We start from the raw sequence: 113,617 nt of genomic DNA, 5'->3' as shown, positions 1-113,617 counted from the left end.
ACCCACACCGGCGCGTCCGGGTACTCCTGTTCCGCCTTGCGGAAGAACTCCGCCGGTGGCTCCACGGTGACCCTGGTCGAGCCCTCCAGGTCGGCCAGCCGGGCCGCGCGGGCCAGCATCTCCCTGGTGGGGCCGCCACCGCCGTCGCCCCAGCCGAAGGGGACCAGCGAGCGGGTCGCCTTGCCCTTCTCCTGGTAGTTGCGCGCGGCGTGCGCCAGCTCCTTGCCGCTGAGCTCGGAGTTGTAGGTGTCCGCTGGCGGGAAGTGGGTGAAGATCCGGGTGCCGTCCAGGCCCTCCCACCAGAAGGTGTGGTGCGGGAACTTGTTGGTCTGGTTCCAGCTGATCTTCTGGGTGAGGAACCAGCGGGAGGCCGACAGGCGCACCAGCTGCGGCAGCGCGGCGGTGTAGCCGAAGGAGTCCGGCAGCCACACCTCGTTGGTCTCGATGCCGAAGCGGGAGCGGAAGTAGTTCTTGCCGTGGGTGAACTGCCGGGCCATCGCCTCCGCGCCGGGCATGTTGGTGTCCGACTCCACCCACATCCCGCCCACCGGCACGAACTGGCCGGTGTCGATCTTCTCCTTGACCCTGGCGAAGACCTTCGGGTGGTGCTCCTCGATCCAGGCCAGCTGCTGCGCCTGGGACATGGCGAAGTGGAAGCCGGGGTGCTCGTCCATCAGGTTGGTCACGTTGGAGGCGGTGCGCGCGACCTTGCGCACGGTCTCCCGCAGCGGCCACAGCCAGGCCGAGTCGATGTGCGCGTGCCCGATCGCGGAGACCTGGTGCGCGCTGGTGTGCGCGGGCCTGCTGAGCATGTCCACCAGCTCGGCGCGGGCCGCGCTCGCGGTGCCGCCGACGTCCTGCAGGTCCACCGCGTCGATGGCCCGGTCCAGCGCGCGCAGCAGCTCCCAGCGGCGGGCCTCGGTCAGCGGCAGCTCCAGCATCAGCTGGTAGAGCACCTCGATGTCCTGCACCAGCTGCCACACCTGGTGGTCGAACACGGCCAGGTCGGCGCGCGCGATCCGGTACAGCGGCTCCTCGCTGGAAGTGAGCCGGTCGCCCTGCTGGGTGGGCTGGAACGGGATGTAGTCCAGCAGCACCGGGTTGGCCGCGGCCTCCAGGTAGTAGACCACCTCCTGGCCGCCCTGGGCCGGATCGCCCACCGGCAGCCAGGTGTTGCGCGGGTTGAGGCCCTTCACCGGGCTGCCGTCGGCCCGGTAGGCCAGGCCCTCGCACTGGAAGCCGGTCATCTTGTCGTCGAAGCCGAGGTCGAAGACCAGCTCCACGGCCAGCCCCGCCCACTCCGCGGGCACCGTGCCGGTGAGCCGGAACCAGCTGGTGCCCCAGGCCGGACCCCATTGCGCGCCAACGGAAGTCGGCTGGTAATCAGCGGCGAGGGCCTCGGCCGCCGGCACCGGCTCACCGGGGGCGTGCCACACGGCGAGGTCCACGCCGACCGAGTCGGGATAGACCGCGGGGCGGATCCGCTCCCGCAGCACCCGCTCGATGCGGCCCTCGATCAGCTTGTGGTCGTCATGCATGCTTGCTACTCCAGACGTCCGGCACGTGCACAACCTCGGAAATGCCCCGTGTGGTCAGGTGTTCGGTGTCCCGCGCCCGCGAGGCGAGCACGACCGCCGGGCGGATGCCGCGCACCGCCAGTTCCAGCCAGGCCTCGAAGAACTCGCCGCCGGGACCGCAGGTGGACCGGCCGGGCGCGGTGTGCTCCTCGCCGACGTCGAGCACCAGCGCGGTTTTCCGGGGTGCGGCAACGGGTTTCGCCGCGGCGACGGCCTCGGCGACCGCCTGCCCGGCCGGTTTGCGCTGGTTGTCGTTGGTGAACAGGCCGAGGCCGTACTCCAGTTCGGGGAAGTCGGCCAGCTCCCGGCTGACGTCGTGCGAGCACCACCAGGTGATGCCCCACAGGTCCGGGCAGGTCAGCGCGTTCGCCACGGTCTGAGCCGCGAACTCGCCCGCGCGCTCAGCCGGGATGTGCGGGGCCGGTGCGCCGACCTCTTGCAGCCACACCGGATGGCCCGGCTCGCCCCAGGCGGCGGCCAGTTCGACCTGGTACTCGGCGTAGTGCGCGGTGGCCGCGGAGTCGCCGCCGTAGCGCTGCGCGGTGCCGTTGAACACCCAGGAGTGCACGTTGGTGGCCGCGCCGATCCGGGCCGCGTGCGCCGGGGTGAACGGGTGGCCGTCCTGCAACCACACCGCGTCGTAGGCGCAGTGCGTGTGGAACTTCCCTGGCGCGCCGTCCGCGCAGGCGGCCAGCAGCCGGGTGAGCCAGTCCCCGGCCTCGGCCACCGACAGCGGGTCCGGGTCCGGGTGCGGCTTGTCGGAGAACTGGTTGACCTCGTTGCCCAGGGTCAGGCCGAGGAAGTTGGGCCGCCCGGCCAGCGCGGTGGCCAGCGTGCGCAGGTAGAAGGCTTCCCCGGCAACCACATCCGGGTCGGTGAACAGGTTCCGCCGGTGCCAGCTGACCGTCCACGATGGACGGAAGTCGAAGCTGGACAGGTGGCCCTGCAAGCCGTCCACCGCCACGTCCAGGCCGCGCTCGCCCGCCGCGTCCACCACCGAGAGCAGGTCCTCGACCGCCTTGGCGCGCACCAGGGTCCGGTTCGGCTGGAACACCGGCCACAGCGGGAACACCCGGATGTGGTCCAGGCCAAGGCCCGCGATGGAGTCCAGGTCCCGCCGCACCGCGTCCAGGTCGAAGTCCAGCCAGTGGAAGAACCAGCCCTGCGCAGGTGTGTAGTTGACGCCGAATCGCACGCTCAACCCTTCACCGCCCCCTCACCGACCCCGCGGAAGAAGTACCGCTGGAGGCTCACGAACATCAGGATCAGCGGGGCCACGGCGATGATGGTGCCCGCCGCGACCAGCCGCTGGTCAAGGGCGAAGGTGCCCTTGAGGTAGTTGAGGCCGATGGTGAGCGTGTAGTTCTCCGGGTTGCTCAGCACGATCAGCGGCCACAGGAAGTCGTCCCAGCTGAACATGAAGGAGAAAATCGCCACCACCGCCACCGAGCCCTTCACCGAGGGCAGCGCGACCCTGGTGAACCGCTGCCAGGCGTTCGCCCCGTCGATCACCGCGGCCTCCTCCACCGCCTGCGGCAGCGCGCTGAAGGCGTTGCGCATCAACAGGACGTTGAGCGCGCCGACCGCGCCGGGCAGCACCACCGCGACCAGCGTGTCGGCCAGGCCGAAGCTGCGCATCATCAGGAACAGCGAGACCAGGATCGCCTCGCCGGGCACCAGCAGCGCGAGCAGGAAGGCCAGCGTGGCGAAGCCGCGGCCGCGGAAACGCATGCGGGACAAGGCGTATCCGGCCATGGACGCGCCGAGGCAGTTGAGCACCACGTTGGCGCTGGCCACCATCAGCGAGTTCAGCGCGAAGTCCCACACCGGGACCACGTCGGCGACCTTGCCGTAGTTGGCCAGCGTCGGATCACCGGGCAGGAACGCGGGCGGATAGCTGTAGATGTCCTCGCCGACACCCTTGAGCGAGGTGGACAGCTGCCACAGGAACGGGCCGATGGACAGCAGCAGCACGCCCAGCAGCAACGTGTACCGGAGCACGAGCCTCACTCGTCCTCCTTCCGGTTCAGCCGCAGCACCAGCAGCATCAGGCCGAGGGTGAGCACGAACAGCACCAGGCTCAGCGCCGAGGCGTAACCGATGTCGCCGTTGAGGCCGGTGCCCACCTGGCGCATCAGCATCACCAGCGTGATGTCCGCGCCGCCCGGGCCGCCGGAGTTGCCGGAGAGGATGAAGACCTCGGAGAACACCCGGAACGCGGCCACCGCGGACAGCGCGGCCACCAGCACCATGGTGGAGCGGATGGTCGGCACGGTGATGGAGAAGAAGCGCCGGATGGGCCCCGCCCCGTCCACCTCGGCCGCCTCGTGCAGCTCCTTGGGCACGTTCGCCAGCGCCGCCAAGTAGATGATCATGTAGTAGCCCAGGCCCTTCCACACCGTCACGACCATCGCGCTGATCAGCAGCAGGTTCGCGTCGGTCAGGAACGGCACCGGCTCGGAGACGATCCGCAGGCCCTGCAACAGGCTGTTCACCAGGCCGCGGCTGTCCAGCAGCCAGGTCCAGATCAGCCCGACCACCACGATGGAGGCCACCACCGGGGTGTAGAAGGCGGAGCGGAAGAAGGCGATGCCCGGCACCTGCTTCTGCACCAGCAGGGCCAGCAGCAGCGGCAGGAAGACCAGCGCGGGCACCACCCCGACCACGTACAGCGCGCTGTTGGTGATCGCGGTCCAGAACTGCGGGTCGTCCAGCATCCGGCTGAAGTTGTCCAGTCCGGTGAACTTCCCGCCGCCGAGCGCGGTGGCGTCGGTGAAGGACAGCAGCAGCGTGTTGAGGAACGGGTAGACGCTGAACAGGACCACGACCGCCAGGCCGGGCACCAGGAACAGCCACGGGGTCAGCCACCACTCCCGGCGCAGCGGCTTGCGGACCAGCTCAGCCATTGGGGCGCAACAGCTTGTCGCACTGCGCGACCGCGTTGTCCAGTGCCTGCTTGGCGGACTGCTTGCCCAGCATGGCGTTGGCGATCTCGTTGCGCAGGATGGTCTTCATCTGGTCCGACAGCTGCACCGGCGTGTAGTTCACCGCATTGGCCAGCTGCTTGGCCGCGGCCACCCGGACCCGGCCCACGTCGGTGCCGTCCTCGCTGGTGAAGAACGGATCGTCCAGGGTGCCCGTGGTGCTCGGGAACACCGTGACGATCTTGGCGAAGCCGAGCTGGTTCTTGGCGTTGGTGACGAAGCGGGCGAAGGCGATCGCGGTCGGCTTGTTCTTGCTCTGCGCGGCGATCGAGAGGCCCTGCAGGTACATGTTGGCCTTGCCGGTGTTGGTCATCGGCTCGGTGATGCCGATGTTGTTGTACAGCCCGGGCGCGTCGGTGCGGAACTTCTGCAGGTCGTAGGCGCTGCCCGAGGACAGTGCGATCTGCTGGGCGAGGAACTTCGCGCCGGAGCCGGTGTAGGTGGCGCTGAGCGCCTCGGGCAGCAGCGCCTTGGCGTCGTACATGGCCTTGTACAGCTCGACCAGCTGCACGCCCTTGGCGTCGTTGAAGGTGAACCTGGTGCCGCCCTCGTCCATCAGCGGCACGCCGAAGAGGCCGAAGTCCTCGATACCGGGGGTCTGGCCGAGCATGGCGACCTTGCCGCCGCTCGCGCCGGCCAGCCGCAGCGCCTGTTCCTTGAGCTCGTCGTAGGTCTTCGGCGGCTTCGCGGGGTCCAGGCCGTTCTGGCTGAACAGCTGCTTGTTGTAGAAGTTCGGGCCGGTGTTGAGGTACCAGGGGAAGGCCGCGTTGCGCCGCTGTGCCGGGTCCGGCGAGGGCATCACGTAGCCCTGCCAGGCGTTGGGCAGGTAGTCCTTCTTGGCGTCCGGGGCCGCGGTGTCCAGGTCCAGCAACAGCTTCTTCTGGTACAGCGGGTAGGCCAGGTCCGGCGAGAGGTTCAGGATGTCCGGCAGCGTGCCCGCGCTGGCGTCCGCGCTGAGCTTGTCCGCGTAGCCGTCGGCGGGCTGGTCCAGCCACTCGACCTTGGCGCCGGGGTGCTGCTTCTCGAACTCGGCGATCAGGCCGGTGAAGTAGTCGCCGAACTTGCTCTTGAGGTTCCAGGTCTGGAAGCTGACCTGCCCCTTGACCTCGCCGGTGACCGGCTGGGCCTGCTGCTGTTCGCCGGAGCCGCTCAGGCCGCAGGCGGACAGGGTGAGAACCGTCGCCGTCATCGCGGCCAACACCGTTGTCGACCCTCTGGCAAGGCGCATGGCGAGAACTCCTTCGGCGGGATTCAGGTGGGCAAAAAATGCGCTGTCCGACCGGCTGCGTCAACACCGGAGAGTAGCCCTGTCCACTTTCTTGTCCAGTACTTGACAGGCCGTGTTCACGCAGGCGACAGTGCCGGAACTAATGCGCTTTACCTCGGAATCGATAAACCGCTTTACTTCGGGAGGTGTCCACCCGGTGGAGGCAAGCGCCAAACGGGTCACCATCAGGGACATCGCCCGCGCCGCGGGGGTCTCGGAGAGCGCGGTGTCCTTCGCGCTGAACAACCGGCCCGGCGTGTCCGAGCAGACCCGCAAGCGCATCATGCAGGTGGCCGAGGAACTCGACTGGCGACCCAACAGCGCGGCCCGCGCGCTGTCCGCGGCCAAGACCGACACGGTCGGCCTGGTGTTCGCCAGACCGGCCGCCACCCTGGGTGTCGAGCCATTCTTCCTGCAACTGGTCTCCGGAATTCAGACCGCGCTGGCCCGCAGTTCCACCGCACTGCTCTTCCAGGTGGTGGAAGACCTTTCCGCCGAATGCGAGCTGTACCGCCGCTGGTGGGCCGAGCGCCGGGTGGCCGGACTGCTCGTGGTGGATCCCCGGCTGGTCGACCCGCGCCCGGCGCTACTGGCCAAGCTCGGCGTGCCCGCCCTGGTGATAGGCGGCCCGTGCCCCGGCGGCACACCCAGCATCTGGGTGGACGACGCGGCCGCCATGGGCGCCATCGTCGACCACCTGGTCGGCCTGGGCCACCGGCGGATCGCGCACATCGCCGGCCTGCCAAGGCTGATCCACACCGAACGCCGGGTCCGCTCCTTCCAACAGGCCATGCAGCGCCACGGCCTGGCCGCGGAACCCTCACTGGCCACCGACTACAGCGTCGAAGCGGGCGCGCACGCCACCCGCACCCTGCTCACCGCGGCCACCCGCCCGAGCGCGGTGGTCTACGACAACGACGTGATGGCCGTGGCGGGCCTGAGCGAGGCGGCCAAGCTCGGCATCCGGGTGCCGGAGGAGCTGTCCGTGGTCGCCTGGGACGACTCCGCGCTCTGCCGTCTCACCCACCCCCAGCTCACCGCCCTGGTCCGGGACACCGCGGCCTTCGGCGCCCGCGCGGCCCGGCGGCTGCTCGGACTGGTGGGCGGGTTGCCCGCGCAGGACGTGCAGGACGAGCTGCCGCGACTGGAACCGAGGGGGAGCACCGCACCGCCTGTCGGGGGTAGTGGGTAGCGTCGTCGCGGTGTGGCGGGGCGGGAGCGAGACGACGGGTGGCCGCGTGCTTTCCCGTCCCTCCGGGGCAACCCCGGGGAGCGGTTCTCCAGCTGGACAGTGCGCCCCGCGTGGTTCGGTACGCTCCGCGTGCGGATCCCACGCGGCGGACGAAGGAAGAGGTCGCCCCGCCCCGCCACACGCCTTGGGCCGCCTCCCGCACCCCGCGCGCACCCGGCTTGGCCGCCGGGCCGCATCCGCCCGCCGCGCCCCGCTCGCCCGTCACTGGACGGCCGCCGCATGACCGCCGCGCTTCTCCCGATCGCCCGCGCCGCCCTCGCCGGTCCCTGGACCCGCGCGGCCCTGGCCACCCGCCTGGCCGCGGTCCCGCTGCACGCCGCGCCCAACCGCGATCCCGAGGACCTGGCCACCCGCCTGCTCGACCTCAGCCCGAGCCCCTTCTTCGGCCCGCCGGAAGCCCTGGCCCGCCTGCTCGCCGAGCTACCGCGCCACCAGCCGCCGCCCGCAACGCCGCCGCGTCCCCGCTGGCGGGCCGAGGTGCCGCGCTGGGAGACCCCGGCCGAGCTGGCCGCCGCCCTCCGCCTCACCCCGGGCGAGCTGGACTGGTTCGCCGACGTCCGCACCTGGAACCGTCGCGCCGCCCCACCGCTGCGCCACTACCGGCACCGCTGGCTCGGCGCGCGGCCGGTGGAAGCGCCCAAACCGCGCCTGGCCGAGCTCCAGCGCCGGCTGAACCGCCTGCTGCTCAACCAACTCCCGGTGCACGAGGCCGCGCACGGGTTCCGGCCTGGCCGCTCGGCCGCGACCTTCGCCGCGCCGCACGCCGGGGCGGCGCTGGTGGCGCGGTTCGACCTGGCCGGGTTCTTCACCTCGATCACCGCGGCCCGGCTGCGCGCCTACTTCTGCCACCTCGGCTACCCGGGCAACGTGGCCGCCGCGCTCACCGGGCTGCTCACCACGGTCACCCCGGCCGAGGTGCTGCGGGACGCCCCGCCGGGGGCCGAGCGGCACCGGCTGGCCGCCCCCCACCTGCCCCAGGGCGCGCCCTCCTCACCCGCCATCGCCAACGCGCTGGCCGCGCGGCTGGACCGGCGGCTGGCCGGGCTCGCCGAGCGGATCGGCGCGGCCTACACCCGCTACGCCGACGACCTGGCCTTCTCCGGTGATCTTCCGCTGGACCGGTTGCGGGACGGGGTGCGGCGGATCGCCACCGACGAGGGGTTCCGGCTGCACCCCGGCAAGACCCGGATCGCCGCGGCGCACCAGCGGCAGCGGCTGGCCGGGCTGGTGGTCAACCACCGGCCCGCGGTGCCGCGCGCGGACTACGACCAGCTGCGCGCGGTGCTGCACAACTGCGCCCGCACCGGCCCGGCCGCGCAGAACCACGCCGGGCACCCGGATTTCCGCGCGCACCTGCTGGGCCGGATCGGCTGGGTGGCGGCCACTCACCCGGTCCGCGCGGCCCGGCTGCGCGCGCTGTTCGACGACATCGACTGGGGCGGCAATGACTGAGACGATCACCGGCGAGAGCTTCGCCGACGCGGTGCTGGGCAGGCAGAGCTGGACCGGGCGGCACTTCACCGCCTGCGACTTCACCGAGGCCGACCTGCGCGGGCTGGTCACCGCGAACTGCACCTTCACCGACTGCCTGTTCGCCAACACCGACCTCGGCGAGTCCAAGCACACCGCGACCGCCTTCCGCAGCTGCACCTTCCGCGGCGCGGTGCTCAGTGAGTCCACAATGGACAACTGCTCGCTGGTCGGCTCCAGCTTCGAGCGCTGCCGCCTGCGCCCGTGGACCCTGCGCGAGACCGACCTGTCGCTGACCGCGCTCGGCGGCGCGGACCTGCGCAGGCTGCGGCTGCGCGGCATCCGCTTCCGCGAGGCCAACCTGGTCGAGGCCGACCTGCGGCACGCCGACCTGACCGGGGCCGACCTGATGGGCGCCCGGATGCAGAACACCAAGCTCGCCGAGGCCGACCTGCGCGAGGCCCGGCTGGACGCGCACGCCCTGGTGCAGGCCCAGCTCACCGGCGCGCGGGTGGACCTGGGCACCGCGGTGGCCTACGCCGCCGCGCACGGCCTCGTGGTCGACTGAACCGTGTTACGGCCCTACCGCGAACTGCTCAGGGTCCCGCACCTGGGCCTGATCATGTTCCTGTCCGTGCTCGGCCGGGTGCACGCGCTGGGCACCCCGCTGGCGCTGACCTTCCTGGTGGCCGGCTGGACCGGCTCCTACGCGCTGGCCGGACTGGTGATCGCCGCGCTCACCGTGGGCAACGCCGTCTCCGGCCCGTGGCGGGGACGGCTGGCCGACCGCGGCTCCGCGCCGCGGGTGCTGGTGATCAGCTGCCTGCTCTACGCCACCGGCCTGCTGCTGCTGATGGCGCTGCCCGCCTGGGCCTGGTACGCCGCGCCGGTGCTGGCCCTGCTGATCGGGCTCAGCACACCGCCGGTGGGCCCGGTGGCGCGCGCGGCCTACACCCGGCTGGCCGGAGACTCGACCAAGGCGAGTGTGTTCGCCGCCGAGGCCACCCTGTTCGAGCTGGCGGTGATGGCCGGGCCGGTGCTGGCCTCGGCCATGATCAGCCTGGCCGGGCCGAGGGCCGCGCTCGCGCTGATGGCCGCGCTCGCGCTGGCCAGCGTGCTGTCCCTGGCCACCGCGCTGCGCAGGGCCGGGCTGGGCGGGCCGGGGCCGGTGGCCGAAGGGGAGCCCGGCAAGCGCGGATCGGTGCTGGCGCGACCGGGACTGACGCCGGCGCTGGTGGTGGCGATGCTGCTGGCGATGGGCTTCACCACGGTCAACCTGGCCGTGGTCGCGGTGGGCCGGGAGCTGGGCCAGCCGGTGGTGGCCGGGGCGCTGGTCGCGGTGTGGGCGCTGGGCTCGCTGGTGGGCGGACTGGTCGCGGGTGGCCGCGCCGGGACGCCGAGGTACGTGCCGCGGGTGGCCCTGCTGGCCGCCGGGGTGGTCGTGCTGGTGCCGGTGCTGCCGCCGGTCACCGAGGCGTGGCCGGTGCTGATCGGCGCGCTGCTCGCGGTGACCGGGCTGGCCAACTCGCCCGCGATCGCCGCCTCCAACCAGCGCCTCGGCGACCTGGCCCCGGAGGGCAGGGCGGCGGAGGCCTTCGGCTGGCTGGTCACCTTCACCACCACCGGCAGCACGCTGGCCGCCCCGGTCGCGGGCTGGCTGCTGGACACCGTCGGACCGGCCGCAGCGGTGGCCGGCGCGGCCGCGGCCGCGGTGCTGGCGATCCTGTTCGCGGTGTTCTCCGCCCGGCGTGCGCGGTGAGAAAAACCAGGCGCGGAATGTCAGACCCGGTCGCCAGACTGGCCCGGTGCTCCGTCCCTACCGGCAACTCCTCGCGGTCCCGCACCTGGCCTCCCTGCTCGTGTGGTCGGTGCTCGCGCGCCTGCACGGCACCGGCACCTCGATCGCGCTGACCTTCCTGGTCGTGGAGTGGACCGGCTCCTACGCGCTGGCCGGGCTGGTGATGGGCGCGCTGACCGTGGGCAACGGCGTGTCCGGGCCGTGGCGGGGCCGGATGGCCGACCGGACCTCCGCGCCGCGGCTGATCACGGTCACCGTGCTCTGCTACGTGGCCGGGCTGTTCGTGCTGGTCGTGCTGCCCGCCTCGGTCTGGTACGCCGCGCCGGTGATCGCCTTCTTCACCGGGCTGAGCACCCCGCCCGCCACCCAGCTGGTGCGCGCCGCGTTCACCCGGATCAAGGACAGCCAGGCCCGCACCGCCGCCTACGGCGCCGAGGCCACCGTGTTCGAGCTGACCTTCATGCTCGGCCCGGTGCTCACCGCCTTCGCGGTCGGCATGCTCGGCCCGCGCTGGGCGCTCGGCCTGATCGCCGCGGTCTCGCTGGGCGCCAACCTGGTCTTCGCGGTGGTGCTGCGCCGGGCCGGGATGGACACCCCGCAGCCGCTGCCCAGGCAGGCCGAGGGGACCAGGCACCGCTCGGTGCTGGCCGCCCGCGGCCTGGCCCTCACGCTGTTCTCCTCGCTGTTCCTGGTGATGGCCTTCACCATGGTCGACCTGGCCATCGTGGCCCTGGGCCGCGAGCTCGGCCAGCCCACCGTGGCCGGCGCGCTGATCGCGGTGTGGGCGGTCGGCTCGCTGGTCGGCGGGCTGGTCGCGGGCGGCCTGCCGGGACAGCCGCGCCCCACGCTGCGGCTGGCCATGGTCGGCCTCGGCATGGCCGCGCTGGTGCCGGTGCTGCCGCCGGTGCTGGACCCGACCTCGCCGGTGCTGATCGGCCTGATCCTGGCCATCGGCGGCGTGGCCATCGCGCCCACCATCTCCGCGTCCAACCAGCGCATCGGCGACATCTCCCCGCCGGGCCGGGCCGCCGAGGCGGTGGGCTGGCTGGCCAGCTTCACCACCACCGGCGGCGCGCTGGCCGCCCCGGTCGCCGGCTGGCTGCTGGACCGGTTCGGCCCGGCCGCCGCAGCTGTCGGCGCCACCGTCGCGATGGTCTTCGGCACCGCGCTGATGGCCTGGTCGGTGCGTGTGGTCCCGCGCACAACCACCCCCGCTGACCAGCGTCAACCCGCGTCCTCGGACACCGTGTGAGCTAGTCGCGACCAGAGGTGGGATGACTCGGCCATCAACTTGTGTTGCGCTGGGGGTGATGACTGCCACCGACGCCCCGGCCCCGCCGGAGGCCCGCCCCCGGACCAGCCCGCGCGCCCGCCTGCTCGGGCTGCTGGGCGCGGCGGGCATCGGCGTGCTGATCGTGCTCCAGTCCCGCCTCAACGGCGAGCTGGGCAGGCAGATGCAGGACGGCATTGGCGCGGCCCTGATCTCCTTCGGCAGCGGCCTGCTGCTGGTGCTCGCGCTGGTCCTGGCGCTGCCGGGCAGCCGCCGGGCCACCAAGCGGCTGGGCGCGGCGCTGCGGAACGGCTCGGTGCGCTGGTGGCAGACCCTGGGCGGGCTGTGCGGCGCGCTGCTGGTGTTCTCCCAGGGCGTGGCGGTGGCCAGCCTCGGCGTGGCGGTGTTCACCGTGGCCGTGGTGGCCGGGCAGGCGGTGAGCAGCCTCGCGGTGGACCGGGCCGGACTCGGCCCGGCCGGTCCGCAGCCGCTGACCGTGACCAGGGTGCTGGGCGCGGTGCTCGCGGTGGCCGCCGTGCTGGTCGCGGTCTCCGAACGGCTCAGTGCGCCCGGCGCGCTGGTGCTGGCCGTGCTGCCGCTGCTGGCCGGCATCGGCATGTCCTGGCAGCAGGCGATGAACGGCCGGATCAAGGAAGCCGCCGGTGGCGTGCTGCCGGCCACCCTGGTCAACTTCCTGGCCGGCACCACCGCGCTGCTGGTCTTCGGCGTCTTCCACTTCGCCACCGCGGGCTGGCCCGCCACCCTGCCCACGGATCCGCTGCTCTACCTCGGCGGCGCGATCGGACTGGTCTTCATCGCGGGCGCCGCGGCGCTGGTCCGGATCACCGGCGTGCTGCTGCTCGGCCTCGGCTCGGTGGCCGGTCAGCTGCTCGGCGCGCTCGCGCTGGACCTGCTGTTTCCGGCCGAGGGCGCGCACCTGTCCGCGGTCGCGGTCACCGGCACCCTGCTGACCCTGGTCGCGGTCGGCGTGGCCGCGCTGCCCGGTCGTCGCTGAGTAACAACCCGGTCACGGGGCGTTGCTGACCGGTCCACGGCTGTGGGACGACGGTGCCATGAGCCTGAAGGTCGGTGACGTGGTCGAAGTCCTTGGCGCGCAAGAGATTCTGTCGACCTTGGACGAACGCGGCGAGCTGGACGAGCTGCCGTTCATGCCGGAGATGCTGCGTTACTGCGGGCAGCGGATGACCGTGCACAAGGTGGCGCACAAGCTCTGCGACTCCATCACCCACACCGGCCTACGCCGGATGGCCCGCGCGGTGCACCTCACCGGCGCGCGCTGCGACGGCTCCGCGCACGGCGGCTGCCAGACCGCCTGCTCCCTGTACTGGAAGGAGGACTGGCTCCGCAAGATCGAACCCGGTCGGCTCGCCCCGCGCCGCACCCCGGCCGAGGGCAAACCGAACCTGCCGCTGCTGGTCTCGGCCACCACCAGGGGCGCCGACCCGGACGGCCAGGCCCGCTACGCCTGCCAGGCCACCGAGATCCTGCGCGCCGCGCCGATCTGCATGCCGGTGCTCAGCCTGAGCCAGTACGTCACCGACGTGCGCACCGGCAACGTCGGCCCGCTGCTGGCCCTGCGCGGCTTCCTGGTCGGGGTGTTCAACCGCGTCCAGGTGGAGAGCCGCAAGCGCCTGCCCCGCTGGCTGCTCTTCCGCGGCGGCCGCGACTGGGGCTTCCTCAACCCCGGCCGACCGGGCAAGACCCCGACCGCCACGTTGAACCTACAGCCGGGCGAGCTGGTGCGGATCAGACCCAGGTCCGATATCGAGGCCACCCTGGACGACAACCTGCGCAACCGGGGCATGAGCTTCGACGAGGAGATGGCGCACTTCTGCGGCCGCACCGCCAGGGTGCTGGCCAGGGTGGACCGCTGCATCGACGAGCGCACCGGCCGGATGCTGCACCTGGCCAACCCGTGCATCGTGCTGGAGGGCGTGGTCTGCCTGGGCCGCTTCAACGTCAACTGCCCACGCGAGTTCGTCCCCTTCTGGCGGGAGATCTGGCTGGAACGGGTGCCCGTGAACGAGCACGCGTGACGTGGGATTATTGAAGTCGTGACGGCAACGATCCTGGACGGCAAGGCGACCAAGAACGCCATCTTCGACGACCTGCGGCCGCGGGTGGACGCGCTCAAGGCGCGGGGCATCGTGCCCGGCCTGGGCACCGTGCTGGTGGGCGATGACCCGGGATCGGCGATGTACGTGCGGTCCAAGCACAAGGACTGCGCGCAGCTGGGCATCAACTCCATCCGCCGGGACCTGCCGGCCGACATCAGCCAGGACGAGCTGGTCAAGGTGATCGACGAGCTCAACGCCGACCCGGACTGCACCGCCTACATCGTCCAGCTGCCGCTGCCCGGGCACATCGACGCGAACGCGATCCTGGAGCGGATCGACCCGGCCAAGGACGCCGACGGCCTGCACCCGGTCAACCTGGGCCGCCTGGTGCTGGGCAAGACCGCGCCGCTGCCCTGCACCCCGCACGGCATCATCCGGCTGCTCCGCCAGTACGAGGTGCCGATCAACGGGGCGCAGGTGGTCGTGGTCGGCCGCGGCATCACCGTGGGCCGCTCCATGGGCCTGCTGCTGACCCGCAAGTCGGAGAACGCCACGGTCACCCTGTGCCACACCGGCACCAAGGACCTGGCCGCCGAGGTGCGCCGCGCGGACATCGTGATCGCCGCCGCAGGCGTGCCCGCGCTGATCAAGCCGGACATGGTCAAGCCGGGCGCGGCCGTGCTGGACGTGGGCGTCAGCCGCACCGACAGCGGCGTCTCCGGCGACGTGCACCCCGATGTGCGCGAGGTCGCGGGCTTCTTCTCGCCCAACCCCGGCGGCGTCGGCCCGATGACCAGGGCGCTGCTGGTCAGCAACGTGGTCGAGGCGGCCGAGCGAGCGGCGGGATGAGTGTGGCCGCCGACCTGCCGCCCACCCAGGAACAGCCCCAGGAACGGCGGCCCGCGTGGCTGCGCGTGGTGCCGTTCCTGGTGGTGATGGCCATGGTGGTCTTCGGGTTCGTCTGGATCCTGATGTACCACTGGAAGCGCGGTTCGGTGACGCTGGCCGGGGCGCTGTTCCTGGCCGCGGTGTTCCGGGCCGCGCTGCCGGTGGAGGCCAGCTACCTGCTCGCCATCCGCAGCCGCCCGATCGACGTGCTCACCTACAGCGGCTTCGCGTTGATGATCACATATGTGGCCATGACCATCGGGCCCTGAGGAGAGACGCTGCTCACCGGAGAACTCCGGTGACCGGCGGTGTTGGTAACCTCGCCTGCGCTGGGCGCACAGCCCGGTGATGCGGTCCCGCGGTTGTGACCGGGCCTCTCCGCTGCGCGCCCGTGGACCCACCCCATGCGGAACATGCGGATCGGAAGGACTTCACCAGTGGCACGCTCCGGCAAGGTCGCCGTAATCGGCGCCGGTTTCTACGGTTCCACCACGGCGCAGCGGCTGGCCGAGTACGACATCTTCGACACCGTCGTGCTGACCGACATCATCGACGGCAAGGCCGAGGGCCTGGCGCTGGACCTGAACCAGTCCCGCCCGGTCGAGGGCTTCGAGACCAAGGTCGTCGGCCAGACCACCGACCGCGACGGCAACGGCTACGAGGCCATCGGCGGCTCGGACATCGTGGTGATCACCGCCGGTCTGCCGCGCAAGCCCGGCATGAGCCGGATGGACCTGATCGAGACCAACGCCAAGATCGTCCGCCAGGTCGCGGAGAACGTCGCCAAGCACGCCCCCGAGGCCGTGGTGATCGTCGTCTCCAACCCGCTGGACGAGATGACCGCGCTGGCCCAGATCGCCACCCAGTTCCCGAAGAACCGGGTCATCGGCCAGGCCGGCATGCTCGACACCGCGCGCTTCACCAACTTCGTGGCCGAGACGCTGTCCGTCCCGGTCTCCTCGGTCAAGACCCTGACCCTGGGCTCGCACGGCGACACCATGGTGCCGGTGCCCTCGGCCTGCTCGGTCAACGGCAAGCCGCTGACCGACCTGCTGCCCGCGGACAAGGTCGAGGAGCTGGTCACCCGCACCCGCAACGGCGGCGCCGAGGTGGTCGCGCTGCTCAAGACCGGTTCCGCCTACTACGCGCCGTCCGCCGCGGCGGCCAGGATGGCCAAGGCCGTGCGCGAGGACTCCGGCGCGGTCATGCCGGTCTGCGCCTGGGTCGACGGCGAGTTCGGCATCGAGGGCGTCTACCTGGGCGTCACCGCCGAGCTGGGCAAGGGTGGCGTGAAGAAGGTCGTGGAGACCGAGCTGACCGACTCCGAGCTGGCCGCGCTCAAGGAGGCCGCCGAGGCCGTGCGCGCCAAGCAGGCCGACGTGCAGAGCCTCTGATCGTCTCCGCCTACCGGGACGCGCTGGTTTCCGCGAGGAAGGCCAGCGCGTCCCGGTAGAACCGGGCGCTCACGTTCACCGCGTGCCCCGCCTCCGGGTACAGCACCAGCCGCGCGTTCGGCATCAGGGCCGCGGTCTCGGTGAACAGCTCCGGCGTCCAGAAGTAGTCCCGCGCGCCCGCCACCACCAGCGCCGGGGTGGTGATCTCCGGCAGCCGCGCGCGCAGGTCCACCGCGTCCTCGGCCTGGATCACGGCCAGCATGTCCGCCGGGTCCCTCGGGAACGGCCCGAAGCTGCCCACGGCCCACATCAGCCCGCGCAGCACCCGCCGCAGCACCGGGTTCCTGGTGAACCCGTCGGCGAGCAGGTGGTAGCCGGGTCTCCGCTCGGCCAGCCGGTGCGCCATCGCCCACTGCGCCCGCCGCGCCACCGGCCCCAGCGTGTACGCGGTCGAGGCCAGCACCACCCGGGACACCACCGCCGGGTGGTCGGCGGTCAGCTGCAAGGCCACCGTGCCGCCGGTGGAGTGCCCCACCAGCGCCACTGGCCCGCCGAACCGCGACCGGATCGCCTCGGCGTGCTCGCCCGCGATCTCGGCCATGCTCATCCCCGGCCGCAGCCCCGGCCGCCGGTTCACCAGGTGCACCCGCCAGCCGCCCTCGGCCAGCGGCCGCACCGACCGGATCGCCATTCGCGCGGCCAGCCCGGTCGGGTTCACGTGCTCTGGCGTGAACCCGGGCAGGTAGACCAGCGGCTTGCCGGAACCCACGGCCAGGTAAGGAAAACCGCCGGGCAGCCTGCCCGCTTCCACGTCCTTCATCGGCTCAGCCCACTCGCCACGAACTCGACCAGCTGGTCCACCACCTCGTCGTAGACCTCGCCGAACTCGTTGCGGTGCAAGGGAAGCAGCAGCACCGCACGCAGCACGCCGAGCACCACCTCCGGCCGCCGCCCGTCCAGTCCGGTGCGGGCCAGGAACTCCCCGATCGGCAGCGCCGCCTGCTCGCGCAGCGCCGCGGCCCGCTCCGGGGACAGCCGCGCGGTGACCGCGGCCAGCTCCTCCGGATGCGTGATCAGCCTGCGGTACAACGGATCCTCGTCCAGCACCGCGAGCACCTCGCGCAGGAACGCCCGGATCGCCGCCCTCGGTTCGCCGTCCAGGGTGGCCAGCACGCGGGCCTGGACGGCGGGCGCGTTCGCCAGCATCAACTCGCCGTAGAGGGACTCCTTGGAGTCGAAGAAGGCGTAGAAGCTGGTCTTGGCGATGCCGGCCGGTTCGGTCAGCTCGGCCAGCGAGGTCTTGCGCAGCCCCTGCGCCACGAACAGCTCCCGGCCGGTGGCCAGCAGCTTCGCCCTGATCCGGGCCCGGTCGCGCTCGTCGAAATGGGCAGGCACAACTCCTCCAATGAGGCAATGAACGATCTGTTCTTTCGTTCATTGTCCACGGCGCGCTTCCTACGCACCAGTACCGGGGTACGAACACCAGGAGAAGCCCGCCTGGAGAGGAGCCAGCAGTGACCGACGTCGAGCTGACCAGCCCGCGGCGCATCGCGTGGCCGGTGCCCGAGCCCGAACTGCCGGAGGCCACCCACTCCGCGCTGGCCGACGCGGTGCGCGCCGCGGCCACCGCGCTGCGCGCCGGACGGCACCGCTTCGACCGGGAGGAGCTCGGCGAGCAGGTCCGGATGGGCGCGGACGGCACCCCGACCTCCCGGGTGGACGACCTGGTGGAGAACGCCATCGCCGAGGCCGCCGCCCGGCACGGGGTCAACCTGCTCAGCGAGGAGGCCGGTTTCCTGGACCACGGCTCCGCGCTGACCCTGGTGGTCGACCCGGTGGACGGCACCGGCAACTCCGCCGCCGGGGTGCCGCTGAGCTGCTTCGCCGGCGTGCTAGCCCTGGACGGCAAGCCGATCGAGGCGCTGACCTGCTGGTTCGACACCGGCCGCTGCTGGTACGCGCGGGCGGACGAGCCGACCGAGTACCGCACCACCGGCCGCACCGCGCTGGACGGGGCCCAGCTGTGCCTGCAACGCCCCAAGCAGAACCAGGACACCTGGTCCCGGCTGGCCGCCCGCGCCTCCAGGGTGCGCGTGCTGGGCACCACCGCGCTGGAGTGCGCGCTGGTCGCCGAGGGCTCGGTGGACGCCTACGCCGACCCCGGCTCGGACACCCACCGGATCATGGACCTGGCCGCCGCCATGGTCACCGTGCCCGCCGCGGGCGGCGTGGTGATCGACGCGATGGGGCGGCCGCTGGAACTGGACGTGGACCTGACCCGCCGCTGGTCCGGCATTGCCGCGGCCACGCCCGCGCTGGCCGAGGAGATCGCGGCGGTGGTGTTCAGCGCGCCCGCTGGTTGACCGAGCAGGCCACCGCGGCCCCGCTGGTCAGCAACCGCTCCAGCGGCGCCGCCTTGGCCAGGCACTCCAGCCACTCCGCCTGCGGGTCGGAGTCCGCGGTGATGCCGCCGCCGACGCCGAGCCGCAGCTCGCCGTCACGGATCTCCAGCGTGCGGATGGCCACGTTCAGCTCCATCCCGGCCACCGGCGAGGCCAGGCCGACCGCGCCGCAGTAGACCTGCCTTGGCTGGTCCTCCAGCCCGGCGATGAGCTCCAGTGCGCGCACCTTGGGCGCGCCGGTGACCGAGCCGGGCGGGAAGGTCGCGGCCAGCAGCTCGGCGTCGTCCACCGCCGGCCGCAACTGACCCTCCACAGTGGACACCAGGTGCCAGACGCCGGGCGCCGGGCGGATCTTCAGCAGCTCCGGCACGGTCACCGAACCCGGCACGCAGACCCGGCCCAGGTCGTTGCGCACCAGGTCGACGATCATCACGTTCTCCGCCACGTCCTTCACCGAGCGGCGCAGCCGGGCCGCGTTGCCCTCGTCCTCCGGGCCGCGCCTGGGCAGCGTGCCCTTGATCGGACTGGACCGCACGGTGCGCCCGTGCCTGGCCAGGAACAGCTCGGGGGAGAAGGAGACCACCGCGCCCCAGTCCCCGGCCAGGTAGGCCGCGCGGGCCGGGTCCAGCCGGGCCACGCCCTCGGCGAACAGCTCGGCGGGGTCGCCGTCGAACTCGGCGGTGAACTGGGTGCACACGTTGGCCTGGAAGATCTCCCCGGCCGCGATCTGCTCCACACAACCGGCCACCGCCGCCCGGTGCCGGGCGGCCGGGGCCCGGTGCAGCGGTCCGGCCCGCCACGGCCGCCGGGCCGGCTCGGTGCTCGCGGCCACCAGCTCGGCCAGCTCCGCCGCCAGCGCCACGGGTTCCGCGCGGTTGTCCGGCACCAGCGCCTCGAACCACCACTGCCCGCCGTGGTCCAGCCGCAGCACGTGATCGGCCCAGCCCCAGACCGCGTTCGGCAGACCGCGCGCGGTGGCCCAGGCCCCCGGATCGGTGAGCCCGTAGCCGAGGAAACCGAACCAGCCGCCCCCGACCGTGCCCGGCGGCACCGGCCCGGTCACCGTCGGCTGGAGGCAGGGCACGGTGTGCGCCACCTCGTCCGCCACCGGGTTGACCTGCACCGAGGGCAGCAGCACGGCCCGCGCGCCAAACCAGTCACCGCTGAGCGCGGCAGGCGGCGGCAGACCCAGCTCGTGGGCACGCGCGACCAGCCGCCGGAACACCAGTTCCGGGGCGGACCGGCGGCCGACCGGCCGGGTGAGCACGTGCACGCGCGCATCATGACCGGTGGGGCTGCTTCAGAACAGTGAATGTGGCCAGGTGAACTCAGGCGTTCCCGCGCCAGTGCTTAGGCTTGGTCTCCATGGCTGACCACGGACGCAAGGGCGACCCGCCGCCGCTGCCGGAACCGCTTCCGGCGCCGGTGGTCGACGCGCACACCCATCTCGACGCCTGCGGCTTCACCGATCCCGAGTCGGTGCGGGCCGCGCTGGACCGGGCCGCCTCGGTCGGGGTCGGCCGGGTGGTGACGGTGGCCGACGACCTGCCCTCGGCGCGCTGGGTGGTCGAAGCCTCCACCTGGGACGAGCGCCTGTTCGCCGCGGTCGCGCTGCATCCCACCCGGACCAGCGTGTTCGGCGACGCCGAGCGGGCCGAGCTGGAGAAGCTGGCCGCCGCGCCCAGGGTGGTCGCGGTCGGGGAGACCGGGCTGGACTACTACTGGGACTACTCGACCCCGCAGGAGCAGGATCCCGCCTTCCGCTGGCACATCGACCTGGCCAAGCGGCTGGACAAGGCGCTGATGATCCACGACCGGGACGCGCACGAGGACGTGCTGCGCATCCTGGACGAGGAGGGCGCGCCCGACACCGTGGTCTTCCACTGCTTCTCCGGGGACGCCGAGTTCGCCAAGCGGTGCGCGGACAAGGGGTACGTGCTCTCCTTCGCCGGGCCGGTGACCTTCCGCAAGTCCACCGACCTCCAGGAGGCGGCCCGGCTGGTGCCCGCCGACCAGTTCCTGATCGAGACCGACGCGCCCTTCCTGACCCCCCATCCGTACCGCGGCAGGCCCAACGAGCCGTACGCCGTTACCTATACAGCGCGTGTCCTGGCGTCACTCAGGGGAGTGGATGTGGCGGAACTCGCCGAAACCACCTCCGCCACCGCCGAACGGGTGTTCCGGCTGGCAGAGCGGTCGGCGACGGAGTGAGGACGCGCAGTAACCGTTTACCGTTGCTGTGGTGCACGTCACAAGCGGCCGAACGGGCCTTTCCATAGCCCCTCGGTACTCGTTACTGTCCCGTGATCGTTCCCGGGGCATCAGGTTCCGGGAATGGTTCGCACCCACAGGGAGACGTGTGTCGGGGCTCGTCGACCAGCAGTGGCGCGCCTGGCATGAACACCGCCTCCTGGAGGTATCGACCCCGTGACCGGAACCGGCAGACCCCGTGGTGTTGCCGTGGGCACTGGAACGTTCGAGGACTCCACTCCTTCGGACTCCTGGTTTGAGCAGAACCCCGCGCACAACGTCGCCGTGCTGGACCGGCCGGCGTTCCGGGGCGTCAACCTGGACCACCCCAGCCACCCGTCGATGTCCCTGAGCGTCACCACCGATGACGTGCTCCAGGTCCTCGGCCCCGACGCCTACGCGCTGCTGGACAGCGTGGACGTCGACATCGACGAGCTCATCGGCCTGCTCAACGCCGAGACCACCATGCTCCCGGCGCTGCGCGACCTCCGTCCCGAGGACGACGAGGACCGCGCCGCCAGGGACCGCGGCGAGATCCCGCCGGTGCTGGTCGAGGCCGTCACCGACTGGAAGCGCCGCTTCCTCAAGGCCGGTGTGGCCGCCGCGCTGGTCACCCTGACCGGCGGCGGCGCGGCCGCGGTCGCGATGGACAAGCAGGTCACCGTCGACATCGACGGCACCCAGCAGACCGTGCGCACCTACGCCAGCACGGTCGCCCAGGTGCTGGCCGACCAGGGCCTGACCACCCAGGCGCACGACGCGCTCAGCCCGTCCCCGCAGGCCTCCATCGCCGACGGCGGCAAGATCGTGCTGGAGCGCGGCCGTCAGCTGAAGATGACCGTGGACGGCCAGACCACCGAGTCCTGGGTGCGCGCCCGCACCGTCGGCGACGCGCTCAACCAGCTCGGCATCAACCACGACGGCGCCTGGCTGTCCAAGGACCGCACCGCGGCCATCCCCACCGACGGCCTGGCGCTGGAGATCAAGACCCCGAAGAACGTCACGCTCTTCGACGGTGGCAACGAGCCGCAGCGGATGAAGACCACCGCGCTCACCGTCTCCGAACTGCTCCAGCAGCTCCAGCTCAGCCTCGGTCCCGACGACCAGGTCAACCTGGGCGCGGACGGCAAGATCAGCGACGGCGCGGAGATCCACGTCAGCCGCACCGGCGTGACCGTGGTGAACAAGAAGGAAGCCATCGAGCCGACGGTCGAGAAGACCGACGACCCGACCATGATGCGCGGTGAGCAGAAGGTCGAGGACCCGGGCACGCCCGGCGAGCAGATGGTCACCTACCGGGTCACCATGAAGAACGGCAAGGAGACCGCCCGGGAGAAGCTGGGCACCAAGGTCGTCAAGGAAGCCAAGCCGAAGAAGATCCGGGTCGGCACCAAGGTGCCGCCGGACGGCGCGGTCTGGGACCGGCTGGCGCAGTGCGAGGCCACCGGCAACTGGGCGGCCAACACCGGCAACGGCTACTACGGCGGCCTCCAGTTCAACGCCGGCACCTGGCGGGCCTACGGCGGCGCGCAGTACGCCGCCCTGCCGCACCAGGCCAGCCGGGAGCAGCAGATCGCGGTGGCCACCAAGCTGCGCGACGCCCGCGGCGGCTACGGCGCCTGGCCGCACTGCTCCTCGAAGCTGAACCTGCCCAAGTAGTCTCTCCGGGTGACTGAAACTCCGGCACCGGCCGGGCCGCAGGGCGTCTCGCTCCTCGGCCCGGCCGATGTGCGTCGGCTGGCGGCCGAGCTCGACGTGCGTCCCACCAAGAAGCTGGGGCAGAACTTCGTGCACGACCCCAACACGGTGCGCCGCATCGTGTGGGAGGCCGGGCTCTCCGCCGAGGACGTGGTGCTGGAGGTCGGCCCCGGCCTCGGCTCGCTGACCCTGGCCCTGCTGCCCGCCTGCGCCGGCGTGGTCGCGGTGGAGATCGACCCGGTGCTGGCCGGACTGCTGCCGACCACCGCCGCCGAGCGCGCGCCGGAGCTGGCGGCGAACCTGCGGGTGATCTTGGCTGACGCGATGCGGGTGCGCGCCGCCGACCTGGGCGAGCCCGCGCCGACCGCGCTGGTGGCCAACCTGCCCTACAACGTGGCCGTGCCGGTGGTGCTGCACCTGCTGGCCGAACTGCCCTCGCTGCGACGGGGTCTGGTCATGGTGCAGGCCGAGGTGGCCGACCGGCTGGCCGCAGGCCCCGGCAGCCGGATCTACGGCGTGCCCAGCGTCAAGGCCGCCTGGTACGCCGCGATGCGCCGGGCCTCCGCGGTGCCGCGCGCGGTGTTCTGGCCGGTGCCCAACGTGGACTCCGCGCTGGTCGCCTTCACCCGCCGCGCCGAGCCGGAGGGCGCGGACAAGGCCGCGGTGTTCGCGGTGATCGAGGCCGCCTTTTCCCAGCGCCGCAAGGGCCTGCGCGCCGCACTGGCCTCCTGGGCCGGTTCGGCCGAGCGGGCGGGCCGGGTGCTGGCCGCGGCCGGGATCGAGCCGACCACCCGGGGCGAGCAGCTGGACATCGCCGCCTACGTGAAAATCGCCAAGGCCGAGGCCGAGCTCGGGGAATAACCACGCCCCGTGACCCGTTGAACCCGAGGGGTGCGTTCGCCGACGCTCGCTTGTCCGTTACAGCTGTGATCTGGCGAACGAACCACGGCCGAACGGGCGGACGCACTTGCTTTTCCTCTGTTGGCTCAGTTGTACTGTTCGAGTAATCCATCCCGAGCGGCCGAGAGACCTGGATCTGTGACGCCGCAGCAACCACCCAGCAATGGGCAGGTGCTACCGCCAGGAGCGATGGAGCAGACATGAAGCTCATGCGCGTGCTGACGCGTCGACGGGTAGTCGATCACGGTCGTCGTACGGTCTCCGGTTGTCGGTCCTGACCGGACTTCCGCCGCTCTGACGGCGTTCTCCTCCACCACACGCTCTACCCGCTTACGTCCGGAGCACCGGACACACAGGTGTGCGCGGGCCGCCGAGCGCGGCACCGCCTTGCCATGGAGACATCGTGATCACAGTTGAGAACCTGACCAAGGCCTACCGGGGCCGCAGTGGCACGACCGTCGCGCTCGACGGCGTCTCGCTCCAGGTCCCCGCTGGAACGGTGTGCGGCGTCGTCGGGGAGAGCGGCGCGGGCAAGTCCACGCTGGCCCGCTGCATCGCCCTGCTGGAGCAGCCCGACTCGGGCGGCATCCTGGTCGACGGCACCGACCTGGTGACCCTGCGCGGCTCCGCGCTGCGCGCCGCCCGCCGCCAGATCGGCGTGGTGCCGCAGAACGACTCGCTGCTGCGCCAGCGCACCGCGGCGGGCAACATCGCGCTGCCGCTGGAAGCCGCGGGCGCGCCGGTGGAGTCCAGGCGCAAGCGGGTGGTCGAGCTGCTGGACCTGGTCGGCCTGGCCGACAAGGCGGGCAGCTACCCCGACCAGCTCTCCGGCGGGCAGCGGCAGCGGGTGGCCATCGCCCGCGCGCTGGCCGCCAACCCCTCGGTGCTGCTGGCCGACGAGCCCACCTCCGCGCTGGACCCGGACACCACCGCCTCGGTGCTCACCGTGCTGGACCGGGCCCGCGCCGAGCTGGGCGTGACCGTGCTGGTGGTCACCCACGACATGGGCGTGGTCCGCCGGATCTGCGATGACGTCGCGGTGCTGGACCGCGGCCAGGTGGTCGAGCACGGCAAGGTGCTCGACCTGGTCACCCAGGCCGGTTCGCGCACCTCGGGCGCGCTGCTGCCGGGCGTGGAGGACATCGTGCGCGCCGGGGACACCGACGCCCGCTTCGACCGGGTGGCCGATGTGGTGCTGGTCGGCTTCGCCGCCGTCGGCGCCCTGCTGCCCGAGGCGGCCAGCCGCTTCGAGGTGGACCTGAACCTGCTGGGCGGCGGCATGACCCGCCTGGCCGACACCCCCGTGGCCCGGTTCCGGGTCGCGTTGACCGGAGCCAACGCCGACGCCGCCTTCGACTGGATCGCCGACCGTGGCGCCGTCGTCCGCCGCCGGCCGACTGTGCTCGCTGGAGGAGCAGCCGCGTGAAAGAAGCAACACCCTGGGCGGAAGTGTTCGACAAGCTCGCCCAGGCGGGGGCCGAGACCGGCCTGATGGTCGGACTCGGCACCCTGTTCGCGGTGCTCGGCGGTCTCCCGCTCGGCGTCCTGCTGCACGCCAGCGCGCCGGGCGGGCTGCGGCCGCAGCCCCTGGTCTACCGGGCGCTGGGCTTCGTGGTCGACCTGACCCGCTCGCTGCCGTTCATCATCCTGCTGGTCGCGCTGATCCCGGTGACCAGGGCGCTGGCCGGCAGCTACATCGGCAGCGGCCCCGCGGTCGTGCCGCTGGCCATCGGCGCGATCCCGTTCCTGGCCAGGCTGGTGCAGTCCGCGCTGCGGGAGGTGCCTGCCGGCGTGGTGGAAGCCGCGCTGACCACCGGGGCGAGCAAGCCGAAGATCGTCCGCAGCGTGCTGGTCAAGGAGGCCGGTCCCTCGCTGATCGCGGCGGTCGGGGTCACCGCGGTGGCGCTGATCGGCTACTCCGCCATGGCCGGCGCGGTCGGCGGCGGCGGCCTGGGCAACCTGGCCATCACCTACGGCTACCAGCGCTTCGACTCCCGTCTTTTGTACAGCTCGGTGATCGTGCTGGCCGCGCTCACCTTCCTGGTGCAGATTCTCTTTGATCTTGTTTCGCGCACGGTCGACCGTCGCCGCCAGATCACCGTCTAGAAAGGACAGCTCCAATGCGGGTTCCCGCCCTCATCGCGACCGTCGTCACCGCCGCCCTCGTCCTCACCGGCTGCGGTGCCGGCGGGGACAACGCCGCCAACCAGGACTCCGCGCTGCGGGTCGCGGTCAGCCCGGTGCCGCACGCCAAGATCCTCAACTGGGTCAAGGACAACCTGGCCGCGAGCAAGAACCTCAAGATCGAGGTGGTGGAGTTCCAGGACTACGTGCTGCCCAACACCTCGCTGGTGGACAAGCAGCTGGAGGCCAACTACTTCCAGCACGTGCCCTACCTGACCGAGTTCCTCAAGGAGCGCGGCGGGGACCTGAAGTTCGTCGCGCCGGTGCACATCGAGCCGCTCGCGGTGTTCTCCAAGAAGGTCAAGAACATCGCCGACCTGCCGAACAACGCGAAGGTGGCGCTGTCCCAGGACGCGGCCAACCAGACCCGCGCGCTGCGGCTGTTGCAGGCCAACAACGTGCTCAAGCTCAAGCCGGGCAGCGAGCAGGGCGCCGCGCTCAAGGACGTCGCGGAGAACCCGAAGAACATCAAGTTCGTCGAGCTGGAGCCCGCGCAGCTGGCTCGCAGCCTGGATGACACCGACGCCTCGATCGTCAACGGCAACTACGCCATCGACGCCGGGCTGGACCCGATCAAGGGCTCGCTGGCGGTGGAGAAGGCCGAGCAGAACCCGTACGCGAACGGGCTGGTCACCCGGCCCGAGCTGGCCGAGGACAAGCGGATCAAGGCGCTGGCCGAGCTGCTCACCTCGCAGCAGACCAGGGACTACATCCAGAAGGAGTTCGGCGGCGCGGTCATCCCGGCCTGACGTTCCGGGCAACCGGCAGAAAGTGGTCCACGGAGCAGGAGCCGGGCGTGTTTTCCGGGTCGAGCACGTACGCTGACAGGGTGCTGGCAGTCGTTCCGCCCCCGGTCATCGTCCGTGCCCCGGCCAAGGTCAATGTGCACCTTGCCGTCGGTGATGTGCGCAAGGACGGCTACCACGACCTCATGACCGTCTTCCAGGCCTTGTCCCTGAACGACGAGGTCACGGTCTCGGTCGCCGAGGAGCCGGGGATCGAGGTGGTCGGCGACAGCGCGGACATGGTGCCCGCCGACTTCTCCAACCTGGCCTGGAAGGCCGTGACGGCGCTGGCCGAGTACGTGGGCCGGGACCCGAAGGACCCCAGGGTCAGGGTGCACATCCGCAAGGGCATCCCGGTGGCCGGCGGCATGGCCGGGGGCAGTGCGGACGCCGCGGCCACCCTGGTCGGCCTGGCCTCGCTGTGGAAGCTGGAGATCGGCAAGGACGAGCTGGCCGACGTGGCCGCCGCGCTCGGCGCGGACGTGCCGTTCTGCCTGCACGGCGGCACCGCGCTCGGCTCCGGCCGGGGCGACCGGCTGGTCCCGGTGCTGGCCCGGCACCAGTTCCACTGGGTGCTCGCGCTGGACCACGAGGGCCTGTCCACGCCCTCGGTCTTCCACGAGCTGGACCGGCTGCGCGCCGAGGGCGAGCCGCCCAGGGTCGGCGCGGTCGAACCCGTGGTGGAGGCGCTGGCCACCGGCGACCCCCGGCAGCTGGCCCTGCTGCTGGGCAACGACCTGCAGGCCGCCGCGGTCTCGCTGCGCCCGTCCCTGCGCCGCACGCTGCGCGCGGGCGTGGACGCGGGCGCGCTGGCCGGGATCGTCTCCGGCTCCGGCCCGACCTGCGCGTTCCTCTGCCAGGACGCCGAGTCGGCGGTCCGGGTCGCCGCGGAGCTGGCCGGGGTCGGCGTGTGCCGTACCGTGCGAGTGGCACAGGGGCCGGTGCACGGCGCCAGGGTGATGAGCGGCGAGGAGTCCCCTCGCCCCGCTCCGCCCGAGGTGCACGCGTAGTTCCTGCTGCGCGGACGGCAACTCATAGTGGAGAACGCGAACTTCTGATGGTCAACCTGGTCAACCTGGAGTCCGTGTCCAAGTCCTACGGCGTGCGGCCGTTGCTGGACGCGGTGTCCCTCGGCGTGTCCCAAGGCGACCGCATCGGCGTGGTCGGGCTCAACGGCGGCGGCAAGACCACCCTGCTGGAGGTGCTCGCCGGGGTCGAACCGCCCGACGAGGGCCGGGTCAGCCGGAGCCGGGACCTGCGGATGGCCGTGGTCACCCAGCGCAGCGAGCTGCCCGAGGGCGCCACCGTGCGCTCCCTGGTGCTGGACCCGCTGGGCTTCGCCGCCGAGCACGAGTGGGCGGCCGACCCCAAGGCGCGCAACGTGCTCGACGGGCTCGGCGTGACCGCGCTCGGCCTGGACAGCCCGCTGGCCGAGATGTCCGGTGGCGAGCGCCGCCGGGTCGCGCTGGCCGCCGCGCTGGTCCAGGAGCTGGACCTGGTGGTGCTGGACGAGCCGACCAACCACCTGGACGTCGAAGGCGTGCGCTGGCTGGCCGAGCACCTGCTCACCCGGCGCGGCGCGCTGGTGGTGGTCACCCACGACCGGTGGTTCCTGGACACCGTGTGCACCAAGACCTGGGAGGTCGTCCAGGGCAAGGTGGAGCAGTACGAGGGCGGCTACGCGGACTGGATCTTCGCCCGCGCCGAGCGCGCCAGGGTGGCCGACACCCTGGAGGAGAAGCGGCGGAACCTGGCCCGCAAGGAGCTGGCCTGGCTGCGCCGCGGCGCGCCGGCCCGCACCTCCAAGCCCCGGTACCGGATCGAGGCCGCGGAGACCCTGATCGCCGACGTGCCCCCGCCGAGGGACACCGTGGAGCTGGTCAGCTTCGCCAAGCGCCGCCTCGGCAAGACCGTGCTGGAGGTCGAGAACGTCGACCTGACCATCCCGGACCGCCCGCTGCTCACCGACGTCACCTGGCGGATCGGGCCGGGCGACCGGATCGGCCTGGTCGGGGTGAACGGCTCCGGCAAGACCACCCTGCTCAAGCTGCTCGCCGGTGAACGCGAACCCGAGGCGGGCAAACGGATCCAGGGCCAGACCGTCCGGCTGGCGCACCTGTCCCAGGAGCTGGCCGACCTGCCGCCGACCCTGCGCGTGCTGGAGGCGGTGGAGGAGATCGCCCGGCGGGTGGTGCTGGGCAAACGCGAGATGTCCGCCTCCCAGCTGGCCGAGCTCTTCGGCTTCCCGGCGCAGCGCCAGTGGACCCCGGTCGGCGACCTCTCCGGCGGCGAGCGCCGCAGGCTCCAGCTGTGCCGCCTGCTGATGGCCGAGCCGAACGTGCTGCTGCTGGACGAGCCCACCAACGACCTGGACATCGACACCCTCCAGCAGCTGGAGGACCTGCTCGACTCCTGGCCGGGCACCCTGGTGGTGGTCAGCCACGACCGCTACCTGGTGGAACGCGTCTGCGACCAGGTGGTGGCCCTCTTCGGTGACGGCAAGATCACCCACCTGATCGGCGGCATCGAGGAGTACCTGCGCCGCCGCGAGGAAAGCGGCCAGTCCGGCCTGATCGCCCGCGCCACCCTGCCCCAGGAACCCGCCGCGCCCACCCCGGCCGCCACCGGCCCCAGCGCCGCGGATCAGCGCGCCGCCCGCAAGGAGCTCGCCCGCCTGGAACGCCAGCTGGAGAAGCTGACCAAGCGGGAGACCGAGCTGCACGCGGCACTGGCCGAGGCGGCCACCGACCCGGCCCGGCTGCTCAAGCTGGACGCGGAGCTGCGCGCGGTGCTGGCGGAGAAGGCGGACGTGGAGGAGCAGTGGCTGCTGGCGGCCGACACCGCCGAGTAGCCACCGCCCGTCTCATGGCCGGGCGGCCACCGCGTCGACCTCGAACAGCATCCCGGGCAGCGCCAGCGAGGCCACTCCGGTCAGGGTCTGCACCGGTGGCTGGTCGCCCCAGATCGCGCTGATCGCCTTGCCCAGGACCTCCAGCTTGCCGAGGTCGTGGTTGACGATGTGGGTGCGGAGCTGGACCACGTGGGTCAGCTCCAGCCCGGCGGCGGCCAGCGCGGTGCGCAGGTTGGCGAAGGCGAGGTCCACCTGGGCGGCGAAGTCCGGCGTGCTGACCTGGCCGGTGGCGTCGCTGGCGTACTGGCCCGCGATGAAGACGAGTTCGCCGGAGGTCACGGCGACGTGGCTGTAGCCGAAGGGCAGCGGGTCGTGCAGGCCCTCGGGGTTGATGATCCGGTGCGACATGACCAGTGCAACGCCGAGGACCGCCCGGATGATCTCAGCCGAGCCGGACCAGCATCTTCCCGGTGTTCTCCCCGCGCAGCACGCCCAGGAACGCCGCCGGGGTGTTCTCCAGACCCTCGACCACGGTCTCCGCCGTGTGCAGCGAGCCGTCCGCCAGCCACCCGGCCGCCTGTTCGATCCACTCCGGGAACAGGTGGAAGTGGCTGGTCACCAGCATGCCGCGCAGGGTGGCCTCGCGGCTGGCCGCGGTGAACAGGTTGTCCGGGCCGGGCACCGGGCGGTTGTAGCCGCTGATCATGCCGACCATGGCGATCCGGCCGTGCTGGCGGATCGCGCCGATGGCCGCCTGCAGGTGGTCGCCGCCGACGTTGTCGAGGTAGACGTCGATGCCGTCCGGGGCGGCCGCGGCGAGCTGGCCGGGCAGGTCGCCCGCGCGGTAGTCGAGCGCGGCGTCAAAACCGAAGTCCCGCACCAGCTTCGCCGTCTTGGCCGGGCCACCGGCTGAGCCGATCACCTTGGCCGCGCCCAGCTTGCGGGCGAGCTGGCCGGCCAGGCTGCCCACCGCGCCCGCGGCCGCGGACACCCACACCACGTCGCCCTCGCGGACCGGGGCGACCTCCTTGACCGCGGCGTAGGCGGACAGGCCGGTGGTGCCCAGTGCGCCCAGCCAGGCCTGCGGCGGGGCCAGCGCCGGGTCGATGAGGCTGACCGTCGGGTCGGCCGCGTCCAGCAGCGAGTGCTCGCGCCAGCCCGCGAAGTGGACCACGGTCGCGCCGACCGGGAACTCCGGCGCCCCGCTGGCCACCACCTCGCCGATGCCGTGGCCCTCCAGCGGGCCGCCCACCGGGAACGCCTCGATGTAGCTCTCGCCCGCGTTCATCCGGCCGCGCATGTACGGGTCGACCGACAGCCAGGTGTTGCGTACCAGCAGCTGGCCGGGGCCGGGATCGGGCAGTTCGACCTCGGCCAGTGCGAAGTGTTCGAGGCCGGGTTCGCCGGTGGGGCGGGCGGTGAGGTGGAACTCGCGGGAGTTGATCGTCATGGTGGTCACTGTCGCGGGTGGCGCGCACGGTCCGCTGGTGGTTTTCGCACGGCTAGCGTGAGCGCATGCGTTTCGCCGTGCTGGGACAACTGCTGGTCCGGACGCCGGCCGGTGATCCGGTGCGGGTGCCGGAGGCGAAGGTCCGTGCCCTGCTGGCCGCCCTGCTGGCCCACGACGGCGGTCCGGTGCCCGCGGACCGGCTGGTTGACGACATCTGGGGCGAGCGGCCGCCGAACAACTCGCAGAACACCTTGCAGACCAAGGTCTCCCAGCTGCGCCGGGTGCTCGGCAGGGACGCGGTCACCCACGGTCCGGCCGGCTACCGGCTCCAGGCGGCGGAGGTGGACGCCGACCGCTTCACCGCGCTCACCCGGCAGGCCGCCGCGAGCACTGACCCCGGTGTCAGGGCCACGCTGCTGGCCGAGGCGCTGGAGCTGTGGCGCGGACCGGCCTACGCCGAGTTCGCCGACGCGGAGTTCGCCCGCGCCGCCCGCGCCCGGCTGGAGGAGCTCCGGCTGACCGCGCTGGAGGAGCTGGCCGAGGCCCGGCTGGCCCTCGGCGAACACGACCGGCTCGCCGACGAGCTGAGCGCCCAGGTCCGCGCGCACCCGCTGCGCGAACGGCTGCGGGCCGCGCACCTGCGCGCGCTCTACCGCGCCGGTCGTCAGCACGAGGCGCTGGCCGGGTACGCCGAACTGCGCCACCGCCTCGCCGAGGACCTGGGGGCCGACCCCGGTCCCGAACTGGCCGCGCTGCACCAGGCCATGCTCAGCCAAGATCCAGCGTTGATCCCCCCGTCCCGCAACGGCAACCTGCCCGCGCCGCTCACCGGCCTGATCGGCCGTGACGAGACCGTGCGCGCGGTGCGGGAACTGCTCGGCGGCACCCGGCTGCTCACCCTCACCGGGCCCGGCGGGGTCGGCAAGACCAGCCTGGCGCTGGCCGTGGCCCGCGAGCTGACCGCGCCGGACGGGGTCTGGCTGGTCGAGCTGGCCGGGCACACCGGCTCGATCGCGGCCACCGTCGCCGGGGTGCTGGGCATCAGGGCGGAGACCGGCGACCCGGCGCACCGGCTGGCCGAGGCGCTGCGCGGCCGGAACCTGGTGCTGCTGCTGGACAACTGCGAGCACCTGATCGAGCAGGCGGCCGAGCTGACCGCCGCGTTGCTGCGCGCCGCGCCGGGCCTGCGAGTGCTGGCCACCAGCCGGGAACCGTTGCGGCTGCCGGGGGAGACCCGGCACGAGGTCGAGCCGCTGGCCCTGGCCGACGCGGTCAGCCTGTTCACCGCCAGGGTGACCGCCACCGGTGGTGTGCTGGACGATCCGGCCGCGGTCACCGCGGTCTGCACCCGGCTGGACGGCCTGCCGCTGGCGCTGGAACTGGCCGCGACCCGGGTGCGCGCGCTCGGCGTCCGGCTGCTCGCCGAGCGCCTTGACGACCGGTTCCGCCTGCTGGCCAACGGATCCAGGGCCGCACCGGCCCGCCAGCGCACGCTCTGGGCGGTGATCGACTGGAGCTGGGAGCTGCTCACCGAACCGGAACGCGTGGTGCTGCGCCGCCTGTCCGTGCACGCCGACGGCGCCGACCTGGCCGCGGCCGAGGCGGTCTGCGCCGAGCCCGGCCTGGACCTGCTGGACGCGCTGTCCGGCCTGGTGGACCGCTCGCTGCTGCTCGCCCTGCCCGGCCCGCGCTACCGGCTGCTGGAGTCCATCGCCGCCTACGCCCGCACCCGCCTGGCCGACTCCGGCGAACAACCCGAGATCCAGCGCCGGTTCCTGGCCCACTACACCGCGCTCGCCGAACAGGCCGACCTGCGCGGCCCGGCCCAGCGCGACTGGCTGCGCAGGCTGGACACCGAGTCCGCCAACCTGCGCGCCGCCCTGGAACTGGCCGACCCGCCGACCGCCGAGCGGCTGAGCGCGGCACTGGCCTGGCACTGGTTCCTGCGCGGCCAGTGCCACCAGGCGCAAGCGGCCACCATCGGCACCTGGCGGGCCGGTTTCGCTTTGCTGATCGGCACAACCAGCCCTAAAGAGTCCACAGTGGACAGTCCGCTGGCCACCTGGTTCCTGGCCTGGGCGCACCTGCACCTCGGCCAGACCGACTCGGCCCGGCGACTGCTTGCCGACACCCCCGGCGACCCGTGGCTGACCGCGGCCACCCTGGTGGCCCAGGCCAAGCTGGCCCTCTTCGACGGCGACCTGGCCACCACCGAGACGGCCGGGCGGCGCGGCCTGGCGCTGTTCACCGAGCTCGGCGACGACTGGGGCCGGGTGCAGGCGATGGACGTGCTGGCCTACGCCGCCGAGATCAACGGTGACTACCCGGCGGCCGCCGAACTGCACGCCACCGGCCTGCGCCTGGCCGAGGACCTGCGGCTGTGGACCGTGGTGTCCTACCGGCACTCCGGTCTCGGCCGGATCGCGCTGCTCACCGGCGAGCACGCCCGCGCCGCCGAGTCGCACCAGCGCGCGCTGGAGCTGGCGGTCGCGCAGGCCAACCCGTTCGCCGAGGCCTTCGCCAGGGTCGGCCTCGGTCTCGGCGCCCGCCGCCAGGGCGACCTGGACACCGCGGCCGAGCTGCTCGGCGCGGCACTGGCCTGGCACCGCGGCCTGGCCCAGCCCTACTACGGCACCCCGCTGCTGCTGGCCGAGCTGGGCTTCATCGCCGAATGCCGGGGCGACACCGAATCGGCCCGCGCGCTGCACCGGGAAGGACTCGCCCTGGCCGAGGACATCGGCGAGCCGCGCGGGATCGCACTGGCCCTGGAAGGACTGGCCGGCGCGGCCGAGGACCCGGCGGAGGGGGCCAGGCTGCTCGGCGAGGCCACCGCGTTGCGTGCCGCCGCGCCGCTGCCGCCTGCCGAGCGCCAGGACGTGGACCGGATCGAGCGGCGGCTGCGGGCGGCGCTGGGCGCCCGGTTCGAGGCCGAGCTCAGCGCCGGTGGTACTCGCCGATCGCCGCGCTGAAGTGGTCCGGGTCCTCCGGGCAGGTCCAGCGCGCGGTCTCCCCGGCCACCGGCGTCACCGCGTGCTCGTGGCCGGGGCAGCGCGGCGCGTCGAAGCCGCGGTGCTCGCGGACCAGCTGCTGGAGCTCCTCGGCCGCCCTGGCGGCGAACTCCGCGTCCGACTCGGCAGCGCCCGGACCGTCCCGCCCGACCACCGACTCCCAGCGCTCCGGGTAGAAGGTGACCTCGTAGAGCGCCAGGTCAGGGTGGTCGGCCATCATCTCCGCGTAGACCTTGAGGTTCGGCGTGCCGTCCGGGTCGAACTCGCTCAGGTCGGCGATCACTTTCTTGGCCGTGCCGACGACCAGTTCGGCCGTATCGGCGGAAGATCGGTTCAACGCCACCGGAGGACCCTAACTCGCGCTACTTTCGATGCTGTGAGCCGGTTCGTTGAGACGATGGTGGCCACCGCGGCGGCGGAGACCCAGCGCGGGATCACCACGGGAGCCCCGCAGGAGCCGATCCGCCGCACCTGGGCCGAGGTCCACCAGCAAGCCCGCAGGATCGCCGGGGCGCTGCTGGCCGCCGGGGTCGCGCCACGGGACGCGGTGGGCGTGCTGGCCGCCGATCCCGGGCTGATCGCCCAGACGGTGCAGGGCATCTGGCTGAGCGGGGCCAGCGTGACCATGCTGCACCAGCCGACCCCGCGCACCGACCTGGTGGCCTGGGCCGCGGACACGGTGCGCACCCTCGGCATGATCAGCGCCCGCACGGTGGTGCTGGACGAGACCTTCGCCGCGCTGGCCGAGCCCCTGCGGGACAACGGCATCCGGGTGCTGCCGGTGGTCGAGCTGGCCCTCGGCGCGCCCGCCGAGCCGGTGCTGGTGGGCGAGGAGGACGCGGCGCTGCTCCAGCTCACCAGCGGCTCCACCGCCGAGCCCAAGGCGGTGGTGATCAGCCACGCCAACCTGATCGCCAACATCCGGGCCATGCACACCGCGGCCCAGCTGGCGCCGGAGACCGACGTGATGGTGTCCTGGCTGCCGCTGTTCCACGACATGGGCATGGTCGGCTTCCTCACCGTGCCGATGACCGTGGGCATGGAGCTGGTCAAGATCACCCCGGTGGACTTCCTGCGCTCGCCGCTGGTCTGGCCCGAGCTGATCACCACCTACCGTGGCACCATCACCGCCGCGCCCAACTTCGGCTACGCGGTCTTCGCCCGTCAACTGTCCAAAGTGGACGATCAGGACCGGTTCGACCTGTCCCGGCTGCGGATCGCGCTCAGCGGGGCCGAACCCATCGACCCCGGCGTGATGCACGAGTTCACCAAGCAGGGCGGCCGTTTCGGCATGCGCCCGGAGTGCGTGCTGTGCGCCTACGGCATGGCCGAGGCCACCCTCGCGGTGTCCTTCGCGCCGCTGGAGACCGGCGTGGCCGTGGACGAGGTGCGCGGCTTCCCGCTGCTCGGCCCGCCGCTGCCCGGCCTGGAGGTGCGCGCGGTGGGCGAGGACGGCCGGGTGCTGCCCGAGCACGAGATCGGCGAGCTCCAGGTCCGCGGCGACGCGGTGACCGCGGGCTACCTGACCGTGGACGGCCCGCTGGCCACCCAGGACGCCGAGGGCTGGCTGGCCACCGGCGACGAGGGCTACCTGGCAGGCGGCCAGGTGGTGGTCTGCGGCCGGCGCAAGGACGTGATCATCCTGGGCGGCCGCAACATCTACCCCACCGACGTGGAACGGGCCGCCTGCGCCGTCAAGGACGTGCGCGCGGGCAACGCGGTCGCGGTGCGCTGGGCGGGCAACGGGCGGGAACGGCTGGCCGTGGTGGTCGAGTCGCGCAAGGCGGGCGAGGCCGAGGTCGAGCGGCGGATCCGCAAGGACGTGGCCGCCGAGGTCGTGCACGCCCTGGGCGTGCGGCCGAACGCGGTGGTGGTGCTGCCGCCGGGAGAGCTGCCCAAGACGCCCTCGGGCAAGCTGCGCCGCAGCGAGGTCCGGGAGCGACTGGCGGAGTGGCTGTAACCCGCTACAGCGCGTGGAAGCGGTTCTGCGCGGCTTCCAGGCCCTCGGCGGCCAGTGACTCGACCGCGTCCGCGCACTGGTCGATCAGGAAGGCCAGCTCCTTGCGCTCCACGCTGGAGAAGTCCTTCAGCACGAAGTCGGCCGGGTCCTGGCGGCCGGGCGGACGACCGATGCCGAAGCGGGCCCGCAGGTAGTCCTTGGTGGCCAGCGACTTGGAGATGGACCGGAGCCCGTTGTGGCCGTTCTCGCCACCGCCGAGCTTGAGCCGGATGGTGCCGAAGGGCAGGTCCAGCTCGTCGTGCACGACCACGATCCGGGCCGGGTCGACCTTGTAGAAGCGCGCGGTGCCCGCGACCGCGCCGCCGGAGAGGTTCATGTAGGAGCGTGGCTTGGCCAGCACCACCCTGGCGCCGCCCAGCCTGCCCTCCAGGACGGCCGCGCCGCCCTTGTGCGCCTTGAACTTGCCGCCTGCCCGGCCGGCCAGCTCGTCCAGCACCAGGAAGCCGATGTTGTGCCGGTTGCCCTCGTACTGCGGGCCGGGGTTGCCCAGACCCACCACCAGCAACAGGTCGTCCTCGCTCACCGGTGTCCCTCCTCAGATGCCAACGGCGCGCCGCCCCGGGTGGGGCAGCGCGCCGTCCAGCATGATGCCCGACGTCGAGGGCTCAGCTCTCGGTGGTTTCGGCGGCGGCGGCCGTTTCCTCGGCGCCACCCTCCATCTGCTCGGCGGTCGGCGCGGCGACCACGTTGACCACGAGGGCCTCCGGGTCGATGCCCAGGGTGACGCCCTCGGGCAGGGGCACGTCCGAGGCGTGGATCTGGGTGCCCGGCTGGACGCCCGCGATCGAGACCTCGACCTGCTCGGGGATGTTCAGCGCGTCGGCCTCGACCAGGAGCTGGGAGATCTCCTGGGTGACCAGGGCACCGGGCACGGCGTCGCCGGTGACGACCAGCAGCACCTCGACGGTGACCTTCTCGCCCCGCTTGACCAGCAGCAGGTCGACGTGCTCGATGTAGTTCTTCAGCGGGTGGGTGGTGACGGTCTTGGTGAGCGCCAGTTCGTTGGCGGCACCGCCCAGGTCCAGGGTCAGCACCGCGTTGGTGCCGTGCTCACGCACGACGCGGGCGAACTCCAGGGCCGGAAGGGCTACGTGCTTCGGGTCGGAACCGTGGCCGTAAAGCACCGCGGGAATTTTTCCAGCGCGGCGGGTACGGCGAGCGGCGCCCTTGCCGAACTCGGTGCGCGGCTCTGCTGCGAGACGGACCTCGGACACGGCGATGCTCTCCTTGCATGACGTCGGGCAGAATAAATCTCAGTCGTGTGTGGTGACCTGCGGCGGCGTACCCAGCGCGGCAAAGAAATGACAACGCGCGGCGATTGAACGCCGCCGCGTCGATCACGGAGCCGCGAGAAGAACACCCTCGCCGAGGCAACCCAACCAGTGTATGCCTGTGCTGGCCGCAGGTCCCAATCGGGGGTACCGCCATCCGGGTCCTCCGGCCGGGCACCCCTTACGAAACACGCGCCGGGCACCCCTGGGACGGGGCGCCCGGCGCGTGACGAAACGAGCCGGGAAGGCTCAGGCGTGACCGTCGAACAGGCTGGTCACCGAGCCGTCCTCGAACACCGCGTGGATGGCCTTGGCCAGCAGCGGGGCGATGCTGAGCACCTTCAGGCCGGGGAACTGCTTCTCCGGCGGGATGGGCAGCGTGTTGGTGAAGATGACCTCGCTGGCGCCGCACTCGGTGAGCTTCTTCGGCGCGTTGTTGCTGAGGATGCCGTGGGTGGCCGCGATGATCACGTCCGCCGCGCCCTCGGCCCGCAGCTGGTCGGCCGCCTTGGCGATGGTGCCGCCGGTGTCGACCATGTCGTCGATCACCACGCACAGCCGCCCGCGCACCTCGCCGACCACCCGGTTGGCCACCACCTCGTTCGGCTTGAGCGGGTCGCGGGTCTTGTGGATGAAGGCGATCGGGCAGCCGCCCAGGGTGTCCGCCCACTTCTCCGCGAGCTTGGTGCGGCCGGAGTCGGGGGAGACGACCGTGATGTCCCGCCCCGAGTACTTCTCGCCCACGTAGTCGGCGAGCAGCCGCATCGCCAGCAGGTGGTCCACCGGACCGTCGAAGAAGCCCTGGATCTGCGCGGTGTGCAGGTCCACGGTCATGATCCGGTCAGCCCCGGCCACCTTGAACAGGTCGGCGATCAGCCGGGCCGAGATCGGCTCCCGGCCGCGGTGCTTCTTGTCCTGCCTGGCGTACGGGTAGAACGGCATGATCACGGTGATCCGCTTGGCGCTGGCGCGCTTGAGCGCGTCCACCATGATCAGCTGTTCCATCACCCAGGTGTTGATCGGCTCGCAGTGGCTCTGGATGACGAACGCGTCGCACCCGCGCACCGACTCCTCGAACCGGACGAAGATCTCCCCGTTGGCGAACTCGTAGGCCGCCTGCGGGGTCACCGTCACGTCCAGGTGCTTGGCCACCTCGTCGGCCAACTCGGGGTGGCTGCGCCCGGAGAAGAGCATCAAGCTCTTCTTGGGGGTCGCCGACATCGCGCTCACGGTCATTTCACTCCCCGTTTGGCTGGTGTTTGCCCCCATCATCGCTGGTGACAGCGAGTGCTCGCGCGGCAGCATCAGCCGCGGCGGTGCCGGGGCGCTTGCGCTCCACCCATCCGGTGATGTTCCGCTGCTTGGCCCTTGCCACCGCCATGGCCCCCGGCGGCACGTCGTTGGTGATCACCGACCCGGCCGCCGTGTAGGCCCCATCGCCAATGGTCACAGGCGCGATGAACATGGTGTCCGAGCCCGTGCGGCAGTGCGAGCCGATCGTCGTGTGGTGCTTGCTGACGCCGTCGTAGTTCACGAAAACTGAAGCGGCGCCGATGTTGGAGAACTCACCGATCGTGGCATCCCCCACGTACGTGAGATGCGGCACCTTGGAGCCCTCGCCGATGGTCGCGTTCTTGGTCTCCACGAAGGCGCCGATCTTGCCCTTGACCCCGAGCCTGCTGCCCGGCCGCAGGTAGGCGAACGGCCCGACCACGGCGTTCTCCCCGATCACCGCGCCGGAACCGTGCGTGCGGATGACCTTCGCGCCTGCCTCCACCACCGAGTCGGCCAGCGTGGTGTCCGGGCCGATCTCCGCGCCCTCGCCGACCCGCACGCCCTCGCGCAGCTGCACGCCGGGGTGCAGGGTGACGTCGCGGGCCAGCACCACGTCCGCGTCCAGCCACACCGAGGCCGGGTCGATCACGGTGACGCCCTCGCGCATCCAGCGCTCCAGCAGCCGCCGGTTCAGCTCCGCGCCCAGCCTGGCCAGCTGCACCCGGTCGTTGACGCCCTCCACCAGCCAGGCGTCCCCGCTGACCAGCGCGCCCACCCGCAGCCCGTCGCCGCGGGCGATGGCGAGCACGTCGGTCAGGTACAGCTCGCCCTGGGCGTTGTCGGTGGACAGCCTGCCGATCGCGCCGCGCAGCACGTCCGCGTCGAAGGCGTACACCCCGGAGTTGATCTCCTGGATGGCCCGCTGCGCCTCGTCGGCGTCCTTCTGCTCCACGATCGCGGTCACCACCCCGGTGGTGTCCCGCACGATCCGGCCGTAACCGGTCGGGTCGGCCACCTTGGCGGTGAGCACGGTGACCGCGTTGCCCGCGTGCCGGTGCTCGGCGAGCAGGCCGCGCAGGGTCTCCGCGTCCAGCAGCGGCACGTCGCCGTAGGTCACCACGACCACCCCGGCCAGGTCGGCCGGCAGCGCCTCCAGCGCGCAGCTGACCGCGTGCCCGGTGCCGTTGCGCTGTTCCTGCACCGCGGTCCGGACCTCCCGGTCCAGCGCCTTGCCGACGGTGTCGAGGTGGTCCCGCACCGCCTCCCTGCCGTGCCCGACCACCACCGCGAGGTGGTCGGGGCCCAGCTCGGCCGCGGCGCGCACCGCGTGTTCGACGAGGGTGCGACCGGCCAGCCGGTGCAGCACCTTCGGGGTGGCCGAGCGCATGCGAGTGCCTTCGCCAGCGGCGAGCACGATCGCGGTGATGGGGCCGACGTCGCCCTGGAGCATGGGGTGGATCTCCCTGCCTGCCGTCGTGTGGAGGTCGAGGTGCGGACCACCCCGCGACGGGGGGCCGCGCCCCGACGATCCTAGGGTGTGTCCGCTGGGGCGCGTGCGTGAGCGCCGGAGTCCAAGTCGTTCCGGACGGTGCCGTCGGAGCAGCCTCGTACTGGGCGTACTCGGCTGTTCCGGCGGTGCCGTCCGGAACGACTTGGGCCCGGCGATCGCGTGCGCGCCCCAGCGGACACACCCTATGGTGCGACCGGCGGGAGCAGTCCGGGGTGGCTGTAGCTGTCCAGCGGGCTCTCGGCCGGGCCGCCGGAGACCCGGTTGCCGCCCTCGCGCTTGGCGCAGTACATCGCCGAGTCCGCCCTGGACAACGCTTGACCTGGGCTTTCCTGCGGGAACACGGCGACGACGCCGATGGAGAGGGTGACCCCCCGCGACAGGTGCGCCGGCAGCCGGTCGACCGCGTCCACCGCGCGGTTCAGCGCGGCCTCGGCGGCCGAGATGGGCGCGCCCGGCAGCAGCACCACGAACTCGTCGCCGCCGTAGCGGGCCACCAGGTCGTCCCCGCGCAGCGCGTCCCTGATCGTGCTGGCCACCGCGCGCAGCACGTCGTCGCCCTCGGCATGGGAGTACCGGTCGTTGACGCCCTTGAACCCGTCCAGGTCGATCAGCGCGATGGACAGCGGGTAGGCGCCCGGCGCGTTGAACAGGGTGTCCATCCGCTCGTCCAGCGCGCGCCGGTTGGGCAGGCCGGTGAGCGGGTCCTGCAGCGCCTGCTGGGCCATCGCGCCGTGCTTGCGGGTCAGCCGCTCGTGGTCCAGCCGGGTGCGCAGGGTGGACTCACGGGTGCGGGCCAGCCCCCACAGCTCGTTCTCCAGCTCGTTGGCGTACTCCGAGAGCGCGGTGTTGGTGGCCCTGGAGTCCGGCCCGGACAGCCGGGCGAACTCGCGCACCAGGCACAGCCGCAGCGAGGGCTCGGAGGTGTCGTGCTCCAGCTGCATGCGCACCTTGGTCAGCGCGGAGAGCGCCTCCTCGTGCCGGTCGCCCTCGGCCAGGGAGCGCGCCAGCGCGATCGAGGTCATGATCAGCTCGGGCGGGTACATGGACACGTCGAGCAGCTCCTTGAGCCGGTCCACGTGCTCGAGCCCCGGCCGGGCCAGCGCGTGCGCGGCGCCGAGCACCGGCACCTGGGCGGCCGCGGGCAGGTCGGTGCGGCGCGGGAACAGCGACTCCCGCCACGGCCCCTCCACCGCGACCGCGATGGCCGAGGCGGTGGCGAAGCGGTCCACCGCGTCCTCGTCCTTGTCCACCCGCTCCAGCCGCAGGCCCCAGCCCAGCTGCAGCCGGACCCGGTTGATCAGGTGCACCGCGATGTCGTGCGGGCCGCCGGAGTGCCGGATGTGCTGGTTGGCCTTGGCCAGCTCCCGGTCGGCCATGTCGTAGACGCCGAGCTGGGTGAGCACCAGGCCGATGTCGACCAGCGCGGAGACCAGCAGCCGGTCCCACTGGCGGCGCGGCAGCAGCGCGTCGGGGGCGGGTTCGTCGTCGAGCATGGCCAGCGCCTTGGCGATGGAGGAGAGCGCGGCGTCCTCGCGGTCGGCCATCAGCGCGCGGCGGCCGGACAGCGCGTGCGCGTCGGCCTCCAGCACGAGCAGCCCGTGCCTGCGGGTGTGCGCGATCATCTCCTCCAGCAACGGCTCCGCGTCGTCGGCGATGCTGGGGGTGACCAGGCGGACCACGGCGGCGCAGCGCAGGATCTCGCCGACCATCCAGGGCTCACCGCGCCGCTGGGCCTCGGTGAGCAGCTCGTCGGTCTCCTGGGCGGCGTTGAGCTGGGTGCCCAGCTCGCTGTTCTGCGCGACGGCGGACAGTTCGCGGGCACGCCCCACCAACCACGCTTCGGAGAGCTCAGAACGCGTGGGCAAGGGGCCGTCCCGCCTGTCGACCGTTTCCGAGGACAGTGGCGCACACCCCCTTACTGACGTGTCGCATAGCCGCCGGTTGTCCACCGTTCGGGTTGGACCCTCCCCCGAGTCCGCACCGCTCCGCCGCCAGGATTCGAACCTGGACCATCGGAACCAAAATCCGAGGTGCTGCCGTTACACCACGGCGGATCACGGACACCGGCTGCGCGTCCGCCCGGACATCGTTACATATCCGGCCCGCGCGCTGTGACATCCGGCTGGGTTTGCCACAAATGAACATCAGGTTGGCGAGTTCCGGACCGTGGCCCCTGCGCGGTCGCCGCGCAGGTCAGGCCGGGGGCAGGGCGAGCGTCCGGCTGAGGAAACCGCTGATCCGCTGCTCGTAGGCGGCGGGATTCAGGTTCCACGCGGCCACGTGGTCGGCGCCGGGGACCTCCTGGTACTCCAGCGGCCAGCCCAGCCGCCTGGCCTGTTCGGCCAGGTCGCGGCTGGCCTGCACGGGCACCGTGCCGTCGGCCGCGCCGTGGATGAGCAGGGTGGGCGGCTTGGTCGCGGGCGGGCGCTCGATCAGCTCCAGCCGGTCGAAGTCGATGCCGGAGCGCCAGCGGGAGACCACCTCCGCGATCGGGGTCAGGAACTGCGGCAGGCCCCGCTCACCGGCCTGCCAGTCCAGGGTCTTCCGCCAGCTCAGCACGGGTGCGTCCAGCACGACCGCGGCCACCTGCCCGGCCAGCGGGGAGCGGGCCAGCAGCTGGCCGATGATGGCCCCGCCCATCGAGTAACCGAACAGCACCACCCGGCGGGCCCCGTTCCGCAACGCGAACCGCACCGCCTCTTCCGCGTCCCGCCATTCTGAGTCGCCCAGGTGATACAGCCCATCGGGTGAAATTGGCGCGCCTTTGTCATTGCGGTAAGTAACCGAAAGACTGGCCAATCCGAGTTTCCGGAGTGCCGGCACCACGCGCAGCGTCTCGTCCCTGCTGGCGCCCCGCCCGTGCACCTGCACCACCCACAGCCCGGTGTCCTTAGCGGGCTCCGGCCGCACCAGCCAGGCCGGCATCGGGCCCAGCTCGGAGGCCACGGACACGGTGCTGAAGTCCAGTCCGAGGGCCTGCTTGGGGTCGCCGTTGAACACGTCGTTGTCGAAGCGCACCTTGGTGCCGACCGGCACCGGCACGCCGCCGGTGAGCTGCCGCTCCACCTGCTCGCCGGAACGTCGGGTGATCTCCCCGACCCTGGCCGCGCCACCCGGCCAGACCAGCGTGAACGTGCCCGGCTGCCGGGAGTTCTCGGTGTCCGCCAGGGTCACCGTCGCGCTGGTGCTGGCCAGCACGGTGTCCCGGAACTGCGGTTCACCCGAGTAGGGGACGAGCAGCTCCCCGCTGTAGTACCAGCCGACCGCGCCCGCGCCCAGGGTGAGCGTCAGCAGGGTGGCCAGCACCGCCGCCACGATCCGCCGTCCGGTGCGGCGGGACCGGGGCGGCGCGGCTGGTGGGTCCAGGCGGACCGAGGTGTTCTCCACCAGCGCATTGTCCTGATCATGTCGAGCTAGCGCCGTTCAGGTGAGCTTGGGGTCAGATCCGCGTGAACCGACACGCCCGGGGAACCAGACACACCGAGACCTGTGACACGTGGTCTGGCGAGTTGGGTTGGCCTTACTTACGCTGGCGTAAGTTACGGTCCCGTAAGTTGGGTGCCGAACCGCCTCGACCTTCCCCCACATCGCTGAGGTAGCTATCGAATGACGACCACCGTCGAGACTCCCACCACCACCGAGGACGCCACGCGCGGCCCCAAGCCAATGCTGGGAGCGCCGCGCTCCACCACCGCGCACATCACCATCTGTGCCTTCGTGATCCTGCCGACCCTGGCGCTGATCGCGGCCGTGCCGCTGGCCTGGGGGTGGGGACTGGGCTGGGTGGACATCGGCCTCGCCGTGTTCTTCTACTACCTCTCCGGCCTCGGCGTGACGATCGGTTTCCATCGGCACTTCACGCACGGCTCGTTCAAGGCCAAGCGCCCACTGCGGATCGGCCTGGCCGTGGCCGGGATGATGGCGGTGCAGGGCTCGATCCTGCACTGGGTGGCCGACCACCGGCGGCACCACGCCTTCTCCGACAAGGAGGGCGACCCGCACTCGCCGTGGCTGCACGGCACCACGCCGTGGGGCCTGACCAAGGGCTTCTGGCACGCGCACATGGGCTGGACGCTCAACCGGGACAAGACCAACGCCGAGCGGTTCGCGCCTGACCTGCTCGCGGACAAGGACATCCGCTCGGTCGACCGGTTCTTCTTCCTGTTCACCCTGCTCACCTTCGTGCTGCCGGGCGTGCTGGGCGGCTTGATCACCTGGTCCTGGTGGGGCGCGCTGACCGCGTTTTTCTGGGCGGGCATCGTCCGGGTCGGCTTCCTGCACCACGTGACCTGGTCGACCAACTCGATCTGCCACCTGATCGGCGACCGGCCGTTCAAGTCCAAGGACAAGGCGGCGAACTTCTGGCCGCTGGCGATCCTGAGCTTCGGCGAGTCCTGGCACAACCTGCACCACGCCGACCCGACCTGCGCCCGGCACGGGGTGCGGAAGTGGCAGCTGGACACCTCCGCTCGGATCATTTGGATCTTCGAGAAGCTCGGGTGGGCTTACTCGGTGCGGTGGCCGACGGAGCAGCGCTTGGCGCGGATCACGGTTACCGAAGCTGCGCACTGAGACATTGGCGCGCTCCGCGCGCGAGATTTTTTCGCTCCTGAGTCGCACGTTCGTGACCCCGGCACACGCGAAGCAAGCTTCGGAGTGCCGGGGTCACGAACGTGCGACGCGAAAAAATCAACCCCACCGCTGAGTTCAGAGCCCGGCGTGTCGCTGGCGCGCCACGCCTCTTTCGCAAGAGGTTGTTGCTGGGTTCTTCGCGGTGGGTTGGCCGGGGTTGGTTGGGGGCGGTCTTACCGGCAGTTTTGGGTTGGCGGCCCAGTTCACCAGTGGCGTGAACTGGGCCGCCGACGTCTTGTTGGCGGGAAAGCATCTAGGGTGGGAGTGATGGCAGCACGACGACGCGAGCGGGCGCAGACGGATGTCGCCGCAGCGCGCCCGCCAGCGCGCGTGCGTATGACCGGCAAGGAGCGGCGGCAGCAGCTGCTCGAGGTCGGTCGGGCGTTGTTCGCCGAAAAGGGCTATGACGCGGCCAGCATCGAGGAGATCGCGCATCGCGCCGGGGTGTCCAAGCCGGTGGTGTACGAGCACTTCGGGGGCAAGGAAGGGCTCTACGCGGTGGTCGTGGACCGCGAGATGGACCTCCTGCTGGAAGGCGTCATCGGCGCGCTCTCCCAGGCCACGCACCCCCGTGAGCTGCTGGAACACGCCGCCACCGCGTTGCTGGACTACATCGAGGAGTCCACCGACGGGTTCCGCATCCTGGTCCGGGACTCACCGGTGGCCAGTGCGACCGGCAGCTTCTCCAGCCTGCTCAACGACATCGCCAGCCAGGTCGAGCACATCCTCGGCCTGCACTTCTCCGCGCGCGGCTACGACCCCAAGCTGGCCGGGCTCTACGCCCAGGCGCTGGTCGGCATGGTCGCGCTCACCGGGCAGTGGTGGCTGGAGGTGCGCAAGCCCAAGAAGGAAGAGGTGGCCGCGCACCTGGTCAACCTGTCCTGGAAGGGTTTGTCACACCTGGATCCAGCGCCGAAACTGACCATCTCTCGGTAACTTGACCGGGTGTTCGCGCCCCTGCGGTACCCCGCGTTCCGGCTGCTGACCGCGGGACGGGTGATCACTCAGCTGGGTGACTCGGTGGCCACCATCGCGCTGGCCTTCGCCGTGCTCGACCTCACCGGCTCGGTCGTCTCCCTCGGGCTGGTCGTGGGCCTGCGCTCGTTCATGTCCGTGCTCTCCCTGCTCTTCGGCGGCGTGGTCGCCGACCGGCTGCCCCGGCACCTGGTGCTGGTGGGCAGCAGCGCGGTGAGCGCGCTCAGCCAGGGCGCGCTGGCCTTCCTGGTGATCACCGGGTCGGCCACGGTGCCGGTGGTGGCGGTGCTGGCCGCGATCAACGGCGTGGCGGTGGCCTTCTCCTGGCCCGCCTCGGCCGCGATCACCCCGCAGACCGCGCCGGCCAAGTCCTGGCAGCAGGCCAACGCGCTGGTCCGGCTCGGCGTGAGCAGCAGCAAGATCGTCGGCGCTTCGGCAGGCGGGCTGCTGGTCGCGGTGGTCGGGCCGGGCTGGGGGCTGGCGCTGGACGCGCTGACCTTCGCGCTGGCCGGGCTGTGCTTCCTGCTGATCCGGGTGCCCAGGGCCGCGCCAGCCACCGAGCGCACCAGCATGGTCCGGGAGCTGGCCGAGGGCTGGCGGGAGTTCGTCTCCCGGCGCTGGGTCTGGGTGGTCGTGGTCGGGTTCATGTTCCTCAACGCGGCCGTGGTCGGCGTGCTCCAGGTGCTCGGCCCCGCGGTGGCCGACGCCACCATCGGCCGCTCGGCCTGGGGGCTGGTGCTGGCCGCGCAGACCGCGGGCATGGCGGTGGGCGCGGTGATCGCGATGCGGTTGCGGGTGCGCAGGCTGCTGTTCGTCGGCTGCGCCTGCATGCTGCTGGACGTGGTGCTGCCGCTGACCCTGGCGATCAGCCCGCAGACCTGGACGCTGGTGATCATGGCCTTCCTGGCCGGGGTCGGGCTGGAGCAGTTCGGGGTGGCCTGGGAGACCTCGATGCAGCAGCACATCCCGGCCGACCGGCTGGCCAGGGTGTACTCCTACGACGCGATCGGCTCCTTCCTCGCGGTGCCCATCGGCGAGATCGCGATCGGACCGGCCGCGCACGCCTTCGGGGTCACCGAGACGCTGTTCGCCGCGGCCGGGGTGATCGCGCTGGCCACGCTGTTCATGCTGGGCAGCCGCAGCGTGCGCGGGCTGCGCAACACCTCGCCCGCGCTCAGCGCCGGGTGATCCGCAGCAGCTTGTCCCCGGTGCCGTTGCTGGTGGTCACGTACAGCGCGCCGTCGGGGCCGCGCCGGGCCGCGCGCAACCGGCCGTGCGTGTCGTCCAGCTCCTTGGGCGCGGCCACCGACTTGACCGCGCCCGCCTCGTCCAGGCTGAGCAACAGCAGCTTGCTGCCCTTGAGCGTGGTCACGGCCAGCACGCCGTCCAGCTCGCCCCAGTCCGCGCCGCTGAGGAAGTCCGCCGCGCACACCGCCACGGTGCTCCCGCCCGAGCTCCACACCGAGGGCACCGCGTCCGGGAACCGCTCCGTGTCGGTCATCGGCACGCTCTCGTCATAGCTGGTCACCGTGCCGCCCTGGGACGGGTCCCAGCCGTAGTTGGCGCCTGCCTTGACCAGGTTGACCTCGTCGTCGCGGGCCGGCCCGTGCTCGGCGGCGAAGACCTGGTCCCCGCCCGGCCGCACCGCCAGGCCCTGCACGTTGCGGTGCCCGAAGCTGTAGATCAGCCGCTCCCTGGCGTTGCCGGAGCCGGCGAACGGGTTGCCCGGCGCGGGCGCGCCGGTGTTCAGGTCGATCCGCAGCACCTTGCCGCCCAGCCCCTGCCGGTCCTGCGCGGCCGCCGGCTGCGCCGCGTCGCCGGTGCCGACCAGCAGCGCGCCGTCGGGGGCCAGCTGGAGGCGGCAGCCGGAGTGCCGCCCGCTCGCGGTCACCGGCAGTCCGGTGAGCAGCGGCTCGGGGTTCCTGGCGGCGCTGCGGCCGTCCGCGGCCAGCGTCCAGGTGACCAGGCGGACGTCCACCGCCCGGTCGCCCTGCTGGTGGGTCTGGCAGGTGGTGAACTTGCGCGAGGTGGCGAAGTCCGGGTGCACCACCAGGCCCATCAGGCCACCCTCGCCGCGCACCAGCACGTCGGCGAAGTCGGCGCTGACCTCGGTGGCGGTGGCCCCCGGCTTGGACCCGGACAGCAGGGTGAGCCGTCCCGGCCGCTGGCTGACGAGCACCTGGCCGCCGGGCAGGAAGCCGATCTCCCAGCCGTGCGTGAGCTTGTCGGTGACCACCTCCACCGCCAGGCCCGGCGCGGGCGAGGTGGACGGCGCGGTGCCGCCCACCCCGCCCGCGCAGCCCGCCGTGAGCAGGACCGCCACACCGATGACCGCGAGCCGCGAGTTCATGCGCCCCAGGGTGCGGCATCGGCTGTGGTCTCGCCGTGAACGCCGGCTCGGCTCAGGCGTAGTAGTTGATCGTGGCGCGCAGCGCGGGCGTGCCGCCCTCGCAGTGCTGCTCCACGGTCGCGGCCAGCGCCTTCACCGTGCCGTCCGGATTGGTCACCAGCTCGGTGATCTCGAACGAGCCGCTGATCTTGTTGCAGCCGCGCCCGTTGCCGCCGATGTCGATGCCGGGGTGCCCGTCCTCGCGGAAGGCGGACCGCTGCGCGTCCAGGTACTTGCCCACCTTCAGCGACTCACCGCGCGGGGCGGCCAGCTCCACGTGCCAGCCGTCGCGCTGCCCGGAGACGCCCAGGCTCAGGCCGTTGGCCACGGTGCCGCTCATGGTGAACACCGTGGTGGAGCCGGAGTAGGCCTTGCTCACGCCGCCGCCGATGTAGTCACCGGGGTCGCTGGCGAACTTGTAGCCCAGCGGGAAGGCCTGGTACTTCACCTTGCCGTTGAGCGCCGGTGCGTTCGGGCCGTCGCAGTTCTGGGTGAAGCTGGCCTCCAGCACGCTGACCGCGCCGCTGCTGTCGGTCTCGATCTGGTCGATGGCGAACTGGCCCCAGACCTGGTTGCAGCCGCGGCCGGTGCCGCCCACGTCCAGGCCGGGCGCGCGCCCGGTGCGGAACGGGGCGCGTTCGGCGTCCCGGTAGATCCCCGGCCGCAGCCGCTCGCCCTTGGGCGCGGCCAGCGTGACCGACCACCACTCGCGGCCGTCGGCGGAGTCCACCGACAGCGTCAGGTACTCGGCGTTGCCGGTGAACCGGAACTTGTCGGTCGGCGCCTGGTACGAGCGGGTCTGGCCGCCGCCGACCCAGTCGCCGGACTGGCTGACGAACTCGTAGGAGGTGACCGCCGTCCGCTCGGCGGCCTTGGTCGGCGCCGCGAGCGCGGCGGTGGCGGTCAGCAGGCCCGCGGCGGCCATCGCGACGGTCACCCCGGCTCCGCGCAGCACGACCCGACCCCATGGTGTGGCAGACATGTGAGCCCTTTCCCCAGTGATCCCCCCGGCTTCTGCCGGACCGCCCGAAACTAGCGACGGGGTCCGACAAATCGGTAGGGCACAACGGATGGCGCGTGGCAGGCTGCGCCGGTGACACCCACGTTCGTGCTCGTGCACGGCTCCAACGCCAACTCCTTCAGCTGGTCCGCCGTGCAACGGGAACTCGCGCTGCGCGGCCACCGTTGCCTCGCCGTGGACCTGCCGGGGCACGGCTTCCAGGCCGGGTTCCTCCCGGCGTACCAGGCCCCGCAGGACCTCGCCGCGTTCGCCGCCGCGCCCTCGCCGATGACCTCGGTGACCCTGGCGGACTACGTCGAGCACACCGTCGCGGTGGTGCGCAGGGCCGCCGAGCACGGGCCGGTGATCCTGGTCGGGCACAGCCTCGGCGGGTTCACCCTCGGCGGCGTGGGCAACGCGGTGCCCGAGCTGCTGGACCGGATCGTCTACATCTCCGCCTGGTGCTGCACCCGGCCGGTGGCCGACTACCTGAGCGCCCCGGAGTACGCCGACAGCCAGGCCGCCGCGGTCGGCGCCCACGTGCTCGCGGCCGACCCGATGACCGCCGGGGTGATCCGGATGAACTGGCGCATCGCCGATCCGGAGGCGCTGGCCGCGGTGCACGAGGCCATGTTCGCCGAGGGCACCGAGGCCGAGTTCCTGGCCGCGCTGAACACCCTGGACCCGGACGAGTCGCTGCACATCACCCAGGGCGACACCAGCCTGGACCCGGCGACCTGGGGCCGGGTGCCGCGCAGCTACGTCCGGCTGGCCGAGGACCGGCTGCACCCGCCCGCCTGGCAGGACCTGTTCATCGCGGACGCGGACGCGGCCAACCCGGAGCACCCCTTCGACGTGCACACCGCCGCGGGCAGCCACATCGGTTTCCTGTCCCGCCCGGACGAGGTGGCGGGCATCCTGGACTCGCTGGCCCGGCGATGAAGGCCATCGGTGCGAACCTGCGGCGGATGGGGCGGGCGCTCATCCGTCGGTGGTGGCGGATCCCGGTGCTGGTGGGCGTGGTCCTGCTCGGGTACCTGCTCATCCCGGTCAGCTTCAACCTGAGCCTGGTCGTCTCCGCCGGGATCGCGCCGGGCCTGGCCGAGTGGTGGGCCGCGGGCGACGATCGCGCGGCCGACGTAGGCTGACCAACGAGACCCCTCCCCGGGGGCGCTGATCCCGGGCAGAGGTCTGTCTCGCGTTCGAACACCGAGGGGACCGCACTCCGCCATGACCACCTCCGCGCCGCTCGCCGGCCTGCTCACCGCCAGCTCGACCTCCGAGGCCATGCGCAGGGTTGTCACCTCGGTCGGCGCCCACGACCTGGAGCTGGAGGGCCCGGCCTCGGCCCGGCCGCTGGTGGTGGCCACCCTGGCCGCGCCCGCCCCGGCCGGCGCGGGCCGGATGGTGCTGGTGATCACCGCCACCGGCCGCGAGGCCGAGGAGCTGGGCCGCGCGCTCGGCGACCTGCTCGGCGAGGACACCGTGGCGGTCTTCCCGTCCTGGGAGACGCTGCCGCACGAACGGCTCTCCCCGCGCGCGGACACCGTCGGCGGGCGGCTGTCCATCCTGCGCAGGCTGGCCCACCCCGAGGAGTTCGGGCCGCTGCGGGTGGTGGTGGCCACCGTGCGCAGCCTGATCCAGCCGATGGCCCCCGGCCTCGGCGAGCTGCAGCCGGTGCGGCTGCGGGTGGGCTCCGAGCACGACTTCGCCGAGCTGGTCGAGCGGTTCGTCCAGCTGGCCTACGTGCGGGTGGACATGGTGGAGAAGCGCGGCGAGTTCGCCGTGCGCGGCGGCATCCTGGACGTCTTCCCGCCCACCGCCGAACACCCGGTGCGGCTGGAGTTCTGGGGCGATGAGGTCACCGAGATCCGCGCCTTCGCCGTGGCCGACCAGCGCTCGCTGACCGACGCGGTGCCGGAGCTGTTCGCCCCGCCCTGCCGGGAGCTGCTGATCACCGAGCAGGTGCGCGCCCGCGCGGCAGGCCTGGTCGAGGAGCACACCGGCGACCCGCAGCTGGCCGAGATGCTGGAGAAGATCGCCAACGGCATCCCGTGCGAGGGCATGGAGGCGCTGCTGCCCGCGCTGCTGCCCGGCGAGCTGGAGCTGCTCACCGACGTGGTCCCGGTCGGCACGCACGTGCTGGTGGCCGACCCGGAGAAGGTGCGCACCCGCGCGCACGACCTGGTGCGCACCGGCCAGGAGTTCCTGGAGGCCTCCTGGATGGCCGCGGCCAGCGGCGGCAAGGCCCCGATCGACCTGGGCGCCTCGGCCTACCGCAGCCTGTCCGAGGTGGCCGAGCACGCCCGCGACACCGGCCGCCCGTGGTGGTCGCTGAGCCAGCTCACCACCGACGACGTGGACGGCGAGCGCCGCCCCATCCGGCTGGACGTGCGCCAGGTGGAGGCCTACCGCGGCGAGGTGGAGCGGGCCTTCGCCGACCTGCGCGCGCACGCCGCCAGCGGGGGCGCCGCGGTGCTCGTGGTGCCCGGCACCGGCACCGGCCAGCGCGCCTGCGAACAGCTCAGCGAGGCCGAGGTGCCCTGTCGCTGGGCCGAGCACGGCCTGCCGGAGGCCCCGCCGCCCGGACTGGTCACCGTGGTCCGCGGCGCGCTGGAGGACGGCTTCGTGCTGACCGACCCGGCGCTGGTGGTGCTCACCGAGACCGACCTCACCGGCGGCCGCGGCGGCACCTCCACCAAGGACATGCGCCGGATGCCCTCCCGCCGCCGCAACGCGGTGGACCCGCTGGCGCTCAAGGCGGGCGACTTCGTGGTGCACGAGCAGCACGGCATCGGCAAGTACGTGGAGATGGTGCAGCGCACCGTGCAGGGCGCCACCCGCGAGTACCTGGTGCTGGAGTACGCCTCCAGCAAGCGCGGCCAGCCGGGCGACCGGCTGTTCGTGCCCACCGACCAGCTCGACGACGTCTCCCGCTACGTCGGCGGCGAGCTGCCCGCGCTGAACAAGCTCGGCGGCTCGGACTGGAAGGCGACCAAGGCCAAGGCGCGCAAGGCGGTCAAGCAGATCGCGGCCGAGCTGGTGCAGCTCTACGCGGCCCGGCAGTCCGCGCCCGGCCACGCCTTCGGCGAGGACACCCCGTGGCAGCGGGAGCTGGAGGACGCCTTCCCGTTCACCGAGACCCCGGACCAGATGGCGGCCATCGACGAGGTCAAGGCGGACATGCGCCGCCCGGTGCCGATGGACCGGGTGATCTGCGGCGACGTCGGCTACGGCAAGACCGAGATCGCGGTGCGCGCGGCGTTCAAGGCGGTGCAGGACGGCAAGCAGGTGGTGGTGCTGGTGCCCACCACGCTGCTCGGCCAGCAGCACCTGAACACCTTCACCGAGCGGATGCGCGCCTTCCCGGTCACGGTCAAGGGCATGTCCCGCTTCACCGACACGATGGAAGCGGAGAAGGTGCTGACCGGGCTGGCCGACGGCAGCGTGGACATCGTCATCGGCACCCACCGGCTGTTGCAGAAGAACGTGCGCTACAAGGACCTCGGCCTGGTCATCGTGGACGAGGAGCAGCGCTTCGGGGTCGAGCACAAGGAGCACATCAAGTCCCTGCGCACGCACGTGGACGTGCTCACCATGTCGGCCACCCCGATCCCGCGCACGCTGGAGATGAGCCTGGCCGGCATCCGCGAGATGTCCACCATCCTCACCCCGCCGGAGGAGCGGCACCCGGTGCTGACCTACGTGGGCGCGCACAACGACAAGCAGGTCGGCGCGGCCATCCGGCGCGAGCTGCTGCGCGACGGCCAGGTCTTCTACGTGCACAACCGGGTCAGCACCATCGAGAAGGCGGCGCGCAAGATCCGCGAGCTGGTGCCGGAGGCCAGGGTGGTCACCGCGCACGGGCAGATGAACGAGGACAAGCTGGAGAAGATCATCGAGGGCTTCTGGGAGAAGGAGTACGACGTCCTGGTCTGCACCACCATCGTGGAGACCGGCCTGGACATCTCCAACGCCAACACCCTCATCGTGGAGCGCGGCGACCTGCTCGGCCTGTCCCAGCTGCACCAGCTGCGCGGCCGGGTCGGCCGGGCCAGGGAACGCGGCTACGCCTACTTCCTCTACCCGCCGGAGGCCCCGCTCACCGAGCAGGCGCACGACCGGCTGGCCACCATCGCGCAGAACTCCGAGCTGGGCTCGGGCATGGCGGTGGCCATGAAGGACCTGGAGATCCGCGGCGCCGGCAACATCCTCGGCGCGGAGCAGTCCGGGCACATCGCCGGTGTCGGCTTCGACCTGTACGTGCGACTGGTCGGCGAGGCGGTGGACGCCTTCCGCAAGCACGCCGGGGCCGGGGAGGGCGAGAGCGAGGAGGCCGAGCTGGCCGACGTGCGGATCGAGCTGCCGGTGGACGCGCACATCCCGCACGAGTACGTGCCCGGCGAGCGGCTGCGGCTGGAGGCCTACCGCAAGATCGCCGCGGCGGCCAGCGGTGCCGACCTGGACGCGGTGCGCGAGGAGCTGGCCGACCGCTACGGCCCGCTGCCCAAGGCGGTGGAGCACCTGCTGGCGGTCTCCACCCTGCGCCAGACCTGCCGCGAGCACGGGGTCACCGAGATCGCGTTGCAGGGCAGCCAGATCCGGTTCGCGCCGATGGAGCTGCGCGACTCGCAGACCATCCGGCTCAAGCGGCTCTACCCCAAGGCGCTGCACAAGCCGGCCACCCGCCAGGTGAACGTGCCCAGGCCGACCGAGGGACCGGCCGGCGGCCGGATGGGCGCGCCGCCGCTGCGCGACCGCGAGCTGCTGGACTGGTGCGCCCAGTTCCTGCACAACCTCGTCGGGGCCACTCCAGGTACCCCCGTTGGGGCGGGAAGGGCCTGATGGGCAAGACTCGTACGAACCTGCGCCACCCGATCGTGAGAAGGTACGGAGCTGTGACGAAGGCCATGACTCGCACCCGCCTGGTCGCCGTGTCGATCACCGCGGGCCTGTTCCTGACCGGCTGCGGCGGTCCCGCGAAGGCCGGCGCCGCGGCCGTCATCGGGGACACCACCATCCCGGTCGAGGCGGTCCAGCAGCGGTTCGACGCCTGGCTCAAGGCCAACCCGGCCGACGCCAAGCAGCAGCGCGAGGGCAACCAGATGGCCACCCTCGGCAGGCGCCAGGCCAGCATCGCGATCACCCGCGAGCTGATCAGGCAGGTCGCCGCCAAGGAGGGCGTGACCTACGCCGAGGACCAGAAGGAACAGGCGATCGAGCAGGCCGGCGGCCGCGAGCAGGTGGTGGCCAAGAGCCTGGACACGATGGACAACATCGACCAGGCCGTGCGCGCCCAGCTGCTCAGCGTGGGCATCGGGCGCAAGTTCGCCGACCACCTCGCGGTGGTGCTGGACTTCACCAACGCCGCCACCTACACCGAGGCGCAGGCCAAGGCCAAGGAGATGGCGCGCAGCGACGAGGCCGCGGCCGCGCTGGTGCGCAAGGACACCGCGGGCCAGCCGCCGAACCCGCAGACCGGGCAGAGCGCGGAGACGGTCCGGCTGAACCAGAAGTTCACCTTCCAGACCATCCTCCAGCAGCAGAACCCGGCGGTGCTGCTGCCGCTGTTCACGGTCAAGCCGGGCGACGCGGTGGCGCTGTCGCTGAACTCCGGTGAGCAGACCGGCAACGGCCAGTGGCTGGTGGCCAGGGTCAAGTCCAGGACGGACCGGCCGGTCGCGGGCGCGCCCACCCAGGGCGGCCTGGCCGAGCAGCTCAACCTGACCGGTCTGGAGGCGGTCGGCCAGATCGTCGTCTCCTACTACGCCAACGAGCTGGGCGTGCGGCTCAACCCGCGCTACGGCGAGTGGGCGGGCACCGAGACCGCGGTGGACAAGCGGGTCCGCGACCCGCGCATCCCCGGCAGCAGCTTCAGCGTGAGCAGGGGCGACTCGCAGCAGTGACCCCCGTGGCCCAGGACTGCGCCGTCGTCCTGCTCAGCGAGCGGCTCGGCGCGGTCTTACCGCTGGCCGCGGTGCCCGCGCTGCGCACCGCGGCCGAGGTCTACGCCGACCCGGCCGAGCTGGGCTTCCCGGCCCCGCCGCCGGTGGCCGAGCTGCTGGCTGAGGCCGGGCGCGGGCCGGTGGTGCTGCTGACCCTGGACGCCGAGGGCCCGGCCGCGGCCGCGCTGGTGCGGGCCGGGGCCAAGCTGATCGGCACCCCGGAGCCGCGCGGCGCCGGGCTGGTCGAGGCGGCCCAGGTGATGCACCGGCTGCGCTCGCCCGGCGGCTGCCCGTGGGACGCCGAGCAGACCCACGACTCGCTGCGCCAGTACCTGCTCGAGGAGACCTACGAGCTGCTGGAGGCGATCGAGGACGGCGACCGGGCGGCGCTGCGCGAGGAGCTCGGTGATGTGCTGCTCCAGGTGCTCTTCCACGCCAGGGTGGCCGAGGAGGACGCGGCGGACCCGTTCACCATCGACGAGGTGGCCACCGAGCTGGTGACCAAGCTGGTCGGCCGCCACCCGCACGTCTTCGCCGAGGACGGCGACCCCGCGGTGCGGGACAGCCACACCCAGCAGCAGCGCTGGGAGGAGCTCAAGCAGGCCGAGAAGCGCAGGCAGTCCGCGGTGGACGGGGTCGCCCTCGGCCAGCCCGCGGTGTCCCTGGCCGCCAAGCTCGCCCAGCGCGCCGGCCGGGCCCGGGTTCCCGCCGACCTGATGCCCTCCGGTGCGGACACCGGTTCCGGGCTGTTCGCACTGGCCGCCAAGGCCAAGCTGGCCGGGGCCGACCCGGAGTCCGAGCTGCGCGCGGTGGCCCGCGGCTTCGCGGTCACCCTGCGCGCCGCCGAGGCCGCCGCCCGCGCCGCCGGCGTGGACCCGGCGACCCTGGACGCGGCGGGCTGGCACCGGTTCTGGCCCACCGAACAGCCCAGCGGCAAGGCACACGGAGACAACTCGACCGGCTGAACGGGCGAGAAGGACTACCCCTGATCGGGTTAATCAAACCTAATTCGTGACCCGCCGTGGGGGCCAACGATGACCTTGAGCGCGTTCCCAGGCACACTGGGTGGCGATGAACCCCGACGGCCACACCCGTAGCGAGCGACGCTGGGCGTTCCTGTTGCTCGGCGCCACGGGCACCGCCCTCGCCGTGCTCGGCGCGCTCGCGGTGCGCGGCGAGCTGGCCGGCCCGGTGGCGAAGCAGCCCCCGGTGGCCGAGCTCAAGCTGCCGTCCGCGCTGGCCCCGCCCGACGGCGGCGTGCAGCTGCCCGCGCTGGCCGCGCCCGCGCCCGGTGTGCGGCCGCAGGCGCAGCTGGCCGAGTGGGCCGCCGCGCACTCGATGAAGCTCAACGTGCCCAAGGCCGCGCTGGAGGCCTACGGCTACGCCGCCGCCGTCACCGCCGCCGAGCAGCCCGCCTGCCGGATCACCTGGACCGCGCTGGCCGGCATCGGGCAGGTGGAGTCCAACCACGGCCGGTTCAACGGCGCCAAGCTGGACGCCTCCGCCCGCCCCACCGCCGACATCCGCGGCATCCCGCTGGACGGGCGGCCAGGGGTGAAGGCGATCAAGGACACCGACGGCGGGCAGCTGGACGGCGACACCGTGTGGGACCGCGCCATGGGCCCGCTCCAGTTCATCCCCACCACCTGGAAGGACTGGGGGACCGACGCGGACTCCGACGGCCGCACCGACCCCGACGACCTGGACGACGCCGCCCTCTCCGCCGCCCGCTACCTGTGCGCCAGCGGCGGCGACCTGGGCACGCCGGAGGGCTGGTGGCGCGCGGTGACCACCTACAACGAGAGCCGCCGCTACGGCCAGGACGTGCTGGACCGGGCCGACCACTACGGCCGCAACAGCCGCAAGGCCTGATCGCGGCCCGCTGACCTGCGCGGATATCGGTCTTACCGGCCCGGTGCGGAACGTGCGTAGCCTGGGGTCGTGGTCACCCCCGCTCCGCCGTCCGCGCCGACGCCCGTCCCAGAGCCGCCGCCCCGCCGCGGCGGCCTGGCGATCCGGCTGGTCATCGCCGGTGTGGTGATCGGGGTCGCGGGTGCGGGCGTCTGGTCGCTGACCCAGTTCCTGGAGCCGGACCGGACCCCGCGCCGGGTCGAGCCGCCGATCGTGGCGGTGCCGGTGGAACCCGGCTCCGCGGTGCCCGGCGAGGTGCTGCCGGACCGCCAGCCGCCACCGACCGCCCAGGGCGGTCAGGCCCCGGACCCGATCGGCGAGTGGGCAGGCCGGGTCAGCGAGGCCATCGAGGTGCCCGCCCGCGCGTTACGGGCCTACGCGGTGGCCGACCTGACCCTGCGCAAGGAGAAGCCGCGCTGCCGGATCACCTGGGCCACCATCGCCGCGATCGGCCGGATCGAGTCCAACCACAACCGCTACGGCGGCGCCACCCTGCAGGACGACGGCCGTCCGTCCAAGCCGATCATCGGCGTGCCGCTGGACGGCTCACCGGGTTTCAAGGCCATCCCGGACACCGACAAGGGCCAGCTCGACGGCGACACCCAGTGGGACCGGGCGGTCGGGCCGATGCAGTTCATCCCGGCCACCTGGAAGCGCTTCGCTGCCGACGCCGACGGGGACGGCAAGGCCGACCCGCAAGACATCGACGACGCCGCGGTGGCCGCGGGCCGCTACCTGTGCGCGAGCAACCGGGACCTGGGCACCGGCAAGGACTGGTGGGCGGCCACCTTCACCTACAACAACTCGGTGGAGTACGGCCAGAAGGTCTTCGGCCTGGCCGACCGGTACGCCCGCGGCAGCCTCGGCCAGCGCTGACTCAGGTGCCGGTGTCCTTCTCCCGCAGCATGATCCGGGCCCGCACCTCGTTGACCGCCTCCAGGTAGTCCGGCGTCGGGTGCATGGCCGCGGCCATCCGCAGCTGGGTGATCGCCTCGGACAGCCTGCTCTGCCGTTGCAGGGTCCGGCCCAGCGCGAACCGGGCGTAGTGGTCGGTGGGATCCAGCTCCAGCACCCGGCGGAAGCCCCGCTCGGCCCTGGTCAGCTGCGCGGAGTGCAGATAACACCTGGCGGCCAGCAGATGAACACTGGGCAGCTCCGGATCGGACTCCAGGACGGGCTCCAGCTGGCGCAGCGCGTCCAGCGGCCGGTTCGCGGCCAGGAGCGACTCCGCCCTGCGATAAGCCTCGAAGGTGCCCTCGGTCATAGTCACCCCACGGTACGTCTTCTCGCTCGATCGCGCGCCCGCCATCCGGGCCGTGATCCACACGAGTCGGGCCCTCCACGCCGCCGAAGAGCGAAATCCCGATTTTTGTCCGCACAACCGTCATCCTGGCCGCAGGGGCGGTGCCGGGCTCCGGCTAGGCTCGGCAGTGGTCAAGTCCCAGGCTGGGTGATTAAGGAGAGCGCACGTGGCGGTCATCGAACAGGTAGGCGCCCGCGAGATCCTGGACTCTCGTGGCAACCCCACCGTCGAGGTCGAGGTCGCACTGGACGACGGCACGCTGGCCCGCGCGGCCGTGCCCTCTGGCGCGTCCACGGGCGAGCACGAGGCGGTCGAGCTGCGTGACGGCGACAGCAACCGGTACCTCGGCAAGGGCGTAGAGAAGGCCGTGACCGCGGTGCTCGACGAGATCGGCCCCGAGCTGGTCGGCATCGAGGCCGTGGAGCAGCGGGTGGTGGACCAGAAGCTGGTCGACCTGGACGGCACCCCGGACAAGTCCCGGCTCGGCGCGAACGCCATCCTCGGCGTCTCGCTCGCGGTGGCCAAGGCCGCCGCCGAGTCCAGCGGGCTGGAGCTGTTCCGCTACGTCGGCGGCCCGAACGCGCACGTGCTGCCGGTGCCGATGATGAACATCATCAACGGTGGCGCGCACGCCGACAGCGATGTCGACGTGCAGGAGTTCATGATCGCGCCGATCGGCGCGGAGAGCTTCCGGGAGGCGCTGCGCTGGGGCGTGGAGGTCTACCACGCGCTCAAGTCGGTGCTCAAGGCCAAGGGCCTGGCCACCGGCCTCGGTGACGAGGGCGGCTTCGCGCCGAACCTGCCCAGCAACCGGGACGCGCTGGACCTGATCGCGGTGGCGATCGAGAAGGCCGGGTTCCGCCTCGGCCGCGACTTCGGTCTGGCGATGGACGTGGCCGCCACCGAGTTCTACAAGGACGGCGCGTACCACTTCGAGAAGAACAAGCGCAGCGCCGAGCAGATGACCGGGTACTACACCGAGCTGCTCAACAACTACCCGCTGATCTCCCTTGAGGACCCGCTGTCGGAGGACGACTGGGACGGCTGGGTGCAGCTGACCAAGGAGATCGGCGACCGCGTGCAGATCGTCGGCGACGACCTGTTCGTCACCAACCAGGAGCGCCTGGAGGAGGGCATCGCCCGCCGCGCGGCGAACGCGGTGCTGGTGAAGGTCAACCAGATCGGCACCCTGTCCGAGACGCTGGACACGATCAGCCTGGCGCAGTCCTGCGGCTACCGCAGCATGATGAGCCACCGCTCCGGCGAGACCGAGGACACCACCATCGCCGACCTCGCGGTGGCGGCCAACTGCGGTCAGATCAAGACCGGCGCGCCGGCCCGCAGCGAGCGGGTGGCCAAGTACAACCAGCTGCTGCGGATCGAGGAGACCCTCGGCGACGCGGCGCGCTACGCGGGCGAGCTGGCGTTCCCGCGCTTCACCCCGGACAGCCAGGGCTGAGCCCGGTGGCGGGGCGCGAGCACGACAGGGAGCGGCGGCGCAGGCGGACGGAGAACTCCTCCGCCTCCTCGGCGCGACGGCCGGAGCGCGCGCGCCGCAAGTGGCAACGGCAGGACCGGACCGGCGCCGCGGCGGCCTCCTCCACCGAGGAGGTCCGCCCGGCCCGGGACCGGGCCGCCAGGGAGCGCAGCGAGACCACCCGCCGCGGCGCCCCAGGCGGCAGGTCGCGCAGGCCGACCGCGGGGCCGGGGGGCGCGTTCAAGCTGTCCTCCACGCGGCGGGCGGCGCTGCTGGCGATCATCGCCTGCGCGCTGACGCTGTCCATCGCGGTGCCGCTGCGCAACTACTGGAGCCAGAAGTCGGAGATGCAGGCCGAGATCGAGAAGGTCCGGCAGCTCAACGAGCAGGCCAAGCAGCTCGAGGAGCGCAAGACCCAGCTCTCCGACCCGACCCAGATCGAGGCCGAGGCCAGGCGCAGGCTGCGCTACGTGCGGCCCGGCGAGACGCCTTACGTCGTGCAGCTGCCGCAGCCGGCCACCCCGGCCGCGCCCGAGGAGTCGGAGCAGCGCAAGAGCGACAAACCGTGGTACGACCAGCTGTGGGAATCGATCACCGGGAGTGGTTCGTGAGTGAGGAAAAACCGCGCCTGGGGCTGGACGTGCCGCCGGTGCGGGAGGAGCTGACCGAGGCCGACCGCGCGGCGGTGACCGCGCAGCTGGGCCGGTCGCCGCGAGGTGTGCGGGCGGTGGCGTACCGCTGTCCGTGTGGCAACCCGGCGGTGCTCCAGACGAACCCCCGGTTGGACGACGGCACCCCGTTCCCCACCATGTACTACTCGACCTGCCCCAGGGTGAACTCGATGTTGGGCACCCAGGAGGCCTCCGGTCTGATGAAGGAGATGACCGACCGCCTCGAAGCCGACCAGGGCCTTGCTGACCAGTACCTGAAGGCGCACGAGAGCTATCTCGCCGAGCGCGACTCGATCGAGCCGCTGGGCACGAAGGTCACCGCGGGCGGCATGCCGGACCGGGTCAAGTGCTTGCACGTACAAGTTGCACACGCACTTGCCTGTGGGCGGGGAGTGAACCCGTTCGGTGATGAATCGGCCGATCGGCTGGGCGACTGGTGGCGCTCCGGTAGCTGCGTGTAGCCCACGCTCGGCTCTCTGGGGAACTTGCCGCCCGCGGCTACCCCGGTCGAGTCGATACACTCGCAACTCCCGTGCCCGGCACGCGGGTCTGACCAGGTCACCGCCCTGCAACGAGGGTGGATCGCGAGCGGGAGGGCAGCCACCATGGGTAGTGTCCCCGCGCTTCCCCACAGCAGGCCCTTGACGCGGCTGGACCTGGAGGCGATGCCTCATGACGGTCACCGCTACGAGTTGGTGGACGGGGTGCTCACCGTGAGCCCGTCACCCCGCCCACTCCACCAGCGCGCCATCCTGCGGTTGATCATGGCGCTGGAGCCGCACTGCCCGGACGGGCTGGAGATCCTGCCCGCGCCGGTGGACGTGGTGCTGGCCGAGGACACCGTGCTCATCCCGGACGTGGTGATCGCCCGGGTCGAGGACTGGACCGACCGCGGCCTGTTCGGCCCGCCGGTGCTCGCGGTCGAGGTTTTCTCGCCGAGCACCAGGCGATTCGACCTTGAACTGAAACGAGCGCGTATGCAGGCGGCCGGATGTCCGAACTATTGGGTGGTCGATCCGGACGAACCGGTCTTGCGTTGCTGGCATTTGCGGGATGGGCGCTATGCGGAGGTCGCATTCGCCCGCGGCGAGGAGACGGTCACCCTGCGCGAGCCCTTCACCGTCACGCTGTCGCCCGCGGATCTCGTCTCGCTCCGCCGCCGATAAGTGCCGGTGATGACCCGGTTGTATTCAGTTGGACGGTTCCGGTCGTGTTACGTGACATTCCTGGTACCGCGTCGTTGTGCTCAGTACGGTGAGAGCCGGTGACACGGCTTCGCTGATCAGGCAGGCTGGCGGCGGCAACACTGGGGGGCACGGCCGTCGTCCGGCCGCGGATGTGAGGAGAGGTTGTACGTGGGTGCTCCGAACGGGCCTGGCTTCGTGGCGGCGACGACACGGAAACGGCGCAAGGGTCGGAGACTGCTCGCCGCGGCCACCGTCGGCGCGGCCATGGTCACCCCAGGGCTGCTGGCCGGTGGCGGCGGCCTCGGCTTCCTCCCGGTCGCCGACGTCAGCGGCATCCAGGCGCCCGGCGCGAGCAACATCCTGGCGCTGCTGCAGAACAACGACAACATCGCGGTCAACGGCGCGCTGCCCAGCGCGGACTCGGTCAGCCCCGAGCTGATCGCGGCCCTGCGCGACCCCGCCGCGCCGCTGCCCTCCGACCTCACCGACCCCGGCACCAATGCCACCACCGGCAACGACATCCCCGGCACCGTGCTGCAGGCCTACCAGCGGGCCGCGCAGACCCTGGCGGTCACCAAGTCCGGTTGTCATCTGCACTGGTCGCTGCTGGCCGGCATCGGCAAGATCGAGACCAACCACGCCCGGATCTTCGGCGCGCACCTGGACGCCAGCGGCAACGCGATCCCGCGCATCCTGGGCCCGCAGCTCTCCGGCGGCCCCGGCTTCGCCGCGATCAGGGACACCGATGGCGGCGCGCTGGACGGCGACACCGCCTGGGACCGCGCGGTCGGCCCGATGCAGTTCATCCCGGGCACCTGGCGCGGGTACGCCGCCGACGGCAACGGCGACGGCCGGTTCGACCCGAACAACATCTACGACGCCACCCTGGGCGCGGGCAACTACCTGTGCTCCGGCGGCCTCGACCTGGCCGTGCCCGCCCAGCTGGCCGCCGCGGTCTTCCGCTACAACCACTCCAACGCCTACGTGACCAAGGTGCTGTCCTGGATGGAGCGCTACGCCAGCGGCGTGGACGTGACCTCGGACGACCCGGTGGTGCCCACTGACCCCAGCCTGACCCAGCCGCCGCCGCAGGCCGGGGTGAACCCGCCGCCGAACAACCCGCCGCCGGACCCGGGCACCACGACCACCACGACGACGACCAGCTCGTCCTCCTCCGGCACCACCACGACGACGACCACCACCACGACCACCACGACGACTACGACCACGACGACCACCACCACGACGACGACCACGACCACCACCACGTCGAAGACGCCCACCTGCACCACGACCACCACCACGACGACGCCGACCGGCACCCCCACCTCGACCGCCACCACGACCACGCCCGGCGCGTGCGTCTCGCCGACCCCGGTCGCCTCCGGCGAGCCGGAGAAGGCGCCCGCGGTGGCCAAGACGGACGCGGTCGCGCCGCCGAAGTAGGGTTGCCGCGGAAGGTTCGCGAAACAGGGGTGGGCTATGCCGCGGGTTGGTGCGATCGACTGCGGGACGAACTCGATCCGGCTGCTGGTGGCCGACGTCTCCGAGCGCGAGGACGGCAGCCGCTGGCTGCGCGACGTGCACCGGGAGATGCGCATCGTGCGGCTCGGGCAGGGCGTGGACGCCACCGGCGTGCTCGCGCCGGAAGCCCTGGCGCGTACCAAAGCCGCTCTCGTGGATTACACCGCCATCCTGCGCCGCAAGGGCGTGGAACGGGTGCGCATGGTGGCCACCTCGGCCACGAGGGATGCGGACAACCGCGAGGACTTCTTCGCGATGGTCCGTGAGACGCTCGGTGTGGACGCCGAGGTCATCACCGGGCAGACGGAAGCGACCCTGTCCTTCACCGGCGCTGTGGGCGATCTGGAGCCCGAGGAAGGCCCCTTCGTGGTGGTCGACCTCGGCGGCGGCTCCACCGAGATCGTGCTGGGCGAGTGGGACGGCGTCCGGGCCAAGGTCACCTCGGCCCGTTCGGTGGACATCGGCTGCGTGCGGCTGACCGAGCGCTGCCTGCCGGACGACCCGCCCACCGCTGACCAGCGCGCCGAGGCCGAGCGGGTGATCAGCGCCGCGCTGGCCGAGGCCTTCGCCGCGGTGGACGTCAGCTCCGCCCGCACCTGGATCGGCCTGGCCGGCACGGTGACCACCCTGTCCGGCATCGCCAAGGGCCTGCCGAGCTACGACTCGGCGGCCATCCACCTGTCAAGACTCCAGATGGGCGAGCTGCACGAGACCATCGAACTCCTGCTCACCCTCTCGCGGGAGGAGCGGGCCGCCCTTCCGGTCATGCACCCGGGCCGGGTCGACGTCATCGGTGGCGGTGCGTTAGTGGTCGCCAAGATCGCCGAAGAACTGCGCGAACGGGCTGGAATCACCGAGCTGGTCGTCAGTGAGCACGACATTCTCGACGGCATCGCGTTGTCGGTCGTTTGAGGGACAGTCCGTCAATCGATTGACGGACATCTTTCCGTGAAGATTCCGGTTACTTTCCGTAGTTGTAACTTGTTATTCAGTTGACAAAATTGACGATCGTGACCGCTTTGTGACCGCCCCCAGGTGTAGTTCGTTGGGTTGAGCCGATTACGGTCCCTCTCACGGTTCGGGAAGGGTTCCCGCGGCCGTTCGGGTGGCGCTCACGAACGTTCTCGTGTGGCGCGCCGTGTAGGTGGGAGGACGTTCATGCGGAAGGGACGCGCGCTGTCCTTGATCGCGGTGCCGGTCGCGGCGTCGTTGGTCTTGACGGCTTGTGGCGGCGGCGGCAACTCGTCGGGCAACAGCAACGAGACCACTGAGGTCAGCATCTTCGGCACGGAGCCGGAGAACCCGCTCGTGCCGGGCAACACCACCGAGACCGGTGGTGGCAAGGTGGTTCAGTCGATCTTCACCGGCTTGGTGACGTACACCAACACCTTCGAGGTCAAGAACGCGATGGCGGAGTCCATCGAGCTGACCAAGCCCGACCAGTACACGATCAAGCTCAAGCAGGGCTGGAAGTTCCACGACGGCACCCCCGTCAAGGCCGAGAACTTCGTCAAGGCCTGGAACTACACCGCCTACTCGCCCAACGGGCAGCAGTCGGCCAGCTTCTTCGAGCAGATCAAGGGCTTCCGCGACGTCAACACCGTGGACCCGGACGGCACCGACGGTCCGCAGAAGGCTCCTGAGCCCAAGGCCAAGGAGATGTCCGGCCTCAAGGTCGTCGACGACACCACCTTCACCGTGGACTTCACCGAGCCGCACGTGATCTTCAAGGTCAAGCTCGGCTACTCGGCCTACATGCCGCTGCCGGACAAGTTCTTCACCGACCAGAAGGGCTACGAGGCCGCCCCGATCGGCAACGGCCCCTGGAAGTTCATCTCCCGCACGCCCAAGCAGGACATCAAGCTTGAGCGCTACGAGGACTACAAGGGCGACGACAAGCCGAAGATCAAGAAGGTCAAGGTCGCCATCTACACCGGCACCGAGGCGGCCTACGCGGCGGTCAAGGGCAACCAGCTCGACTTCCTCGACACCATCCCGCCCTCGGGCCTGGCCGGGAACCTGTGGAAGACGGACCTGAAGGACCGGTCCAAGTCCCAGGCGGGTCTGATCATCCAGATCCTGAACTTCCCGCTGTACGACCCGAAGTACCAGAACAAGGACTTCCGCCAGGCGATCTCCATGGCGATCAACCGCAAGGAGATCACCGAGAAGATCTTCGAAGGCAACCGGAAGCCCACCAGCGGTTACGCGGTCGAGGGCACGACCGGCTGGCAGCCGGGCGCCTGCGGCGAGCTGTGCGAGCACAACCCGGCCAAGGCCAAGGAGCTGTTCGACAAGAGCGGCTTCAAGGGCAAGCTGGAGATCACCTCCAACGCCGACGGCGGGCACAAGGAGTGGATCGAGGCCGCCTGTGGCCAGATCAAGTCCGCGCTGAACCTGGAGTGCACCTTCGCCCCGGTCGCCACCTTCGGTGAGATCCGGAAGAAGATCAACGCGCACGAGATGACCCAGGTCTACCGCGGTGGCTGGATCGCCGACTACCCGTCGGTGGAGAGCTTCCTGAACCCGCTGTACCGCACCGGTGGCTCCTCCAACGACGGTGGCTACTCCAGCCCGGCGGTGGACGCCAAGCTGGCCGAGGCCGACCGCGCCCCGACCGAGGCGGAGAGCTACAAGCTCTACCACGAGGCGGAGAAGCTGATCGCCCAGGACATGCCGGCCATCCCGCTGTGGAACACCACCTCGCAGTTCGGCTGGTCCACCAAGCTGAAGAACGTGCAGATGAACGCCTACCGCGAACTCGACCTCTCGACCGTCGAGGTTGCCTGATCACTAGCTAGAACGGGGCTGGTCCACAATGTCGTGGGCCAGCCCCGATCGCGGTAGAGGAGTTCTCGTTCATGGGCCGCTATGTGATTCGGCGCCTGCTTCAACTGATCCCGGTCTTCCTCGGGACGACCTTCCTCATCTACGCGTTGGTCTGGGCCCTGCCCGGTGACCCGTTCGCCGCCATGTGCGGCGATCGTCGTTGTCCGGACGCCTTCATCGTGCAGATGACGGAGAAGTTCAACCTCAACGACAACATCGTCGTCCAGTACTTCAAGTACCTCGGCGGCCTGTTCCAGGGTGACTTCGGCGAGACCTTCTCCGGCACCTCGGTCGGTGAGCTGATCGCGCTGCGCTACCCCGTCTCGGTCAAGCTCGCGCTGGTCGCGGTGCTGATCGAGGCCGTCATCGGCGTCATCGCCGGTGTGCTGACCGGCCTGCGCGGCCGTGGCTTCCTGGACAACCTGGTCCTGGTCTCCACCCTGTTCCTGATCTCCCTGCCCACCTTCGTCACCGGCTTCGTGCTGCAGCAGGTGCTGGGCTTCCAGCTGGAGATCATCCCGACCGTGGTGTCAGAGGATCCGACCTTCGCCGAGCTACTGGTGCCTGGCTTCGTGCTGGGCAGTCTCTCCATGGCGTACGTGACCCGGTTGACCCGCACCTCGATCGCGGAGAACAAGCGCGCCGACTACGTCCGGACCGCGGTGGCCAAGGGCCTGCCGCAGAGCCGGGTGGTCGGGGTGCACCTGCTCCGCAACTCGGTGATTCCGGTGATCACCTTCCTCGGCACCGACCTCGGCTCGCTGATGGGCGGGGCCATCGTCACCGAAGGCATCTTCGGCATCCGCGGGATCGGCGGTCTGGTCTACGAGTCGATTCTCCAGAAGGAAGGCATCACCGTCACCGGTGTGGTCGTCCTGCTGGTGATCGTCTTCTTGATCGTGAACCTGTTCGTCGACCTGCTCTACGCCGTGCTCGACCCGAGGATCCGTTATGACTGACCCGTCTGCTGCCGCTGCCGGCTCCACCATCGAGGCCCACCAGATGGTCTCGGACGCCGAGCACGCTTCCACCGCACAGGACAAGCCCCGCAGTCTCTGGTCCGACGCGTGGCGGGACCTGCGCCGCAGGCCCATGTTCATCATCTCCGGCGCGGTGATCCTGTTCCTGCTGATCGTCGCCGCCTTCCCCTGGCTGTTCACCTCGGTGGACCCGGACGTCGGCGACCTGCAGCGCTCCCGCGTCGCGCCGTCGGCCGAAGCCTGGTTCGGCTACGACACCCAGGGCAAGGACATCTTCGCCCGCGTGGTCTACGGCACCAGGTGGTCGATCCTGGTGGGTGTCATGTCCACCCTGGCCACCGTGCTCATCGGCGGCATCATGGGCCTGCTCAGCGGCTTCTTCGGCGGCTGGGTGGACGCGGTGCTGTCCCGGATCGCGGACATCTTCTTCGGCCTGCCGTTCGTGCTGGGCGCGATCGTGATCCTGTCCGCGTTCCTCTCCGGCGTCTCGGCCGACGCGTTCACCATCGTCAGCCTGGTGGTGTTCTCCATCGCGCTGCTGTCCTGGCCGGTGGCCATGCGGATCATGAGATCGGCCGCGATCACGGTGAAGCAGCAGGACTTCGTGAAGGCCGCGCGCGCCCTGGGCGCGAGCAACAGCCGGATCATCATCAAGCACCTGCTGCCGAACTGCCTGGCGCCCGTGCTGGTCTACGGCACGATCGCGCTGGGCGCGTTCATCGGCGCCGAGGCGACCCTGTCGTTCCTCGGCCTCGGCCTGCGGGCGCCCGCGGTGTCCTGGGGCGTGATGATCGCCGACGCGCGCGACTACATCCGCATCGCGCCGCACCTGCTGTACTTCCCCGCCGGATTCCTGGTGATCACCGTGCTCGCGTTCGTCATGCTCGGCGACGCGGTCCGGGAAGCACTCGACCCCAAGCTTCGTTAGGAGGCAGTTCACAGTGTCGCAGAACGAGTCCACTGTGGACCCGATCGCCGGTGGCAGCGCCGACGGCGAACCCCTGCTGGTGGTCGAGGACCTGCACGTGGAGTTCCGCACCAGGGACGGCGTCGCCAAGGTCCTCAACGGCGTCAGCTACCAGCTGAACGCCGGTGAGACCCTCGCCGTGCTGGGCGAGTCCGGTTCCGGCAAGTCCGTCACCGCCCAGACCATCATGGGCATCCTGGACATCCCGCCGGGCCACATCTCCCAGGGCGCCATCCGCTTCCACGGCGAGGACCTGCTCAAGGCCAGCGACGAACGCCGTCGCGAGGTCAGGGGCAGCGGGATCGCGATGATCTTCCAGGACGCGCTCTCCGCGCTGAACCCGGTGTTCACCGTCGGGTTCCAGATCGAGGAGCAGCTCCGGGTCCGCAACGGGATGAGCAAGAAGGACGCCCGCAAGCGCGCGATCGAGCTGCTCGACCTGGTCAAGATCCCCAACCCCCAGGGCCGGGTCAAGCAGTACCCGCACGAGTTCTCCGGCGGTATGCGGCAGCGCGCGATGATCGCGATGTCGCTGGCGCTGGACCCCGAGGTGCTGATCGCGGACGAGCCGACCACCGCGCTGGACGTCACCGTGCAGGCCCAGATCATGGACCTGCTGCACGAGATCCAGCGCGAGCGGAACATGGGCATGATCCTGATCACCCACGACCTGGGCGTGGTCGCCGAGGTCGCGGACCGGATCGCGGTCATGTACGCGGGCCGGATCGTGGAGAAGGCGGACGCCTCCTCGCTGTACAAGCAGCCGGGGCACCCGTACACGCTGGCCCTGCTGGACTCGCTGCCCAGGCTGGACCAGAAGGGCACCGCGCTCAACACCATCAAGGGACTGCCGCCGAACCTGATGCGGGTGCCGCCGGGCTGCCCGTTCCACCCGCGTTGCCCGCGGGCGCAGGACATCTGTTCGCAGTCGGTCCCCGCGCAGGTGCCGCTCGGCCTCGGCCGGGTCAGCGCCTGCCACTTCGCGGAGGAGGTGGTCAGCGGTGGCTGAGACGGAATACGTCCTCGAGGTCAAGGATCTGATCAAGTACTTCCCGGTCACCCAGGGCATCCTGTTCAAGAAGACCATCGGCCACGTCAAGGCGGTGGACGGGGTCTCCTTCCAGCTCAAGCGCGGCGAGACGCTGGGCATCGTGGGTGAGTCGGGCTGTGGCAAGTCCACGCTGGCCCAGGTGCTGATGCGGCTGGAGAAGCCGACCGGCGGCAGTGCGCTGTTCAACGGCCGGGACATCTTCAAGATGCAGGGCTCGGAGCTGCGCAAGCTGCGGCGGAACATCCAGATCGTGCTGCAGGACCCGTACACCTCGCTGAACCCGAGGATGACGGTCGGCGACATCATCGGCGAGCCGTTCGAGATCCACCCCGAGGTCGCCCCCAAGGGCGATCGCCGGAAGAAGGTGCAGGACCTGCTGGACGTGGTCGGGCTCAACCCCGAGCACATCCACCGGTACCCGCACCAGTTCTCCGGCGGCCAGCGGCAGCGCATCGGCATCGCCCGCGCGCTCGCCCTGCGCCCCGAGGTGATCATCTGCGACGAGCCGGTGTCCGCGCTGGACGTCTCCATCCAGGCGCAGGTGATGAACCTGCTGGGTGACCTGCAGACGGAGTTCGGGCTCTCCTACGTGTTCATCGCGCACGACCTGTCCGTGGTGCGGCACCTCTCCGACCGGGTCGGCGTGATGTACCTGGGCAAGATGGTCGAGCTGGGCACCGAGGAGCAGATCTACGAGCACCCGACGCACCCGTACACCCAGGCGCTGCTGTCCGCGGTGCCGGTGCCGGACCCGTCGCTGCGCGGCCGCCGCGAGGTCATCCGCCTCACCGGCGACGTGCCCAGCCCGGTGAACCCGCCTTCGGGCTGCCGGTTCCGCACCCGCTGCTGGAAGGCGCAGGACATCTGCGCCGAAGAGGTGCCGCTGCTGGAGATCCGGCTGCCCGAGCCGGGCGCGGCGCACCCGAGCGCCTGCCACTTCGCGGAGGAGAAGCCGCACGTGGTGGTGTGATTCGTCTGTTGTGAACAGTGGCGGGGCTCGGTTTTCCGGGCCCCGCCACTGTTTTTCAGGCCTGCGCCGACTCGCGGATGAACCGGGCCAGGTCGGCCGACTGCTGGATCCGGCTCGGCTCGTGCACGTACATCATGTGGCCGGCCGGGTAGTAGCGGAGCTCGATGTTGGCGGTCAGCTCGGCCGGGATGGCCAGGTGCGCCAGCACGTGCTCGGAGGCGAAGTAGGGCGTGGCCCCGTCGTGGTAGCCGCAGGCCACGTGCACCCGGAGGTGCCCGTTGGCCCGCATGGCCTCGGCCAGCCGCCCGGCCACGTTCACGTGCGCGCCCTCGAACTCCTTGTAGGACCAGGGATGCACGTTGCCGGTGAGGATCTCGTAGGGCAGGTCGTTGGCGTAGCCCAGCTCGGCGCGCACGTACTGGTTGAGCGCGGCGGCGTACGGGCCGAGGATGGCCGAGTAGGACGGGTCCTCGGCGAAGTGCTCGCCGCCGGCGTCCGGGTCGTGCCCGGTGAAGCGGCCGTCCAGCCGCCCGGTCACCTTGCGCTCGGTCCGCAGCAGCTCGGCGAAGAAGCGCAGGTGCTCGATCCGCAGCCGGACCCGGTCCACGTAGTCCTCGCTCAGCCCGGTCAGCCGGGCCAGCGTGGCCACCGCCTCGGCTCGTTCCGCCGCGGTGAGCCGGTTGCCGCGGGCCAGCGCCCAGGGGTAGTCCCGGGCGGCGTAGGCCTCGGCCTCGGCGAGCACCTCGGCCAGCGGGCGGTCGCCGTGCCTGCCGTGGTGGTGCGCGATGGCCGCGTAGGTGGGCAGGAACAGCGGGTATGGGACGTCGTTGTCCTCGGTGAACCGGATGGTGCCCATGTCCAGCACCGCGGAGATCAGCATCAGCCCGTTGAGGTACATGCCGTGCCTGGACTGCAGGTGCTGGGCCAGCCCCGCCGCGCGCAGCGTGCCGTAGGACTCCCCGGCCAGGAACTTCGGCGAGCCCCAGCGGCCGTTGCGCGAGGTCCACAGCCGGATCAGCTCGCCGACGGACTCCATGTCACCGGTGTAGCCGTGGTAGTCGCCGGGCTTCTCCCCGCGCGCGGCCCGGGAGTAGCCGGTGGACACCGGGTCGATGAAGACCAGGTCGCTGTGCGCCAGCAGGGTTTCCGCGTTGTCGGCCAGCCGGTAGGGCGGCGGCAGCAGCGCGCCGGCGTCGCCGGTGAGCACCCGCCTGGGCCCCAGCAGTCCCAGGTGCAGCCACACGCTGGAGGAGCCGGGCCCGCCGTTGAAGGCGAAGGTGACCGGCCGGGTCGCCGGGTCCGCGCCGTCGAGGGTGTAGGCGATCACGAACACCTCGGCCTTGGCCGTGTGCCCGGTGAACTTCCCGTCGGTGTGCACCTCCTCGCGGAGCACGATCCGGCCCGCGGTGGCCGTGTAGGAGAGGGTGCGTCCATCGGCGAGGAGCTCGTGGCGGGTGGTGACCAGATCGTCGACCGGCTCTTCGGTCCCCCGTGCCGACTCGCCGTCTGACGGCGTGTCCGTGACTGCCATGTGCGCACACTAGACGGGCCAGCCCCGCGCGAAACCTCAGGAGCCCCGGTGCACCCGCTGACCGCCCTGGACGAGGCCGTCACCCACTGCCGCCGCTGCCCCCGCCTGGTCGCCTGGCGGGAGGAGGTGGCCACGGTCAAACGCGCCGCCTTCCGCGCCGAGACCTACTGGGCCCGCCCGGTCCCCGGTTTCGGCCCGCCCGATGCCGCCATCGGCATCGTCGGCCTGGCCCCCGCCGCGCACGGCGGCAACCGCACCGGCCGGATGTTCACCGGCGACCCCTCCGGCGACTTCCTCTACGCCGCCCTGCACGCCGTCGGCCTGGCCTCCCAGCCGACCTCGGTCGCCCGCGACGACGGCCTGCGCCTGCACGGCGTCCGGATGATGGCCCCGGTCCGCTGCGCACCCCCGGACAACAAGCCAACCCCAGCCGAACGCGACAACTGCCGCCCCTGGCTCGCCCAGGAGCTACGCCTGCTGCACCCGGGTCTGCGCGCCGTGGTGGTCCTGGGCGGCTTCGGCTGGCAGGCCCTGCTGCCGGTGCTGGCCGCGGCGGGCTGGCAGGTGCCGAGGCCACGCCCCAAGTTCGGCCACGGCACGCGGGTGGACCTGACGGCGGCGGACGGCCAGGTGCTGCACCTGCTGGGCTGCTACCACGTGTCCCCGCACAACACCTACACCGGCAGGCTGACCCCGGCGATGCTCCAGGAGGTCCTGAACCGGGCGAAAGCGCTGGCCGGCCTGGCGTGATCACCGCCGCCGCCGGGGCAGCGCGCGGAAGAAGTCGGCCAGCGCCCGGATGATCGCGGGCCGGTCGGCCGGATCCGCGCCACGCAGGGCGATGCCGAGTGCGATCAACCGGCAGACACCGGTCACCACCGCGGTCACGATCACCAGGACCGGGACCACCTCTAACGAACTGAGCATGTTCCCGTCCTCTCGTTCGGCCAGACCCCCTCTGCTTGGCCGAACCAACGACTGGAACGCCACCAGCCTACCGGCGTGCCAGGCTGATCGGTATGCCTGCGCGAGCTGCCGCTGCGGGCGGCCGTGTTCGCCGTGCTGGCGCGCACCTGGCCGGGCTGGCAGGTGCGCTGGGCCTACCGCGGCCTGGCCGAGCTGCGGGGCTGGGTCGGGCTGTCCGCGGGGCAGCAGCCGCCCGAGCCGCCGGCGGAGCTCAGCGCGGACCCGGAGTTCGCCTTCGACTCGCTGGTGAGCGTGCGGACGGCGACGGAGGTGCTGGCGTACTCGGTGGATCCCGAGGACGACGCGCTGGCCTGGCTGGGACCGCGACTGCTGGACCTGTTGCCGGCCGAGGGGCTGGTTCAGACCGGGGAGTACCTGCCCGGCAGCGGGCTGCACCTCGACCTGGTCGGCCGGGAACTGGGCCTGTGGACCACCGGCACGCTGCCGGGCGAGGTGGATGAGCTGGCCGCGCGCTGGCCGGGCTGGCGGGTGCGGTTCTGGGCGGACCGGTTCGCCGAGCAGTTCGGGCGGATCGGGCACGCGGTGCGGCTGCCGCCGGTGGATCTCGCGGCGGGACGGGCCGACCTGGCGGCGCGGTTCCGCCGGAGCCTGGACGCCGATCCGGTGGCGAGCTTCCGGTCCGGGGTGGCGCTGCTGGCCGAACAGGGCCGCCGGGTGGAGGCCGGCCCGGCCACCGCCGCACACGAGCTGGTGCGGCCCGGCCCGGCGGAGGTCGAGGCGGTGCTGGCGGAACTGCGGCCACGCGGGTGATGCGCGCGGCCCGCCCCGCTCGGTAGCGTGGGTGGCACGCGCAGACCCGCCGCGCCGAGGGGGCGTTGGTAACCCGGGCGGGCCGAGGACGTGTCATGTCGTGGACCGTGCTGTTGTTCGCGTTTCTCCTGTTGGGCTGGTTGACCGTGTTCGTGCCGGTGTTGCTGGCGCGGGCGGTGGCGGCCGAGAAGGACGTCCGGGTGCGGGTGCACTCCTTCCCCGCCCCGCGGATCGAGATCGAGGTGACCGCGAGCGCGGGGGAGCGGGAGTGACCGCGTGGCGGAGAACACGGCGCGAAACGCCGCACTGTGGCGCAGAACGCGCTGGTTCTGGTAAGCGGCTATACCCCGTGGGTGCGACGATTCAGGTATGGCTGCTGTGAAGTCGCAACCGACCCGGATCCTGGTCGTCGGTGGGGGCTATGTCGGTATGTACACCGCACTGAAGCTGCAGGCCAAGCTGCGCGCGGGTGAGGCGTCCGTGACGGTCGTCGATCCGCAGCCGCACATGACCTACCAGCCCTTCCTCCCCGAGGCCGCCGCGGGCTCCATCGAGCCCAGGCACGTCGTCGTGCCGCTGCGCCGGGTCCTGAAACGCTGTCACGTGCTCACCGGGCGCGTGACCGAGATCAACCACGCCGACAAGCGAGCCATCGTCGCCTCGCCGACCGGCGACCTGGAGTCCGTGGACTACGACGTGCTCGTGGTCGCCCTCGGCTCGGTCGCCCGCACCCTCCCGATCCCCGGCCTTGCCGAGCGCGGCATCTCGTTCAAGACCGTGGGCGAGGCGATCTACCTGCGCAACCACGTGCTGTCCCGGATGGACCTGGCCTCCACCAGCGACGACCCCGAGCTGCGCCGCAAGCTGCTGACCTTCGTGGTCATCGGCGGCGGCTACGCCGGCATCGAGGCGCTGGCCGAGCTGGAGGACATGGCCCGCTACGCCACCCGCTACTACAAGAACGTCAAGCCCGAGGACATGAACTGGGTCCTGGTCGAGGCGGCCGGGCGGGTGATGCCCGAGGTCAGCCCGAAGATGGGCGTCTACACCGTGGAGACCCTGGAGGAGCGCGGCATCAAGTGCTACCTCGACACCAGGGTCGAGTCCATGGTGGACGGTCACGTGGTGCTCAGCGACGGCACCGAGCTCGACGCCGAGACCATCGTGTGGACCGCCGGCGTCAAGGCCAACCCGGTGCTGGAGCAGACCGACCTGCCGCGGGACGCCCGTGGCCGGGTGCGCTGCACGGCCAACCTGCAGATCGAGGGCATGCCGGACGCCTGGGCCGCCGGGGACAACGCGGCCGTGCCCGACCTGTCCCGCGCCGAGGAGGACCCCACCGCCACCTGCAGCCCCTCGGCGCAGCACGCGGTGCGGCAGGCCGTGCACCTGGCCGGCAACATCCTGGCCTCGCTGCGCGGCAAGGAGCTCAAGCCCTACCGGCACAAGTACGCCGGTTCGGTGGCCAGCCTGGGCCTGTACAAGGGCGTCGCGGACGTCTACGGGATCAAGCTCAAGGGCTTCCCGGCGTGGTTCATGCACCGCACCTACCACGTGAGCCGGATGCCCACCTTCAACCGGAAGTTCCGGGTCCTGATCGACTGGACCCTTGCGCTACTCTTCCGGCGCGAGGTGGTGTCACTCGGTCAGATCAACGACCCCAAGGCCGAGTTCGCCCGCGCCACAGCGAGTTGAGCTACCTAGGGTGAAAATTCCATACTTCGGGCGTATGGGTTACTCCATCTGGAGTTCCTCGACACCACGGCGTACGGAATGTAACTTGAGGTTGTCTTGACATTCTGTGAGTTGGAACTTGAGACTACGCCCGGTGCCGCACCTGAACGTGTGAAGCATCACACCGAAGAGAGGTGACCGCCATGTCGATCGAGGAGCTGGCCGCCCTGGTACGCGAGGGGAAGGCCAAGGACAGCGCGCTCGCCGACTACGCCGCGGAGTACGCCAAGGCGCGGAAGGTCTTCCGCAAGAAGGACGACTGACACGTGACCGCCGCCGGACGGGGGCAGGAAGCCGGATCTGGGCCACCTGGTCCGCCTGCCGCCACCGAGGTGATCGACCCCGGGTCGACGACCACCGAGGTGGCGCCTGCCGCCGTCCCGACTCCGGCCAGTCCGTCCAGGACGACCCCGCTGCTGCTCCAGGGGCAGGACTACTACTACCGCTCGCCCAGCACCTGCCTGGACTTCCAGGAACGCGTGCACGAGATGGGCCTGGTGGAAGAGGACGGCGGCGACCCGCTGCCCTGCGTGCTGGTGCTGGCCCGGGCCGCGGACATGGAGATGAACGAGCTCTCCCTGGCGCTGGCCGAGCGCGGCATCCGGATGGTGCGCATCGACGCCGACCGCTGCCTGAACCTGCCGCTGACCATCTACACCGACGCCCCGCTGGTTGAGCTGGACCTGCGGCTGCTGCGGCCGATCCTGGTCTGGCGCAGGCACTTCGACATCTCCGCGGTGCCGGTGGACCAGCGCACCATCAGCGGGGCCTACGCCGCCGACCAGTGGCGCTCGGTGATCAACTGGCTGGCCCAGCGCACCGACTGGGAACACGTCAACCCGACGCGGGCCACCTGCCAGCTGGACCGGCTCACCCAGCTCTCCGACGCCACCGCCTTCGGGCTGCGGGTGCCGCGCACCGCGGTCACCACCCAGCCCGGCCGCACCAGGCCCGGCGGCGGCCGCTGCATCGTCAAGACCGCCGGCCAGCACCTGCTGGAGCCGCGCCCCGGCGCGCTGCACGGGCTGTTCCCCCGGCCGCTGGACACCAGCAGGGCCAGTGACAGCCCGGAGTCCGCGCCGGTGATCGTGCAGCAGTTCCTCAACGCCGAGGGCGAGCTGCGGGTCTTCGTCGTCGACGACAAGCTGATCACTTACCGGGTGGAGAAGCTGGACCCGGCGCAGCTGTGGGTGGACCCGGACGCGGTCAAGGTGACCAGGGTCGACATCCCCGCGGAACTGGCCCCCAAGCTGCTCGCGCTGGCCAGGCACTGGAACGTCCAGGTCGCCGCGTTCGACCTGCTGATGGCCGACGGCGAACACGTCTTCCTGGAGATCAACGTGAGCTGCGACTGGCGCTGGTTCGAACACCGCGCCGGCAGCACCGAGGTCTCCGACGCGGTGCACGACTGGGTGGCGGGCCGCTTCGCAGAGCTACTCGACGCCCGTGCCGGCCTGTAGCCCGCACGGGCCCTCCAAGCTGGGCTTTCCTGCGGCCGGTCGGTCCAGATGTGTTCGGCCGCACGGGCGAGTTGTCGTGATTGAGACCCGAAAGCGACCTTTCACGGCTTAGGCTGCCCGCTGCCCCCGTAGCCCAATCGGTAGAGGCAGGCCCCTTAAAAGGGTCCGAGTGACGGTTCGAATCCGTCCGGGGGCACGTACTCCATCCACACCGGGAGCACTTGTCTGAGCAGGCGCTTCCCGTGTGGTGGACACATCGCCGATCTGCGCGGCGGTGCCCGCGACCTCGGGCGCGAGGTCGGCGGGGAGCCGGACGGTGATCATGAGGTGGTCACCGTCATCTTCCAGGCGGACGCTGAGCTGGGTGATCTCGAACAGCCTCCGTAGCAGCGACTCAGGTGCCTCGGCGAGCCTGAGAGCCACGTAGGGCAGCGAATCCAGGATCGCCAGGTCTCCGGAGCCGGGAAGGCGCGGTTCAGCCGTCTCAGCGGCATCCAGACGGGTGAGGGCAGTCCCCAAGGCTGCCTTCTCCGCCTCCAGGTCGTTGTAGGTGCCGCGCAGAGCCTTGCTGAACGGATCGCCCGGGTCGCCGTCCTGTGCCTGCCGCAGGATCGACTCCTGCCGCCGCTCCAGGTCGGCCAGGACCCGTCCCAGCCGCTCCCGCTCCGCCTGGCGCGCACGGCTGGCGCTGTCGTCGACTCCGGCGAGGTCAGCCGCCAGGATCTCCCGCCGGTGCTCGCCGAACACCCGCTCGGCGTAGAACCTGGCCACCGCGTCCAGGATCGCGTCCTCCCGCAGGTACACCGAGCCGGGATGACCCGCGTAGTTGTCCGGCCTGCCCAGGTTGCCGCCCCGTGGCCAGCACAGGTAGTAGGTGCTGCCGTGCCGGGGCGTGCCGGTCATCCGGCGCCCGCACCCGTGGAAGATCATCCCGCGCAGCAGGTAGGTCCGCCGGGTCTGCGGATGGGTGTTGGGCTTGTTGCCCTCCCGGGAACCGCGCTTGGCCGCCCTGCGGGCGTTGATCTCGTCGTACATCCACTTCGGGATCAGCGGCTCGTGCGCGGGCTCGGTCGACCACACCCACTTGACCGGGTCGTTCACCTTCCCGCTCCGGGACCGGGTCGCCCGCCGGTTGAAGACCTGGTAGCCGGTGTACTTGGGGTTGCGCAGGATCTCGTACACGCTGGTCTTGCCCCACGCCCCGCGCGCTCTCGTCTTGCCGGGCGGCTCCGGCGGCGGGTACCTGGACGGGTCGGCGTTGAGCCGTTCGGCGATGGTGCCGTAGCCGAGGTTCTCGTGGTACCGCCACAGCGCGATCTGGGTGACGGTCTCGGCCCGCGCGTCATCGGGTTCGAGCCGGGTCTTGACCAGACCCTTGGCGGCCTTGGTGGGGTTGGGGTGGCGGAAGGTCTTGGACCGGTAGCCGTAGGGCGGCTTGCCGATGTTCCAGCCCTCCCGCACGTGCGTGCAGAGCCCGCCCCAGGACTGCTCCAGGGTGTTGAGCACCTCGTACTCGGCCACCGACTGGTTGATCCGCCGCTGCAAGATCCGCTGCGCCCGGCTGCCGGTGAGCGTGATCGGCTCGTTCGCGGCGAACAGTGGGACCTCGGCCTGCTCCAGTGCCCGTTCGATCGAGAGCCCTTCGTAGGCGCGCCTGGCGACCCGGGCCACGCTCTCGCAGATCACCACGTCGAACCGGCGGCCGGGGTGCTGGGCCTCGTCCAGCAGATCGGCGATGCCGCCGTCCCGGGCGATCGGGATGTCGAACCGGTCGTAGCCGGTGCCCTGGCCGCGCTGGCCGAGTTCCATCCGGCCGGACTCGACGTCGTAGAAGTGGGCCACGATCACCCAGGACTCGGGGATCGCGATCTTGCAGTTGCCGAGTTGGCGCAGCGCGGACTGCCGTGGGTCCTGCTGGTCCTCGGTGGACGTGCGGCCGAGGAAGGCCACCCGCACCTCGTCCCGCAGCAACGCCACCGGCACGCCGAGTGGCGAAACCGCGTAGTCCGACAGCCCGGACGGCCCGGAGACCGGCGCGGTCATCCGGGCCAGGGCCGGAGCCATGGGGTTGACGGTCACCTCGTCGGAGGTCATGCGGCTTCACCATCCTCAGCGGACCGGTGGTCGGCTTGCCGAACGGCCCAGTCGAGAAGATCGTTGATCACTGCGGCGAGTTCCGCGCGAACCCGTTCGGCTTCGGCACCACCAAGGTGGTGGACCCGGCCGGAACAGCGGTGGCCCCTGCCGCTTCGCTGTACCTGATTGTATCGCCATACTGGCTGGTCAGAGCCTATTTGGCGGGGACCTTCCGGGTGATTGTCCAGGGAAGATCGAGGCAGTGGGACAACCACAGCGTGACGATCGTGGTCGGGTTTTCCGTTGCTGCGCATGGGATTCTCCGGTGCTGGCCAGCGGTCGGGGTACAACCGTCGATCAGCGAACTCGGCCAGTCGAAGTCACCACGCCTGCCCCGACCCGTTGCTGGGCAAGGGAAAGCTGGCCGCGCGGGGCGATCGCGCGTAGGAGGACCGGCCGGTCCGGCTGCTGCAACCCGTGGTGCTTCGACTCCCCGACTGCACATTGGCACTCGTCGAGGCCAGCGGTCACCGGTTGACTGGACTCCGGTGTGGGCGGTTCGACGTGGAGTCCAGGTTCCTGTGGCTGCCTGTGCTCAGGCGACCCAGTCTTCGGTGTCGTCGTAGCGGATCAGCTCATCGTCGTTCTCCGTCCAGTAGGTCGAGTTCGGGTTGGCATGGCTCCGCGCGGCCTCCGCCAGTTCGGCGAGGGTGAGGCGGCCGGGCAGGTGCCGGAGGCTGCCCAGCGGCAGCCACACGCGTCCGTGCGCGCCACCAGCCGTCGTGTCGGCCTGCTGCGCGCAGGCCAGGCCGAGCGGCATTCCGGTCTCACCGCCGAGGAACTTGGCCACCGCGCGGCGGATGGTCTCCTCCCGGTGCGGCGTGGCGCACCACAACAAGGGGATGGTGTCCCCGCTGGGACCCGTGCGGCGGGTGAACGGCATGTCCGGGTCGGGGAGCTTGGCCAGCCGGGCGCACAACTCGTGCGCTCCTACGCGGGGTGGGTCGTCGAGCAGCAGGGCGAAGGCCAGTTCGCGGCCGTCGGGGTAGCGCCAGCGGCCGTAGCCGTCGGTGGTGGCCTGCCAGGTGCGGCTGACCCGCCACGCCGACCGCCACACCACCAGGTCCCCGGCGGTGCCGTCGGCGACGAGGGTGCAGAACCAGGCGTGCTGCGCGGACAGCTCCGCCCACCGCCAGCCGTGGAACAGCTTGCGCCAGCGCGCCGAGACCTTGGCGGGCCTGATCGGCGCGACGCGGTGCTGCTCGGCGATGAGCCGCGCGCCGACCGGGCCGAGCATCCAGTGCCACTCGTAGGAGCCGCCTCCAGAACGGAATGGCCGGTCCCGGTGCAGTACGTCCCGCTTGTGCAGCATCGCGAGCCGGTGCTGTGCGGTGATCACCGAGCCGAAGCCCGCGAGCAGGGCGAGCTGGGAGGTGGTGAAGGTGAAGTGCTCTGCCAGCAGGGCCAGCACCCGTCGATCCCGGTCGGTGATCTGCCCGCGGACAGCGGGCGAAGCCGGCGTCGGCACTCGCCGCCCCGCCGGCGCGGACGTGAAACCTTGATGGACCACCATCGAGTCTGGAACCGCGAACAGGCACCGAGCGGCGCTCTGACCAGGGTTGATGGGACTTGTAGTAGGCAGTTCGGGGTGGCAGCTCTGAGCGGAATCCCGATCGGAACACCGAGAGGTATCGCCACCGGTATGTGCTGCTGGACGCTCCACGATCACCACCACCCGGGCAGGAGAAATCGACGACGTGGTCAGTCCCGATCGATCCGTGTGGACGCGGAGACTCTTGGTCCGGCGTCAGAGGACGCCGACGACACCAAGGATGCGTCGCTGGTGCGGGACACGCTCTGTCGATCCTCGACCGGGTCTCGACTGTCCGCCTGCGCAGACCCGGGTCGGTAGCGGATCAGCTACCTCGATAGCATACCTGCATCAAGTTTGTCAATAGCTTTCTGCTGGGCTTCCGTCGCGCGCTCATCCAGCAGCGCGGCGGTCGCCGATGCCGACAGCGCGGCGTGGGTCATCGCGGCCCAGTCCTGCCGTGCCTGGCTCACCGTGGAGCGCGCGTCGAGGAGTCGTTCCGCGCCCGCCGTCCTGGCCACCGCTGGCCCGTCGGCGAACTCCATCAGGGTCAGTGATCCCCTGGTGCCGGGATGCGCGCCAGCCATCAGCGGGACCACCCGCAGGGTCACCTCGGGCCGGGCGGCGATCTCGCGCAACAGGTGGAGCTGCTGGGCGAGCACCGACGCCCCGCCCACCGGTCGGAGCAAGGCGCTCTCGTCGATCAGGCAGTGCAGGTGAGGCGGCTCCGATCGGTCGAGGACGAGCTGACGAGTGAGGTTGGCCGCGACCATGCGAGTCAGGTCGGCCTCGGAGAGTCGCGGGTACCAGGTCGCCAGCAGGACCCGGGTGTACGCGGCGGTCTGGAGCAGGGCGGGCACGGAGCCGACCTCGTAGTCGTGGATCACGGTGGCCTCGTCCTCGAAGGCGACCCGCTGCCGCCAGTCTTCAGGGAGCCGCACCCCGGGAACCTGCCACCACGCGGGCTCGCCGGTGGTGGCAATCAGGCCGAGTAGGCGATCCCGGCGCTCTGAGGACACCTGGTAGAGGGTGAGCAGGGCGGACACGTCGTCGCGCTTCAGGCCCCGGCGTCCGGTTTCCATCCGCTGGACCTTGGTCACGGAGAACCCCAGCGCGGTGGCGACCTGGCTCAGCGTCCACCGCTGTGCCTTGCGCAGGGCGCGCAGTTCGGCACACAGGTGACGTAGTCGGGCGGGGAGCCCCACACCCGGCTGTGCTGTTCGCGCAGCCATCCCGTCCTCCCCGTCTATCGGCGGATGCATGATCAGGACATTAGGGATGATCGAAAACGGCTAGTGCCAAGGAAGTGACAAGTCAGATTCACTCTTCGGCTAGCTGGTGCAGCATGGGATGGTGGAGGAGACGACCCTCTCGCGGGAAGGGGCTGTTCATGGATTCGCAGGTTTCCGGAGTGGGCCGACGAGTCGCCGAGGAGCGCAAGCTTCTCGGCTGGACCCAGGCCAAACTCGCCATGCGCGCGGCGGTCTCGGTCAGCCTCGTCCGGGCGGTCGAACAGGAGCGAGTTCCCGCCTCTCCCGCGTTTGTCGGCGCGTGTGCGCGTGCGCTCGGCATCGGGGTGGCGGATCTGCTGGACCAGCCCTATCGGCGGCGCAGCCGGACCGAACGTGAGGTGCATTCCTCTATTCATCCGATTCGGCGTGAACTGGCCGCATACGATTTGGGGCCGTCGGACGAGTCTGTGGCGATTCGGCCGATTGGTGAGCTGGTCTCGGCAGTGGCCAAAGCCTCGCAGTTGCGTCAGTCCGCGAACCTGGTCGAACTGGGTGCGGAGATCCCCGGCCTGCTCGGTGAACTCAGGCAGGCGTCACACGTCCTGAGCGGGGCGAGCCGGGAGCGCGCCTTCGGCTTGCTGGCTGAGGCCTACGCGGCGGCCTGTCAGGTGGCGTACCGGCTCGGCTACACCGACCTCGCATCCTTGGCCGTGGAACGTTACGAGTGGGCGGCGGCGCGGTCTGGTGACGAACTCGCGGTCCTGGCGGGTGACTACCAGCGTGCGGGCGAATTGATCGGGGCGGCGGACTGGTCCGGCGCGCTGCGGTTCCTGGAGAAGAGCAGGAGCCGCATAGAGGCGGAGATCGGCAAGGGGCAGGCTCCGGTGCTCTCGATGTGGGGGAGCCTGCACCTCAAATCGGGATTGGCAGCCGCGCGGGCCGGGAAGCGTGATCTCGCCGATACCCATTTGGCTGAGGCCAGGGAAACCGCAGACCGGATCGGAGAGGATCGGGATGACTACCGGCTCTGCTTCGGTAGGACGAATGTCAACATCTGGTCGGTCGGGCTCGCGGTGGAAATGATGGATGGCACCGAGGCGGTGAAGCGGTCCCAAGAATTCGAGCTGCCTGCTGCCGCGCCGAAGGAACGCGTGGGTCACCACTACATCGACCTGGCTCGCGGGTACCTGATTCACGGGAACCGGAAGAAGGCGTTCCTGTCCCTGCAACAGGCCAAGAGCATCGCGCCGACGCAGACCCGGTACCACCCCATGGTCCACGAGACCATCAGGGTGCTGGCCCGCGAGGAAGTGCGCACCACCGAGAGCGTGCGCGGCTACGCGGCCTGGTGCGGCGTGGCCGGGTAGCCGCGTGGTCATCGAGAGGACCCGCCCGGCCGACGGCGACGCCGGGTGATCTTGACGCTGGCGGAGATCGCCAGCTCGGAGTCTGGCCGGGTTCGTGTGGATGCTGTCCGAGCCGCGCCGGGGGCACCAATCGGCGGCGTCGTCCGCCCAGGTCAGCGGGATTCCGTTCGGCTGACACCTGGGCGAACGGCGCCGCTTTCGGCTTTGCTGATAACCATTACCACCAGTAGTTGATCATCGGACGGATGGTCACCCGGTCATCCGAAAGAGAACCGTCATGGTTGTCGCCGGATCGGGGCGCTTGCGCCGTCCTAGGCTGGCCGGGTGGAAGGCAAGCCGGGGCAGGCCGAGGTGCGCGGACGGGTGCTGGTCGTGGACGACGACCTCACCGTGCGCGACGTGGTCCGCCGCTACCTGGAGGGGGCCGGGCACCAGGTCCGGCTGGCCGGGGACGGCGAGCAGGCGCTGGCCCTGTTCGAGCAGGCCGCGGCCGACCTGGTGGTGCTCGACCTGATGCTGCCCGGCATCGACGGCCTTGAGGTCTGCCGCAGGCTGCGCAGGCACAGCGCGGTGCCGGTGGTCATGCTCACCGCGCTCGGCGAGGAGGAGGACCGGGTGGCCGGGCTCCAGCTCGGCGCGGACGACTACGTGACCAAGCCGTTCAGCCCGCGCGAGCTGGTGCTGCGGGTCAACTCGGTGCTGCGGCGGCTGCGGCTGCCCGCGCCGCCGCCCCGGCTGGACCAGTTCGCCGACGGCGACCTGCGCCTGGACCCGGTGGCCCGGCGCGCCACCAGGGGCGCCGCCGAGCTGGCGCTGACCACCCGCGAGTTCGACCTGCTGGCCTTCTTCCTCGGCCATCCCGGCGAGGTCTACACCCGGGCGAAGCTGCTGGAACTGGTGTGGGGCTGGGACTTCGGTGACGCGGCCACGGTCACCGTGCACGTGCGCAGGCTGCGGGAGAAGATCGAACCCGACCCGGCCAACCCGGTGCGCATCGCCACCGTGTGGGGCGTCGGCTACCGGTACGACCCGGGCCCGGCATGAGCGAGCTGCTCGACGCCTGCGCCTACGCGCTGAGCTTCTCCGTGCCGGTCGCCGTGCTCGGCGCGGTGTTCCTGCACTGGAGCCGGGACCGCTCGCTCACCGCGGCGATCACCGTCGCGGTGCTCACCCCGCTGCTGGCCACCCTGGCCGGGGTCACCGCGGTCAGCGGGTTCATGTTCACCAGCCAGCTCACCACCACCGTGGTGATCTCCGTGCTGGTCGCCCTGGTCACCGTGCCCGCCGCGGTGCTCTTCGGCCGGGCCATCGCCCGGCGCAGCGTGTGGGAGCGCGAGGCGCGGGCCAGGGAGCGCGCGGCCGAGGCGGCCCGGCGCGAGCTGGTCGCCTGGATCAGCCACGACCTGCGCACCCCGCTGGCCGGCATGCGCGCGATGACCGAGGCGCTCACCGACGGCGTGGTCACCGAGCCCGCCGAGGTGCGCGGCTACCTGCTCGGCATCGGCCGGGAGACCGAACGGGTCTCCGGCATGGTCGAGGACCTGTTCCAGCTGTCCCGGATCACCGCGGGCGCGCTGAACCTGGAGCTGACCGCGCTGCCGCTGCGCGACCTGGTCAGCGAGGAGGTCGCCGCGCAGGCCGCGGTGGCCCAGCGGGCCGGGGTGACCCTGCGGGAGGCGCCCAGCGACTGGCCGGTGGTGCACGGCAGCGCGCGCGAGCTGTCCCGGGTGCTGCGCAACCTGCTCAGCAACGCCATCCGGCACACCGGCCGCGGCGGCGTGGTCGCGGTGACCGCGGGCGAGGTGGACGGGCAGGCCTGGCTGGCCGTGGACGACGCCTGCGGCGGCATCCCGGCCGGCGAGCTACCCAGGGTTTTCGACGTGGCCTACCGCGGCAGCGCGGCGCGGACCCCTGAGCCCGACCAGGCCGCCGGAGCCGGTCTGGGCCTAGCCATAGCCAAGGGGCTGGTTGAGGCCCACCACGGCCGGATCAGCGCCAGCAATCACGGTCCGGGCTGCCGGTTCGAGATCCTGCTGCCGCTGGCGCGCTGAAGGGCTAGCCCAGAGGTTCACTCGATCGTGTCATCGGGGTGCGACACTGGTAGCTGATGGGCGCGGAAGAGACAGGACTTTTCGGGCCGGACTCGGTCACCTGGCGGGTGCACTCCGATCCGGTGCTGTTCCTCGGCGGCCTGCGGGCGCTGTTCCTGCAGGCCCTGCACCCGTTGGCGATGGCGGGCGTGGCGCAGCACTCCAAGTTCGAGTCCGACCCGTGGGGCAGGCTGCTGCGCACCGCCGAGTACGTCGGCACGGTCACCTACGGCTCGCTCAGCCAGGCCAAACAGGCCGGCGCGGTGGTCCGGCGGGCGCACCGGGGGCTCACCGGCGTGGAGCCGGAGACCGGGCAGCCCTACCGGGTCACCGATCCGGAGCTGCTGCTGTGGGTGCACAACTGCGAGGTGGACTCCTTCCTGGACACCGCCCGGCGCAGCGGCATGCGGCTCACCCCGGCGCAGGCCGACGCCTACCTGGCCGAACAGGTCCGCGCGGCCCGGCTGATCGGCGTGCCCGAGGCGATGGTGCCGGACTCGGCGGACGCGCTGGCCGACTACTTCGCCCGGCTGCGCCCGGTGGTCCGCAGCACCGCCGCGGCCCGGCGCACCGCCCGCTTCCTGCTGTTCCCGCCGATGCCGACGCCGGTGCGGCTGCTCACCCCGGCCCGTCCGGCCTGGGCCGCGCTGGCCGCGCTGAGCTACTCGCTGCTGCCGGACTGGGCCCGCCGCGCCTACGGCCTCACCGGCCTGCCCGGCACCGAGCTGACCGCGACCGCGCTGGCCCGCTCGCTGCGGCTGGTGCTGCTCGCGCTGCCCGGCTCACTCCGCCAGGGCCCGCACTACCGGGCGGCGCAAGCCCGGATCGCATCGGTGTGTGACCGGCCCGCCTAGTGGGTATCCCCCGCGCGGGGGTCACCCGGAAAGGCAGGCCATGAGCGCACCAAAACCACAGGTCACCCGAGCCGCGGGCCCGGACCTGGTGGAACACGGACCCGAAGGCGCCGACGTGCTCTTCGTCCTTGATCCAGCGGGCCTGGGCAAGCACGGGGAGCTGCCCGCGACCTGGCGGGACTTCGCCCGCTCCACGCACATCGCCTGGCTGCGCCTGCCCGCGGCCGAGGCCGCCATGCCCAGGGCCAGGGACGTGCTGGAGCGCCTGGCCGACGGCGGCGGCACCATCGACCTGCTGGCCGAGGGACAGGCCGCCGGACCGGCCATGCTGCTGGCCACCGACCACCCCGAGCAGGTCCGCTCGGTGCTGCTGGTCGACCCGGAGCCGTGCTCCGGCGAGGTCGCGGCCGGGCACGGCGCGACCCAGCTGGACCAGGCGCTGCTCAACCTGCGCAGCGTGCCGATCGAGCAGGTGCTCACCGGGCACGGCGTGCGGGTGAAGGTGCTGGACCGCGGCAGCGAACCGGTGCCGCTGGGGCACCCGAGGGTGGTCGCCGAGGTGGCGGGGGAGCTGCGGGGCGAGCACGTGCCCGCGCGGGCCCTGTGCACCGCGCGGCGGCCCTCGGTGCCGGGACAGCTCTGGCAGGCGCTGCGGATGCGGATCAGGGAACGCCTGCTGCGCTCCCGCTGAGCGTCAGGCCCGGCTGCCGCCCACCACGCCGTACTCGTAGGCGAAGACCACCGCCTGCACCCGGTCCCGCAGGTCCAGCTTGGTCAGCAGGCTGCTGACGTGCGTCTTCACCGTGTGCTCCGAGAGCACCATGGCCTTGGCGATCTCCGCGTTGGACAGCCCGCGCGCCACCAGCTCCAGGGTCTGCGCCTCGCGCGCGGTCAGCGTGTCCAGGCGCGGGTCGGGGTTGTCCGGCGTGGGCCGTAGCGCGCGGCTGACCACGTCCTGCACCAGGCGGCGGGTCATCGACGGGGCCAGCATCGCCTCGCCGGTGACCACCACGCGCACCGCGTGCACCAGGTCGTCCCTGCGCACGTCCTTGAGCAGGAAGCCGCTGACCCCGGCGTGCAGCGCGTCGTAGAGGTACTCGTCCAGGTCGTAGGTGGTCAGCATGACGACCTTGGCGTCGGTCTCCGCGCAGATCACCCTGGCCGCCTCGATGCCGTCCATGGTGGGCATCCGGATGTCCAGCAGCACCACCTCCGGCCGCAGCATCCGGGTGGCGAACACCGCGTTCGCGCCGTCCTCGGCCTCGGCCACCACCTCGATGTCGGGCTGGCTGTCCAGGATCAGCCGGAACCCGGCGCGCACCAGCTCCTGGTCGTCGGCGATCACCACCCGGATCGGCTCCACGGTCTGCTCGGTCACCACGCTCAACTCCGCCTCTCCACCCGGTTCACCGGGAAGTCCTTGTGCGCCAACGGGATTTCCGCCGTCACCGCGAACCCGCCGCCATCCCGCGGCCCGATCCGCACCATCCCGCCACAGGCGCCAACCCGTTCCCGGATGCCGACCAGCCCGCGCCCGGCCCGGCCCTGCTGCTCGGTGAGGTCCGCGCCGATCCCGTCGTCGAGCACCCGCACCGCCAGCTCGGACCGCGACCAGCTCAGCCGCACCTCGGCCCGGCCCGCGCGGGCGTGCCGCACGGTGTTGGTCAGCGCCTCCTGGATCAGCCGGTAGACCGCCAGTTCGGTGTCCGGCGGCAGCGGGCTGGGCGTGCCGTCCACGGTGTGCTCCACCCGCAGCCCGGTGGCCCGGACCGTCTCGATCATGCGCGGCACGTCGTCCATGGTCGGCTGCGGGGCCCGGCCCACCTCGGCGGTATCCCTGGGCACCATGCCGAGCAGCCTGCGCAGCTGGGCCATCGCGTCCCGGCCCGCGGTGGCGATGGCGTCGAAGCTGGCCTCGGCGCGGGCCGGGTCGTTGCGCACCACCAGCGGCCCCGACTCGGCCTGCACCACGATCAGCGCGACCGCGTGGGAGAGGATGTCGTGCATGTCGCGGGCGATCCGGGCGCGTTCGGCGCTGGTGGCCCGCTCGGCCTCCAGCTGCTGTTCCTGCTCCAGCCGGTGCGTGCGCTCCTCCAGCGCGAGGGTGTAGGCGGCGTTGGTGCGCACCGCCCAGCCCAGCAGGTACGCGGTGACCGTGCAGGTGATCAGGAAGGTGAACTCCTGGAACTGCATCGGGTCGAGCATGTTGTGCACCACCACCGCGAGCAGCGCCAGCGCCATGGTGACCCGGCGGATCAGCGGTTCGCTGTGCCTGGCCACGGTGTAGACGCCGACCAGCGGGCCGTAGATGCTCCACACGTCCGGCAGGTCGAGCCCGATGTAGACCAGGTCGGCCACGCTGACCGCGAGCATGGTCAGCATCGGCGCCTGGCGGCGCAGCAGCAACGGGAGCGCGGTCAGCGCCGCGACCGGGTAGCCCCACCACGGCGAGACGCCACCGATGCCGAAGGCCAGCGGGAGCTCCACCGCGAGCAGCACGAGGACGACGACCAGCAGATCCGCCTGGCGGGCACTCAGGTTTTGCAGCGGGCGCGGCGGACGCCAGCCGAGTGGTGTGGACATGCGCGCTCCGAACCACTGCGCGACCAGGGCAGTACCCCCCAACCTACCGCCGGTGTGCGCGCTGGGGTCAGGTGCGGACGGGGTCCGGTTCTGCCGGTTCTGTGGGTTGCGCGGGTCCAGCTGCCACGGCGGGGTGGCCGAAGGGGTGGTCAGCGGTCGCACAACCGGCGCCCGCACCCGTCGCACCCGCCCCTCCTCCTTCGCCGCCTCCACCCGTGTCCTCCTCCCGCCCGCTGGGCGAACTCGATCAGCACCGCCCGGCTGACCTGGGAGTTCACCGCGAGGTCGGGGTGCCGGCCAGCCACGCGCGGTACTGCTCCACGGAGTAGGCGCCGGAGTCCGGCACAGGCGGATGCGACACCGCGACCGCCCTCCCAGGCACGCGCCAGGTCTGCCCCGTCACTGTCCACCCCGACCCCGCCCGCGCACCTCCGCTACCGGTGGCGAGTTGGGCACCCGCCGGGGAGGTAGCGCCCGCACGGGGTCCGACCTGGGGACTAGGCCGCATGGCCGCTGAACGGCCCGGAGATGTCCGGTCAACTGGCCTTTGTGGACTGACCAGCGCCGCCGGGTGCGTCTGTTGTGGACGGTCAACCCGCCGGACGGCGGTGCTGGTGCTTGTTTTCCTGATACGTCGCCACGGCCTTGCGCGAACTGCGCCAGACCCCGTCGGGTCCCTGCACCGCGTCCAGCCGCCCGCGCCGCGCCGCCTGCCGCAGCGCGGCCAGGGTGAATTCCTCGGACACCAGCGCGGCCAGCGGCACCAGCCGGGCGGGCCCGGCCACGTTGGGTACGATGAACCGGTTGAGGTTGTCGTACATGGCCCTGGCGATCAGCTCGCCCAGCGCGCCGCAGTCGCCGGAGTCGGCGCGCTGCAGCGCGGTGAGGTAGGCCTCCCGCTGGCGCTTGAAGATGACCACCGGCGGATAGCCGAGCCGGACCAGGATGAGGTTGAGCACCAGCCGTCCGGTGCGACCGTTGCCGTCCAGGAACGGGTGCACCCGCTCGAACTCGTTGTGCAGCCGGGCCAGTTCCTCCGCCAGTGGCCGCTCAGGTGGTTCGCCACCGCGCAGGCGCCCGCCAGTCAGGCAGACCTCGTCCACCCACTCCTGCATCCGGACCGGCACCAGCGGCCAGGCGGGCGGCGTCATGCCGCCGGCGAAGGGCTGGATGTCGTGTTCGCGGAAGCAGCCCGGCCCTTCCCGGTCGGTCGCCTCCAGGTGCGGGGCCACGTCCCAGACTGGGGTCATCGCGGTGTGGTGCACCCGGCGGACCTCGCTGATGGTCAGCAACCGCCCGTCGTGCCAGTCATCGGGTTCCAGCGCCTGGCCGTAGACCCAGCGCGCGGCGTCGGCGTAGCCGCGCACCTCGTTGTACTCCCCGAGTGGCTTGGCGCCGACCGCGCGGCCCTGCGCCAGCAACGCCTGCACCTCACGCAGCACCAGCGTGTTGCCCTCCAGCGCGGTGGAGTGGTGCGCCTCCAGGTGCCAGATGTCGTCCCAGATCGACTGGGCTTCCTTGGGGCTGGGCAGGCCGCCGAACCGGGTGTTCAGCTCAATCAGGGCATGGTCGAGCCGCCGGTAGACGCTGGCCCTGCTCGGCCGTCCCCTGCTCGCCACCGCGACTCGCTCTCCCGGCCAGCGAAGTTGATACACCCCGGCTAGACCTAAATGAACTAATCAAGTAGGGCGGAGAATATCACTGAGCGACACGAGTGTTCACCGAGCGTGCTCAGCGCACCCGCACGGTGCTCAGCAGCGCCGCGTGGTCGGAGTAGAAGACTCCCGGCCCGTGCCGGGGCAGCCGGGTGTCCAGCACCTGGCTGCCGGTCACCGTCGCGCCCCTGGCGAAGGTCAGGTCGATGCGCTGCGGAGTGATCATCCGCTCGGTCGGCTGCGGGCTCCAGGTGCGGCCCTCGGCGGTGCAGGCGTCCGGGTGGGCGGCGCGGAAGGTGTCGGTGAAGCCGGCCTCGACCAGGAGGTCGGTGGTGCGCAGCGGGTAGGTCATGCCGAAGTGGTTCGGGCAGCCCTGCCAGCGGTCGGTCCAGTCGCTGGCCGCCGGGGTGTTGAAGTCGCCGCCGAGCACGGCAGGGCCGTCCGGCAGGTGGCGGGTGATGATCTCGGTCAGGTAGGTGGTCTGCGCGGTCTCCGCCTCGGCCACCGCCGCCGGGGTGTGCCGGGGTGGCAGGCCGGCGCGGCGGGCGGCGGCGTTCTCGTCGATCAGGTAGCCGTTCCACGGGTCGGTGTAGGGCAGCCAGGTGTCGAACAGGTTGAGGTGCTTGCCGCCGGGCAGCCTGACCTGGACGCCGCCGAAGTTGAACGCGGTCACCTTGCCGCCGGCCGGGGCCGGGTAGGTCCTGGTCACCGGGTAGCGGGTGAAGATCCACAGGTTGTCGCCGCCGGTGGTGCTGGGCGTGATCTGAGTGCCGGAGTAGCGGCCCTTGCCCGCCCGGTCGGTCAGCGCCTGGCGGATCTGCTCGCCCGCGCCGTAGGTCTCCACCGCGAGCAGCACGTCCGGGCGGGTCGCCACCACCTGGTCCAGCAGCCGGGGCAGGTTGTCCGCGCCCGCGCCGAGGCCGCCGCGCCAGATGTTCCAGGTCAGCACCCGGACATCGGCTGGGGCGGCCTCGGCAGGGCCGGTCAGGCCGATGGTGAGGGCCAGTACGGACATGACCAGTCGGGACCACCGCATGCGGCGCAGGCTAGCGGTGGCCGGTGAACGGCAGGTGGCGCGCAGTGGCCGGGGAACCCCGTCCCCCAGAACTGGATTCCCCGGCCACGACCAGCAAAGCGCGTCCCAGCCGTCGGCGGAACTCATTCGAACCCGCTCGAATCCGCGCTATGTTCGGCCGGTGATGCTGCTGCGCTGTGACGCCACGACGGTGGCGAACATCCGGCTGTCGCACTCACCGATCATGGAAGCGGTCTGGTGGCTGAACCTGGCCGCGCGGGGCGGCAGGCACCCGGTCTTCGGCGACACCGGCGCGCTGGCCAGGGACGCGCTCGGCGCGGCAGCGGTCGACCTGGTCACCGACCTGCTGGCGCCGGAGGGCAACCACTACACCCCGGACCTGCTCACCCCGCAGCCCCGGCCGGGCGCGCCTGCCGAGGTGTTCCAGGCCCAGCTGGCCGACCTCGCGGGCAGCTCGGCCGAGGCGGTGCTCACCCAGCTGCGCTACGCCGAGGACCACTGGGGCCGGCCGGTCTCCACCAGGGTGCGGCGGCTGGCCGAGGCCGGCACGCTGGCCGGGCGGCTGGCCGAGGGGATCGAGACCTTCTGGCGGCTGGCGCTGGCCGAGGGCTGGCACCGGATCGAGGCGCTGGCCGAGGCCGACCTGAACGACCGGGCCAAGACGCTGGCCACCCGAGGGGTCGGCGCCCTGCTGAGCACGCTGGACCCCAAGTGCCACTGGACCGGCTCGGCGGTGACCGTGGACAAGCCCTACCCGGTGGACCTCGACCTGTCCGGGCAGGCGATCGTGCTGGCCCCCTCGGTGCTCAGCTGGCCGAAGTTCATGCTCCAGTGCGACGACAAGCGGCAGGTCGCCCTCTACTACCCGGCCGCCCGGATCGGCCTGCGCGGCAGGCGGGACCCGGCCGAGCTGGCCAGGGTGGTCGGCGCGACCAGGGCCGCGCTGCTGGCCGACCTGGACGCGCCGCGCTCCACCGCGGAGCTGGCCGGCCGGCACGAGCTGGCCGCGGCCACGGTGTCCTACCACCTGGGCGCGCTGCGCCGGACCGGCCTGGTCACCGCGCGGCGGGACGGCCGGTTCGTGCTCTACCAGCGCAGCGCCCAGGCGGACGCGCTGCTCGCTGCTTCCTAGAGCTCGAACTCGGTGCCGTCCGGTGGCGCGGACACCCCGGCGGCCAGCACCTCGGCGTGTTCCGGCGAGTCCGGGTCCAGCACCGGGTTGGTGTTGTTCAGGTGGGTCAGGATCCGGCGTTTGCCGGGGAAGCGGGACAGCTGGTCCAGGCCGCCGCCCGGACCGGCGATCGGGATGTGCCCCATGGACTTCTGGTCCGCGTCCGCCTTCTTCCCGGTGGCCCCGGACATCTCGGCGGGGGAGTGGAAGGTGCCGTCGATGATCACGCAGTCGGCGTCGGCGACGAACTCGTCGAAGCCCTCGGGCCACTCGCGCAGGCAGGGCGCGTAGACCAGGGAGCCGCCGGTGGCCGGGTCGGTGATCCGGTAAGCCACCACCCACGGTCCGTCCATTGTGGACTCTTTGGCGTACCGGGGCCGCTTGCCGCTGACCGGGAACGCGGTCACCGCCAGTTCGCCGCCGAGGGTGAAGGCCGCGCCGGGCTCGACGGTGTGCCAGGACCAGCTCCGGTAGTGCGCGAGCACCCCGCGCAGCCCGAAGTCCTCGGTCAGCCCGTGCAGCACCGCCGAAGGGGCCCACACGTCCAGGTCGTCGCCCTCGCGCAGCAGCATCAGGCCCAGCGAGTGGTCCAGCTCCGCGTCGGTGAGCAGCACGCCGCGCAGCGGGGTGTCCCTCGGCGGTGTGGGGCGGAACTGGTTGTGCGCCAACAGTTGTGCCCGGATGTCCGGGCTGGCGTTGACCAGGAACCAGCGCTCGCCGGTGGCGCTGACCGCGATGCCGTCCTGGCTGCGGTGGGTCAGCAGGCCGTCCCGGCCGGCGGCGCACAGCCGGCAGGCGCAGTTCCACTGCGGGAAACCGCCGCCTGCCGCCGTGCCCAGCAGCAGAACCCTCATCGCGCTCCTCGTTCGGTGGCGAGCCACCGCATCGCCAGCGGCGCGTCCCGCGGTTCGGTGGCCTCGTGGTGGCGGGCCAGGATGGTGTCGATGATCGGCCGGTCCGGCGAGCGGGAGCACACCGGGTCGGTGGCCGCGGCGTCGCCGGTGAGCAGGAACGCCTGGCAGCGGCAGCCGCCGAAGTCGGTCTCCTTGCGCGGGCAGGCCCGGCAGGTCTCGCTCATCCAGTCGGTGCCGCGGTAGGCGTTGAAGGACTCGCCCTGGTACCAGATCTCGGCCAGCGGCCGGTCCTTCACGTTCTCCAGCTTCAGCGTGCTGATCGCGGTGGCCGCCGGGCAGGGCAGCACATCGCCGTTGGGCGCCACGGTCAGCTGGCGCGCGCCCCAGCCGTGCATGCACGGTTTCGGGTAGTCCTCGTAGTAGTCGGCCACCACGTAGACCACCTGCATCCGCCCGGCCAGCCGCTGGGTCGCCGCGCGCACGATCGGCTCCGCGGTGGCCAGCTGCGCCCTGGTCGGCATCAGCTGGGCCCGGTTCTTCAGCGCCCAGCCGTAGTACTGGGTGTTGGCCAGCTCCAGCCGGTCCACGCCCATGGTCTCGGCCATGGCGATGATCTCGCCGATCCGGTCGTGGTTGAGCCGGGTGAGCACCACGTTCCCGGTCAGCGGCAGGCCGGCCCGGTGCACCACCTCGGCCGCGGCCAGCTTCCGGTCGTGCGCGCGGGCGCCCGCGACCTGGTCGCCCCGCACCGGATCCGAGTCCTGAATGGACAGTTGCACGTGCGCGAGCCCCCGGTCGGCCAGGTCGCGCAGCACCGGCTCGGTCAGGCCGAGCCCGCTGGTCACCAGGTTCACGTAGCAGCCGAGCTCGCTGGCGTGCTCGACCAGCTCGCGGAGGTCATGGCGGGCAAGGGGTTCGCCGCCGGACATGTGCACCTGGAGCACGCCGAGCTCGCGGGCCTGGGTGAGCACCGAGCGCCACTGCTCGGTGCTCAGCTCGTTGTTCTTGGCGATCAGCTCCAGCGGGTTGGAGCAGTACGGGCAGTGCAGCGGGCAGCGGTGGGTCAGCTCGGCGAGCATGCCCAGCGGCGGCTCGGCCTCAGGCATCCGGCACCTCCAGCTCCACGATCCGCCGCGCCCGCAGCGCGAGCAGCAGCTCGGCCACATCGGAGACGGAAACCCCTTGGTAGCGCTCGGAAAGCAGCTTCACCACGGCGTCCACGTCGTTGACCCCGTCGCAGTGCGAGAGCACCGCGGCCGCGGTCGGGTTGGGCACCAGCACGCCCTCGGGGAAGAGCAGCACGTGCGTCTGGCGCACCTTGTCGTAGCTCAGCCGCACACCCCGGCGCAGCCGCGGCCGGGTGGTCCCGGTGATCTCGCCCATCCGGCTATCCCTTCGCCGCGGCACGCTCGATCGAGTCCAGCATGGACCACAGCACGTCGCACTTGAAGCTCAGCGCGGCCACCGCGGCGTCCTGGAGCTCACGGGTGACGCAGTGCTCCAACACCAGGTCCACGGTCTCCCTGCCCTCGCCGGAGACCTTGTCGATGCGGGTGGTGAAGTAGGCGAGGTCCTCCCGCCTGATCCACGCGTAGTTGGCCAGCACATCGGAAACCCGTTGGCGCATCAGGTGTCCGGCGAACATCTCGGTCAGTCCCGAGGCCACCCCGATGATCCAGGGCTGCTGCCGGGCGAAGGTGACGTAGGCGTCCACCGCGAACCGGGTGCCCGGCGCGACGTGCCGCTGGTCCAGCACTTCCTCGCGGGTGAGGCCGACCGCCTGGCACAGCCGCAGCCAGCTCTCCGCGCCGCCCTCGCCCTCGGTCCTGCCGTCGTGGTAGACGATCCGGTCCAGCCAGTGCCGCCGGACCTCGGGCAGCGGGCAGTTGCTGATGATCGCCGCGTCCTTCTGCGGCAGCATGCACTGGTAGTACCAGCGGTTGGCCGCCCAGGTGCGCAGCTCGTGCTCGCTCAGCTCACCGGCGTGCATTCGCTGGTGGAAGGGGTGGGTTCCCCAGTAGCGATGGGACAGACCCCGCAACGCGGCGAGGAAGTCCTCGCGCGACAACACATCCTGGCTGGCAGTCATCTCCGCACTACCTTTCGGGGGAGCTCCGACAGTGCTGGCGGCGGCGGAGGCGGGTGGGAGCCACCGGGCCGCGGCTCCCACCCTGGATGAGCATCAGTCCATGCGGGCCGCGTACGCGGTGACCTCCATGGGCGTGTCGTACTCGGTGAATTCCGGACGGGTCCACACTTCACGAGTTTCCATAACGCTCACTCCTCGGATCACGAGCGGTCCGCCGCCGAACCGCCCTCTCCATCGCTCATGGCGAGCGACACCACGCTAGACACGTTTTTCGGCATCCCGCCAGACGCCGTTCGTATTTTTCAGGGAACTTTCCAGACGGCGTTGACAGGCCTAGCGGTAAGCGCTTGCCTAGAAGAGGGTCGGCCAAGCTGCAAACGCTTACATCCGACCCGGTGCCGCCGCCATCACCGCCGCCGTTCCCGCACTCCACCGGCATGATCAGGAGGGGCACGATGCACGCTCGACGGAGAACAGTCATCGGAGCTGTGGTCGCCGCCGCGACCGCCACCGCCGCGTTCACCGCACCGATGGCCACCGCGTCCGAAGCCTCGCCCATGGCGATCAAGCAGATCGCCTCCGGGCTCAACCAGGCGTGGGCCGTGGACTGGCTGCCCGATGGCACCGCACTGTTCACCGAGAAGGACAGCAAGAAGATCCGCAAGATCGACAAGGCGGGCCAGGTCTCCGACGTGCAGACCATCCCGGGGGTCAGCGTCACCAAGGAGGCCGGCCTGCTCGGCCTGGCGGTGTCCCCGACCTACGCCGCGGACCAGCTGGTCTTCATCTACTACACCACCGGCAGCGACAACCGGATCGCCAAGCTCAAGCTGGGCCAGGCCCCGCAGCCGATCGTGACCGGGATCCCGCGCGGTGCCCAGTTCCACCACGGCGGCCGGATCGCCTTCGGACCGGACGGTTTCCTCTACGCGGGCACCGGCGACGGCCAGAACAGCGCCAACGGCCAGAACAAGAACTCCCTCGGCGGCAAGATCCTCCGCGTCACCAAGGACGGCGCGGCCGCGCCGGGCAACCCGTTCAACAGCCGGGTCTACTCCTACGGGCACCGCAACGTCCAGGGCCTGACCTGGGTCGGCTCCCAGCTCTACGCCACCGACATCGGCGCGAACAAGGTGGACGAGCTGAACAAGATCGATGCAGGCAAGAACTACGGCTGGTCGACCTGCGAGGGCCCCTGCGGCAACCCGGGCATGACCAACCCGGTCAAGACCTGGCCGACCTCGCAGGCGACCCCCAGCGGCCTGGCCCACTACAAGGGCAGCCTCTACCTCGCCTCGCTCAAGGGCGGCACGTACAAGACCAACCTGAGCGGCTCCGGCGGCAAGATCTACACCAACCTGGGCCGCACCCGCGCCGCGCAGGCCGCGCCGGACGGTTCGCTGTGGATCGTCACGCCGGGCGGCATCTACACCTCCGACGGCAACTGACGGCCGGTCACCGCGATCGGGGCCCGTGGTCTTCCGGACCCGGGCCCCGCCGCGACATGATCGAGCCATGCCGAACACGCGGCGGTCCGCACGGGATGCCGTCCGCCTGCGCCCGTTGCGCTGGTGGTGGATCGGCGGCGCGGTCCTGCTGGTGCTCGGCCTCGGTGTCGCCACCGGCTTCGCGTTGTGGCCGCGCGCGACCAGCCTGACCGACGCCGAGCGGGAGCGGGCCGCGATGGAAGCGATCCGCACCGCGCTGACCGCGGCGGGCGGGACCGCGGCCGCGCTGGCCCTGCTGCTCGCGGTGCGCCGCCAGCGCACCACCGAGGTGGCCCTGGACCTGCAGGACCTCGCCGCCACCGACACCCGGCACGACGCCACCGAACGCCGGGTCACCGAGCTGTACACCAAGGCGGCCGAACAGCTCGGCTCGGACAAGGCGCCGGTCCGGCTGGCCAGGCTGCACGCGCTGGAACGCCTGGCCCAGGGGGCCCCCGAACACCGCCAGACCATCGTCAACGTGCTCTGCGCCTACCTGCGGATGCCGGTGGAGGACTCCGATCCCGGGCAGGAACGCCAGGTCCGGCTGACCGCGCAGCACATCCTGGCCGCGCACCTGCGCCCGGACCGGTACGCCGACGGCCAGATCACCAACGACAACTTCTGGCCGGGCATCGCGCTCGACCTGTCCGGGGCCTCGCTGGTCGAGTTCAACCTCTCCGGCGGTGAAGTGGGCGCGGCCGTGTTCGTCGGCACCACCTTCGAGGGCGACGCCCGGTTCAGCGCGACCCGCTTCACCGGCCGCGCCCTGTTCACCCACGCCGCGTTCAACGGCAACGCGCGGTTCGCCAGGGCGGTGTTCGCGGACAAGGCGGTGTTCCGCTCAGCGCGGTTCGCCGGCGAGGCGTCCTTCCGCAACGCGGAGTTCCACGGCGACACGGGTTTTCGCGACGCGCTGTTCGCGCAGGACGCCTGGTTCACCAACACCGCCTTCCGCGGTCAGGCCTGGTTCACCAGCGCCCGGTTCGACCGGTGCGCCCGGCTGACCGGGGCGCGTTTCCACGGTGACACCCGGTTCGCCGAGGTGCGCTTCGCCGGCGCCGCGTGGATCCGGCAGGTCCACTTCCACCGCGATGTCTCGTTCCACCAGGCCAGGTTCGAGGGCACGGCCGCGTTCACCGGCACCCGCTTCGACGGCGCGGCCGGGTTCGCCGAGACGCACTTCGCCGCGGCCGCCCTGTTCACCGGCGCGCGGCTGCCGGAACCGCGGTGATCCGGCTCAGGCCCGCTCGGCGACCACGATCCGGTTGTCGTCGTAGCCCAGCTGCCCGCCGACCCACTCCCCGCCACAGGTCACCAGCACCAGGCGGTGGTTGCCGGTCTGGGCGAACAGCGTCTCCGCGCGTTGCGGCAACTGGTCCTTGTGCACGGTGTGCACCTCGGTGATCCGGTAGTTGTGGGTCTTGCCGGTGGCGTCCTTGACGGTGACCTGCTGGCCCTTGTCACTGCGCCACAGCTCGGCGAACGGGCCGGTGGCGCCCTTCCAGTTCACGTGCCCGGCCAGCACGGTCGCGCCCTTGGCCGCGTCCAGGCCGGCGCCCCACCAGGTGGCGTCGCGGACGCCGTCGGGGACCGGGAGCACGCCGTCGGGGGCCACCTCGCGGCGGACCAGGGTGGCTGTGCCGCCCTCGGGCAGGCGGACGGTGCCGGGGCGCTGGCCGCCCGCGGGCTGGGTGATCTGGTTGGGCTGGCCCGGTTTGGGCGGGGTGGTGGTCGTGGTGGTGGGCTGCGCGGGGTTGCCGCCGCCGGGCTGGCCCCAGCGGATCAGCGGCGCGTCGCCCAGGTCGGTCAGCGGGCGGGCCCGCAGCGGTGACGGCGGAGGGTTCTCCACCGCCACCGGCTCGCCGACGACCGTGGTGGTCAGCTGGGAGGCGCTGAGCCCGGCGGCCAGGCACGCGAGAGCCACGCCGAGCAGGCCGAGGCCGGCCACCCGCGCGCGGTTGTCGCGTTTGGTCTCACCGGGATACAGCGATCTCCCCATGGGTCACCGCTGCTGCGGGCGTCGACGCAGAGCCATGACGCCCAGCGTAGCCATGACCAGGGTGAAAATGGCGAATCCGACCAGTCCCGCCGGTTCCACCTGGGTCACCGTGGCGGCCTGGGCCACCGGGAGCTCCGGCTGGTCACCGGCCGGGATCACCCTGGGCACCACCGGTTTCTTCGGCACGTTGGCCTTGTTGGTCAGCGACAGCGCCAGGGTGTTGCCCGGCGCCACCGTGCCGCAGACCGTCGGCGGCTTCTTCGGGTCGAAGCCCTCCTCGTAGCCCTTGGCCGGGATCAGCTCGATCAGGCAGATCTCCTGCGGGGTGCGCAGGTCGGCCACCGAGACCTGGCCGTCGTCGCCGGTCTTGACCACCAGCGGCTTGCCGTCCACCCCGGTCAGCGGCGACCCGTCCTGCTTCGCCGCGGGCGCTTCCTTGTCCGCGGCGGTGATCCGCAGCGTCACGCCGGGGATGGCCGCGCCACTGGCCGCGTCCACTTTGCCGATCTTGACGATGCCCGGCTGGGTCACCGCGGGCACGGTGGCCTCCGCCGAGACCGGGGACTGCCCGCCGGTGGTCAGCGCGCGCTGGGCGGTGGGCTTGTTCGGCAGCAGCAGCACCGGGTCGGCGTTCGGGCTCTCCACGGTGGCCACCAGCTTGGGGTTGGGGCCCTTCGCGGTCACCGCGACCACCAGCGGCTTGCCGTTGGCCGGGGTCTTGACGTTGCCGTCACCGGCTTCCCCGCCCAGTTCGGCGTCCACCGCCGTCAGCTTCACCGGCACCCCGGCGACTGGCTGGCCCTTGGCCGAGTTGACCACCACGGTCCAGTTGCCCGGCTTGCCGATCAGCTGCCCCTCCTTGGGCGCGGTCACGGTCAGGGTCCACGGGCCGTAGTGCGCGTCCGCGTCGGCCTGCAGCCTGCCGACCGCCTGTTGAGCCTCCGGCGAGAGGCCGTTGAAGTGGAAGTCGACGTCGTAGCCGATGCGGGCGGAGTTGTTCGTCTTGGCCAGCAGCTTCGGGTCCTTGGTGCCCGAGGTCCAGCTGTGCAGCAGGTGCGCCAGCGCGGCGGCCTCCGGTTTCGAGGCGGTGTCCTGGTAGCGCAGCAGCAGGTAGGAGATCTTGGCCTTGGTCTCGGCGGTCAGCGGGGTGTTCCACTTGGTGGTCAGCCCGTCCTTGCTGGGGGTGTACTCGATCCCGTCGCCGGGCTCGTCGAGGGCGTACCGCACGCACCAGACCTGCCTGCCGCGCCAGGTGTAGGAGCCGATCCAGTCGTCTCCCTTGGGGCGGCCCTGGTACTCCTGCGGTTTCGTGTACTCGCCGATGCGCTCCCCGGCGGCCAGCGCCGAACCGGGGATCGCCAGCCCGAGGCCGCCTGCGGCGAGTGTCACACTCAGCGCGCCGACCAGCAGATTTCTAAGGCCAGGCATGAAAGCTCCTTGTTAGCTACGGCCTGTCGCCACGCATGCTGTCGGGGTCGCCGGGCGAGCCGCAATCGGCCTTTAGAACTACGCAAGCAGGTGACGCTGTGGTGTCCCTCACCTTGACGTCTAGACCATTAGGCGCAATCTGCTGATCTTCTCGGACTACGTTCCGCTCACCAATGGACTCGTCCTGATAACCCAGAGCGAAGACCAGGGGGCGCGTGAGACGATGATGATGCGAGTAAAGTCAGCTTTACCTGTCATGGAACCGGTCCGCGCCTTTGGACGTTGTACCGGGTGACGGCGCGAGCACGCTCCAGGAGGACCAGGTGCGCACTAGCAGTAACCCGGCGTTCCGTAACTTGCCCACCCAGGGCTCCGGTTACGCGACGTTCAACACCGGTGGCCAGGCGGCCCCCGGCTACCAGGCTGGCTACCAGCAGCAGCCGTACGACTCGCGGCCAGGGGTTTCCGAGCGTCCGATGACCGTGGACGACGTGGTGCTCAAGACCGCGACGTCGTTCGGTGTCACTCTGGTCGCCGGCTTCCTGACCGCCTTCTTCCAGGCCTACTACCTGGCCCTGCCGGCCGTGCTGGTCGGGTTCGGGGTCGGCCTGTTCCTGTCCTTCCGTCCGCGGCCGTCCGCGCCGCTGACGCTGATCTACGCGGTGGCCCAGGGTGTCGCGCTGGGCGCGATCAGCGCCCTGATGGACCTGCGCTTCCCCGGCATCGTGGTGCAGGCACTGATCGGCACCGCCGGTGTGTTCGCCGGCATGCTGGTCGTCTACAAGACGGGTGCGATCCGGGTCACCCCGAAGCTCACCCGCTGGGTGATCGGCGCGCTGGTCGGCGTGCTGGTGCTGATCCTGGCCAACATCGTGGCCGGCTTCTTCGTCCCCGGCGGCCTCGGCCTCCGCGACGGCGGCGCCATCGCGATCATCTTCAGCATCGTCATCATCGGTGTGGCGGCCTTCGCGCTGCTGCTCGACTTCGACCAGGCCGACGAGATGATCCGCTCCGGCATGGACGCGAAGTGGGCCTGGTACGCGGCCTTCGGCCTGACCGCCACCATCGTGATGCTGTACCTGGAGATCCTGCGCCTGCTCAGCTACTTCCGGCAGGACTGACCCAACACCGCAAGACAAACGAGAAGGCCCCCGGCACTCCCGGGGGCCTTCTCGTTTGTGTGGGGAGGGGTCCCACCTCTGCGAAAGAGGCGTGGCGCGCCAGCGACACGCCGGGCTCTTGACTCCGCGGTGGGGTTGATTTTTTCGCGTCAGGCGTTCGTGACCCCGACACTCCGAAGCTTGCTTCGCGTGTGCCGGGGTCACGAACGTGCGACTCAGGAGCGAAAAAATCCCGCGCGCGGAGCGCGCCAATGTAACTAGCTCAGGCGTTCAATCACCATCGCCATGCCCTGACCGCCGCCAACGCACATCGTCTCCAGCCCGATGGTCTTGTCGTGCCAGGACAGCGAGTTCAGCAGCGTGGTGGTGATCCGCGCCCCGGTCATCCCGAACGGATGCCCCACCGCGATCGCCCCGCCGTTGACGTTGACCTTCTCCAGCGGCACACCAAGGTCGCGGTAGGACGGGATCACCTGGGCCGCGAAGGCCTCGTTGATCTCCACCAGGTCCACGTCGTCCACGCTCATGCCCGCTCGCTTGAGCGCCTGCTGGGAGGCCTGCACCGGGCCGAGGCCCATGATCTCCGGGGACAGCGCGGACACGCCGGTGGAGATCACCCGCGCCAGCGGGGTGATGCCGAGCTGCTTGGCCTTGGTGTCACTCATGATCACCAGGGCCGCGGCGCCGTCGTTGAGCGGGCAGCAGTTGCCCGCGGTGACCCGCCCGTCCGGCCGGAACACCGGGTCCAGGGTGGAGACCTTCTCGTACGTGGTTCCGGCGCGGGGGCCGTCGTCGGCGCTGACCACGGTGCCGTCGGGCAGTTCGACCGGGGTGATCTCCCGGGCCCAGAAGCCGTTCGCGATCGCCTTCTCGGCCAGGTTCTGCGAGCGGACGCCGAAGTGGTCCATGTCCTCGCGGGTCACGCCCTTGGCCAGGGCCAGGTTCTCCGCGGTCTGGCCCATCGGGATGTAGACGTCGGGCAGCAGCCCGGACTCCCGCGGGTCCACCCACTCGCCCGCGCCGTGCTCGGCGGCGTGCTGGGTGCGCGCCTGCGCGTCGGCGAAGCGCGGGTTCTGGGTGTCCGGCCAGCCGTCGGAGTTGCCGCGCGCGTAGCTGGAGACCATCTCCACGCCGGCGCTGATGAACACCTCACCTTCGCCCGCCTTGATCGCGTGCAGCGCCATCCGGGTGGTCTGCAGGCTGGAGGCGCAGTAGCGGGTGATGGTGGTGCCGGGCAGGTGGTCGAACCCGGCCAGCACGGCGACCGCGCGGCCCATGTTGAAGCCCTGCTCACCGCCGGGCAGGCCGCAGCCGAGCATCAGGTCGTCGATCTCGCGCGGGTCCAGCTCCGGGACCTTCGCCAGCGCCGCCTTGACCATCATCGCGGTCAGGTCGTCGGCGCGGACGTCCTTCAGGGAGCCCTTGTTCGCGCGGCCGATGGGGGAGCGGGCCGTCGCCACGATCACGGCTTCAGGCATGTCGAGAACTCCTTTGTTCGCCTGAAGCGCAGCCTACTGTCCGGTAACGGCGGCGGAGTGTGACGTTGCCGGGGGCACCTGCTTGAGCCGCCAGTTCAGCTTGGCCACCAGCTTCGCGGTCGGCCGCCGCGCCTCGGCCGCGGCCGAACGGGTGGGCTGGGTGGGCAGCGGGCCGCCGTCCCACACGCCCGCGGCCGCGCACAGCTCGGGCAGCAGCACCTGGGTCGCCGCGGCGTAGCCGGCCGCGGACGGGTGGAACATGTCCTTGCTGAACAGCTCGGCGGGCCTGGTCAGGAACTCCGGCGAGAGCAGGTCGGCCAGCGCCACCGGCTGCCCGCCGGCCAGCAGCACCGCTTTGCGCTGGGCCCTGGCCAGGGTCAGGCTCCAGGACCGCACCAGCGAGCGCAGCGGCTGCGCGATCGGCCGGATCGCGCCCAGGTCGGGGCAGGTGCCCACGACCACGGCCGTGCCGGTCTCGGTCAGCCTGCGCACCGCGGCGCCCAGCAGCAGCGCGCAGGCGCCGGGGCTCAGCCGCGCGGTCACGTCGTTGCCGCCGATGATCACCAGGGCCACGTCCGGCGGGGTGAGCAGCGCGGCGTCGGTCTGCCCGGCCAGCTCCCGGCTGGTGGCCCCGCTGATCGCGTGGGTGAGCAGCCGCACCGGCCGCTCGGACTCCTCGGCTAGCCCCCTGGCCAGCAGCACCCCGGGCAGCTCCTCGTCGGTGTCGCAGCCGACCCCGGCCGCGGAGGAGTCGCCGAGCACGGCGAAGACGAGCGGGTCGCCGGTGATCCGGGGGTCGGCCGGGTCCAGCGGCCCGACGCCCTCCGGCAGGTACACGCCGTCGGCGCGCAGCGCTGCGGCCGGCGGTCCGATGATCTTCCGGGCTCGCTTGGACTGCTCGGTCAGCAGCCCGTACGCGGCGCCGGAGAGCCCGCCGATCGCACCCGCGGTGAAGACCGCGGCGCGGAGAACGCGCAATCCGAACATGGCCCGTCTCCCCTCCGCTCTGGTGGTTCCCCCTATGGCCCCACCACCAGCTGTTAACCCAGTGTTCCGTAAGTAAGGCCGAACGGGTTAACGCCAGGCAGACATTTTTACTTCCCACTTTCGGATGAGGCGACGATTTAGCGCCTGGGCCAGCGGGACTGGCGGAAGGGTGATTCGCGCCTCAGGCGCGGTCGGCGGAGAAGGGCAGTTCGGCCCGGTGCAGCGGGTCGTCGTAGTGCCCGAGCAGCGCGGAGAGCTGGTGGCCCAGCCCGGCCAGCGGGAACGGGATGGCCTTGCCCTCGAACCTCGTGTCCAGCAGCGCGGACTCCAGCAGCTCGGCGCCACGCCCGAAGGTCAGCGCGAACAGGCGGCCGTCCACCTCGGCCAGCAGGGCGGAGTCGGCGGCCCCGATGTCGGAGAGCGCGAAGTGCTCGGCCAGCTCCTCCGGACCGGGCTCGCCCGGCTCGGCGCGCGCCGCGAGCACACAGGAGAAGTCCAGCTCAGCGGCGGGAAGCAGGCAGACCACGGCGGCCTGGTCCTGGCCGGGCAGTGCGAGCACGTCCCCGAAGGAGAGGGCGTCGGTGGTGAACAGGTGCACCGTGAGTTTCATGGTTACCCCCGACGCGAGCCCGGAACGGAACGGATCTTTCCGACAAGCCAAGAATACGTGACCGGGCGGTGGCCGACCGCCGCCAAGAGTGGCACGCGCCACGGAGTGACAGCGATCGGGTGACGACGCGCCAGCTACGCTGACCCGGACGTCTCAACTAATGGGAGGACCGCGCGGTGGAGTACGCCGAGCACGTGATGGACCTGGTCGGCAACACCCCGCTGGTCAGGCTGAACAACCTGACCGACGGCCTGAAGCCGCTGGTCCTGGCCAAGATCGAGTACCTGAACCCCGGCGGCAGCGTGAAGGACCGCATCGCGCTGCGCATGATCGAGGCGGCCGAGGCCTCCGGTGAGCTCAAGCCCGGCGGCACCATCGTGGAGCCGACCTCGGGCAACACCGGTGTCGGCCTGGCCCTGGTCGCCCAGCGCAAGGGCTACCGCTGCGTGTTCGTCTGCCCGGACAAGGTCAGCGAGGACAAGCGCAACGTGCTCAAGGCCTACGGCGCCGAGGTCGTGGTCTGCCCGACCGCGGTCGCGCCGGAGCACCCGGACTCCTACTACAACGTCTCCGACCGCCTGGTCAGCGAGATCCCCGGCGCCTGGAAGCCCAACCAGTACGCCAACCCGAACAACCCGCTCTCGCACTACCACTCCACCGGCCCGGAGCTGTGGCGGCAGACCGACGGCCGGATCACCCACTTCGTGGCGGGCGTGGGCACCGGCGGCACCATCTCCGGCACCGGCCGGTACCTCAAGGACGTCTCCGACGGCAAGGTCAAGATCATCGGCGCCGACCCGCACGGTTCGGTGTACTCCGGTGGCACCGGGCGGCCGTACCTGGTCGAGGGCGTCGGCGAGGACTTCTGGCCGACCACCTACGACCGCACGGTGTGCGATGAGATCGTCGAGGTCTCCGACGCGGACTCCTTCGACATCACCCGTCGCCTGGCCCGCGAGGAGGGCCTGCTGGTCGGCGGCTCCTGCGGGATGGCCGCGGCGGCCGCGCTCAAGATCGCCGAGGGCCTGACCGAGGACGACGTGGTGGTCGTGCTGCTGCCGGACAGCGGCCGCGGCTACCTGTCCAAGGTCTTCAACGACTCCTGGATGGCCTCCTACGGCTTCCTCACCGCCGACCACAGCAGCGCCTCGGTGGGCGATGTGCTGCGGCGCAAGGACGGCACCCTGCCCGAGCTGGTGCACGTGCACCCGAACGAGACCGTCGCGGACGCCATCTCGGTGCTGCGCGAGTTCGGCGTGTCCCAGATGCCGGTGGTCAACGCCGAGCCGCCGCTGATGGCCGCCGAGGTCGCCGGCGCGGTCAACGAGAAGGACCTGCTGGACGCGCTGTTCGCGGGCAAGGCCGCGCTGGCCGACCGGGTGGAGACGCACATGTCCCCGCCGCTGCCCACCATCGGCGCCGGCGAGACGATCAGCACCGCGATGAAGGCGCTCACCGACGCCGACGGCGCGATGGTGCTCATCGACGGCAAACCGGCCGGTGTTGTCACCCGACAGGACGTGTTGGGCTTCCTCGCCGGCAGATAATGCCGCGTTGGGACTACGCCCGTTCGGAGCATCCGATAGCGTTGCCGCAACCACACGACGGCCAGCCACCCCGAAGGGGGTAAGGAACCCGATGAGCGCTCCGCAGCCGCCCCAGCAGCCGTACCAGGGCCAGGGTGGGCAGCCGCAGGCTGATCCGCAGAGTGGCGCGGCCGACCCGACGCCATCTCCGGCGCAGGGTCTGCCGACGACCACGCACACGCCGCACGCCGACACCACCCAGGTGATCTCCTCGGCGCTGGGCTCTTCTGCGGGGCAGCAGCCCGCGGCGCCCGCCAACCCGGAGGCCACCCAGGTGGTCCAGCCGGGTGCCACCCCGGCCGCACCGGCGCCGGATGCCACCCAGGTGGTGCCGCCCGGCCAGCAGCCACCGGTGACACCGCAGTACACCCCGCCGTCCTTCGCCCAGCAGGGCGGCCAGCAGCCCACCGGGCCGCAGGCGCAGCCGCAGCAGCAGTGGGGGCAGCAGCCCCAGCAGCAGCAGCCGGGCCAGCAGCAGTGGGGCCAGCAGCCGCAGGCCCAGCCCGGTTACCCGCAGACCGGCGGCCAGCCCCAGCAGCAGTGGGGGCAGCAGCCGGGCACCGGCCCGCAGCCGCAGCAGCAGTGGGGCCAGCAGGCCCAGCAGCAGCCCGGCCAGCAGCAGTGGGGCCAGCAGCCGCAGCAGGGCTACGGCCAGCAGCAGGGCTGGGGTGGCCAGCAGCAGGGCTACGGCGCGCAGCCCTACGGCAAGTCCGGTGGCGGCGGCAACACGCTCCCGGCGGCCATGTGGACCACGATCGGCATCACCGGTCTGGTGCTGATCCTGAACATCTTCAGCCTGATCAGCCTGGCGAACATCCCCTCGCGCTACGCCACCGCCGGGCTCTACGTGCCCGTCATCATCGGCATGCTGATCGCCGCCGGTGTCGGTGTGCTGGCCTTCCTGGCCGGTTCGCAGGGCGCCAACTGGGCCCGGATCACCATCACCGTGCTGGCCGGCCTCGGCTTGCTCGGTGGCCTCGCCTCGCTCGGCAGCATCGGCATCGTCGGGATCCTGGGCATCCTGCCGCTGCTGTTCTGGGCCACCATCCTGGTGCTCTGGTGGCTGCCGTCGACCACGGCGGGCATGAAGCTCAAGCAGGCGCAGCGCCCGCAGCAGGGCGGCTACCCGCAGCAGCCCTACGGCCAGGGTGGCGGCGGCTACCCCGGCTACTGAGCCACCGCGCAAGCTGTAAGCGAAACTTCAGCCCCCGGCCCGACAAGGCCGGGGGCTGATCGTTTACCGAGCACGTAGGCTCGGCTCCATGAACGACGGCTTCGCGACCAGGGCCATTCACGCCGGCCAGGAACCCGACCCGACCACCGGGTCGGTCATCGTGCCGATCCACGCCACCTCCACCTACGCCCAGGACGGCGTCGGCGGGCTGCGCGGCGGCTATGAGTACTCCCGCACCGGGAACCCCACCCGGACCGCGCTGGAGACCTGCCTGGCCTCGCTGGAGGGCGGCAGGCACGCGCGGGCGTTCGCCTCCGGCATGTCCGCCACCGACGCGGTGCTCCGCTCGGTGCTGCGCCCCGGCGACCACCTGGTCATCCCGGACGACGCCTACGGCGGCACCTTCCGCCTGGTGGACAAGGTGCTCTCCCAGTGGGGCATCGAGCACACCCCCGTCCCGCTGTCCGACGTGGACGCGGTGCGCGCGGCGATCCGGCCCAGCACCAAGGTGATCTGGGTGGAGACGCCCACCAACCCGCTGCTCAACATCGCCGACATCGCCGCGCTGGCCAGCCTGGCGCAGACCGCGGGCGCGAAGCTGGTGGTGGACAACACCTTCGCCTCGCCGTACCTGCAGAACCCGCTGGAGTTCGGCGCGGACGTGGTGCTGCACTCCACCACCAAGTACATCGGCGGCCACTCCGACGTGGTCGGCGGCGCGCTGGTCACCGACGACGACGAGCTGGCCGAGAAGTTCGCCTTCATCCAGAACGGCGCGGGCGCGGTGCCCGGCCCGTTCGACGCCTGGCTGACCCTGCGCGGGCTGAAGACCCTCGCGGTCCGGATGGAGAAGCACAGCGACAACGCCGAGCTGGTCACCCAGGCCCTGCTCGACCACCCCAAGGTCGGCGCGGTGCTCTACCCGGGCCTGAGCGACCACCCCGGCCACCACGTGGCGGCCAAGCAGATGCGCCGCTTCGGCGGCATGGTCTCCTTCACCGTCACCGGTGGCGAGCAGGCCGCGCTGGACGTGTGCGCCAAGACCCGGCTGTTCACCCTGGCCGAGTCCCTGGGCGGGGTGGAGTCGCTGATCGAGCACCCCGGCAAGATGACGCACGCCAGCACCGCGGGCTCGCTGCTGCAGGTCCCCTCGGACCTGGTGCGGGTGTCGGTGGGCATCGAGGACGGCGCGGACCTGGTCGCCGACCTGCTGCAAGCCCTGGGCTGAGCCGCCGGGGGTGGGGCCTGCCCCCGGATGATCCCGGCAGCGCGCACCAGTGTGCGGCGTGCGCGCGCTGATCAGGATCTACAGCCATGGCAAGTCAGCGAACGCACCTCACCAGGCGGGCCCTGCTCGCCACCGCCGTGGTCGCGACGGGAGCCCTGCTCGCTCCCGTCGCGGCCCAGGCGAGCCCGTCCCAGCGGGACCCGGTCCGGGCGCTGGAACAGGCTGCGCACCCGTTGCGCGGCACCGAACCCGGTCGCGGCACCGCCGACCTGCGCGCGCTGGGCCGGATGATCGGCGAGGCCTCCGTGGTCGGCCTGGGCGAGGCCACCCACGGCTCGCACGAGTTCTTCGCCATGAAGCAGCGGGTCTTCCAGTACCTGGTGCGGGAGAAGGGTTTCCGGGCCTTCGCGCTGGAGCTGAGCTGGCCGGCCGGACTCAAGATCAACGAGTTCCTGCAGACCGGCAAGGGCGAGGCCAGGGCCGTGGTCAAGGAGACGCTGGGCGGGTCGCCGTGGGATCGCGAGGAGTTCGTCAGCCTCCTCGCGTGGATGCGCGAGCACAACCGCCGCAACCCCGGCCACACCGTGCACTTCGTCGGCGACGACCTCGGCGCGCCCAGGGTCGGCGACGAGTTCTTCGACCGGGTGACCGGGTACCTGCCCGAGCTCGGCGAGTACTACACCGGCCTGCGCCCGCTGGAGGACGTCTTCGCCTACCTGCGCAAGCCGGTGGAGGAGCGCAGGCGGCAGGCCGAGCGGGCCCGGCAGGCGCTGGACCGGATCAGCGGGCTGCCCCGCCGCGGCCCGGAGTTCGAGCTGGCGGTGCAGAACGCCCGCTCCATCGCCGAGACCGCGCACTTCCTCACCCTTGACCTCGGCGACCCGGCGGGGATGGCCCAGTACCAGCGCTTCCGGGACGAGGTGATGGCGCGCAACGTGCTCTGGTGGCAGCGGCGGACCGGGCACAAGGTGCTGGTCTCGGCGCACAACAGCCACCTCGCCTACGTCGCGGACAACCCGGCGGCCTACCCCAAGTCGCAGGGCGCCTTCCTGCGCGATGAGCTGGGCGCCGGCTACCTGCCGATCGGCTTCACCTTCGACCGGGGCTCGTTCCTGTCCACCGACGGCGCGCTCGGCGACGCCTGGCGCAAGTTCAGCGTGGGCGCGGCCGAGCCCGGCATGAACGAGCACACCCTGGACCGGGTCCGGCACCGGGACTTCTACCTGGACCTGCGGACCGCGCCGCCCGCCGCCCGTGCCTGGCTGGCAGAGGCCCGGCCCACTCGCGGCATCGGCACCGTCTTCCCCCAGGAGAACCACGCCGTCGCGCTCGCGCGCTCCTACGACGTGCTCATCCACCTGCACCAGGTGCGGGCAGCTGTGCCGCGGCGGTGATCACACGCCGGGCGGGGACTGCTGCTCCGGCTTGGCCGGTTCGGGCTGCTTCGGGCCCACCGGCAGGTCGTCCTGCTCCACACAGCCGCCGATCAGCTCGACGATGCCGTTGTGCTGGACGTACTGGCCGGGGTCGTGGCAGCTGACCCGCACCACGGTGAACACCGCGGCCCCGGTCAGCAGCGCGGCGGTGCTGAGCGCGACCGCCAGCGGCAACGCGCCACTGCTGCGCACACGTGCCATCCGCCACCTCCAGGCCAAGACTGGTGCCAGCCTACCGAACCCCGCGAAACCGGGCGGGCCGTTCCCCGGATCACTACCCGGTGAACGGCCCGCCCGGCGCGCTGGTTCAACCCGTCACAGGTTGCCGCGGCGCTCCTGCTCGCGCTCGATGGCCTCGAACAGCGCCTTGAAGTTGCCCTTGCCGAAGCCGAGCGAGCCGTGCCGCTCGATCATCTCGAAGAACACCGTGGGCCGGTCGCCGGTCGGCTTGGTGAAGATCTGCAGCAGGTAGCCGTCCTCGTCCCGGTCGACCAGGATCTTGCGCTTCTTCAGCTCCTCGATCGGCACCCGCACGTTGCCGATCCTGGCCCGCAGCTCGGGGTCGTCGTAGTAGGAGTCCGGGGTCTCCAGGAACTCCACGCCCGCGGCCCGCATGTGGTCGACGGTGGTCAGGATGTCGTTGGTGGCCAGCGCGATGTGCTGCACGCCGGGGCCGCCGTAGAACTCCAGGTACTCGTCGATCTGGGACTTGCGCGCGGCCACCGCGGGCTCGTTGAGCGGGAACTTGACCCGGTGGTTGCCGTTGGCCACCACCTTGCTCATCAGCGCGGAGTAGTCGGTGGCGATGTCGTCGCCGATGAACTCGGCCATGTTCACAAAGCCCATGACCCGGTTGTAGAACTCGACCCAGTAGTCCATCCGGCCCAGCTCGACGTTGCCCACGCAGTGGTCCACCGCCTGGAAGATCCGCTTGGGCGCGCCCTCGGGCTTGACGTAGGCGCCCTTCTTCGGCTGGTAGCCGGGCAGGTAGACGCCGGAGTAGCGGGTGCGGTCGATCAGGGTGTGCCGGGTCTGGCCGTAGGCGGCGATCGCGGCCATCCGCACGGTGCCGTGCTCGTCGGAGACGTCGTGCGGCTCGTCCAGCACGGTCGCGCCCTGCTGCCGCGCCCACTCGACGCACTTGTCCACGTCGGCGACCTCCAGCGCGAGGTCGGTGACCCCGTCGCCGTGCGCGCGGTGGTGGTCCAGCAGCGGGCTGTCCGGGCGGACCCCGCCGGTGATCACGAAGCGGGCCGAGCCGGACTTGAGCACGTAGGACTTGTGGTCCCGGTTGCCGGTCTCCGGGCCGGAGTAGGCGATCTGCTCCATGCCGAACGCCCACTGGTAGAACAGCGCGGTCTGGGTCGCGTTGCCGACCACGAAGACCACCGCGTCCATCGACTTCACCGGGAACGGGTCGCGGCTCTCGTCGTAGTCGACCAGGCCGACGAGCTGGCGGAGCTGGTCGAAGCTCACGTCGTCGATGGTCTTGTCCGGGCCGTGGCTGATCGTCTCGGTCACGTTTCCTCCAGTGCCCCGCAGGTCAATTCGGTAACCGCAGCATGAGGTCGCGTGACAAGATGTGCAAGACTCAGGAAATCCACTGGGCAAAATGCTCAGTACCACTGCCGATTACTCGATCAGGTTGAGCAGACTGACCAGGAGGTGTGACCTGCTTCCCACCGACGACGAGGCGCTGGACGCGCTGGATGCCAAGCTGCTGCTGTTGCTCACCGACGAGCCGAGGCTGGGCGTGCTGGAGTGCTCCCGGCGGCTGGGCGTGGCCCGCGGCACCGTGCAGGCCCGGCTGGACCGGCTGGTGCGCCGGGGCGTGCTCGGCGGCTTCCCGCCCGCGCTGGACCTGGCCGCGATGGGCTACGGCCTGACCGCCTTCGCCGTGCTGGAGATCGCCCAGGGGCACCGCGGCGAGGTGACCGCGCACCTGGCCGCGATCGACGAGGTGTGCGAGGTGCACGCCACCACCGGCCAGGGCGACCTGCTGGTGCGCATGGTGGCCAGGGACAACGACGACCTGCAGCGGGTGATCGACGAGGTGGTGGACGTGGAGGGCGTGCAGCGCACCTCCACCTCGATCGCGCTGTCCACCCCGGTGCCGCCCAGGGTGCGCCCGTTGCTGGAACGGTTGGTCGGGTCGGAGTAGTGCGATCCTTGATCCATGCATGCGCACGAGGTCGAGGTCGGGGCGACCTACCGCGTTCAGCCCCGCCACAACCACGGCACGCTGGCCTGGATGTTCAGCGGCCCGGACGAGTTCGAGCTGACCGTCACCGGCACTGGCGCGGTACTCGGTGAACAGGCCGCGGTGACCGGCGTGCGGGTGGCCGACCGGCACAACGTCAGCCTGCCGCTGCCGCCGGAGCAGGCCCAGCGGATGGGCCTGCCACCGGGCGTGGCGTACCTGGTCCAGGGGGTGCTGGTGGACGCCGCGACCGGGGCGCTGGTGAGCAGGCCGACCATGGAGTCGGTGACCGTGCCGGTCAGCTGGCTGTGCCCGGTCGACTGATGCGCCTCGTGGTGGTGGCGGGCTGGGCGATCTTCGCCGGCTGCGCCCTGTGGCTGATCCTGAGCGGGCACCCGGTGGTGCCGGTGGCCGCCGAGGGCGCGATCGGGGTGTCCGTGCTGGGCACCGCGCTGACCGCGGCGGTGGCGATGATCGTGGCCCGCCGGGTCTCGCCGATCCCGCTGGAGCGCGTCGAGCCGCCCGATCGGGCCCGGCTGACCCGCCAGAGCTGGCTGCTGCTGGGTGTGTCGCTGATCACCCCGGCGGTTTTCGCCGTGCTGGTCGCGCTGGGTCAGGCGCAGAGCCTGGGCTGGGTGGCCAAGCTGGTGCTGTTCTTCGCGCTGCCGCTGACCGCGCTGGCGCTCACCGGCGGCATCCGGGTGCCGGTGTCCCGGCCGCCCGCGCGGTGGCGCTGGCTGGGGCCGCTGCCCGCGATGGCCGGCTTCCTGCTGCTCTACCACGGCACCTTCGGGGTGCCGGAGGGCCTGGAGCGCGGCGACCCGCTGCGGCTGGTGATCGGGGTCCTGCTGGTCTTCCTCACCGCGAGCGTCGGCGAGGAGGTCTTCTACCGCTGGCTCTTGCAGACCCGGCTGGAGCTGCTGCTCGGCCGCTGGCCCGCCATCCTGGCCAGTGCGCTGCTGTTCGCGCTGATGCACCTGCCCACCCGGCTGCCGGTGCTCGGCGACGCCGGTTACGCGCTGGCCGCGGTGATCGCCATCCAGGGGGCGTTCGGGCTGGTCGCGGGCTATCTGTGGAGCCGGTTCCGGAACCTGTGGGCGGTCATCGCGCTGCACGCCGGGGTGAACCACCTCAGCCTGCTCTGGCTGCTCTGAGACAGCGAAACGGGCCCGGGAAGCGCTCCCGGGCCCGTTTCGCGTGCGCTCAGCTCTGGTACGGCACCGCGTCCAGCAGGGTGACCTTCATGGTGCGGCCGTTGGGCGTGGCGTACTCACGGGTCTCGCCGACCTTGGCCTCCAGCAGCGCCGCGCCCAGCGGGGAGCTCGGCGAGTAGACCTCGAGGTCCCCGTGCGAGCCCTCCTCGCGGGTGGCGAGCAGGAAGGTCTCCTTCTCGTCATCGCCGTCGTAGCGGATGGTGACCACCATGCCCGGCTGGGCGATGCCCGACTCGGTGGGCGCCTCGCCCACCTTGGCCTGGCGCAACAGCTCCTGGAGCTGACGGATCCGCCCCTCCTGCTTGCCCTGTTCCTCGCGGGCGGCGTGGTAGCCACCGTTCTCCCGGAGGTCGCCCTCCTCACGGCGGGCGTTGATCTCCGCGGCGATGACCGGGCGGTTGGCAATGAGATCGTCCAACTCGTGCTTGAGCCGGTCGAAAGCATCCTGGGTCAGCCAGGTCACGGTCTCGGCCACGGTCACCACTCCTCGTCTCCTCCAGGCCCACGGCTGTGGGCTGGTCGCTCCTGGCAGGCTGCACCAGGAAACGGAAAAACACGGCCCACACCGGGGCCGTGCTGTCAGGCGAGGGTAACACGGTTACGTGTTCAACGGGTGGAAATTACGGCTGGCGAGGACCGCTGGCAGGTGCAGTTCACCCGCTTGGCCGCGTGGTGCTCGACAAGTACTCCGGCACCTGGTAGGAGCACCCGAACACGACCCCGGTGATCGCCGGACGTGAGGTCTTGATCACGGCGGACTCGATCAACGTGCTCTCACTGGGCGGGATCAGGACCTCCCGCCGACCGACCTCGTCGCCGTCCTTGGACCGGGCCCGCACGATGCACACCGCGGGTCGTTCCGGCTGGTCGCGGGCCACCTCGAAGCTGATCTTCACCGCGTCGTTCCCGAGGATCTCGTAGGCGGTCTGCTTGCCCTCGATCGGCGTGGTGCCGAGGTTGCGGTATCCGACAAAAGCCAGCACCCCGCCGACCAGCACGCCGGCCACCAGCAGTGCGATCCGCACCCGTTGGGGTGTCCTTCGATCGGAGGACCGGCCGTAGCGGCCCTCCGGCAGCGGACGCTCACCCATCGACGCGGACCTCCCGGCCGTCTTTGTCGTACCCGCAGGGAACAATGGGCGGCAACGCCCGCGTTGAGTATCCATGACCGCGCCGACTGGGGGTCGCGCCGGGCTGACGAGAGGACCAGGAA

At 71.4% G+C, this 113,617-nt stretch carries 105 protein-coding genes, 2 tRNA genes, 1 pseudogene and 1 riboswitch (1 of these 109 running past the window's edge); of the genes and pseudogenes, 64 read left to right on the top strand and 44 right to left on the bottom strand.

Annotated elements, in window-relative coordinates; genetic code table 11:
• The 5 genes in view from M8C13_RS15540 to M8C13_RS15520 are tightly spaced (at most 2 nt apart) and all read right to left on the bottom strand, a layout consistent with a single transcriptional unit that may run on beyond the window.
• Positions 1 to 1,538, bottom strand: partial view of a glycoside hydrolase family 38 C-terminal domain-containing protein gene (locus M8C13_RS15540; protein ID WP_252481289.1) — the 5' portion only. 1,513 nt of this gene lie to the left of the window's left edge; the window shows 1,538 of its 3,051 coding nt (coding positions 1-1,538); its start codon is at positions 1,536 to 1,538; the stop codon falls past the left edge of the window.
• Positions 1,531 to 2,772 carry a glycosyl hydrolase gene (locus tag M8C13_RS15535; protein ID WP_374213082.1) on the bottom strand — a complete coding sequence of 414 codons (1,242 nt, stop codon included), beginning with the start codon at positions 2,770 to 2,772 and terminating at the stop codon, positions 1,531 to 1,533. The genes M8C13_RS15540 and M8C13_RS15535 overlap by 8 nt, the downstream gene beginning before the upstream one ends.
• A gap of 2 nt (positions 2,773 to 2,774) precedes the next feature.
• Positions 2,775 to 3,587: a carbohydrate ABC transporter permease gene (locus tag M8C13_RS15530; RefSeq protein WP_252481287.1), complete on the bottom strand. Its 813-nt coding sequence runs from the start codon at positions 3,585 to 3,587 to the stop codon at positions 2,775 to 2,777.
• The gene (locus tag M8C13_RS15525) at positions 3,584 to 4,483 is read right to left on the bottom strand and encodes a carbohydrate ABC transporter permease (protein ID WP_252481286.1); all 900 of its coding nucleotides are present in this window, start codon (positions 4,481 to 4,483) and stop codon (positions 3,584 to 3,586) included. Before M8C13_RS15525 ends, M8C13_RS15530 begins: the two co-directional genes overlap by 4 nt.
• On the bottom strand, positions 4,476 to 5,750 hold the full coding sequence (locus M8C13_RS15520; protein ID WP_252481285.1) for an ABC transporter substrate-binding protein: 1,275 nt from the start codon (positions 5,748 to 5,750) through the stop codon (positions 4,476 to 4,478). Before M8C13_RS15520 ends, M8C13_RS15525 begins: the two co-directional genes overlap by 8 nt.
• A gap of 235 nt (positions 5,751 to 5,985) precedes the next feature.
• On the opposite strand from M8C13_RS15520, the gene M8C13_RS15515 reads away from it, so the two are divergent.
• The 10 genes from M8C13_RS15515 to mdh all read left to right on the top strand — a co-directional run bounded on the left by M8C13_RS15515 (position 5,986) and on the right by mdh (position 15,978).
• On the top strand, positions 5,986 to 7,020 hold the full coding sequence (locus tag M8C13_RS15515) for a LacI family DNA-binding transcriptional regulator (RefSeq protein WP_252481284.1): 1,035 nt from the start codon (positions 5,986 to 5,988) through the stop codon (positions 7,018 to 7,020).
• A 279-nt stretch (positions 7,021 to 7,299) separates the two neighbouring features.
• The gene (locus M8C13_RS15510; protein ID WP_252481283.1) at positions 7,300 to 8,532 is read left to right on the top strand and encodes a reverse transcriptase family protein; all 1,233 of its coding nucleotides are present in this window, start codon (positions 7,300 to 7,302) and stop codon (positions 8,530 to 8,532) included.
• Positions 8,525 to 9,118, top strand: coding sequence for a pentapeptide repeat-containing protein (locus M8C13_RS15505; RefSeq protein ID WP_252481282.1), 594 nt, complete (start codon positions 8,525 to 8,527; stop codon positions 9,116 to 9,118). Before M8C13_RS15510 ends, M8C13_RS15505 begins: the two co-directional genes overlap by 8 nt.
• A gap of 3 nt (positions 9,119 to 9,121) precedes the next feature.
• A complete protein-coding gene (locus M8C13_RS15500; protein WP_252481281.1) occupies positions 9,122 to 10,309 on the top strand; it encodes an MFS transporter in 1,188 nt (395 codons plus the stop codon).
• A gap of 46 nt (positions 10,310 to 10,355) precedes the next feature.
• Positions 10,356 to 11,600 (top strand): MFS transporter, encoded by a 1,245-nt coding sequence (locus M8C13_RS15495; RefSeq protein WP_252481280.1) that lies wholly within the window; start codon positions 10,356 to 10,358, stop codon positions 11,598 to 11,600.
• 58 nt (positions 11,601 to 11,658) lie between these two features.
• Entirely contained in the window at positions 11,659 to 12,633 is a 975-nt protein-coding gene (locus tag M8C13_RS15490) for a DMT family transporter (RefSeq protein WP_252481279.1), read from the top strand.
• 58 nt (positions 12,634 to 12,691) lie between these two features.
• On the top strand, positions 12,692 to 13,675 hold the full coding sequence (locus M8C13_RS15485; RefSeq protein WP_252481278.1) for a hypothetical protein: 984 nt from the start codon (positions 12,692 to 12,694) through the stop codon (positions 13,673 to 13,675).
• 18 nt (positions 13,676 to 13,693) lie between these two features.
• Positions 13,694 to 14,545 carry a bifunctional methylenetetrahydrofolate dehydrogenase/methenyltetrahydrofolate cyclohydrolase gene (locus tag M8C13_RS15480; RefSeq protein WP_252481277.1) on the top strand — a complete coding sequence of 284 codons (852 nt, stop codon included), beginning with the start codon at positions 13,694 to 13,696 and terminating at the stop codon, positions 14,543 to 14,545.
• Positions 14,542 to 14,853 carry a DUF3017 domain-containing protein gene (locus tag M8C13_RS15475; RefSeq protein ID WP_252481276.1) on the top strand — a complete coding sequence of 104 codons (312 nt, stop codon included), beginning with the start codon at positions 14,542 to 14,544 and terminating at the stop codon, positions 14,851 to 14,853. Before M8C13_RS15480 ends, M8C13_RS15475 begins: the two co-directional genes overlap by 4 nt.
• Before the next feature lie 168 nt (positions 14,854 to 15,021).
• Positions 15,022 to 15,978, top strand: a complete 957-nt coding sequence (gene mdh, locus M8C13_RS15470; RefSeq protein WP_252481275.1) for a malate dehydrogenase — start codon at positions 15,022 to 15,024, stop codon at positions 15,976 to 15,978.
• A gap of 10 nt (positions 15,979 to 15,988) precedes the next feature.
• Here the strand turns inward: mdh and M8C13_RS15465 are convergent, their stop codons facing one another.
• Positions 15,989 to 16,798, bottom strand: coding sequence for an alpha/beta fold hydrolase (locus tag M8C13_RS15465; protein ID WP_252481274.1), 810 nt, complete (start codon positions 16,796 to 16,798; stop codon positions 15,989 to 15,991).
• A complete protein-coding gene (locus tag M8C13_RS15460) occupies positions 16,795 to 17,373 on the bottom strand; it encodes a TetR/AcrR family transcriptional regulator (protein WP_252481273.1) in 579 nt (192 codons plus the stop codon). The genes M8C13_RS15465 and M8C13_RS15460 overlap by 4 nt, the downstream gene beginning before the upstream one ends.
• Before the next feature lie 119 nt (positions 17,374 to 17,492).
• On the opposite strand from M8C13_RS15460, the gene M8C13_RS15455 reads away from it, so the two are divergent.
• Positions 17,493 to 18,341 (top strand): inositol monophosphatase family protein, encoded by an 849-nt coding sequence (locus tag M8C13_RS15455; protein WP_252481272.1) that lies wholly within the window; start codon positions 17,493 to 17,495, stop codon positions 18,339 to 18,341.
• On the opposite strand, the gene M8C13_RS15450 is transcribed toward M8C13_RS15455, so the two are convergent.
• On the bottom strand, positions 18,322 to 19,653 hold the full coding sequence (locus M8C13_RS15450) for an aminodeoxychorismate synthase component I (RefSeq protein WP_308202801.1): 1,332 nt from the start codon (positions 19,651 to 19,653) through the stop codon (positions 18,322 to 18,324). The genes M8C13_RS15455 and M8C13_RS15450 overlap by 20 nt on opposite strands.
• 92 nt (positions 19,654 to 19,745) lie before the next feature.
• Here M8C13_RS15450 and M8C13_RS15445 point away from each other — a divergent pair, with 92 nt between their 5' ends.
• From M8C13_RS15445 to M8C13_RS15410, 8 genes are all read left to right on the top strand, one after another.
• Entirely contained in the window at positions 19,746 to 20,591 is an 846-nt protein-coding gene (locus M8C13_RS15445; protein WP_252481271.1) for a TatD family hydrolase, read from the top strand.
• A gap of 381 nt (positions 20,592 to 20,972) precedes the next feature.
• The gene (locus M8C13_RS15440) at positions 20,973 to 22,289 is read left to right on the top strand and encodes a resuscitation-promoting factor (RefSeq protein ID WP_256509126.1); all 1,317 of its coding nucleotides are present in this window, start codon (positions 20,973 to 20,975) and stop codon (positions 22,287 to 22,289) included.
• A 9-nt stretch (positions 22,290 to 22,298) separates the two neighbouring features.
• Entirely contained in the window at positions 22,299 to 23,189 is an 891-nt protein-coding gene (gene rsmA / locus M8C13_RS15435) for a 16S rRNA (adenine(1518)-N(6)/adenine(1519)-N(6))-dimethyltransferase RsmA (protein WP_252481269.1), read from the top strand.
• A 144-nt stretch (positions 23,190 to 23,333) separates the two neighbouring features.
• Positions 23,334 to 23,424: riboswitch (SAM riboswitch) on the top strand.
• A gap of 207 nt (positions 23,425 to 23,631) precedes the next feature.
• The gene (locus M8C13_RS15430; RefSeq protein ID WP_252481268.1) at positions 23,632 to 24,654 is read left to right on the top strand and encodes a methionine ABC transporter ATP-binding protein; all 1,023 of its coding nucleotides are present in this window, start codon (positions 23,632 to 23,634) and stop codon (positions 24,652 to 24,654) included.
• Entirely contained in the window at positions 24,651 to 25,334 is a 684-nt protein-coding gene (locus M8C13_RS15425) for a methionine ABC transporter permease (protein ID WP_252481267.1), read from the top strand. The genes M8C13_RS15430 and M8C13_RS15425 overlap by 4 nt, the downstream gene beginning before the upstream one ends.
• A gap of 14 nt (positions 25,335 to 25,348) precedes the next feature.
• Complete coding sequence (locus M8C13_RS15420) at positions 25,349 to 26,161, top strand: MetQ/NlpA family ABC transporter substrate-binding protein (RefSeq protein WP_252481266.1); 813 nt, start codon at positions 25,349 to 25,351, stop codon at positions 26,159 to 26,161.
• 80 nt (positions 26,162 to 26,241) lie between these two features.
• Complete coding sequence (locus M8C13_RS15415; protein ID WP_252481265.1) at positions 26,242 to 27,207, top strand: 4-(cytidine 5'-diphospho)-2-C-methyl-D-erythritol kinase; 966 nt, start codon at positions 26,242 to 26,244, stop codon at positions 27,205 to 27,207.
• Positions 27,208 to 27,254: 47 nt separating this feature from the next.
• Positions 27,255 to 29,048: an ABC-F family ATP-binding cassette domain-containing protein gene (locus M8C13_RS15410; protein ID WP_252481264.1), complete on the top strand. Its 1,794-nt coding sequence runs from the start codon at positions 27,255 to 27,257 to the stop codon at positions 29,046 to 29,048.
• A gap of 12 nt (positions 29,049 to 29,060) precedes the next feature.
• On the opposite strand, the gene M8C13_RS15405 is transcribed toward M8C13_RS15410, so the two are convergent.
• Both M8C13_RS15405 and M8C13_RS15400 read right to left on the bottom strand, forming a co-directional pair.
• Positions 29,061 to 29,456 carry a RidA family protein gene (locus tag M8C13_RS15405; RefSeq protein ID WP_252481263.1) on the bottom strand — a complete coding sequence of 132 codons (396 nt, stop codon included), beginning with the start codon at positions 29,454 to 29,456 and terminating at the stop codon, positions 29,061 to 29,063.
• A 34-nt stretch (positions 29,457 to 29,490) separates the two neighbouring features.
• Positions 29,491 to 30,492 carry an NADP-dependent oxidoreductase gene (locus M8C13_RS15400; protein ID WP_374213081.1) on the bottom strand — a complete coding sequence of 334 codons (1,002 nt, stop codon included), beginning with the start codon at positions 30,490 to 30,492 and terminating at the stop codon, positions 29,491 to 29,493.
• Positions 30,493 to 30,563: 71 nt separating this feature from the next.
• On the opposite strand from M8C13_RS15400, the gene M8C13_RS15395 reads away from it, so the two are divergent.
• Positions 30,564 to 33,467 (top strand): BTAD domain-containing putative transcriptional regulator, encoded by a 2,904-nt coding sequence (locus M8C13_RS15395; RefSeq protein ID WP_252481261.1) that lies wholly within the window; start codon positions 30,564 to 30,566, stop codon positions 33,465 to 33,467.
• Here M8C13_RS15395 and M8C13_RS15390 read toward each other — a convergent pair.
• The gene (locus M8C13_RS15390; protein WP_252481260.1) at positions 33,433 to 33,849 is read right to left on the bottom strand and encodes a hypothetical protein; all 417 of its coding nucleotides are present in this window, start codon (positions 33,847 to 33,849) and stop codon (positions 33,433 to 33,435) included. The genes M8C13_RS15395 and M8C13_RS15390 overlap by 35 nt on opposite strands.
• 33 nt (positions 33,850 to 33,882) lie before the next feature.
• On the opposite strand from M8C13_RS15390, the gene M8C13_RS15385 reads away from it, so the two are divergent.
• The gene (locus tag M8C13_RS15385) at positions 33,883 to 35,466 is read left to right on the top strand and encodes a fatty acyl-AMP ligase (protein ID WP_252481259.1); all 1,584 of its coding nucleotides are present in this window, start codon (positions 33,883 to 33,885) and stop codon (positions 35,464 to 35,466) included.
• Positions 35,467 to 35,470: 4 nt separating this feature from the next.
• Here M8C13_RS15385 and pth read toward each other — a convergent pair whose 3' ends face one another.
• From pth to M8C13_RS15350, 7 genes are all read right to left on the bottom strand, one after another.
• Positions 35,471 to 36,049, bottom strand: a complete 579-nt coding sequence (gene pth, locus M8C13_RS15380) for an aminoacyl-tRNA hydrolase (protein WP_252481258.1) — start codon at positions 36,047 to 36,049, stop codon at positions 35,471 to 35,473.
• A gap of 82 nt (positions 36,050 to 36,131) precedes the next feature.
• A complete protein-coding gene (locus M8C13_RS15375; protein ID WP_252481257.1) occupies positions 36,132 to 36,740 on the bottom strand; it encodes a 50S ribosomal protein L25/general stress protein Ctc in 609 nt (202 codons plus the stop codon).
• A gap of 306 nt (positions 36,741 to 37,046) precedes the next feature.
• On the bottom strand, positions 37,047 to 38,018 hold the full coding sequence (locus tag M8C13_RS15370) for a ribose-phosphate diphosphokinase (protein ID WP_252481256.1): 972 nt from the start codon (positions 38,016 to 38,018) through the stop codon (positions 37,047 to 37,049).
• 16 nt (positions 38,019 to 38,034) lie between these two features.
• Positions 38,035 to 39,522 carry a bifunctional UDP-N-acetylglucosamine diphosphorylase/glucosamine-1-phosphate N-acetyltransferase GlmU gene (gene glmU, locus M8C13_RS15365; protein ID WP_252481255.1) on the bottom strand — a complete coding sequence of 496 codons (1,488 nt, stop codon included), beginning with the start codon at positions 39,520 to 39,522 and terminating at the stop codon, positions 38,035 to 38,037.
• Positions 39,523 to 39,764: 242 nt separating this feature from the next.
• Positions 39,765 to 41,447, bottom strand: coding sequence for a diguanylate cyclase (locus M8C13_RS15360; protein ID WP_252481254.1), 1,683 nt, complete (start codon positions 41,445 to 41,447; stop codon positions 39,765 to 39,767).
• Between the two features lie 118 nt (positions 41,448 to 41,565).
• Positions 41,566 to 41,636 (bottom strand) — tRNA-Gln (locus tag M8C13_RS15355).
• 139 nt (positions 41,637 to 41,775) lie between these two features.
• Positions 41,776 to 42,969 (bottom strand): S9 family peptidase, encoded by a 1,194-nt coding sequence (locus M8C13_RS15350; protein WP_252481253.1) that lies wholly within the window; start codon positions 42,967 to 42,969, stop codon positions 41,776 to 41,778.
• Positions 42,970 to 43,188: 219 nt separating this feature from the next.
• Here M8C13_RS15350 and M8C13_RS15345 point away from each other — a divergent pair, with 219 nt between their 5' ends.
• The 3 genes from M8C13_RS15345 (at position 43,189) to M8C13_RS15335 (ending at position 46,377) form a co-directional block, all read left to right on the top strand.
• Entirely contained in the window at positions 43,189 to 44,154 is a 966-nt protein-coding gene (locus M8C13_RS15345; protein ID WP_252481252.1) for an acyl-CoA desaturase, read from the top strand.
• A gap of 396 nt (positions 44,155 to 44,550) precedes the next feature.
• On the top strand, positions 44,551 to 45,150 hold the full coding sequence (locus tag M8C13_RS15340; protein ID WP_252481303.1) for a TetR/AcrR family transcriptional regulator: 600 nt from the start codon (positions 44,551 to 44,553) through the stop codon (positions 45,148 to 45,150).
• A gap of 9 nt (positions 45,151 to 45,159) precedes the next feature.
• Positions 45,160 to 46,377, top strand: coding sequence for an MFS transporter (locus tag M8C13_RS15335; RefSeq protein WP_252481251.1), 1,218 nt, complete (start codon positions 45,160 to 45,162; stop codon positions 46,375 to 46,377).
• On the opposite strand, the gene M8C13_RS15330 is transcribed toward M8C13_RS15335, so the two are convergent.
• On the bottom strand, positions 46,364 to 47,539 hold the full coding sequence (locus M8C13_RS15330) for a sorbosone dehydrogenase family protein (RefSeq protein WP_252481250.1): 1,176 nt from the start codon (positions 47,537 to 47,539) through the stop codon (positions 46,364 to 46,366). The genes M8C13_RS15335 and M8C13_RS15330 overlap by 14 nt on opposite strands.
• Before the next feature lie 52 nt (positions 47,540 to 47,591).
• Positions 47,592 to 48,515, bottom strand: a complete 924-nt coding sequence (locus M8C13_RS15325) for a hypothetical protein (RefSeq protein WP_252481249.1) — start codon at positions 48,513 to 48,515, stop codon at positions 47,592 to 47,594.
• 156 nt (positions 48,516 to 48,671) lie between these two features.
• On the opposite strand from M8C13_RS15325, the gene M8C13_RS15320 reads away from it, so the two are divergent.
• The 7 genes from M8C13_RS15320 to M8C13_RS15290 all read left to right on the top strand — a co-directional run bounded on the left by M8C13_RS15320 (position 48,672) and on the right by M8C13_RS15290 (position 57,310).
• The gene (locus tag M8C13_RS15320) at positions 48,672 to 49,520 is read left to right on the top strand and encodes an alpha/beta hydrolase (RefSeq protein WP_252481248.1); all 849 of its coding nucleotides are present in this window, start codon (positions 48,672 to 48,674) and stop codon (positions 49,518 to 49,520) included.
• The gene (locus M8C13_RS15315) at positions 49,517 to 49,726 is read left to right on the top strand and encodes a hypothetical protein (protein WP_252481247.1); all 210 of its coding nucleotides are present in this window, start codon (positions 49,517 to 49,519) and stop codon (positions 49,724 to 49,726) included. Before M8C13_RS15320 ends, M8C13_RS15315 begins: the two co-directional genes overlap by 4 nt.
• A gap of 82 nt (positions 49,727 to 49,808) precedes the next feature.
• Positions 49,809 to 53,423: a transcription-repair coupling factor gene (gene mfd / locus M8C13_RS15310; protein WP_252481246.1), complete on the top strand. Its 3,615-nt coding sequence runs from the start codon at positions 49,809 to 49,811 to the stop codon at positions 53,421 to 53,423.
• Between the two features lie 65 nt (positions 53,424 to 53,488).
• Complete coding sequence (locus M8C13_RS15305) at positions 53,489 to 54,484, top strand: hypothetical protein (protein ID WP_252481245.1); 996 nt, start codon at positions 53,489 to 53,491, stop codon at positions 54,482 to 54,484.
• A 5-nt stretch (positions 54,485 to 54,489) separates the two neighbouring features.
• The gene (locus tag M8C13_RS15300) at positions 54,490 to 55,488 is read left to right on the top strand and encodes a MazG family protein (protein ID WP_252481244.1); all 999 of its coding nucleotides are present in this window, start codon (positions 54,490 to 54,492) and stop codon (positions 55,486 to 55,488) included.
• Positions 55,489 to 55,594: 106 nt separating this feature from the next.
• Entirely contained in the window at positions 55,595 to 56,395 is an 801-nt protein-coding gene (locus M8C13_RS15295; RefSeq protein ID WP_252481243.1) for a lytic murein transglycosylase, read from the top strand.
• A 69-nt stretch (positions 56,396 to 56,464) separates the two neighbouring features.
• A complete protein-coding gene (locus M8C13_RS15290) occupies positions 56,465 to 57,310 on the top strand; it encodes a lytic murein transglycosylase (protein ID WP_252481242.1) in 846 nt (281 codons plus the stop codon).
• A gap of 1 nt (position 57,311) precedes the next feature.
• Here the strand turns inward: M8C13_RS15290 and M8C13_RS15285 are convergent, their stop codons facing one another.
• Entirely contained in the window at positions 57,312 to 57,698 is a 387-nt protein-coding gene (locus M8C13_RS15285; RefSeq protein ID WP_252481241.1) for a tetratricopeptide repeat protein, read from the bottom strand.
• Between the two features lie 205 nt (positions 57,699 to 57,903).
• Here M8C13_RS15285 and eno point away from each other — a divergent pair, with 205 nt between their 5' ends.
• The 11 genes from eno (at position 57,904) to M8C13_RS15230 (ending at position 69,393) form a co-directional block, all read left to right on the top strand.
• Positions 57,904 to 59,196 (top strand): phosphopyruvate hydratase, encoded by a 1,293-nt coding sequence (gene eno / locus M8C13_RS15280; RefSeq protein ID WP_252481240.1) that lies wholly within the window; start codon positions 57,904 to 57,906, stop codon positions 59,194 to 59,196.
• Between the two features lie 5 nt (positions 59,197 to 59,201).
• Complete coding sequence (locus tag M8C13_RS45435; protein WP_252481239.1) at positions 59,202 to 59,825, top strand: septum formation initiator family protein; 624 nt, start codon at positions 59,202 to 59,204, stop codon at positions 59,823 to 59,825.
• Positions 59,822 to 60,346 (top strand): DUF501 domain-containing protein, encoded by a 525-nt coding sequence (locus tag M8C13_RS15270; protein WP_252481238.1) that lies wholly within the window; start codon positions 59,822 to 59,824, stop codon positions 60,344 to 60,346. The genes M8C13_RS45435 and M8C13_RS15270 overlap by 4 nt, the downstream gene beginning before the upstream one ends.
• Positions 60,347 to 60,490: 144 nt before the next feature.
• Positions 60,491 to 61,051: a Uma2 family endonuclease gene (locus M8C13_RS15265; protein ID WP_308202800.1), complete on the top strand. Its 561-nt coding sequence runs from the start codon at positions 60,491 to 60,493 to the stop codon at positions 61,049 to 61,051.
• Between the two features lie 216 nt (positions 61,052 to 61,267).
• Entirely contained in the window at positions 61,268 to 62,518 is a 1,251-nt protein-coding gene (locus M8C13_RS15260) for a lytic murein transglycosylase (RefSeq protein ID WP_252481236.1), read from the top strand.
• 36 nt (positions 62,519 to 62,554) lie between these two features.
• On the top strand, positions 62,555 to 63,508 hold the full coding sequence (locus M8C13_RS15255) for a Ppx/GppA phosphatase family protein (RefSeq protein ID WP_252481235.1): 954 nt from the start codon (positions 62,555 to 62,557) through the stop codon (positions 63,506 to 63,508).
• Between the two features lie 246 nt (positions 63,509 to 63,754).
• The gene (locus M8C13_RS15250) at positions 63,755 to 65,386 is read left to right on the top strand and encodes an ABC transporter substrate-binding protein (protein WP_252481234.1); all 1,632 of its coding nucleotides are present in this window, start codon (positions 63,755 to 63,757) and stop codon (positions 65,384 to 65,386) included.
• Between the two features lie 71 nt (positions 65,387 to 65,457).
• On the top strand, positions 65,458 to 66,384 hold the full coding sequence (locus M8C13_RS15245) for an ABC transporter permease (protein ID WP_252481233.1): 927 nt from the start codon (positions 65,458 to 65,460) through the stop codon (positions 66,382 to 66,384).
• On the top strand, positions 66,377 to 67,333 hold the full coding sequence (locus M8C13_RS15240) for an ABC transporter permease (protein WP_252481232.1): 957 nt from the start codon (positions 66,377 to 66,379) through the stop codon (positions 67,331 to 67,333). Before M8C13_RS15245 ends, M8C13_RS15240 begins: the two co-directional genes overlap by 8 nt.
• Positions 67,334 to 67,346: 13 nt before the next feature.
• Positions 67,347 to 68,381 (top strand): ABC transporter ATP-binding protein, encoded by a 1,035-nt coding sequence (locus M8C13_RS15235; protein WP_252481231.1) that lies wholly within the window; start codon positions 67,347 to 67,349, stop codon positions 68,379 to 68,381.
• The gene (locus M8C13_RS15230) at positions 68,374 to 69,393 is read left to right on the top strand and encodes an ABC transporter ATP-binding protein (protein WP_252481230.1); all 1,020 of its coding nucleotides are present in this window, start codon (positions 68,374 to 68,376) and stop codon (positions 69,391 to 69,393) included. The genes M8C13_RS15235 and M8C13_RS15230 overlap by 8 nt, the downstream gene beginning before the upstream one ends.
• A gap of 55 nt (positions 69,394 to 69,448) precedes the next feature.
• Here the strand turns inward: M8C13_RS15230 and M8C13_RS15225 are convergent, their stop codons facing one another.
• The gene (locus tag M8C13_RS15225) at positions 69,449 to 70,924 is read right to left on the bottom strand and encodes a S10 family peptidase (RefSeq protein WP_252481229.1); all 1,476 of its coding nucleotides are present in this window, start codon (positions 70,922 to 70,924) and stop codon (positions 69,449 to 69,451) included.
• A 48-nt stretch (positions 70,925 to 70,972) separates the two neighbouring features.
• On the opposite strand from M8C13_RS15225, the gene M8C13_RS15220 reads away from it, so the two are divergent.
• Entirely contained in the window at positions 70,973 to 71,674 is a 702-nt protein-coding gene (locus tag M8C13_RS15220) for a uracil-DNA glycosylase (protein WP_252481228.1), read from the top strand.
• On the opposite strand, the gene M8C13_RS15215 is transcribed toward M8C13_RS15220, so the two are convergent.
• Positions 71,675 to 71,851, bottom strand: coding sequence for a hypothetical protein (locus M8C13_RS15215; protein ID WP_252481227.1), 177 nt, complete (start codon positions 71,849 to 71,851; stop codon positions 71,675 to 71,677). It lies immediately after the preceding gene.
• A 123-nt stretch (positions 71,852 to 71,974) separates the two neighbouring features.
• On the opposite strand from M8C13_RS15215, the gene M8C13_RS15210 reads away from it, so the two are divergent.
• The 5 genes from M8C13_RS15210 (at position 71,975) to M8C13_RS15190 (ending at position 76,051) form a co-directional block, all read left to right on the top strand.
• Positions 71,975 to 72,661, top strand: a complete 687-nt coding sequence (locus M8C13_RS15210; RefSeq protein ID WP_252481226.1) for a hypothetical protein — start codon at positions 71,975 to 71,977, stop codon at positions 72,659 to 72,661.
• Positions 72,662 to 72,756: 95 nt separating this feature from the next.
• The gene (locus tag M8C13_RS15205; RefSeq protein ID WP_252481225.1) at positions 72,757 to 72,933 is read left to right on the top strand and encodes a hypothetical protein; all 177 of its coding nucleotides are present in this window, start codon (positions 72,757 to 72,759) and stop codon (positions 72,931 to 72,933) included.
• 97 nt (positions 72,934 to 73,030) lie between these two features.
• Complete coding sequence (locus tag M8C13_RS15200; RefSeq protein WP_252481224.1) at positions 73,031 to 74,356, top strand: NAD(P)/FAD-dependent oxidoreductase; 1,326 nt, start codon at positions 73,031 to 73,033, stop codon at positions 74,354 to 74,356.
• A gap of 305 nt (positions 74,357 to 74,661) precedes the next feature.
• On the top strand, positions 74,662 to 75,855 hold the full coding sequence (locus tag M8C13_RS15195) for a RimK family alpha-L-glutamate ligase (RefSeq protein WP_252481223.1): 1,194 nt from the start codon (positions 74,662 to 74,664) through the stop codon (positions 75,853 to 75,855).
• Between the two features lie 122 nt (positions 75,856 to 75,977).
• A tRNA-Leu gene (locus M8C13_RS15190) sits at positions 75,978 to 76,051 on the top strand.
• Positions 76,052 to 76,920: 869 nt separating this feature from the next.
• On the opposite strand, the pseudogene M8C13_RS45780 reads toward M8C13_RS15190, so the two are convergent.
• The 3 genes and pseudogenes from M8C13_RS45780 to M8C13_RS15180 all read right to left on the bottom strand — a co-directional run.
• Positions 76,921 to 77,664, bottom strand: a pseudogene (locus M8C13_RS45780) (recombinase family protein); the annotation flags it as partial.
• Positions 77,665 to 78,526: 862 nt separating this feature from the next.
• Positions 78,527 to 79,459 carry a replication-relaxation family protein gene (locus M8C13_RS15185; protein WP_252481222.1) on the bottom strand — a complete coding sequence of 311 codons (933 nt, stop codon included), beginning with the start codon at positions 79,457 to 79,459 and terminating at the stop codon, positions 78,527 to 78,529.
• Between the two features lie 392 nt (positions 79,460 to 79,851).
• Positions 79,852 to 80,754: a helix-turn-helix transcriptional regulator gene (locus M8C13_RS15180; protein WP_252481221.1), complete on the bottom strand. Its 903-nt coding sequence runs from the start codon at positions 80,752 to 80,754 to the stop codon at positions 79,852 to 79,854.
• 158 nt (positions 80,755 to 80,912) lie between these two features.
• Between M8C13_RS15180 and M8C13_RS15175 the strand changes: the two genes are divergently transcribed.
• The 5 genes from M8C13_RS15175 to M8C13_RS15155 all read left to right on the top strand — a co-directional run bounded on the left by M8C13_RS15175 (position 80,913) and on the right by M8C13_RS15155 (position 85,756).
• Positions 80,913 to 82,121 (top strand): helix-turn-helix domain-containing protein, encoded by a 1,209-nt coding sequence (locus M8C13_RS15175; RefSeq protein ID WP_252481220.1) that lies wholly within the window; start codon positions 80,913 to 80,915, stop codon positions 82,119 to 82,121.
• A 324-nt stretch (positions 82,122 to 82,445) separates the two neighbouring features.
• Entirely contained in the window at positions 82,446 to 83,165 is a 720-nt protein-coding gene (locus M8C13_RS15170; protein ID WP_252481219.1) for a response regulator transcription factor, read from the top strand.
• Entirely contained in the window at positions 83,162 to 84,172 is a 1,011-nt protein-coding gene (locus M8C13_RS15165; RefSeq protein WP_252481218.1) for a sensor histidine kinase KdpD, read from the top strand. Before M8C13_RS15170 ends, M8C13_RS15165 begins: the two co-directional genes overlap by 4 nt.
• 56 nt (positions 84,173 to 84,228) lie before the next feature.
• Positions 84,229 to 85,065, top strand: a complete 837-nt coding sequence (locus M8C13_RS15160) for an oxygenase MpaB family protein (protein ID WP_252481217.1) — start codon at positions 84,229 to 84,231, stop codon at positions 85,063 to 85,065.
• 40 nt (positions 85,066 to 85,105) lie between these two features.
• A complete protein-coding gene (locus M8C13_RS15155; protein ID WP_252481216.1) occupies positions 85,106 to 85,756 on the top strand; it encodes a hypothetical protein in 651 nt (216 codons plus the stop codon).
• Positions 85,757 to 85,759: 3 nt separating this feature from the next.
• Here M8C13_RS15155 and M8C13_RS15150 read toward each other — a convergent pair whose 3' ends face one another.
• From M8C13_RS15150 to M8C13_RS15135, 4 genes are all read right to left on the bottom strand, one after another.
• Positions 85,760 to 86,452, bottom strand: a complete 693-nt coding sequence (locus M8C13_RS15150; RefSeq protein ID WP_252481215.1) for a response regulator transcription factor — start codon at positions 86,450 to 86,452, stop codon at positions 85,760 to 85,762.
• Complete coding sequence (locus M8C13_RS15145; RefSeq protein ID WP_252481214.1) at positions 86,449 to 87,648, bottom strand: sensor histidine kinase; 1,200 nt, start codon at positions 87,646 to 87,648, stop codon at positions 86,449 to 86,451. The genes M8C13_RS15150 and M8C13_RS15145 overlap by 4 nt, the downstream gene beginning before the upstream one ends.
• Before the next feature lie 590 nt (positions 87,649 to 88,238).
• Complete coding sequence (locus tag M8C13_RS15140; RefSeq protein WP_252481213.1) at positions 88,239 to 89,267, bottom strand: Fic family protein; 1,029 nt, start codon at positions 89,265 to 89,267, stop codon at positions 88,239 to 88,241.
• Positions 89,268 to 89,379: 112 nt separating this feature from the next.
• The gene (locus M8C13_RS15135) at positions 89,380 to 90,339 is read right to left on the bottom strand and encodes an endonuclease/exonuclease/phosphatase family protein (RefSeq protein WP_252481212.1); all 960 of its coding nucleotides are present in this window, start codon (positions 90,337 to 90,339) and stop codon (positions 89,380 to 89,382) included.
• Positions 90,340 to 90,502: 163 nt separating this feature from the next.
• On the opposite strand from M8C13_RS15135, the gene M8C13_RS15130 reads away from it, so the two are divergent.
• A complete protein-coding gene (locus tag M8C13_RS15130; protein ID WP_252481302.1) occupies positions 90,503 to 91,471 on the top strand; it encodes a helix-turn-helix transcriptional regulator in 969 nt (322 codons plus the stop codon).
• Here the strand turns inward: M8C13_RS15130 and pqqB are convergent.
• The 5 genes from pqqB to pqqA all read right to left on the bottom strand — a co-directional run bounded on the left by pqqB (position 91,468) and on the right by pqqA (position 94,636).
• A complete protein-coding gene (gene pqqB, locus M8C13_RS15125; RefSeq protein WP_252481211.1) occupies positions 91,468 to 92,364 on the bottom strand; it encodes a pyrroloquinoline quinone biosynthesis protein PqqB in 897 nt (298 codons plus the stop codon). The two genes, M8C13_RS15130 and pqqB, sit on opposite strands and share 4 nt — an antisense overlap.
• Positions 92,361 to 93,470 (bottom strand): pyrroloquinoline quinone biosynthesis protein PqqE, encoded by a 1,110-nt coding sequence (pqqE, locus tag M8C13_RS15120; RefSeq protein WP_252481210.1) that lies wholly within the window; start codon positions 93,468 to 93,470, stop codon positions 92,361 to 92,363. The genes pqqB and pqqE overlap by 4 nt, the downstream gene beginning before the upstream one ends.
• A complete protein-coding gene (pqqD, locus tag M8C13_RS15115) occupies positions 93,463 to 93,747 on the bottom strand; it encodes a pyrroloquinoline quinone biosynthesis peptide chaperone PqqD (protein WP_252481209.1) in 285 nt (94 codons plus the stop codon). The genes pqqE and pqqD overlap by 8 nt, the downstream gene beginning before the upstream one ends.
• Positions 93,748 to 93,751: 4 nt before the next feature.
• Positions 93,752 to 94,453: a pyrroloquinoline-quinone synthase PqqC gene (pqqC, locus tag M8C13_RS15110; RefSeq protein ID WP_252481208.1), complete on the bottom strand. Its 702-nt coding sequence runs from the start codon at positions 94,451 to 94,453 to the stop codon at positions 93,752 to 93,754.
• 93 nt (positions 94,454 to 94,546) lie between these two features.
• Positions 94,547 to 94,636 (bottom strand): pyrroloquinoline quinone precursor peptide PqqA, encoded by a 90-nt coding sequence (pqqA, locus tag M8C13_RS15105; RefSeq protein WP_185000163.1) that lies wholly within the window; start codon positions 94,634 to 94,636, stop codon positions 94,547 to 94,549.
• A gap of 272 nt (positions 94,637 to 94,908) precedes the next feature.
• Between pqqA and M8C13_RS15100 the strand changes: the two genes are divergently transcribed.
• Positions 94,909 to 95,901, top strand: coding sequence for a sorbosone dehydrogenase family protein (locus tag M8C13_RS15100; RefSeq protein WP_252481207.1), 993 nt, complete (start codon positions 94,909 to 94,911; stop codon positions 95,899 to 95,901).
• 67 nt (positions 95,902 to 95,968) lie between these two features.
• A complete protein-coding gene (locus M8C13_RS15095; RefSeq protein ID WP_252481206.1) occupies positions 95,969 to 97,174 on the top strand; it encodes a pentapeptide repeat-containing protein in 1,206 nt (401 codons plus the stop codon).
• A 6-nt stretch (positions 97,175 to 97,180) separates the two neighbouring features.
• Here the strand turns inward: M8C13_RS15095 and M8C13_RS15090 are convergent, their stop codons facing one another.
• A complete protein-coding gene (locus M8C13_RS15090; protein ID WP_252481205.1) occupies positions 97,181 to 97,942 on the bottom strand; it encodes a class F sortase in 762 nt (253 codons plus the stop codon).
• A gap of 3 nt (positions 97,943 to 97,945) precedes the next feature.
• A complete protein-coding gene (locus M8C13_RS15085; RefSeq protein WP_252481204.1) occupies positions 97,946 to 99,370 on the bottom strand; it encodes a hypothetical protein in 1,425 nt (474 codons plus the stop codon).
• A 323-nt stretch (positions 99,371 to 99,693) separates the two neighbouring features.
• Here M8C13_RS15085 and M8C13_RS15080 point away from each other — a divergent pair, with 323 nt between their 5' ends.
• Positions 99,694 to 100,491 carry a Bax inhibitor-1/YccA family protein gene (locus tag M8C13_RS15080; protein ID WP_252481203.1) on the top strand — a complete coding sequence of 266 codons (798 nt, stop codon included), beginning with the start codon at positions 99,694 to 99,696 and terminating at the stop codon, positions 100,489 to 100,491.
• A gap of 257 nt (positions 100,492 to 100,748) precedes the next feature.
• On the opposite strand, the gene M8C13_RS15075 is transcribed toward M8C13_RS15080, so the two are convergent.
• The 3 genes from M8C13_RS15075 to M8C13_RS15065 all read right to left on the bottom strand — a co-directional run bounded on the left by M8C13_RS15075 (position 100,749) and on the right by M8C13_RS15065 (position 103,566).
• Positions 100,749 to 101,969, bottom strand: a complete 1,221-nt coding sequence (locus M8C13_RS15075; RefSeq protein WP_252481202.1) for an acetyl-CoA C-acetyltransferase — start codon at positions 101,967 to 101,969, stop codon at positions 100,749 to 100,751.
• Positions 101,970 to 102,002: 33 nt separating this feature from the next.
• Positions 102,003 to 102,956 carry an SGNH/GDSL hydrolase family protein gene (locus M8C13_RS15070; protein ID WP_252481201.1) on the bottom strand — a complete coding sequence of 318 codons (954 nt, stop codon included), beginning with the start codon at positions 102,954 to 102,956 and terminating at the stop codon, positions 102,003 to 102,005.
• Positions 102,957 to 103,137: 181 nt separating this feature from the next.
• Positions 103,138 to 103,566: a hypothetical protein gene (locus M8C13_RS15065; RefSeq protein WP_252481200.1), complete on the bottom strand. Its 429-nt coding sequence runs from the start codon at positions 103,564 to 103,566 to the stop codon at positions 103,138 to 103,140.
• Between the two features lie 176 nt (positions 103,567 to 103,742).
• On the opposite strand from M8C13_RS15065, the gene M8C13_RS15060 reads away from it, so the two are divergent.
• The 4 genes from M8C13_RS15060 (at position 103,743) to M8C13_RS15045 (ending at position 108,948) form a co-directional block, all read left to right on the top strand.
• On the top strand, positions 103,743 to 105,113 hold the full coding sequence (locus M8C13_RS15060) for a cystathionine beta-synthase (RefSeq protein WP_252481199.1): 1,371 nt from the start codon (positions 103,743 to 103,745) through the stop codon (positions 105,111 to 105,113).
• Positions 105,114 to 105,204: 91 nt separating this feature from the next.
• On the top strand, positions 105,205 to 106,326 hold the full coding sequence (locus tag M8C13_RS15055; RefSeq protein WP_252481198.1) for a hypothetical protein: 1,122 nt from the start codon (positions 105,205 to 105,207) through the stop codon (positions 106,324 to 106,326).
• 88 nt (positions 106,327 to 106,414) lie between these two features.
• Positions 106,415 to 107,554, top strand: a complete 1,140-nt coding sequence (locus M8C13_RS15050) for a cystathionine gamma-synthase (RefSeq protein ID WP_252481197.1) — start codon at positions 106,415 to 106,417, stop codon at positions 107,552 to 107,554.
• A gap of 86 nt (positions 107,555 to 107,640) precedes the next feature.
• Positions 107,641 to 108,948 (top strand): erythromycin esterase family protein, encoded by a 1,308-nt coding sequence (locus M8C13_RS15045; protein WP_252481196.1) that lies wholly within the window; start codon positions 107,641 to 107,643, stop codon positions 108,946 to 108,948.
• On the opposite strand, the gene M8C13_RS15040 is transcribed toward M8C13_RS15045, so the two are convergent.
• On the bottom strand, positions 108,949 to 109,191 hold the full coding sequence (locus tag M8C13_RS15040) for a hypothetical protein (RefSeq protein WP_252481195.1): 243 nt from the start codon (positions 109,189 to 109,191) through the stop codon (positions 108,949 to 108,951).
• Positions 109,192 to 109,305: 114 nt separating this feature from the next.
• Entirely contained in the window at positions 109,306 to 110,466 is a 1,161-nt protein-coding gene (gene hppD, locus M8C13_RS15035; protein WP_252481301.1) for a 4-hydroxyphenylpyruvate dioxygenase, read from the bottom strand.
• A 136-nt stretch (positions 110,467 to 110,602) separates the two neighbouring features.
• Here hppD and M8C13_RS15030 point away from each other — a divergent pair, with 136 nt between their 5' ends.
• The 3 genes from M8C13_RS15030 to M8C13_RS15020 are packed head-to-tail and all read left to right on the top strand — an operon-like array spanning position 110,603 to position 112,344.
• Positions 110,603 to 111,151 carry an Lrp/AsnC family transcriptional regulator gene (locus M8C13_RS15030; RefSeq protein WP_252481194.1) on the top strand — a complete coding sequence of 183 codons (549 nt, stop codon included), beginning with the start codon at positions 110,603 to 110,605 and terminating at the stop codon, positions 111,149 to 111,151.
• A 15-nt stretch (positions 111,152 to 111,166) separates the two neighbouring features.
• Complete coding sequence (locus tag M8C13_RS15025; protein ID WP_252481193.1) at positions 111,167 to 111,514, top strand: hypothetical protein; 348 nt, start codon at positions 111,167 to 111,169, stop codon at positions 111,512 to 111,514.
• On the top strand, positions 111,514 to 112,344 hold the full coding sequence (locus tag M8C13_RS15020; protein WP_252481192.1) for a CPBP family intramembrane glutamic endopeptidase: 831 nt from the start codon (positions 111,514 to 111,516) through the stop codon (positions 112,342 to 112,344). The genes M8C13_RS15025 and M8C13_RS15020 overlap by 1 nt, the downstream gene beginning before the upstream one ends.
• Before the next feature lie 49 nt (positions 112,345 to 112,393).
• Here the strand turns inward: M8C13_RS15020 and greA are convergent, their stop codons facing one another.
• Together greA and M8C13_RS15010 are read right to left on the bottom strand one after the other, a co-directional pair.
• Positions 112,394 to 112,879, bottom strand: coding sequence for a transcription elongation factor GreA (gene greA, locus M8C13_RS15015; RefSeq protein ID WP_374213078.1), 486 nt, complete (start codon positions 112,877 to 112,879; stop codon positions 112,394 to 112,396).
• Positions 112,880 to 113,057: 178 nt separating this feature from the next.
• Positions 113,058 to 113,495: a DUF4307 domain-containing protein gene (locus M8C13_RS15010; RefSeq protein WP_252481190.1), complete on the bottom strand. Its 438-nt coding sequence runs from the start codon at positions 113,493 to 113,495 to the stop codon at positions 113,058 to 113,060.
• Positions 113,496 to 113,617 lie beyond the last annotated feature (122 nt).

Source organism: Crossiella sp. SN42 (assembly GCF_023897065.1).
Lineage (GTDB): Bacteria > Actinomycetota > Actinomycetes > Mycobacteriales > Pseudonocardiaceae > Crossiella.
Note: the sequence above shows the minus strand (reverse complement) of the source record. Positions and strands in the feature narration are given on the sequence as shown.

Bases quoted from the DNA above. Each gene is read 5' to 3' on its own strand.
- M8C13_RS15525 (WP_252481286.1), bottom strand. From the start codon at position 4,483: ATGGCTGAGCTGGTCCGCAAGCCGCTGCGCCGGGAGTGGTGGCTGACC.
- M8C13_RS15520 (WP_252481285.1), bottom strand. From the start codon at position 5,750: ATGACGGCGACGGTTCTCACCCTGTCCGCCTGCGGCCTGAGCGGCTCC.
- M8C13_RS15510 (WP_252481283.1), top strand. From the start codon at position 7,300: ATGACCGCCGCGCTTCTCCCGATCGCCCGCGCCGCCCTCGCCGGTCCC.
- M8C13_RS15505 (WP_252481282.1), top strand. From the start codon at position 8,525: ATGACTGAGACGATCACCGGCGAGAGCTTCGCCGACGCGGTGCTGGGC.
- M8C13_RS15490 (WP_252481279.1), top strand. From the start codon at position 11,659: ATGACTGCCACCGACGCCCCGGCCCCGCCGGAGGCCCGCCCCCGGACC.
- M8C13_RS15485 (WP_252481278.1), top strand. From the start codon at position 12,692: ATGAGCCTGAAGGTCGGTGACGTGGTCGAAGTCCTTGGCGCGCAAGAG.
- M8C13_RS15475 (WP_252481276.1), top strand. From the start codon at position 14,542: ATGAGTGTGGCCGCCGACCTGCCGCCCACCCAGGAACAGCCCCAGGAA.
- M8C13_RS15465 (WP_252481274.1), bottom strand. From the start codon at position 16,798: ATGAAGGACGTGGAAGCGGGCAGGCTGCCCGGCGGTTTTCCTTACCTG.
- M8C13_RS15445 (WP_252481271.1), top strand. From the start codon at position 19,746: ATGGCTGACCACGGACGCAAGGGCGACCCGCCGCCGCTGCCGGAACCG.
- M8C13_RS15440 (WP_256509126.1), top strand. From the start codon at position 20,973: ATGTCCCTGAGCGTCACCACCGATGACGTGCTCCAGGTCCTCGGCCCC.
- M8C13_RS15420 (WP_252481266.1), top strand. From the start codon at position 25,349: ATGCGGGTTCCCGCCCTCATCGCGACCGTCGTCACCGCCGCCCTCGTC.
- M8C13_RS15410 (WP_252481264.1), top strand. From the start codon at position 27,255: ATGGTCAACCTGGTCAACCTGGAGTCCGTGTCCAAGTCCTACGGCGTG.
- M8C13_RS15405 (WP_252481263.1), bottom strand. From the start codon at position 29,456: ATGTCGCACCGGATCATCAACCCCGAGGGCCTGCACGACCCGCTGCCC.
- M8C13_RS15395 (WP_252481261.1), top strand. From the start codon at position 30,564: ATGCGTTTCGCCGTGCTGGGACAACTGCTGGTCCGGACGCCGGCCGGT.
- M8C13_RS15370 (WP_252481256.1), bottom strand. From the start codon at position 38,018: ATGTCGGCGACCCCCAAGAAGAGCTTGATGCTCTTCTCCGGGCGCAGC.
- glmU (WP_252481255.1), bottom strand. From the start codon at position 39,522: ATGCTCCAGGGCGACGTCGGCCCCATCACCGCGATCGTGCTCGCCGCT.
- M8C13_RS15345 (WP_252481252.1), top strand. From the start codon at position 43,189: ATGACGACCACCGTCGAGACTCCCACCACCACCGAGGACGCCACGCGC.
- M8C13_RS15340 (WP_252481303.1), top strand. From the start codon at position 44,551: ATGACCGGCAAGGAGCGGCGGCAGCAGCTGCTCGAGGTCGGTCGGGCG.
- M8C13_RS15330 (WP_252481250.1), bottom strand. From the start codon at position 47,539: ATGAACTCGCGGCTCGCGGTCATCGGTGTGGCGGTCCTGCTCACGGCG.
- M8C13_RS15315 (WP_252481247.1), top strand. From the start codon at position 49,517: ATGAAGGCCATCGGTGCGAACCTGCGGCGGATGGGGCGGGCGCTCATC.
- mfd (WP_252481246.1), top strand. From the start codon at position 49,809: ATGACCACCTCCGCGCCGCTCGCCGGCCTGCTCACCGCCAGCTCGACC.
- M8C13_RS15305 (WP_252481245.1), top strand. From the start codon at position 53,489: ATGACTCGCACCCGCCTGGTCGCCGTGTCGATCACCGCGGGCCTGTTC.
- M8C13_RS15295 (WP_252481243.1), top strand. From the start codon at position 55,595: ATGAACCCCGACGGCCACACCCGTAGCGAGCGACGCTGGGCGTTCCTG.
- M8C13_RS15285 (WP_252481241.1), bottom strand. From the start codon at position 57,698: ATGACCGAGGGCACCTTCGAGGCTTATCGCAGGGCGGAGTCGCTCCTG.
- M8C13_RS15265 (WP_308202800.1), top strand. From the start codon at position 60,491: ATGGGTAGTGTCCCCGCGCTTCCCCACAGCAGGCCCTTGACGCGGCTG.
- M8C13_RS15255 (WP_252481235.1), top strand. From the start codon at position 62,555: ATGCCGCGGGTTGGTGCGATCGACTGCGGGACGAACTCGATCCGGCTG.
- M8C13_RS15250 (WP_252481234.1), top strand. From the start codon at position 63,755: ATGCGGAAGGGACGCGCGCTGTCCTTGATCGCGGTGCCGGTCGCGGCG.
- M8C13_RS15245 (WP_252481233.1), top strand. From the start codon at position 65,458: ATGGGCCGCTATGTGATTCGGCGCCTGCTTCAACTGATCCCGGTCTTC.
- M8C13_RS15240 (WP_252481232.1), top strand. From the start codon at position 66,377: ATGACTGACCCGTCTGCTGCCGCTGCCGGCTCCACCATCGAGGCCCAC.
- M8C13_RS15225 (WP_252481229.1), bottom strand. From the start codon at position 70,924: ATGGCAGTCACGGACACGCCGTCAGACGGCGAGTCGGCACGGGGGACC.
- M8C13_RS15215 (WP_252481227.1), bottom strand. From the start codon at position 71,851: ATGCTCAGTTCGTTAGAGGTGGTCCCGGTCCTGGTGATCGTGACCGCG.
- M8C13_RS15205 (WP_252481225.1), top strand. From the start codon at position 72,757: ATGTCGTGGACCGTGCTGTTGTTCGCGTTTCTCCTGTTGGGCTGGTTG.
- M8C13_RS15200 (WP_252481224.1), top strand. From the start codon at position 73,031: ATGGCTGCTGTGAAGTCGCAACCGACCCGGATCCTGGTCGTCGGTGGG.
- M8C13_RS15180 (WP_252481221.1), bottom strand. From the start codon at position 80,754: ATGGCTGCGCGAACAGCACAGCCGGGTGTGGGGCTCCCCGCCCGACTA.
- M8C13_RS15175 (WP_252481220.1), top strand. From the start codon at position 80,913: ATGGATTCGCAGGTTTCCGGAGTGGGCCGACGAGTCGCCGAGGAGCGC.
- M8C13_RS15165 (WP_252481218.1), top strand. From the start codon at position 83,162: ATGAGCGAGCTGCTCGACGCCTGCGCCTACGCGCTGAGCTTCTCCGTG.
- M8C13_RS15160 (WP_252481217.1), top strand. From the start codon at position 84,229: ATGGGCGCGGAAGAGACAGGACTTTTCGGGCCGGACTCGGTCACCTGG.
- M8C13_RS15155 (WP_252481216.1), top strand. From the start codon at position 85,106: ATGAGCGCACCAAAACCACAGGTCACCCGAGCCGCGGGCCCGGACCTG.
- M8C13_RS15145 (WP_252481214.1), bottom strand. From the start codon at position 87,648: ATGTCCACACCACTCGGCTGGCGTCCGCCGCGCCCGCTGCAAAACCTG.
- M8C13_RS15135 (WP_252481212.1), bottom strand. From the start codon at position 90,339: ATGCGGTGGTCCCGACTGGTCATGTCCGTACTGGCCCTCACCATCGGC.
- M8C13_RS15130 (WP_252481302.1), top strand. From the start codon at position 90,503: ATGCTGCTGCGCTGTGACGCCACGACGGTGGCGAACATCCGGCTGTCG.
- pqqB (WP_252481211.1), bottom strand. From the start codon at position 92,364: ATGAGGGTTCTGCTGCTGGGCACGGCGGCAGGCGGCGGTTTCCCGCAG.
- pqqE (WP_252481210.1), bottom strand. From the start codon at position 93,470: ATGCCTGAGGCCGAGCCGCCGCTGGGCATGCTCGCCGAGCTGACCCAC.
- pqqD (WP_252481209.1), bottom strand. From the start codon at position 93,747: ATGGGCGAGATCACCGGGACCACCCGGCCGCGGCTGCGCCGGGGTGTG.
- pqqC (WP_252481208.1), bottom strand. From the start codon at position 94,453: ATGACTGCCAGCCAGGATGTGTTGTCGCGCGAGGACTTCCTCGCCGCG.
- pqqA (WP_185000163.1), bottom strand. From the start codon at position 94,636: ATGGAAACTCGTGAAGTGTGGACCCGTCCGGAATTCACCGAGTACGAC.
- M8C13_RS15100 (WP_252481207.1), top strand. From the start codon at position 94,909: ATGCACGCTCGACGGAGAACAGTCATCGGAGCTGTGGTCGCCGCCGCG.
- M8C13_RS15095 (WP_252481206.1), top strand. From the start codon at position 95,969: ATGCCGAACACGCGGCGGTCCGCACGGGATGCCGTCCGCCTGCGCCCG.
- M8C13_RS15090 (WP_252481205.1), bottom strand. From the start codon at position 97,942: ATGGGGAGATCGCTGTATCCCGGTGAGACCAAACGCGACAACCGCGCG.
- M8C13_RS15085 (WP_252481204.1), bottom strand. From the start codon at position 99,370: ATGCCTGGCCTTAGAAATCTGCTGGTCGGCGCGCTGAGTGTGACACTC.
- M8C13_RS15075 (WP_252481202.1), bottom strand. From the start codon at position 101,969: ATGCCTGAAGCCGTGATCGTGGCGACGGCCCGCTCCCCCATCGGCCGC.
- M8C13_RS15070 (WP_252481201.1), bottom strand. From the start codon at position 102,956: ATGTTCGGATTGCGCGTTCTCCGCGCCGCGGTCTTCACCGCGGGTGCG.
- M8C13_RS15065 (WP_252481200.1), bottom strand. From the start codon at position 103,566: ATGAAACTCACGGTGCACCTGTTCACCACCGACGCCCTCTCCTTCGGG.
- M8C13_RS15055 (WP_252481198.1), top strand. From the start codon at position 105,205: ATGAGCGCTCCGCAGCCGCCCCAGCAGCCGTACCAGGGCCAGGGTGGG.
- M8C13_RS15050 (WP_252481197.1), top strand. From the start codon at position 106,415: ATGAACGACGGCTTCGCGACCAGGGCCATTCACGCCGGCCAGGAACCC.
- M8C13_RS15045 (WP_252481196.1), top strand. From the start codon at position 107,641: ATGGCAAGTCAGCGAACGCACCTCACCAGGCGGGCCCTGCTCGCCACC.
- M8C13_RS15040 (WP_252481195.1), bottom strand. From the start codon at position 109,191: ATGGCACGTGTGCGCAGCAGTGGCGCGTTGCCGCTGGCGGTCGCGCTC.
- M8C13_RS15030 (WP_252481194.1), top strand. From the start codon at position 110,603: ATGCTCAGTACCACTGCCGATTACTCGATCAGGTTGAGCAGACTGACC.
- M8C13_RS15025 (WP_252481193.1), top strand. From the start codon at position 111,167: ATGCATGCGCACGAGGTCGAGGTCGGGGCGACCTACCGCGTTCAGCCC.
- M8C13_RS15020 (WP_252481192.1), top strand. From the start codon at position 111,514: ATGCGCCTCGTGGTGGTGGCGGGCTGGGCGATCTTCGCCGGCTGCGCC.
- M8C13_RS15010 (WP_252481190.1), bottom strand. From the start codon at position 113,495: ATGGGTGAGCGTCCGCTGCCGGAGGGCCGCTACGGCCGGTCCTCCGAT.